Source organism: Actinoplanes subtropicus (genome assembly GCF_000721705.1).
GTDB classification, from domain to species: Bacteria; Actinomycetota; Actinomycetes; order Mycobacteriales; family Micromonosporaceae; genus Actinoplanes; species Actinoplanes subtropicus.
The window spans coordinates 1-107,549 of the sequence record NZ_JOJL01000043.1 but is presented as its reverse complement, the minus strand read 5'-3'; the positions used below and the strand labels follow the sequence as shown (position 1 = coordinate 107,549).

The window sequence follows — 107,549 nt, the reverse complement described above, 5'->3', positions numbered from 1 at the left end:
GGCGACGGCGTCGGAGATCAGTCGTAATGTCGGTCAGATCGCGACCGGTTCGGGGGAGATCGCCCGCAACATCGGTGAGGTGGCGGAGGCCGCCGGGGCCACGGCCAAGGGCGCCGGCGTCACGCACGAGTCCGCCACCAACCTGTGCGACCTCGCCACGCGGGTGGACGAGCTGGTGAAATCGTTCCGGTACTGACCCGGGACGGGGCCGCGTCAACACGGCGTCAACATCCGGCCGGTACGCGTATACGGCGCGTGAACACCCCTGGCCCGCGCGCGGGGAGCGAGGTGCCATGTGTGCTGGGCGCGGCGGCACGAAGCCGGGCGCACGGACCCGGGCGGTGGCTGGTCATGGCGGGTGGACGCGACGAGACGACGTTGGCCCAGGCGTTTGCCCTGGCGGCCGGCTGCGCCGCGGTGACCGTGGCGGCGCTGACCGACGCGGCGTTGCTCGGGCCGCACGAGCTGGGCGCCCGGGCCCTGGTGATCGGCCTGGTCGCGGGCGGGGCCGCGGTGGCGATCCGGGACTGGCGGCACAGCGCCGGCGTGGCAGTCTTCGGCACGCTGGTGTTCGTCGGATTCCTGGCCCACCGCTACGGCGATCTGGCCGGCGACGGGTCGGCGTGGCGGTACACGGCGCTCATCCTCTTCCTGGCCTGCCTCGGCCGCGCGATCCGCGGCGCCTGTCCGCCGGCGGCGCCGGGGTTCACTGATCGGCGCTCTCGGGCAGGGTGAGGACCATGGTGAGGCCGCTGCCGGGGGTCTCCTCCGGGGTCAGCGTGCCGCCCATCGCCTCGGTCAGGCCGCGGGACAGGGCCAGGCCGAGACCGACCCCGGTGTGGTTGTCGCGGTCGCCGAGGCGCTGGAACGGCAGGAAGATGTCGTCCCACCGGTCCCGGGGGACGCCGGGGCCGTGGTCGATGACGCGTAGTTCGACGGCGTCGCCGTGCCGGCTGACGGTGATCACCGGCGGGCGCTCGGGCGGGCTGTAGCGCAGCGCGTTCGCGACCAGGTTGACCAGCACCCGTTCGAGCAAAGCCGGATCGGTCCGTACGGGCGGCAGCTCGTCGGGCAGGATCAGAGTGACCTTGCGGCCGTCGGGGCCGAGGTCGTCCAGGGCGCGGGGGACGACCTCCTCGACGCCCACGTCGATCGCGGTGACGCCGAGCGCGCCGGCCTGCAGGCGGCTCATGTCCAGCAGGTTGGCGACCAGCCGGTCGAGCCGCTCCAGGGACTCGTCCGCGGTCAGCAGCAGCTCGTGCCGGTCCGCGGCGTCGAAGTGCACGTCCTCGCTGAGCAGGCCGGCCACGGCGGCCTTGGCGGAGGAGAGCGGAGTACGCAGGTCGTGGCTGACCGCGGCGAGCAGGGCGGTCCGCATCCGGTCGGCCTCCGCGAGGGGCTTGACCGCGGCCGCCTCGGCGCTGAGCCGTTCCTGCCGCAGCGCGACGGCGGCCTGCGCGGCGAACGCCTCGACGATCCGCCGGTCGGACGCCTCCAGCGTGTGCCCCTTGAGCAGCAGCACCACCCGCTCGTCCACATTGACCTCGACATCGGCGTCCGCGCTCCGGGTGCAGCCCGGCTGACCCACCTCGGCCACCACCACGCCGTCCTCCAGCAGGGTCACCGAGTCGAACCCGAAGGTCTCCTGGAGCCGGTCGAGCAGCGCACCGAGGGGCCGCTCCCCGCGCAGCACCCCGCCGGCGACGGTGGACAGCGTCTGCGCGTCGGCCGAGGCCTCGGCGGCCTGCCGGGTCTTGCGCGCGGCGGTGTCGACGACCCAGCTGACGGCCAGCGCCACCACCACGAAGATGGCCAGCGCGAGCAGGTTGTCCCGTTCGGCGATCGTGAACCGCCCGATCGGCGGGATGAAGTAGTAGTTGAGCAGCAGCGAGCCGGCGACCGCGGCGAGCAGCGCCGGCCACAGGCCGCCGACCAGGGCCACGCCGACCACGGCGACCAGGAAGAGCAGGATGTCGTTGGTCAGCGAGATGGCCGGGCCGGCCCACAGCAGCGCGGTCAGCGCGGGCAGGCCGAGCAGCACGAGGGCGAAGCCGGTGAGCCGGCGCGTGCGGGACAGGGCCGCGGGCAGCCGGGACCGGCGCCGGCCCTGCCCCGCGCGCTCGTGGGTGACCAGGTGCACGTCGATCGGGCCGGACAGCGCCGTGGTGGTCACGCCGACGCCGGCCGAGAACAGCTGGGCGAGCTTGCCCCGGCTGGACGCGCCGAGGACGATCTGGGTGGCGTTGACCGCCCGGGCGAAGTCGAGCAGCGCCCGGGGCACGTCGGAGCCGACGACCTGGTGGTAGCTGCCGCCGAGGCTCTCCACGAGCACCCGTTGCCGGGCCAGCGCCGCCGGGTCGGCGCCGGCCAGGCCGTCGTTGCGGGCCACATGCACGGCCAGCAGGTCGGCGCTCTTCGTCCGGGTGGCGATCCGGAAGGCCCGCCGGATCAGGGTCTCGCCCTCGGGCCCGCCGGTCAGCGCCACCACGACCCGCTCCCGGGTCTCCCAGGTGGCGTCGATGCCGTGGTCGGCCCGGTACTTGCCCAGCTGCTCGTCGACCTTGTCGGCGAGCCAGAGCAGCGCCAGCTCGCGCAGCGCCGTCAGGTTGCCGGTGCGGAAGTAGTTGCCGAGCGCCGCGTCGATCTTCTCGGGCTGGTAGATGTTGCCGTGCGCCATCCGCCGGCGCAGCGCCTCCGGGGTCATGTCGACCAGCTCGACCTGCTCGGCCGCCCGGACCACGGCGTCGGGCACGGTCTCCCGCTGCTCGACGCCGGTGATCTGGGCGACCACGTCGTTCAGCGATTCCAGGTGCTGCACGTTGACCGTGGTCAGCACGCTGATCCCGGCGTCGAGCAGCTCCTGCACGTCCTGCCAGCGCTTGGCGTTGCGGGAGCCCGGCACGTTGGTGTGCGCGAACTCGTCGACGACGGCGACCTCGGGCCGGCGGGCGAGGACCGCGTCGAGGTCCGTCTCGGTGAGGTCCACCCCCCGGTAGCGCACGTGCTTGCGGGGGACGACCTCGAGGTCGCCGAGCATGGCGGCGGTGTGCTTACGGCCATGGGTCTCGACGAAGGCCACCACCACGTCGGTCCCGCGCTCGGCGCGGCGGTGGGCCTCCTCGAGCATGGCGTACGTCTTGCCGACGCCCGGCGCGGCGCCCAGATAGATCCTCAGTTCCCCGCGCGCCATCGCTCAGCCTTTGTCCAGCGCCATGTTGAGTTCAAGGACGTTGACCCCGGGCTCACCCATGAAGCCGAGCGCCCGCCCGACGGTGTACTTCTCGATGAGTTCTTGGACGGATTTTTCGGATATTCCCCTTTCGCGGGCGATGCGCGGGGCCTGCAATTCGGCATAGGCCGGGCTGATGTCGGGGTCGAGGCCGCTGGCGCCGGCCGTGACCGCATCCGACGGCACCACCGGGTGTGCCGGGGCATCGCCGCGAATCGGGGTGATCACGCCGCCCGGGATCTCGCCGGTTCCCGACTCGACGGTGACACCGTCGTAGGTGGGCATGAAGGCCGGCCCGTTCACCGAGATCACCCGGGTGACCGGCCCGGTCAGGCCGTCCCGGTGAAAGACCTCGAGAACCGCACCGACGCCGCCGGCGGTGCAGTAGGGCCGACTGCCGTCCACGCCTTCCAGCTTGCCGATTGCTTGGCTCCGCGCGCAGACCTGGGTGAGCAGACTTTTGCGATCGGCGGTGTCGACGACGTCCTCCGGGCCGAGGTTGCTGGCCGAGGTCGCGGTCGGGTCGTAGCCCTTGCCGGCCGCGGACGGCCGGCTCTGGAAGTACTTCGGGATCGGGTTGCCGTCGGAGTCGGTGAAGGCCTGGCCGATCAGCGTGCTGCCGTGGGCGACGAGCGAGCCGCCCGCCTTGCCGGACAGGCCCGGCAGCTTGCCGATGGCCACGAAAGCGAGCGGATAGGCCAGTCCCAGCAGGACGGTCAGGACGAGCAGCGCGCGCAGGGCGGCGACGTGCTGGGAGAGCCACATGGGCAGGCGCATCTCAGATTCCCGGGATGAACTGGACGATGAGGTCGATGAGCTTGATGCCGAGGAACGGCGTGAGCACGCCGCCCAGGCCGTAGATCCACAGGTTGCGGCGCAGCAGCGCGGAGGCGCTGGACGGGGTGTACCGCACGCCGCGCAGGGCGAGCGGGATCAGCGCGACGATGACCAGCGCGTTGAAGATGACCGCGGAGAGGATGGCCGAGCCCGGCGAGTGCAGCCGCATGATGTTCAGCTTGTCCAGGCCGGGGTACACGGCGGCGAACATGGCCGGGATGATCGCGAAGTACTTGGCGATGTCGTTGGTGATCGAGAACGTGGTCAGCGCGCCCCGGGTGATCAGCAACTGCTTGCCGATCTCCACGATCTCGATCAGCTTGGTCGGGTCGGAGTCGAGGTCGACCATGTTGCCGGCCTCCTTGGCGGCCGACGTGCCGGTGTTCATCGCCACCCCGACATCCGCCTGGGCCAGCGCCGGCGCGTCGTTGGTGCCGTCGCCGGTCATCGCGACCAGCCGGCCGCCCTCCTGCTCCTTGCGGATCAGCGCGAGCTTGTCCTCGGGCGTCGCCTCGGCCAGGAAGTCGTCGACGCCGGCCTCGGCCGCGATCGCCGCCGCTGTCCGCGGGTTGTCGCCGGTGATCATCACGGTGCGGATGCCCATCTTGCGCATCTCGTCGAAGCGGGCCCGCATGCCGGACTTCACCACGTCCTTGAGGTGGATGACGCCCAGGGCCCGGGCCGGTTGCCCGGCGAGGTGCTCGGCGACGACCAGGGGAGTGCCGCCGGTGCCGCTGATCATGTCGACGATCTCGCCGACCTCCTCGGTGGGGTGCCCACCGTTCTCCCGGACCCACTTCATGACGGCCGCGGCCGCGCCCTTGCGGATCTCGCGCCCGCCGAGGTCGACGCCGCTCATCCGGGTCTGTGCGCTGAACGGTACGAAGTGCGCGTCGGTCATCAGGCCCGGCTCGCTCTCGCGCAGGCCGAACTCGTTCTTGGCGAGCACCACCACCGAGCGCCCCTCGGGCGTCTCGTCGGCCAGGCTGGACAACTGCGCCGCGCTTGCGAGTACCTCAGGATCAAGCCCATCCACCGGTACGAACTCGGACGCCTGCCGGTTGCCGAGGGTGATCGTGCCGGTCTTGTCGAGCAGCAGGGTGTTCACGTCGCCGGCCGCCTCGACCGCGCGGCCGGACATGGCGAGTACGTTGCGCTGCACGAGGCGGTCCATGCCGGCGATGCCGATCGCGGACAGGAGCGCGCCGATCGTGGTCGGGATCAGGCAGACCAGCAGCGACACCAGCACGATCCCGGTGACGCCGTGCTCGTTGATCGCCGACGTGTTCGGGGCCGCCGCCTGGTACGCCTTCGAGAAGATCGCGAGCGGCTGCAGCGTCACCACCGACAGCAGGAAGATGATCGTGAGCGCGGCGAGCAGGATGTTCAGCGCGATCTCGTTCGGCGTCTTCTGCCGGTTGGCGCCCTCGACCAGGGCGATCATCCGGTCCACGAAGCTCTCGCCGGGCCTCTGGGTGATCTTGATGACGATCCGGTCGGAGAGGACCTTCGTGCCGCCGGTGACGGCCGAGCGGTCGCCCCCGGACTCGCGGATGACCGGGGCGGACTCGCCGGTGATCGCCGACTCGTCGACGCTGGCGATGCCCTCGATGACGTCGCCGTCGCCGGGGATGACATCGCCGGCCTCGGCCACCACGACGTCGCCCAGTTTCAGCCCGGTCGCCGGGATGAGGCTTTCCTCACCGTCCTTGAGCAGCCGGGCCACGGTGTCCTGTTTGGCGGCCCGCAGCGCGGCGGCCTGTGCCTTGCCCCGGCCCTCGGCGACCGCCTCGGCCAGGTTGGCGAAGACCACCGTGAGCCACAACCAGACCGTGATGATCCAGGCCAGTGCGGTCGGGTCGGTGGTCGACAGGATCGTGGTGAAGGCCGCGCCGATCTCGACGATGAACATGACCGGGTTGCGCCACAGGGTGCGCGGGTCGAGCTTGACCAGCGCACCGGGCAGCGAGTGCCAGAGCTGGGCCGGGTCGAGCAGGCCGCCGCGTACGGCCGCGGGTTTGGCTTTTTCCAAGGGTTTTTCGGCCAGCAAGGTCATGACAGGCCCTCCGCGAGGGGTCCGAGAGCGAGAGCGGGCAGGAAGGTCAGAGCGACCAGCACGACGGTGACGCCGGCGACCATCCCGACGAACAGGGGTTGGTGGGTGGGCAGGGTGCCCTCGGACTCGGGGACGGGCCGTTGCCGGGCGAGCGAGCCGGCCAGGGCCAGCACGAGCACGATCGGCAGGAAGCGGCCGAGGAGCATGACGAGCCCCAGCGCCGTGTCCCACCATGGGGTGTTCACGGTGATGCCGGCGAACGCGGAGCCGTTGTTGTTGCCGGCACTGGTGAACGCGTACAGGACCTCGGAGAGCCCGTGTGGCCCGACGTTGAGCGCCGTGCGGTTGTTCCCGGTGGCGAAGGCCGCGGCCGTGCCGGCCAGCACGAGGGTCGGGGTGACCAGGAAGTACAGCGAGGCGAGCTTCATCTCCCGCGCGCCGATCTTCTTGCCCAGGTATTCGGGGGTGCGGCCGACCATGAGCCCGGCCACGAACACCGTGATCACGGCGAGGACGAGCAGCCCGTACAGGCCGGAGCCGGTGCCGCCGGGCGCGACCTCGCCGAGCATCATGTCGACGATCGGCATCATGCCGCCGAGGGCCGTGTAGGAGTCGTGGAACGAGTCGACCGCGCCGGTCGAGGTGAGGGTCGTCGCGGCGGCGAAGGTGGCCGAGTCCGGGACGCCGAAGCGGACCTCCTTGCCCTCCACGGCCGCGCCGACCGCCTGCGGCACGGTCCCGGCGCCGTGCAGTTCGAAGCCGACGGTGAGGGCGACGCTCGCGATCGCGAGGATCGCCATGACCGCGACGATCGCGTAGCCCTGCCGGTTCTGCCCGACCATCCGGCCGAACACCCGGGGGAGGCTGAACGGGATCACCAGCAGCAGGAAGATCTCCAGCCAGTTCGTCCAGGCCGTCGGGTTCTCGAACGGGTGCGCCGAGTTGACGTTGTAGAAGCCACCGCCGTTGGTGCCCAGCTCCTTGATCGCCTCCTGGGAGGCGACCGGGCCGCCGGTGATGTGCTGGGTGGCGCCGGTCAGCGTGGTCACGTCGGTGCCGCCGGACAGGTTCTGCACCATCCCGGCGATCATGAACACGAGCGTGATGAGCACGCAGGCGGGCAGCAGCACGCGCAGCGTGATCCGGGTCAGGTCGACCCAGAAATTGCCCAGCGTGGCCGTCCTGCGGGCGGCGAAGCCGCGGACGAGGGCGACGGCGACGGCTATGCCGACGGCTGCCGAGACGAAGTTCTGCACCGCGAGACCGGCCATCTGCACCAGGTGACCCATGGTCGACTCACCCGAGTACGCCTGCCAGTTGGTGTTGGTGACGAAGCTGACCGCCGTGTTCCAGGCGATGTGCGTCGGTACCGCGGAGAAGCCGAGGGAGAGCCAGAGTTTGTCCTGGACGCGCAGGAACAGGTACAGGAACAGGATCGAGATCGCGGAGAAGGCGAGCACGCTGCGGGCGTAGACGCCCCAGGTCTGCTCGGCCCGGGCATCCACGCCGACGAGGCGATAGATCAGCCTCTCCCCGCGCAGATCCCGGTTGCCGGAGATCGCGCGATACAGGTAGTCACCGAACGGCCGGTAGACCGCGACCAGCGCGATCACCAGCGTGATGACGAACAGCCAGCCGGCCATCAGAACTTCTCCGGGAAGAGCAGGGCGGCCACCAGGAAGGCGGCCAGCAGCGCGGCGACGATGCCGCCGATGAGGTTGACGGCGTTCACCAGCGTTCGACCGCCCGGATCAGCACGGTCAGCGCGGCGAACAGCGCCACCGTGAGAACGACGAACAGGAGATCAGCCACAGAAGGCTCCTCGGGAAGGACACGGTGCTTTCGCCGACCAGCACAGCGCGGCGCAGCCCGCTCCGTCATCGGCGTTGACGCGATGCCTACGCCCGGGAGCCGTTCTGATACGCGTCATTAACGCCCTCGCGGGCGGGCGTGAAAAACGCGTCAAAAAACGCCGCCGCGGCGTGTTCGCCGCGTGAACGGGCCTAGGCACGACCGGCCCCCGGCCCCAACGATCACTCGGTGCACATCGACAGGTGGCGGACGCCCGCGCTCCTCCGGCTGTTCGCCGCGGTGGTCGCGGTCCTCGGCCACGGCGATGACGGCATCGTGCACGTCACGGTCCGCTTCGGGTACGCCGAGACACCCGACCTGCCACCCGCGCTGCGCCTGCTCGACGAGGAGGACACCGAGGGCCGCCCGCCCGGTTTTGACGCGTTGTTAACGCCTGACCACGAGCTATTCCCCTTACCGCGATGCAACTATCGGCCCGTGGAACGGGAGGGCTGATGACGGTCGTCGCCAAGAAGGCCGAGCCGGCGGGCAAAGGACCGGGCCTTCGTGATTGGCTGCTGAAGGGCCTCAACGAGCAGGCCCTGCAGCACGAGGGGCCGCACGGCGAGCCGCACGAGGACAAGCCGCACTCGTGGTGGAAGGTCATGTGCCTCACCGGCGTCGACTACTTCTCCACGCTGGGCTACCAGCCGGGCATCGCGGCGCTGGCCGCCGGCGTGCTGTCGCCGATCGCGACGCTCGTGCTCGTGCTGGTCACGCTGCTGGGCGCGCTGCCGGTCTACCGCCGGGTCGCGGTGGACAGCCCGAACGGCGAGGGCTCGATCGCGATGCTGGTCAAGCTGCTCTCGTTCTGGAAGGGCAAGCTGTTCGTCCTGGTGCTGCTCGGGTTCGCGGCCACCGACTTCATCATCACCATCACCCTCTCGGCGGCGGACGCGACCGCCCACATCGACGAGAACCCGTTCTGGCCCGCCTCGTTGCGCGGGCACGAGGTGATCGTGACGCTGGTGCTGGTGGCGCTGCTCGGCGGGATCTTCCTCAAGGGCTTCACCGAGGCGATCGGCATCGCGGTCGGCCTGGTCGGGATCTACCTCGCGCTCAACGTGGTGGTGATCGGCGACGGGCTGTGGCGGGTGGTCACCCACCCGTCGGTCATCGGGAACTGGACCGACGCGCTGACCACCGCGCACGGCAATCCGCTGGTCATGGTCGGCATCGCCCTGCTCGTCTTCCCCAAGCTGGCGCTGGGCCTGTCCGGCTTCGAGACCGGCGTGGCGGTCATGCCGCACATCAAGGGCGACCTGCCCGGCCGGATCCGCGGCGCCAAGCAGCTGCTCACCGCGGCCGCCGGGATCATGAGCGTCTTCCTGATCACCAGCAGCCTGGTGGCCACCTGGCTCATCCCGCAGTCGGCCTTCGAGCCGGGCGGTCCGGCCAACGGGCGCGCCCTCGCGTACCTCGCCCACCAGAATCTGGGCAGCGGCTTCGGCACGGTGTACGACCTGTCCACCATCGCGATCCTCTGGTTCGCGGGTGCCTCGGCGATGGCCGGCCTGCTCAATCTCGTCCCGAGGTACCTGCCGAAGTTCGGTATGGCCCCGTCCTGGGCCCGCGCCGTACGCCCGCTCGTGCTGGTCTTCACCGGCACCGCGTTCCTGATCACCTGGATCTTCGACGCCAACGTGGACGCGCAGGGCGGCGCGTACGCCACCGGCGTCCTCGTGCTGATCACCTCGGCCGCCGTGGCCGTGACCCTCTCCGCCCGGCGCAAGAAGCAACAGGGCCGCATGATCGCCTTCGCGGTCATCTCGCTGATCTTCGCGTACACCACCATCGCGAACGTGTACGAGCGGCCCGACGGCGTCAAGATCGCGGCCTGCTTCATCGCCGCGTTCCTCGTGGTGTCCTTCCTGTCCCGGCTCTACCGCGCGTTCGAGCTGCGGGTGACCCACATCGAGGCGGACGAGCGGGCGCAGGGCTTCCTGCGCGAGTGCGGGCGCCGGCAGATCCGGCTGGTCGCGAACGAGCCGGACAGCCGGGACGTCCGCGAGTACAGCGAGAAGATCGCGCAGATCCTCGCCGACAACGACATGGCCGACGACCGGGACGTGATCTTCGTCGAGGTCACCGTCAGCGACGCCTCGGACTTCGAAACCGACCTTCCCGTACGTGGTGAGGTCATGCACCACCGCTACCGCGTGCTCCGGCTGGAGAGCTCGTCGGTGCCCAGTGCGCTGGCCGCCCTGCTGCTCTGGATCCGCGACACCACCCACCGGCGGCCGCACGTCTACTTCGAGTGGACCGAAGGCAGCCCGGTCGCCAACTTCGTGCGGTACCTCATCTTCGGGCAGGGCGAGGTCGCCCCGGTGACCCGCGAGATGCTGCGCCAGGCCGAGCCTGACCGCAGCCGCCGCCCGCACGTGCACGTCGGCTGACGGCTTCCGTCGAAGTGTCCCCGCTTCCGTCGAAGTGTCCCCGCGCCCGTCGCGGCGTCAGAAGCGGAAGCTGCCGACGGTCTCCTTGAGGCCGCCGACGACGGTGGCCACCGTGCCGGTCGTGCGGGCGGCTTCGCCGGCGGCCTCGGATGTGCTGGCCGCGCCCTCGGAGACCTGGGTGATGGTGACGGCGATCCGGCCGGCGGCCGTGGCGGTGTCGGTGACGTTGCGGGACATCTCGTTGGTGGTGGCGGTCTGCTCCTCCACCGCGGACGCGATCGTGGTGGAGAAGTCGCTGATCCGGCCGACGATGTCGGTGATGGTGCCGATGGAGTCCACCGCGGCGTTGGTGCCGGACTGGATCGCGGTGACCCGCTGGGTGATGTCGTCGGTGGCCTTGGCGGTCTCCTGGGCCAGCTCCTTGACCTCGCCGGCGACGACCGCGAAACCCTTGCCGGACTCGCCGGCCCGGGCGGCCTCGATGGTGGCGTTGAGCGCCAGCAGGTTGGTCTGCTCGGCGATCGACGTGATCAGCTTGACGACGTTGCCGATCTCGACGCTGGCGGTGGACAGTTCCGCGACGGTCTCCCGGGCGGTGGCCGAGATGGCCACCGCGGTGGAGGACACCTGCGCCCCCTCGGACGCGTTGACCGAGATCTCGCGGATCGACGCGGTCATCTGCTCGCTGCCGGCCGACAGGGTGGACACGTTGCGGGACACGTCCTCGGCGGATCGCGTGACCGCGGCGGCCTGGTCGCTGGTCTGTTCGGCATTGCCGGACATCTGGGTGGTCATCGCGGAGAGCGTCTGTACCGACCCGTCGAGCGTGTCCGCGGCGCCGGCCATCTGGGCGACCACCCGCTGCACCCGGGCGATGAACTTGTTGACGGCCCGGGCCACCTCGCCGGTCTCGTCGGTGGCCTGCTCGGGCAGGCGTGCGGTCAGGTCGCCGTCGCCCTCGGCGATGTCGGTCATCCGGTCCCGCAGCCGGTACAGCGCGGTGCGCACGGAGCGGACCAGCGACCAGCCGATCGCGCCGAGCACGACGACGGCGACGACCAGCGTCACCAGGACGGTGTTCCGCACCGAAGCTGCTTTCCTGGTGGCCTGAGCGGTCGCCTGTTCGACGGAGGCGTCCAGGAGCGAACGCGCGCCGGTCAACTGCTGCTCGACGTCCGTGGCGCGCTTGTCGTCGGCGGCCAGCACCGTCTTGGCCTGCGGGCTTGCCGGATCGACCGCCTTGGTGACCTCGAGGGCGGTCTTCTCCGCGCCGAGATATTGCTCGTACTGTGCCGACACCGTTGCCAGCGCCGCCGAGGTGGCCCGCGACAGGTTCATGCCGGCGATGTCGGCCAGGTCGCGCCGGGCGTCGGTGGCCGCGGCGGTGAAGACGTCCTCGGCGTGCTGCCGTTCCGGATCGGTGGTTGCCAGCAGCGCCCGGTTCAAGGCGATCGTGGCGTTGCTCTCCTGCATGTCCAGGTCGATCAGCCGGGCCTGCGCGACGCCGAGCGTCGCCTGGCCGTCCGCGAGGCGATGCAACGTGGACACCGACGTCATGGCGAGCGCGCCGAGGGCGGCGATCAGCGCGACCGCGAGCGCGACCAGCGCGGCGATCCGCCGGGCGATCGTCCACCGGAAGGTGACGCGTCCGGTCGTGGTGGAATTGTCCGTCAATTTCGCGTGCATCTCTTTCCCCCGCTCGGGAGCGTTCGACCGATCGGCCCACCCCCGCAGGGGATCGTGGTAATTGCGGGGATTCATCAGTAGTGAAACACATTTGTCGGGAGCCGACGGGAGGACTTCGGGCGGGAGCGGGAAACAGGCCGCCGGCCGGTGTCGTATTGTCGTGCGGTGCCCGATTCCTCTGTGAAGACCGCCGGCGGACAGCCGCTCCGGAGCAAGGCCGAGAAGCGGGCCGCGGCCAAGGCGGCCAAGGCGCGTGCCCTGGCTGTGCGGAAGCGCCGGCGGGCGATGGCCGTCGGCGGCGCCGCGGCGGCCGTGCTGGCGCTCGTCGTCGGGCTGGTCCTGTGGGTCGGCCACTCGTCGTCGCACCCGGCCGCCACCCCGAGCGCGGCCGCGGGGGCGACCGCCGTCTCGGCCCAGCCGAGCGCGGCGTTCCCGCCCTTGCCCGCCGGCGCCGACCCGGCCCTGAGCAAGAAGCCGGCGGTGACCGCGGGCGCCGGCGCCCTCACCAGGCTCACGACCACCACTCTCATCCAGGGCTCGGGCGCGGCGGTCCGGTCGGGGCAGACGATCAACGTGAACTACGTGGGCGTCACCTATAGCGACGGCAAGGAGTTCGACTCGTCCTGGAGCCGCTCGCAGCCGTTCAGCTTCCCGATCGGGGCCGGTCAGGTCATCAAGGGGTGGGACCAGGGGCTGATCGGGGTCAAGGTGGGCAGCCGGGTCCAGCTCGACATCCCGGCCGACCTGGCGTACGGCGAGCACCCGACCGGCGGGCAACCGGCCGGCGCCCTGCGCTTCGTCGTCGACGTCCTCTCGGCGTCCTGACCGCGGCAAGATCCACGACCGGGTGATCGCGTCGCGGGTCGACGGGGCGTAACGTCCTATTTGTCCATAATGGTGGGCATGCGCACCAGGCGGCTCGCTCCGCACCGGTCACCACGCCCGACGGGCGGGAAAGCGGAGTCCTCGCTACCGCGGCTGCTCGCCGACCTCAGCGTGGTCATCGGCACCATCACCGGCCTTCTCTACTACTTCGGCTGGGTCAAGGCCCAGAACGAGGCGTGGCGACTGGGCTTCGACGTCTCGGCGCTGGATCTCAGCACCCCGGACTGCCTGATGAAGAGCCTCAACGTCCTGTTCGTGCCGGTGCTTCTCCTGCTGCTGGTGGCGCTGGGCCTGCAACGGATCCATCGCCGGATCGCGGCGCCGTTCATCGCCGCCGGGCGTCGCACCACCGTGCTGCTGGCCGCGCGGCTGCTGTGCCTGGCCTGGCTTCCCCTCGCGGTGGTCGCCGTCCTGCTGATGTACACGCCCCTGAAGGGATACGCCCTGCCGCTGTGCCTCGTGACGGCACTGCTGCTGGCCCGGTACGGCCGCATGATCAGCCAGTCCCGGACCGGAGTGGATCCGTGGCCGGCCGGCACCCGGATCCTGGTCGGCGCGTTGCTGGCGCTCGCCACGTTCTGGACGACCGAGCGGGTCGCCCGCACCGTCGGGCAGGCCCTCGGCGCGGAGATCGCGGCGCAGCCGTCCCAGCTCACGGGCGTCGTGCTCTACAGCGCCAAGGACCTGCGCCTCGACGCGCCCGGGGTGGTCGCCACGCCAGAGCCGTCGCCCCGTACCGCTTACGGGTTCCGTTATTCCGGGCTGTACCTGCTGGAGCGCTCCGGCAACCGGTATTTCCTCATCACCGACCACCCGGGCCGAGTGATCATCGTGAACGAGAGCGCCGACGTGCGGATCGAGTTCGTCGGCACCCGCGGATCGGACGTGAAGCCTTGACCAGATCCATCCTCATCCTGCTGCTGGTGGTCGGCGCGATCCCGGCCGGCGGGCGGGGCCTCGAGCGTCGCGCCCCGGCGGGCGGCACTCCCGCCGTCCGGACCGGCGCGATCGTGGCCGTCGACTGGCAGACGTCGATGGGCGGATGGCACCTGATCCGGTGGATCATGCAATTCACCCCCGGCGGCGGTGGCAACGGCGGCGGGGGCGGCAACGGCGGCGGGGGCGGCAACGGCGGTGGTGGTGGCAATGGCGGCGGTATGAATGGCGGCGGCAACGACGGTGGTGGGGGCAATGGCGGCGGGGGCGGCAACGGCGGTGGTGGTGGCAACGGGGGCGGTATGAATGGCGGCGGCGGGGGCGACGGCGGCGGGCAGGATCCGCTCTACCGCTCCTTCGTGCGACGCGACTGCCAGGAGACGCTCCGTCTGGCGCGCCGCACCCATGACCAGCCACGGCGTGGCCTCTACGAGGGCGCCGCGGCCGCCTGCCTGGCGGCCTTCTACGACCGCGGCGATCTGTGGCGGATCGCCGGGGCCCGGCTCGACCGGCTCCGCGGCATCGCCACCGACTGCCAGGACGGCGGCGTCCTGCGGATCCTCCGGGAACTGGTCGACACCCACCGCGCCCACCCCAGGATGAGATTCGCCCTGGCGGCGGGCGGCACGGACCCCTGTCTCGACGCGACCGGGCCCGGCGCCCAGGCCGGGCCCGGCGGCCGGACTGGAATCGGCGGCGGGGCTGGAATCGGCGGCGGGGCTGGAATCGGCGGCGGGGCTGGAATCGGCGGCCGGGCTGGAATCGGCGGCCCGGCCGCGCCGGGCCGGCCGCAGGCGCTCGCCGCCACCCTGTCCGGCGAGCCGGCTACTCGAAGCGGGTGACGTCGCCCGAGCCGACCCGGATGATCTCGGGCTCGCCGTCCGAGAGGTCGATCACCGTGGTCGGCTCGACGCCGCACTCGCCGGCGTCGAGGACCGCGTCGACCGCGTGGTCGAGCAGCTCCTTGATGTCCCAGCCGCTGGTCATCGGCTCCTCGTGGCCGGGCAGCAGCAGCGTGCTCGACACCAGCGGCTCGCCCAGCTCCGCGAGCAGCGCCTGCACCACCACGTGCTCCGGGATGCGTACGCCCACGGTCTTCTTCCTCGGATGCAGCAGCCGGCGCGGCACCTCCTTGGTGGCCGGCAGGATGAACGTGTACGGCCCCGGCGTCGACGCCTTGACCAGCCGGAACGAGGCGTTGTTGATCTGCACGAACTGGCCGAGCTGGGCGAAGTCGTGGCACATCAGCGTGAAGTGGTGCCGGTCGTCGAGGTGCCGGATCTCCCGGATCCGGTCCAGGCCGTCCTTGTTGCCCATCCGGCAGCCGAGCGCGAAGCACGAGTCCGTCGGGTAGGCGATCAGCCCGTCCTGCCGCACGATGTCGGCCACCTGCCGGATCGCCCGGGGTTGCGGGTTCACCGGATGCACGTCGAAATACTTCGCCACCGGGGCAGCTTAGTGACCACTTCGAGCCACCGCCGCGCGACTGGCTGTGTCGCCCCGCTGTTTCCGCTGGCAGGGTCGGTGACGTGCGAAACGTCGCCGTGCTGATGCCACCCACCGTTCGCCCGTTCGAGCTGGCCGTGTACTGCGAGGTCTTCGGCGTCGACCGGACGGACCGGGCGGTGCCGCCCTTCGACTTCGCGATCTGCTCCGAGCGGCCGGGCGTCCCGGTGCCCACGTTCGGCGGCCTGCACGTCACGCCGGCGCACGACCTGTCCCGCCTCGCCGTCGCCGATCTGGTCGCGGTGGCCCCGCCGGCCGAGCCGTCCCGCTCGGTCTCGCCGGCGACCGCCGCGGCGCTGCACGCCGCGAAGGACCGAGGTGCGCGATTGGTCGCGGTCTGTTCGGCGGCCTTCCTCCTGGCGTCGGCCGGGCTGCTTGCCGGCCGTACGATCGCGGCCCACCGGATGTACGCCGACCGCCTGCGCGACTGGTTCCCGGAGGTGACGGTCGACCCGTCGCTGCTGTACGCCGACGACGACCCGGTCCTCACCTCGGCCGGCACCGCCGCCGGGATCGACCTGTGCCTGCACCTGATCCGCAAGGACCACGGCGCCGCGGCGGCGGCCGCGGTCGCCCAGGGGATGCTGGTCGGCCCCTACCGCACTGCCACGCAGGCCCCGCAGGGGCCCCGGTTCTCCGCGCCGTCCGTAGGACCAGGCGCCGGCGGCGGCACGGCTTTCGAGCGGCCGGACGGCGGCATCGACAAGCTGCTCGACTGGGCGCTCGGCAACCTGCACGAGGACCTGTCCATCGACGTGCTGGCCCGCCGGGCGTTCCTGTCCACCCGCTCGTTCGCCCGCCGCTTCCGGGCGGCCACCGGCACCTCGCCCTACGCCTGGGTGCTGGACCAGCGGGTCCGCCTGGCCCAGACCCTGCTCGAGACCGACCCGTCGATGGGCGTCGAGGAGGCCGCGGGCCGGGCCGGCTTCAGCTCGGCGGCGCTGCTCCGCCAGCACTTCCAGCGGCGGTTCGGCTGTTCCCCGACGGCGTACCGCGCCCGCTTCGCGCCGTCATCGCCCGGATGACCGCGGCCATGTCCTCGGCGCCGTGGCCCTGCTCCTCGGCCTCGGCGAAGAGCTCCCGGCAGACCTCCAGCAGCGGCATGCCGGCCCGGGCCGCCTCGACGATCAGCCGGTTGTTGTAGTGCACGTCCCGGATCGACGCCTGCACCGGGAACTCCCGCTCGGCCAGCATCCCGGCCTTGCCCCGGGACACGTAGCTGGCCATCGGCCCGGCGTCGAGCACCGCCCGCAGCGTCCCCGGGTCGAGGCCGTGCCCCTCGGCGAAGTGGAACGCCTCGGCCAGCCCGGTGACCATGCTGATCAGGAAGGTGTTGACGGCCAGCTTCATCAGGAGCGCGTTCGGCACCGGCCCGCAGTCGAAGGTCTGCCGGCACATGGGGCTCATCAGCGGGCGTACGGCGGCAAGGTCCTGCTCTTCCCCGGCCAGCATCGCGACCAGCTGTCCCGCCTCGGCCGGCCCCTTCGACCCGGACACCGGCGCCTCGACATAGCGGCCGCCGTGCCCCCGGATGCGCTCGCCGAGCCCGGCCGAATACTCCGGCGAGGTGGTCCCCATGTGCACGCCGATCCGGCCGGCGACGTGCGGCCCGATCACGCTGTCGATCGCCTCGCCGTTGGCCAGCATGAGAAACACGATCCCGGCCCGCTCGAAGACCTCGGCCGGGCCGCTTGCGGTCTCCGCCCCGGCCAGCGGCACACCCGACCGCGTCCAGGCCACGAGATCGTGCCCGGCCGCCACGAGGTTGGCCGCCATCGGCCGGCCCATCACCCCGAGACCCAGAAACCCCAGCGCCATGACCCATAACGTACGGCGTCGACCGGCCCCGGAGCGTCGCAAAGCCGCGCCGTAATCCGGCCAGTTGTCCCCGCTTGGTCTCGTCGTCGCCGGCCGGCTCGTGGTCCCCGACGGGTTCCCGCTCCGCCGCATGCCCGGCGCGGGCCGCCCCGGACTACGGCTGGGTGTCGCCGCCGCCGGTGCGCCGCTGCGCCTCGTCGACGCCCTTGTCCACCTGCGAGTCGTACTTGTTGCCGGTACGCTTGCCGACTTCCTCGCCGGCCTTCTCGATGCCCTCGTCGACCTGCTTGTCGTGCTTGTCCGCGAAATCCTTGGCCTCATCCATGAATCCCATGCCCGCCGGATGCCCGCCGCCCCGGCCGGTAAACGGCGGGTGTGCGATCGTGCACCGATCCTCAGATCGCCGTCGGGCTGTTGAGCGTGGCAGTCAGGGTGTCGCGGGCCCTTTCCAGTAAAGAGATGTAGACCTCTGCCCGTTCCGGATCGAGGGCGATCTCGAGGGCGTTCTCCCGGGTTCGGTGCGCCTCGAACAGGAGGCCAAGCAGGGTGCGGAGATCGGAGTCCCACTCCCCGTCGGGGCGGAAGGTGATGTCTCCGAACTCTCGCCAGAACGGTGCCAGGGCGTAGAACAGTTCCCGGGCGTCGATGCCGGTCTGGCTGAAGGCGGACTTGCGGATCAGGCGTCCGGTCGCCGTCTCGCTCGGCACGATCAGGTCGTCGCCGGGGGCAATTCTCGGCCGGTCCTCGGGCGGCCAGGGCAGCGAGCCGTACAGCGCCACCTCCGAGCCGTCCTCGACCCTGATCCTCAGCCGGGGAGGCACGGCGACGAGATCCCACTCGACCCGGAGGGACTGCCACAACCGGCGCGCGTCCTCGGGCTGGAGCTGCCCCATGCAGAGCAGGGCGAACCGTCGCCAGTTGACCGCGGCCGGTTCGCCGACCAGTTCCTCGGCATCGACCGGTCCGTCGTTCAGCAGTACCGCCAGGCAGATCAAGTTTGCGGTGAAGGACGCCTGGCGTTGCGCCATGGTGTGCCGGACCGGCTCGTATCCGCCGGACGACCAGGTCGGGTGGGGGAGTCCCGCGTCGGGGAGCAGTTCCAGCACCAGGTCGCGGCATCGTCGCCGGGTGCCAGGGTCCAGCCGGGCGATCATGCCCCGGCAGAATTCCCAGAGCGGCGCTCGCCGGGCGACCGTCGCGAACGAGGTGAGGGTGTGGAAGAAGCCGGCGTCCAGGGTCGTACCCACCCGGCGGGGCAGGAGGGCGCGCACCTCGGCCAGTTCGACCATCGCGTTCACGATCTGCCGCGCCGCGAGGAACTCGCCGAACGTGGCGTGCAGGAACTCGAAGCTGCGCACGAAGCCGCCGCCGGTGTCCCGGGTCGCCTGGGACTCGTGGACGAAGAAGAACCGGCCGACGAGCAGCTGCCCGATGCCGAGCGGTCGGCCTTCCGCGCCGGGGAGCGTTCGGTCCTCCTCGCTGAGCAGCCGGCCGGCGTCCTGCTCGAGCTCCGGTTCGAGGATCACGTCGCGACCGCGGTTGTGCATGGCGATCGCGACCGCGCAGAGCCGGCGCCACTCGGCCGCGACCTCGGCCTCCCGCTCCTCGGTGCCGAGCCTGGCGCCGAACTTGTCCACCTGTCGCTCGAAGAAATCGGCGAAGAGATTCTCGTAGAGCTCGACCCGCTCCAGACCGCCGGCCCCGTGCTGCAGGTTGTTGGCGCGGCTGTCGTAGATGGCGAGCAGCAGGAGCAGCAGGGGCTGGCCGGCCAGCTCGCGGTGCCGGAGCGCCACCGCGACCGGCAAGGTCGACAGGCCGCGGCGGGTCAGGCCGGGCTCGTTCAGTTCGTTCCACACCGCCAGCCACCGCGCCACCTGGTCGTCAGCGAACGGCTCCAGCCGGACGACCGGTGTGCCGGTGGGGAAGCGCGCCCGATCGGCGACCACGGTGCGGCTGGTCACGAGTACGGCGAGCGGCCTACCGAGCGCGGCTTGCTGCTCCTGGAAGTCCTGGAGCTGCTCCAGGTAGCCGGCCCAGTTCTGCCCGGTCGCCTGCAGCAGCTCGTCGAAGCCGTCCATCATCACCACCGGCAGCGCGGGTTGCGCCCGCCGGACGACCTCGGGCCAGGTCACCGTCTCGCCGAGTTGCCGAAGGAGGGCCTCCTCGATCTGCTTGGCGACGGGCGCGTCGGCGCGGACGCTTCGCAGCTCGACCCGGACCGGTAGGAAGTCGCTCCCGGCCAGCCGGGCCGCGAGCACCCGAGTGAGCACCGACTTGCCCGAGCCGGGCTGGCCGAGCACGACAATGGGCTGGTCGGTGACGCGCGGGGTGGTCAGCATCGCGACGAGGAAGTCCTGTACGGCCGGCACCGGCCGGCCCTCCTCGGCCCACCAGCGCTCGGTCGCCGGCAGGCTGGCCGGCCCGGCGACGGCGCTCTTGCCCGCCGGTTCCTGATAGCCGTCGCGGAGCGTGGGCAACCGCAGGTCGCCCGGGACGTCGGCGGCGTTGAGGATCGGCTTGGCCATCCGCGCCTCGTGGATCCGCGCCAGGCCGGCGAGTGTCGCGTCCACCGCGGTGTGCTGTGCTGTGATCACCTCGCGGACGAGCATGCGGGTGGCCTGGGCGTCGGTGATCTCGATCCACAGACGGAACTCGGGAATCTCGGCCGCGAGCCGCCGGTAGGCCGCGCGATACCGCCGGACGGCGTCGTCCCGGATCGTGTTCAGACCGTGGAGAAGATCGATGTACTCGAAGACCCGAAGCCCGTTCAGGAACTCGGCGACGAACCTCCCCATCTCCCGGCAGTAGGCTCCGACCTCGTCCTCCACGGACTCCACCGGCCGAACGGGGGTCGGGTAGGGTGCCGGCGTGTTCGCCAGTTGGGCGACCATGCCTTCGTAGCTGTGCGCGGGCGGACTGCCGGCGGCGATCGCGGCCTGTTCGGCCGCGGAGAGCTCCGCCGCGTCGAGCCGCGCGCCGCGGCTCGCGGCCCACGCGTCGAGCGCCTCGTAGAAGGCGACCAGGACGATCACGGTGTGTGCCGCCATCAGCCGCTCGGTCCGATCGAATCGGCCCAGCCGGTGCACCCGGTCGCGCCACACGCCGGCGGCCGCGCGGCCCCACCGGACGACCTCGTCGCGGAGGGCGAAGAAGTCGACCGTTCCGGCGCTGCCGATCGTTACCGTACCCGCGACGACCCCGCCCGCCGTGTCGAGGCGGCTCACCCACCTCGGGTCGCCGTCGAGGAGCTTGACCGCGTCGGAGAAGGACAGACCCCGTGACCTCATCGGGCGAAGGTAGCGGACGCGGGTCATGGGGGTAGGCGCGGCAGCGCCGGTGGGGCCGGGAACAGCCCGGCGGCCGCGCGCGGAGGGTGAGCTGCAGCCGACCGGGCGGAAAGGCGGGGACTCGTGGCCGACCGTACGATATGGCGATTTTGATCTTGATGGTTCGCCGGGTTGGACATGGCATGAGCGGGCTGCCGGGACCATGCTGGGGGTGTGGAAACTGAACTCTTCATCGGTGGTAAGTGGGTCCCGGCGGCGTCCGGGGGGCGTTTCGACGTGATCGATCCGGCTACCGGGGATGTGATCGCCTCGGTGGCGGATGGCGGGGAGAGCGACGCGGGTGCGGCCGTTGATGCTGCTGCCGCGGCCGGCCCGGGGTGGGCGGCTACCCCGCCGCGGGTGCGGGGGGAGGCGTTGCGGCGGGCGTTCGAGTTGATGACCGCGCGGGCCGATGAGCTGGCGAAGCTGATCAGCCTGGAGAACGGGAAGGCGCTCGCCGACGCCAAGGGGGAGGTGACCTATGCGGCGGAGTTCTTCCGGTGGTTCGCCGAGGAGGCGGTGCGCGGGGAAGGCCTCGTCAGCACGGCGCCGAGCGGGGCGAACCGGATCCTCGTGGTGCGGCAGCCGGTGGGGGTGTGCGTGCTGGTGACGCCGTGGAACTTCCCGGCGGCGATGGCCACCCGGAAGATCGGGCCGGCGCTGGCGGCGGGATGCACGGTGATCCTCAAGCCGGCCAGTGACACGCCGCTGACCGCGCTCGCGATGGCCGCCATCCTGGCCGAGGCGGGCGTGCCCGAGGGCGTGGTGAACGTGCTGCCGTCGCGCGGTTCGGGCAAGGTCGTCTCGAAGATGCTCAAGGATCCGCGGGTACGGAAGGTGTCGTTCACGGGATCGACCGAGGTGGGGCGGATCCTGCTCGCCCAGGCGGCGGAGAACGTCGTGAACACGTCGATGGAGCTGGGCGGCAACGCGCCGTTCCTGGTCTTCGCCGATGCCGACCTCGACGCGGCGCTGGACGGGGCGATGATCGCGAAGATGCGCAACGGCGGGGAGGCGTGCACGGCGGCCAACCGGTTCTACGTCGAGGCGTCGGTGGCGGACGAGTTCTCCCGGCGGCTGGCCGAGCGGATGTCGGGGCTCGTCGTGGGCCCGGGGACGGACGAGAAGACGCAGGTCGGTCCGCTGGTCAACGAGGACACCGTGGCCAAGGTCGACTCGCTGGTCCAGGGGGCGGTCGAGGGCGGCGCGACGGCGGTGACCGGTGGGACGCGGCCGGACGGGCCGGGGTTCTACTACCCGCCGACGGTGCTGACCGGCGTGCCGGGGGATGCGCCGATCCTGCGGGAGGAGATCTTCGGGCCGGTGGCGCCGATCGTGACCTTCACGTCCGAGGACGAGGCGGTGCGGTACGCCAACGACACCGAGTTCGGGCTGGTCGCGTACGTCTTCACCCGGGATCTCGCCCGCGGGCTGCGGGTCAGCGAGGCGATCGAGGCGGGCATGGTCGGGCTGAACCGGGGGCTGGTCAGCGACCCGGCGGCACCGTTCGGCGGGGTCAAGCAGAGCGGCATCGGGCGCGAGGGCGGGCACGAGGGGCTGCTCGAGTACCTGGAGTCGAAATACATCGCCGTCAACTGGTAGTGGGCTGGGAGCCGGGGCCGGGGCATTGCCTCCGGCCCGTTTTTTACTGCTATTGTGCTAGGAGACTAGTGGAATGGCTGTATGGATGATCGAGTTCCACCTGGACGCGCGCTCCGGCGTCGCGCCCTACATGCAGCTCATCCAGCAGGTCCGGCACGCGATGCGGCTCGGCCTGCTGCAGGAGGGCGACAAGCTGCCCACGGTCAAGGAGGTCGTGGCCCGCGTCGCGATCAATCCGAACACGGTGCTCAAGGCGTACCGGGAGCTGGAGTACGAGGGGCTCGTGCAGCCCCGGCCCGGCCTCGGCACGTTCGTGACCCGCACCCTCGGCGGCGAGTCGGAACTCGCCGCGCACGAGCCGCTGCGCCGCGATCTGGACGGCTGGCTCGCCAAGGCCCGCGACGCCGGCCTCGACGACGAGAGCATCGAGGCGCTGTTCGTGAACACGTTTCGCCAGTTTTCGGCGGAAAGAGCGGGACGATGACCAGCGCGGTGGTGACTGAGAACCTGACCAGGCGGTACGGGCGGCGGACCGCACTCGCCGACTGCACCCTCGACATCCCGGCCGGCCACGTCGTCGGCCTGGTCGGTCCGAACGGCGCCGGCAAGTCCACGCTGCTCCAGATGATCTGCGGGCTCCTCCAGCCGACCACGGCCCGACCTGCTGCTGCTCGACGAGCCGGTGGCCGCGCTCGACCCGCTCGCCCGGCGGGAGTTCCTGCAGGGCCTGATGGAGTACGTGGCCGAGTCCGGCACCAGCGTGGTCATGTCCTCGCACCTGGTCGCCGACCTGGAACGCGTCTGCGACTACCTGATCGTGCTGGTCAGGTCCCGGGTGCGGGTCACCGGCGAGGTGGAGGAGCTGCTGGCGGGCCAGCACCGGATCACCGGCGCCCGGATCGACCCGGCGAGGCTCGGGCCGGGCCGTCAGGTGATCCTGGCCCGGCACACCGACGTGCAGTCGACCCTGATGGTCCGGAGCACGGCGCCGATCGAGGACCCGGCGTTCAGCGTCGACGGCATCGACCTGGAGGACCTCGTGCTGGCGTACATGACCGAGGCCGCGCAGTCCGGCCCTGACCGCGTACTGGAGAAGCAGCGATGATCTGGCTCACCGGCGATGGCGGTGACCCTGGTGGTGGTCGCGGCCGCGATGTTCCTGTCGGCCGGTTTCCTCCGGCCGCACCTGACCGCACGGACGACGTACGAGGGCCCGGTCACCGCCGAGAGCATCGGCGGGTTGCGGCTCAGCCTCAGCGATCCGCAGCGCCGGATCGATGTCGAGACCGAAGCGCCGGTGCGGAACGCGTGGATCCTGAGCAACGATGTGGTCACGTCCGCGGGCCTCGTGTGGCATGGCCCCTACGACCCGGCGAAGTGCGGCCCGCAGGCGCCGAACGGACGGGAGAGCTGCGAACGGTGGATCGCTTCGCAGAATCTGCAACAAAAGGTGATCTACCTCGGCCCGGAGAAGTTCTGGCCGCTCCAATGGCGCGAACTGGGGGTTTTCCTGGCGGTTTCGGCGGTTCTCGCGACCTTTTGCTTCTGGTGGATTCGCCGTCGGGTGGCGTAGGGTTCGCACGCACTTCGGGTGGTCGGCCGATCCTTACGCACCGGCAGTGAACTATCTTTCACATCCGGGCCGTACCCCTTGTCGAGCGCATCCCGCGCTGCTCGATACTTGGGGCCACGTTTCGGCGGACCACACAGGTCGGGAACCACCTGAGAGGACTTCTCGGAAATGCGCAAGAAGCTGCTGGCGATCGCGGCGGTCGGGCTGCTCGCCACCGCCACGATGACAGCGTGTGACGACTCGAACAAGTCGAGTGACGCGAGTGGCAGCAGCGGCTCCGGCGGCGGCTCCGGCAAGGCCCGGATCGGCGTGATCCTGCCGGACACGGAGAGCTCCACGCGGTGGAAGGACGTCGACGCGAAGTACCTGAAGCAGGCGTTCGACGCCCAGAACATCCCGTCCGAGATCGAGAACGCGGAGGGCGACAAGGCGAACTTCGTGAAGATCGGCACCGACATGATCAACAGTGGCGTGAAGGTCCTGATCATCGCGAACCTGGACTCGGACACCGGCAAGGCCGTGCTCGACAAGGCCAAAGAGAAGAAGATCCCGACGATCGACTACGACCGGCTCACCCTCAACGGCGGCGCCGACTACTACGTCAGCTTCGACAACGAGAAGGTCGGCCAGCTGCAGGCGAGCGGCCTGATCAGCTGCCTGAGCGCCGACAACGTGGTGAACCCGGTGATCGCCGAGCTGAACGGCTCGCCGACCGACAACAACGCGACGCTGTTCAAGAAGGGCTACGACTCCCTCCTCGACCCGAAGTACGACTCGGCGGAGTTCACCAAGGGCCCCGACCAGTGGGTCACCGACTGGAACAACGAAGAGGGCGGCCGGATCTTCTCGCAGATGCTGTCCCAGCAGCCGAAGATCGGCGGGGTGCTCGCGGCCAACGACGGCATCGCCGGCGCGGTGATCAAGGTGCTGCGGTCGAAGGGTCTGGCCGGCAAGGTGCCGGTCACCGGCCAGGACGCCACCCTCGACGGCCTGAAGGCGGTCCTCAGCGGCGACCAGTGCCTGACCATCTACAAGCAGCTCAAGCCGGAGGCGGACACCGCCGCGAACCTGGCCATCAACCTGTTCCAGGGCAAGAAGCCGCCGGTCGACGGGCAGATCAAGGACCCGGAGTCGGGCGCCTACGTGCCGGCCGCCCTGCTGCAGCCGGTGCTGATCCAGAAGGCCGACGTCAAGACCGTGGTGGCCGACGGTTTCGTCAGCAAGAAGGACCTGTGCGCCGGCAAGTACGCGGCGCTCTGCGCGGCCAACGACGTCAAGTAGGGCCGAGAACCGTCAGCCCGGGGCCAGGCGGATCCGCACACGGCGGTTCTGCCGGCCCTTGCTCTCGACCTTGACCACCTCGACCCGGCCCACCTGCGCGGTGGAGGCCACGTGGGTGCCGCCGTCGGCCTGCACGTCCAGCCCGACGATGTCGATCACCCGGATCTCCGGCTCCTCGAGCGGCGGCAGCGCGTCCTGGGTGCGGATCAGCGTCGGGATCCGCAGGGCCTCCTCGCGCGGCAGGATCCGGGCGACGATCTTGCGGTCGGCGGCGATCTCGGCGTTCACCGCGTCCTCGAGGCTCTGCTTGAAGCCGGGCGGCACCTCGGGCAGGTTGAAATCCATCCGCGCCTCGCCGGGCTGCATGTTGCCCCCGGTGACCAGGGCGCCGAAGTCGCGGAACACCGTACCGCAGAGAATGTGCAGGCCGGAGTGGGTACGCATGAGGGTGCTCCGGCGCTCGTCGTCGATCGCGCCGCGCACCTTCGTCCCGGCCGGCGGGACGGGATCGCCCGGAGCCGGGATCAGGTGACTGGGCCTCCCCGAACTGGCGTCCCCTTTGCGCGTGTCGACGATCCGGGTCTGCACGCCCTGCCAGAGCAGCACGCCATGGTCCGGGGGCTGGCCGCCGCCGCCCGGGTAGAAGGCGGAACGGTCCAGCACGATGCCCTCGTCGGGATCGGACCGGAGGACGGTGCAGTCCCACTCCCGCAGGGTGGGGTCTTCCCAATCCAGGCGCGCGCTCATGCCTGAAACCTACCGCCGGCCCTTCAGGCGCCGGCCCATCTCGCGGGCGATCTCCTTCTGCGCGTCGCGCTCGGCGAGGATCTGCCGCTTGTCGTACGACTTGAGGCCGCGCGCCATGCCCAGTTCGACCTTGGCCCAGCCCTCGCTGAAATACATCGACAGCGGAACCAGGGTCAAGCCGTTCCCGTCCCGCAACTGGCCGAGGATCTTCGCGATCTCCGCGCGGTGCAGCAGCAGCTTGCGGGTGCGGCGCGGGGCGTGGTTGGTCCAGCTGCCGTAGCCGTACTCGGCGATGTGCAGGCCGTACAGCATGATCTCGCCCTCGTGCTCCTGGGCGAACGCGTCGACCAGGGAGGCGCGGCCCTCGCGCAGGGACTTCACCTCGGTGCCGGCCAGCACGAGGCCCGCCTCGTACGTCTTCAGGATCGCGTAGTCGTGCCGCGCCTTCTTGTTCGAGGCGATCAGTTTCCGGCCTTGTTCCTTTGCCACCCGCCTACGGTACTGGGTTGCTACCGGCGCCTGGTCCTACGGACGGCGCGGAGAACCCGGGTCCCTACGGGACTGGGTTGCTACCGGCGCCTGGTCCTACGGACGGCGCGGAGAACCCGGGTCCCTACGGGACTGGGCGCCGCATCGCGTACGTGACGCTGCTCAGCCGGTGTGGCTCGTCCTTCACGTGAATCGCGGCCCGCGCATACGCCTGCCAGCCGGCCGCGCCCGCCCGGTTGAGGTGGCGCAGGTCGTCGAAGCGCTCGTCGGTGCCCCAGCGCAGCACGCCGCCCGGGTGATGGAAGGTGGCCGTCCAGTCCATGAATCGATCGGTGCCGAGCGTGCCGGCGGCACGGTACTCCAGACGCGCGTACTCCCAATTCGTCACCCGTTCGATTATGCCGGTACCGCGACCCGGGCGCTGTCCGATCCGGACACCCGTCCCTGAGACAACCCTGAGCTTGGCCGATTAAGGGTTGGGGTGCCCACGGCGCCCGGCATAGCCTTCCGCCGAGGGGGAGACGGCTATGACAACGGGTGGGATGGCGAGGCTGGTCTGCGGCCGCTGGTCGAAGTGGATCGTGCTGGCCGCGTGGGTGGTGGTGCTGGTCGTCGCCGGCCCGCTGGCGGGCAAGCTGAGCGGGGTGGAGAAGAACGACAACTCGGCCTGGCTGCCCAGCGGCGCCGAGGCGACCCAGGTCGCCGACCTGCAGAAACAGTTCGCGGCGAGCGACATCGCCCCGGCCGTGATCGTCTACGAGCGTGCCGGCGGCATCACCGACGCCGACCGGACGAAGGCGAACGCCGACGCGACGGCGTTCGCGGGCGTCGCCGGCGTGACCGGCCAGGTGAGCCGGCCGATCCCGGCGCGGGACGGGCAGGCCCTGCAGACCATCGTGCCGATCAAGGTCGACGAGGCCGGCTGGCAGAAGATCGCCGCCACCGTCGGCTCGCTCAAGACGGTCGCGACCAACGGCTCGGACGGCATGTCGGTGTACCTGACCGGCCCGGCCGGCAACGCGGCCGACTCCGCCTCGGCGTTCAAGGGCATCGACGGCACGCTGCTGTACACGACGCTGATCGTGGTGGCGGTGATCCTGCTGGTCACGTACCGCAGCCCGGTCCTCTGGCTGTTCCCGATCCTCACGGCGGGCGCGGCGCTGACCACCGCGCAGTCGGTCATCTACCTGCTGGCCAAGCATGCCGGCCTGGTGGTGAACGCGCAGAGCGCCGGCATCCTCACGGTGCTGGTCTTCGGCGCCGGCACCGACTACGCGCTGCTGCTGGTCGCCCGGTACCGCGAGGAGCTGCGCAAGCACGACGACCGGCACGAGGCGATGATGCTGGCCCTGCACCGGGCCGGGCCGGCGATCATCGCGAGCGCCGCCACCGTCGCGATCGGCATGTCGATCCTCACGCTCGCCGACCTCAACTCGACCTCCGGCCTCGGCCCGGTCGCCGCGCTCGGCATCGTGGTCGGCCTGCTCGCCATGATCACGCTGCTGCCGGCGCTGCTGGTCATCTGCGGCCGGTGGCTGTTCTGGCCGGCCCGTCCGAGGTACGGCACGGCCGAGCCGACCGCGACCGGCTTCTGGGCCCGGCTCGGCGGCGGCATCGCCCGCCGCCCGCGTACGGTGTGGATCGGCACCGCCCTCGCGCTCGGCGCGCTGGCCCTGGGCCTGTTCCAGCTGAACGCGAACGGGCTGTCCACGGCCGACAGCTTCACCACCAAGCAGCCCTCGGTCTTCGGCGAGGAGGCCCTCGCCCGGCACTTCGCCGCCGGCCAGGGCCAGCCGGTCACCGTCATCGCCAATTGGCCGCAGGCCGACCAGGTGCGCCAGGCTCTCGCCGCGGTGCCGGGGATCAGCGCGGTCGCCGCCGCGGAGAGGAAGAACGACCTGGTGCGGCTGGAGGGCACGCTGGCCAGCGCGCCGGACAGCAAGGCCGCCCAGGCGACCGTCGACCGGGTGCGCGAGGCCGTGCACGCGGTGCCGGGCGCGAACGCCAAGGTGGGCGGCGCGACCGCGATGGTGGTCGACATCAACGCCGCCAACCGGCACGACAACAAGCTGATCATCCCGCTCGTCCTGCTGGTCGTGCTGGTGATCCTCGGCCTGCTGCTGCGGGCGATCCTGGCGCCGCTGATCCTGATCGGCACGGTGGTGCTGTCGTTCGCCGCGGCGCTCGGCGTGAGCGCGCTGGTCTTCCGGCACGTCTTCCACTTCGCCGGCGAGGACACGTCGTTCCCGCTGTTCGTCTTCGTCTTCCTGGTCGCCCTGGGCATCGACTACAACATCTTCCTGATGACCCGGGTCCGGGAGGAGGCGCGGACGCACGGCACCCGGCGGGGCGCGCTGATCGGCCTGGCCGCCACCGGCGGCGTGATCACCTCGGCCGGCATCGTCCTCGCCGGCACGTTCGCGGCGCTCGCCAGCCTGCCGCTGGTCGCGTTCGCCGAGATCGGGTTCGCGGTCGCGTTCGGGGTCCTGCTCGACACGCTGATCGTCCGGTCGGTGCTGGTCACCGCGCTCAACCTGGACATCGGCCGGCGCATCTGGTGGCCGGGCAGACTCACCCGGGTGCCCGACGGGCCCGGCGACGACGCGGCCGGCACGCGGGAGGCGTTGTCAGCATCTGAACCGGAGCTAACGCACTGACCGCCGCTCCTTGCAGGGTCGGGAGACACCGACCCCGCAAGGAGGCAAGGCTGATGAAGGCTGTCCGGGTCCACTCCTACGGAAAACGACCGTCCGTCGACGAGGTGCCCGAGCCGCGCGTGACCGGGCCGCTCGACGTGCTGGTCCAGGTCGGCGCGGCCGGGCTGTGCCGCACCGACCTGCACATCGTCGAGGGGCAGTGGGCCGACAAGTCCGGCGTGCAGCTCCCCTACACGATCGGGCACGAGAACGCCGGCTGGGTGCGCGAGGTGGGCAGCGCGGTCACCAACGTCGCCGCCGGCGACGCGGTGATCCTGCACCCGCTGGTGACCTGCGGCCTGTGCCGTCCCTGCCGCTCGGGCGACGACGTGCATTGCGAGAACTCCCGTTTCCCGGGCATCGACTCCGAGGGCGGGATGGCCGAGTACCTGCTGACCAGCGCCCGATCGGTGGTCAAGCTGGCCGACGGCCTGGAACCGGCCGCCGTCGCGGCGCTCGCCGACGCCGGGCTCACCGCCTACCACGCGGTCCGCAAGGCGGTGCCGCTGCTGTACCCGGGGACCACCTGCGTCGTGATCGGGGCCGGTGGGCTCGGCCACATCGGCGTCCAGTGCTTGCTCGCGATGACCGCCGCCCGGGTCGTCGTGGTCGACCCCAATCCGGCCGCCCGCGAGCTCGCCCGGTCGCTGGGCGCGCACGAGGTCACCGACCGTACGGCCGACCTGGTGGACAGCGCGCACGTGGTGCTCGACTTCGTCGGCGAGCAGGGCGCCGAGAAGGAGGGCCTGGCGATGACCCGCCGGGCCGGCAGCTACTTCGTGATCGGGTACGGCGGCGCGGTGAACGTCCCGACGATCGACCTGATCTCGACCGAGCGCAACATCATCGGCAACCTGGTCGGCTCGTACAACGACCTCGACGAGCTGATGACGCTCGCCGCCCAGGGCAAGGTCACCCTGCACACCCGGACCTACCCGCTGACCGCGGTGAACGAGGCGATGGACGATCTCGAGGCCGGCCGGCTGCAGGGGCGCGGGATCCTGGTGCCCTGATGTACCGCAAGGACGGGGAGAGCTACTTCGTGGTGGACGGGCACACGCACTTCTGGGACGGCAGCCCGGCCAACCAGATCAACCGGTACGGCGAGGGCTTCATCAAGTGCTTCCACGACTACCACGCGAGTCTCTCGCCGGCCGAATACCGGTGGACGCTGGAGGAGTTCGAGCGGTACCCCGAGGAGCGCATGATCCACGACCTGTTCGAGACCGGGTACGACGACGTCGCGATCCTGCAGTCGACGTACCTGACCGACTGGTTCGTGAACGGCTTCAACACGACCGAGCAGAACGGCGAACTCGCCGAGCGGCACCCGGGCCGGTTCATCGTCAACGGGCGTTTCGACCCGCGCGACGGCGAGGCCGGGCTGGAAGCGCTGGAGCGGCTGCACGAGCGCTGGCGGCTCCAGGGGGTCATGCTGTACACCGCCGAGTGGAAGGGCGACAGCAAGGGCTGGAAACTGAGCGATCCGTGGGCGTACCGGTATCTGGAGAAGTGCGAGGCGCTCGGGATCCGCAACATCCACGTGCACAAGGGCCCGACGGTCTACCCGATGAACCGGGACGCGTTCGATGTCGCCGATGTGGACGACGCCGCGACGGCGTTCCCGGGGTTGCGGTTCATCGTCGAGCACGTCGGGCTGCCCCGGCTGGAGGACTTCTGCTGGATCGCCACCCAGGAGCCGAACGTGTACGGCGGGCTGGCAGTGGCGATGCCGTTCCTGCACACCCGGCCGCGATACTTTGCGCGGATCATCGGCGAGCTGCTCTACTGGCTCGACGAGAACCGCCTGCTGTTCGGCAGCGACTACGCCATCTGGCAGCCGAAATGGCTGGTGGAGAAGTTCGTCGACTGCCAAATTCCAGAAGACATGCAGGGCGAGTACGGCGTGTTGACTCCCACGATCAAGAAGAAGATTCTGGGGCTCAACGCGGCCCGCCTCTACGACATCGAGGTTCCCGGGCTGACGAGATCGGGATCCATGGTGGACACTGAGCTGTGTGAGCGATAGTGGCCAGCTACCGCGGTTCGCGGCCGTGCCCGTCGCCGCCGTCACCGGGCTCTGCGTGGCGCTCCTCGCCGCCACCGCCGGGCAGTACGGCTACCACCGCGACGAGCTGTATTTCCGGGTCATCGGGCGGCACCTGTCCTGGGGCTATGTGGACGAGCCGCCCCTGACGCCGCTCCTGGGCCGGGCCGCCACCACGCTGTTCGGGGACAGCCTGACGGCGTTCCGGCTGCCGGCCATCCTCTGCGCCGCGGCCACTCTGGTCGTCGTCGCGCTCATCGTCCGCGAGCTCGGCGGCGGCCGGGGGGCTCAGGTGCTGGCCACCGCCGGTCTCGCCGTGACCGGCGCGGTCCTGCTCGGGCACACCCTGGCGACGGCGACCGTCGACGTGGTGTTCTGGCTGCTGGCCATCCTGTTCGCTTGCCGGGCGCTGCTGCGCGGCCGGCCCCGCTGGTGGCTGGCCGTCGGCATCACGGCCGGGCTCGGGTCGTACAACAAGCAGCTTGTCGCCTTGCTGCTGGTGGGGCTGGCGGCCGGGCTGCTGATCGGCGGGCCCCGGCGCGAGCTCCGCGAGCCGTGGCTGTGGGCGGGTGCGGCGATCGCCCTGGTGCTGGCATTGCCGAACATCGTGTACCAGATCACCCACGGCTGGCCGCAGCTGGAGATGGCCCGCGCGATCGCCCGCAACAAGGGCCACGACGACCGGGTCACCTTCGTCCCGCTGCAACTCGCGCTCCTGGGCCTGCCCAGTGCGGCCATCTGGATCATCGGGCTCGTCCGGGTCCTGCGCGACGAGGGCTGGCGGCCGGTGCGGGCACTGGCCTGGGCGTACCTGGTGGCGTGCCTGCTGACGCTGGTGAGCGGTGGCCAGCCGTACTATCCGGTCGGATTGTTGATCTTCTTGTACGCGGCCGGTTCGGTCGTCGTCGCGCGCTGGGCCGGCCGCCGCCGCGCCCGCTGGGTCTGGCCGATCGCCGCGGTGGTGCTGTCGGCGGCCACGACGCTGGTGGTGGCGCTGCCGCTGATCCCGCTGAGCTCGCTGGGCTCCACCGCGGTGCCCGCGGTCAGCTCCGTGGTGGGCGACCAGGTCGGCTGGCCGGTCTACGCGCGCGAGGTGGCCGGGGTGGTGGCCGGCCTGCCCGCCGCCGACCGCGCCCACGCCGTGGTGCTGACGGCGAACTACGGCGAGGCCGGCGCGCTGGACCGGTACGGCGTCGCGAATGTCTACAGCGGACACAACGAGCTGTACAACTACGGCCCGCCGCCGGAATCCACGACCGTCGTGGTCGTGGTGGGCATCGACCCGGCCGCCCTCGCCACCGCCTTCGCGAGCTGCGTCACGATGGGTGAGCTGGACAACCGGGTCGGGGTGGACAACGAGGAGCAGGGCGTCCCGATCCGGGTCTGCCGCGGGCCGCGCGCATCGTGGGCCGCCCTGTGGACCCGAGCCCAGCACTACGACTGACTACTTGACCGCCAGCTCGCCCAGCTCGGACCAGTCGTCCTGGTCGACGGCCTGGCTGATGATCTTCGGGGTGGCGACCAGGTACTGCGGAAGGTCCTGCTGGGCCTGCTTGAAGTGGGCCGAGCCGACGTGCGCCGCCCCCGCGTCGCCGTCCCGGAACGCCTCCACCAGCACGTACTCCTGGGGGTTGTCCAGGCTGCGTGACCAGTCGAACCACAGGCAGCCGGCCTCGCCGCGGGTGGCCCGGGTGAACGGGCCGGCGATCTCCGGCCAGCGCTCGGCGTGCTCCGGCTTGATCAGGAACTTGGCGGTAATGAAGATCATCGTTGGTTCGCCTTTCGCGCGATCAGCCATCGGGGTTCCCTCCCCGGCGGCGTGGACGGACGCTGGGTGCATGAGCGGCAAGGGCGCTGGTCACCTCCAGTCGGTGGAACGGGCGATGCGGGTGCTCGACCACATCGCGGCTTCCTCCGGCCCGGTGGCGGCGCGCGACGTCGCCCGGTCGCTCGGCCTGACCCTCCCTACCACTTACCACCTGCTCACCACCCTGGTCACGGGTGGCTACCTGGTCCATCTTCCCGAAGAGCGGGCGTACGCGCTCGGCCACCGCGTCGACGACCTGGCCCGCGGCCTGTACCGGCAGATCGCCGTGCCGCGCGAGGTGCAGCGGGTCGCCGAGGTGGTGCACCAGCAGGCGCACGCGGCGGCCTACTACGCGGCGCTGCGGGACGCCGAGATGATCGTCGCGCACGTCGCCGAGTGCCCGGAGCATCCCCGGATCCGGCCGATCGGCATCGGCTTCCACCAGGCCCCGCACGCGACCGCGTTCGGCAAGCTGATGCTGGCCACCCTCGGGCCGGTGGACCGGGAGGCGCTGCTCGACCACACCGGCACCCCGGCGGTCACCGCGGCCACGGTGACCGACCGGGCGGTGCTCTCCCGCCAGCTGCGCCAGGTGCACGCCACGGGGCTCGCGGTCGAGGTGGACGAGTTCCAGGCCGGGCTCAGCTGCATGGCGGCGCCGGTGACCGACGCGGCCGGCCGGTTCGTCGGGGCGGTCGCGATCTCGATGCCGACCACCCGGCTGCGCGCCGACCGGTGGACGGCCGAGCGCGCCGTACGGCTCGGCGCCGTGCGGGCGACCCGGGCGGTCGCACTGCACCTGAGCTGATCCGCACCTGAGCTGATCCGGCGGAGCAACCGTCGCGCAACCCGGACGGGTTGCCATAGGGCCATGGGTAGCCGGTTGATGCGTTTCCATCTGGTGGTCGCGGCGATCGCGTCGGCCGGTTTCCTGCTCGTGCCGGACGGCGGCACGCTCCAGGTGATCTGGCAGGTGGCCTGCGGCTGGTTCGCGGCCGGGATGGTCGTGGCCGGCATCCGGCAGCGCCGCCCGGAGATGCCCGCGACCTGGTGGCTGTTCGCGCTCGGCGTCTTCGGCAACGCGAGCGGCATCGTCGTCGAGTGGGTCCTGACCCGCCTCGACACCGAGCCGGGCTTCCCCTCGTGGGCGGACGCCGCGTACCTGTCGCTCTACCCGGCGGTGGCGATCGGCCTGGTGCTGCTGATCCGGCGGCGCACCGCGCACCGGGACTGGTCCAGCCTGGTCGACGCGACCACGCTGACCACCGGCATGGGCCTGCTCGCCTGGGTCTTCATGGTCAAGCCGGCGGCGGCCGACCCGTCGATCGGCCTGCTCGGCCACATCGTCAGCGTGGCCTACCCGGTCGGCGACATCGTGCTGCTGGCGATGACCGTACGCCTGATGATCAGCGGCGGCGCCCGCAACGTCGCGTTCCGCCTGGTCTGCGCGGCGCTGGTGGCGTTCCTGGCCGGCGACGGCGCCTGGGCGGTGGTCAACCAGATGGGCTGGTCGCCCGGCCCGACGGCGCACAAGCTGCTCGCCGAGGCGTTCCTGGCCGGCTACCTGCTCTTCGGCGCGGCGGCGGCGCACCCGGGCATGCGCTCGCTGACCCGCGCGGTCGAGCCGCGCTCCGGCCGGATCAGCCGGCCGCTGCTGCTCGCGCTCACCGCGGCCTCGCTGGTCGGGCCCGGGCTGCTGATCCTTCAGGCGGCCCGGCACCGGGTGACCGACGTGCTGTCCATCGCGCTCGGCTGCGTGGCCCTGTTCCTGCTGGTGGTGACCCGGATGGCCCAGCTGATCAAGCAGCTGGACGTGCAGACCGAGAAGGTCCGCGAGCTGGCCGTCACCGACGAGCTGACCGGGCTGCCGAACCGGCGCGCCTGGAACACCGAGCTGCCGCGCACGATCGAGCGGGTCCGGCGCACCGGCGACCCGCTGGTCGTCGCGATCCTGGACATCGACCACTTCAAGCACTTCAACGACGCGTACGGGCATCCGGCCGGTGACCGGCTGCTGAAGGAGGCGGCGGCCGCCTGGCAGGACCAGCTCCGGACCGCCGATCACCTCGCCCGGTACGGCGGCGAGGAGTTCGTGGTGCTGCTGCCCGGCGCGACCGCCGCGCAGGCCCGCGAGATCGTCGACCGGATGCGGCTCGCGACTCCGCTGGGGCAGACGTTCTCGGCCGGCATCGCGGTGTGGAACGGCGGCGAGACCTCCGACGCCCTCACCGACCGGGCCGACAAGGCCCTCTACGAGGCGAAGAACAGCGGCCGCAACCGGATCGTCGAGGCGGCACCGGTGGACGGGCTGGCGCTGCAACGCCTCACGTAGTACGTTCGGCGTTATAGCGCGGAACGGAGCAAGAGATGACGGACGAACTCGGGCGCTGGGCGGAGCCCGGCCTGCTGGTGCTGGCCAGCCTCGCCGACGGCGCCAAACACGGCTACGCGATCACCGCGGACATCGCCGCCGAGGTCGGCGTGGCGCTCGGGCCGGGCACGCTGTACGCGGCCCTGGCCCGCCTCGAGGAGCGCGGGCTGATCGAGGGGTTGCCGGCCGAGGGGCGGCGCCGGCCGTACCGGCTGACCGCGGCCGGCGTGGCCGAGCTGACCGCCCAGGCGACCCGGATGCGGAAGCTGGCCGCCCTCAGCCTCGGCCGGCTCCGGCCGGCGACGGCGTGAGCGAGCGCACCGGCCGCAAGTGGACCGCCCCGCGTGACGCCCGTCGCGAGGGCCACGAGTCCACGCCCGGCCGGCTCAGTGTGAGCGAGGACGCCCGGCTGGTCCGGGCCCTGGTCGCCTGCTACCCGGCCGGGTGGCGCCGCCGGTACGGCGACGAGTACGCCCAGCTGCTGTCCGACCTGCGGATCCACCGCCGGCCCGCGCTGATCATCGATTCGCTGCGCGGCGCGGTCCGCGCCCACGGAGGAGAGCTGATGAGCAGAGCCGCACCGATGACGGTCGCCGTGTGGGCGGCCGGACTGTTCACCGTCGCGGGCATCGGGTTCGCGAAGCTGGCCGAGGATTTCCGCGGACCGGGGCGCACGGCGCACGCCATCGTGGTCCTGATGTCCGCGGTGGCGCTCCTGGCCCTGGTGGCCGCGGCGGCGCCGAGCGGGCTGGCGCTGCTGCGTGGGCGCGACAGTGGCGCCTGGAAGTACGTGGCCGTGCCGGTCGTGGGCGTGGCGCTGTGGTTCGGTGTGCTGGCAGTGGCCGTCGCGATCGGCGGCAAGCCCGGCTTCGTGCTGCTCGCGCTGGCCGGGGTCGGGGTGGTCGCCGCGACCGCCTGGGCCGCCGACACGGTGCTGCGCCGGGTGCCGGCCTCGCCGCCGCGCCGGCTCCGTCCGGTGGCGCTGACCGTGCTGGCCGCCGGGATGGGCCTGGCCACGGTGGCCGCGCTGGTCTGGGGGCTGCAGGTCCGCTCGCGCGGCGCCGCCGGCTTCCTCGCTACGCCGTTCCTGCCCAGCTGGCTCGGCCTGGTGCTGGCGCTGGGCGCGGCGACCGCGCTCGCCGGGCTGGCCGACCGTCGTCAGCTGCGGGCCGAGTCGTGACTTGCGGTCATGACGTCGGCGCTTTGCCGGCCGGCGCCCGCCAGGTGCACGACGAAGACGGCTAGCGACGCGATGGCGGCCGCCACCGCCAGGTCACTGGGGTGATCCACGCCGACCAGGACCGCGCCGGCCGCCAGCGCAATCCCCGCCCGACGATCGAAGAACAGGAAGATGGCGTACGCGACGGCGAAGGCGGCCGTGGCCTGCGGGACCGTCCGATGCTGATCGAGGTGCGCGAGCCCCCGCGCCAGGCCGTAGGCGACCAGCGGAGCGGCGCCGAGCAGCACGACCGGGCGGAACCGGCGCTGCCGCAGGGCCAGCACCGCCAGGGCGCCGGCGATGGCATAGACGACATAGGCGAGATCGGCGGCGGCGGAGTCCAGCACCGCGTCGATCTCCGGGGAGACCTGGAACCACACGCCGACACTGTGGTTCCGTCAACCTAAGAATTCGCTGAATGCCCAGTTCATCGAAGCCCGTGCTCGGCGGTCACCTCCCCGTCGGGCACGATCCGGTAACCCGCGCCGCGTACCGTCTCGATCGACGCGCGCCCGAACGGGTGGTCGATCTTCTTGCGCAGGTAGCCGATGTACACCTCGACGATGTTCGGGTCGCCGGTGAAGTGCGCGTCCCAGACGTTCTCCAGGATCGCCCGCTTGGTGACCGCCTGCCCGCGGTGCCGCATCAGGAACTCGAGCATCGCGAACTCGCGCGGCGTCACCGCGACCGGCTCCTGGCCGCGCCAGACCTTGCGCTGCCCCGGATCGAGCGACAGGTCGCCGGCGGCGAGCACGGCCGGTCGCTCGGGGGCGCCGCGCCGGACCAGCGCGCGCAGCCGGGCGATCAGCACCACGAACGAGAACGGCTTGGTCAGGTAGTCGTCGGCGCCCAGATCGAACGCGTCCGCCTGGTCGTACTCGCCGTCCTTGGCGGTCAGCATCAGGATCGGCGTCCACACCTCCCGCGACCGCAACTGTCGGCACACCTCGTAGCCGCTCAGCCCGGGCAGCATGATGTCCAGCACGATCACGTCGTACGCGCCGTGCGGGGTCTCGGTGGCCTGCCACAGGCCGTCGACCCCGTCATGCACCACGTCGACGACGAACCCCGCCTCGGTCAGCCCGTCCCGCAACGTCTCGGCCAAACTGACCTCGTCCTCCACCACCAGCACTCGCATGGTGCAAGCGTGACCCCATTCCCCCTGAAAATGCGCTGAACGACCCGATGCCGCGGCCCCCGGCCCGGCTACCGTGTCGGCCATGCTCGTCTCCATCCGCCGCCGCCTGGGCGTACGCCTGCGGTCCGCCCTCGCCGCGGCGGTCGTCGTCGCGATCGCGTCGCTGCTGGCCGGGGCGGTGCTGCTGGTCACCGCGCGGAGCATCCTGCTGGACAACATCAGCACCGCGGCCAACGACCGGGCCGCGCAGGTGGCGGCCGGCCTGAAGACCGGGTCGGACCTGATGACGCTGCTGCGCCCGTCGACCAGCGACCGCACGGTGGTCCAGGTGATCGACCGCTACGGCCAGGTGGTGGGGCGGTCGTACGCGCTGGCCGGGCAGGGCCCGATCGCGCCGATGCGCCCGGCGCCCGGCGACCACGACCAGTGGCAGGGCCGCCTGCCGGGCGACCACGACGAGCCGTTCTGGATCGTCGCCGAGGGCGTGACCACGCCGTCCGGCGACCGTACGGTGCTGGTGGCCGAGTCGCTGGACACGGTCGACGACGCGATCGGCGCGGTGATCGTGGCGCTGCTGCTGGGCCTGCCGCTGCTGACGGTGGCGACCGGCTGCGCGGCGTTCCTGTTCGTGGGGCGCACCCTGCGGCCGGTCGAGGCGATGCGCCGGCAGGCCGCGTCGATCAGCTCGCGCAACCTGCACGAGCGCCTGCCGGTCCCCGCCGCCGACGACGAGATCGCGGCGCTGGCCTCGACGATGAACACGATGCTCGACCGGATCGAGGCGTCCACGGCGGCGCAGCGGCGCTTCGTCGGCGACGCGTCGCACGAGCTGCGCAGCCCCTTGGCGACGGTGCAGGCCAACGCGGACCTGCTGGAGGCGGCCGAGCTGCCGTCCTCGGCGGCGCGGTCGGTGGGGCGGATCCGGACCGAGAGCGCCCGGATGGCCCGCCTGGTGGAGGACCTGCTGCTGCTCGCCCGGGTGGACAACGACGAGCTGCGGCTGCGCCGGCAGGACGTCGACCTGGACGACCTGGCCTTCATGGAACGCGAGCGCTTGGCGGAGATGAGACCATCGCTTGCCGTACGCGCTGCCGTCGAGCCGGTCCGGGTGACCGGCGACGCGGACGCGTTGCTGCGCGTGGTCCGCAACCTGGTCGACAACTCGGCCCGGCATGCCGCACACGGCTTGACGATCAGCGTCGGCAGCCGCTCCGGCTGGGCCGAGATCGTGATCGGCAACGACGGTCCGCCGATCCCCGCCGCCGACCGTGCCCGTATCTTCGACCGCTTCGTCCGGCTGGACGACAGCCGGTCGCGGACCGGGGGCGGAACGGGGCTGGGGTTGTCGATCGCCCGCGACATCGTGCAGGCCCACGGGGGCACGCTCACGGTCGACGACGTGGCGGAGGGTGCGGCCATGCGGATCCGCCTGCCACTGCCGGTCAGCGAGCCCTCCGGGACGGGGTCCTAGGCTCGCCCGTGCAGTCGATCGCTGGGGCCCGATCACGGCACTCGCTCTCGGTCTGGTCTGCCTCGCCGTTCTCAAGTCGCGTCGGGCGCGGCCGATAAGGGTTGCCATGCGTGCTCACCCCGCCCTGATCGGCCTGGCCGCGACGGCCGCGCTGAGCGGCTGCGGCGCCACGAATGGCGCTACCGCCACCGCCGTCTCCGCCACGCCGGCCCCCGCGGTCAGCGTGTCGCCCAGCCCGATGCGGGTCGTCACCGTCTCGGTGCCCAAGGCGACCTCGGCCGCCCCCGCGCTCCGCAACACCGGAACGTCCTGGATGCCGATCCTCACCTCACTCTCCGCCTACGGCCAATGGCTGCTCGCCAACCCCGACCCGGCCCTGGTCGGCACGGTCGCCACCCCCGGCTGCGCCGTCGCGAACCTGCTCAGCGACCAGATCGACGGCCTGCTCGGCAGCCGCGCCTACGTGCGCACCGCCCCCGCCACGATCACCAGCGTCCTCGGCCCGTCCCCGGTGACCGGCAGCCGAGTGGTCCTGCAGGTGATCGCCGCCCGCCCCGCCGAGCCGGTGGCGAGCCGCGCCAAGGGCAACACGATCAGCACCTTCGACGCCTACCCCCAGTCGGCCTTGCAGGTCACACTCGACCTCGGCATCGACAAGCACTGGCGCTTCTGCTCGGTCGAGAACACGGCCGACGCGGGCGCGACCGACGACCCCTCCGTTCCCCTGATCTGAGCAGGTTGACCCGTCGGCGCCGTTGGGGCGTCCTGCTTCTCTGTTCTGGCTGATCCCTGCTCACCGGGCGCTGTTGGGGCATCCGGTGAGCAGGGACGCCGCTATTTCGTGCGTTTGTCCTCGACGTGGGTGATGGTCAGGTCTCGCGCGTCCTGGTCGCGTTTGGCGCGGCCGGTCAGGCCGACGGCCAGGTTGAGGTTGTCGCCGGTCTGGGACACCTCGGTGGGGGAGACGTAGGTCAGCACGTCCGGGTGGTGGCCGGTGACCACCCAGCCGGGCGCGGTGTCCAGCGGGATGGTGCCGAAGTCCGCGGTGGGGCCGCCCGGCTCGACCGGCCCGGACTCGCGGAGGACCGCCACGGCCTGGGCGGACAGGTCGTCGCCGGGCTCGACGAGGACCACGCAGGTGCCGTGCTTGAAGAGCACCCACGACTTCTCGTCGCCGACGATGATCTGCCGCCACGTCTCCACCAAGGGATCTGTTTCCGCCATGCGGCCCGCCTTCCTCGTTGCTTGAGTTGCGCTCGCAGTATGCCCGCGGGGTACGACACTTTTCCGCTGTCGCTCCACAGTGGCCTCGACGGCCTGGCCCCTCGGCGTACGCAAGCGCGATTCCGGCCGGTGGGATCTGGCCGCTCCATCGAAGACCCTAGATCCAGCGGATCGTGCGGGCTGGATCGCCGTCATCGCGATATTCCCAGCACTCTCGCGATGACCTCGGCGATGAGGGCGGGCGGGATGTCCCGGTGGGCGACGAAGCGCCGGTAGAACAGGGGCGCGGCCAGCAGGTCGACGGTGAGCTCCGAGTCGAGGCCGGCGGGCAGTTCGCCGCGATCGCGGGCGCGGCTCAGCACGGCCAGCAGCGGCTCGCGGCGGCGCCGGGTCAGGTCGGCGTGGAGAGACTTCAGGGCGGGATCGCGCTCGGCGGCGTCGATGAAAGCGGCGAGCAGGCGCGGGTACGGCGTGCTCTCGAGCAGGGCGGCATACGCGGTGAGCAGGTCGGATACGTCGGTCGCGACGCTGCCGGTGTCGGGGATCGGCAGCGGCCGGAACGTCGCGTCCATGGCGTCGACCAGCAGGGCGTTCGAGGTGGGCCAGTGCCGGTAGAGCGTCGCCTTGCTGGCGGCCGCCCGCCGAGGGACCGCCTCCATGGTGAACCCGGCGAGACCGTGCTCGTCGAGCCCCTGCAGTGCCGCGCCGAGCACTCGCCGGCGCGACCCGGCGCCGCGGGTAACCGTCATCGCCGGACATGGCGATGCGTCAAGCGGCGACGGCGTTGATCGCGCCTGTCCTTGTTCGCCGGCTTGGCGCTGGTGTCATGGAGGTGGCGGCCAGCGGCGCGCAAGCTTTGAGCGGCGCGGCGCGGCGCGGTGCGGGGCGGTGCGGGGCGGTGCGGGGCGGTGCGGGGCGGTGCGGGGCGGTGCGGGGCGGCGCGGGGCGGCGCGGCGCGGGACGTCAGTGCTCCGGCTCGCGTCTCTCTCGGCGTTCCGGCACGGGCTCAGGTCTCCCGTCGGGGCGTCAGCGCTCCGGCGCGGGCTAACCCTCGGGCCCGGGGCTCCACACTCCTCTGTCGGCTGGGGTAGGGCGCACGGGGATCTGCGCCGGGGGCGGAGACGTGAGTCGGCGGGCCGTTGCGGGCGGCCAGGCGCGGCTCGATCAGGAGGGTGGCCACGCCGGCGGCGGCGAAGGCGGCTGCCAGCAGGGCCGACTCGCGCAGGGCGCTGGTGAGCATCAGGCTGGCGAGCAGGGCGCCGGAGGTGATGCCGACGTTGAAGGCGGTGGACGTGCCGGCCGCGGCCATGTCGGTGGTGCCGGGCGCCACCTGCAGGACCCGGGTGCCCATCACCGTGACTATGCCGGACAGGGCCGTGCTCGCGGCGGCGATCGCGGCGATCGCCAGTGGCGGGGTGGCGGCGAACGCGAACAGAGCGGCGAGAGCGGCGGCCTCCAGGGCCGTCAGTGCCGTCAGGGCATGCCAGGTGCGGCGCTCGGGGACGAAGCCAGCGGCCAGCACTCCGGCCAGGCCGGCCAGGCCGCGGATCAGGAGGATCGGGCTGATCGAGGTGTCGCTGACGCCGGTCACGCCGGTCAGGAACGGGGTGATCACGGTGATCGCGGTGAACGCGCCGGTCACGGTGATGGCGGTGGCGACGACCAGCGTGCGGTAGCGGACGCGGTCGGGCTCGCTGCCGCGGTCGGCGTGGCTCGCGCCGGGCGGGACGTGGGGCATCAACATGATGATCACCGCGGCGATGGCCACGCCGACCCCGGCCAGCGCCAGGAACGGGACCCGCCAGCCGGCCTGCTGGCCCAGCCAGGCGCCGGCCGGGACGCCCACCAGCGGGCCGGCGGAGCTGCCCGCGTAAAGGATGGCAATCGCGCGCCCCCGCGCCGCCGCGGGGAACAGGCCGGCGGCGGCGGGCGTGACCACTGCCCAGAAGAGGGCCTGGGAGAGCGCGGCCAGCACGCGACCGGCCAGCAGGGCGGGATAGGCAGGGGCGAGCGCGGAGATGGTGGTCGCGACGGCGGCGGTGAGGATCAGCGCGCCGAGCAGGCGGCGACGGGACCAGCGGTGCGTCAGCCGGGTCAGCGGGATCGTGGCGATGACGACGACCAAGCCATACGCCGTGACCAGCAGCCCGACCGCGGAATCGGGGACGTGGACGCCCTCCGCGATCTGGGGCAGGAGCCCGATGGGCAGGGTCTCGACGGTGACGTAGAAGAACGTGGCGACCGCCAGGGCCACCAGGACTATCCTTGCTCGCATGCTTCCTCCTTCAACGTATTTAGGTGGTAGCTGAGCTAGACGCTACCACCATGCGGCGCTATGGTGGAAGCATGGAACGGCGAGGCGCGGAGTGGTCGCATCCGGACTGGCGGTTTGTGGGCGGGCATCGGGCGCTCGACCTGGCGAACACGGTGGCGCCGCGCCCGCCGGGGCCGCCGGAGCGGGATTATCTGTCCGATCCGGCCGGGCTGCTGGAGTGGGCGCGGCGCGCCGAGGTCGTCGACGCGGGCGAGGCGGAGAGGGTCTCGCGGGCGTGGCAGCCGGAGTTCGTCTTCGCTGATGTGCTCGAGCTGCGAGGGCTCGTCGACGACGTCCTGGCCGGGCGGCGGCTCGACGAGCTGAGCCGGCGCTGGGCCGAGGCGATGGGGCGGGCCGAGCTGGTGGCGGGCGACGGGGGAGCGGCGACGCTCGTGGTGGGGGCCGACCCGGCGATGATGATCGGTGACCGGCTGGCCGACGCGCTCGTCGACCTGGTGCGCAATGCCGACCTGAGCCGGCTGCGGGAGTGTCCGGTGCCGGAGGGAGGGTGCGGGTGGCTGTTCCTCGACCGCAGCCGGAACCAGTCCCGCAAATGGTGCACGATGGACGATTGCGGCACGCACGCGAAGTCCAAACGCCTGACCGAGCGCCGCGAGGGCGCTGACGGGCGAGGGCGCTGACGGGCGAGGGCGCTGACGGGCGAGGGCGCTGACGGGCGAGGGCGCTGACGGGCGAGGGCGGCCGCGTGCCAGGGCCGCGCTGCCGGGCCACTGTTGGGCCCGCTGCCGGGCCACTGTTGGGCCCGCTGCCGGGCCACTGTTGGGCCCGCTGCCGGGCCACTGTTGGGCCGCGCTGCCGGGCTGCGGTCGGGCCGCGCTGCCGGGCCGCTGTTGGGCCGCGCTGCCGGCCACTGTTGGGCCGCGCTGCCGGGCTGCGGTCGGGCCGCGCTGCCGGGCTGCGGTCGGGCCACGCTGCCGGGCTGCGGTCGGGCCACGCTGCCGGGCTGCGGTCGGGCCACGCTGCCGGGCTGCGGTCGGGCCGCGCTGCCGGGCTGCGGTCGGGCCACGCTGCCGGGCCACGGTGGGGCCGCGCTGTGCGGGGTAACGGGCGGAGGGCCGACTGTTGTGGGAGGGGCTGGCGGGCGGTGGATGGCGTTGGGTGTGGGTCAGTGGCGGTTCAGGAGGGAGCGGGCGCCGAGGCCGCGGATGGAGGCGTCCAGGACCTGGGCGGTGTGGGCCAAGGCGATCGAGCCGCCCTGGCGGTGGATTGCCGCGGCTACCTGCATCAGGCAACCCGGGTTGGCGGTGACCAGCAGGGCGGCGCCGGTGGACAGGACGTTGGTGGCCTTGCGGTTGCCCAGTTCGGCGGCCGGGGTGGGGTTGAGGACGTTCCAGATGCCGGCCGAGCCGCAGCAGATTTCCGGGTCGGGGATTTCCTTGAGGGTCAGGCCGGGGATGCCTGCCAGCAGGGAGCGGGGCTGGGCGCGGATGCCCTGGGCGTGGGCCAGATGGCAGGCGTCGTGGTAGGCGACCGTCACGTCCAGGGGGTGCCGGGGTGCGACCAGGCCCAACTCGGCCAGCAACTCGGCCAGGTCGCGGACCTTTGCGGTGAAGGCCACCGCGCGGGCCGCGTAGGCGGGATCGTCGGCCAGCAGGGTGTCGTACTCCTTCAGGGACGAGCCGCAGCCGGCCGCGTTGACGACGAAGAAGTCCATGCCGGTGTGCTCGAACGTGTCGATCAGGCGGCGGGCGAAACGCTGCGCCTCCGCCTTGCGGCCGTTGTGGACGCTCAGCGCGCCGCAACACCCCTGCGACGGCGGGATCAGCACCTCGCAGCCCTCGGCGGCGAGCACCCGGGCCGTCGCCGAGTTCACGTCGGGGAAGAACGCGCTCTGCACGCAACCGGTCAGCATGCCGACGATGGCGCGCCGGGCGCCGCGCGGCGGGATCCGGCGGGGCGGCCGGGGCACGCCGCGCAGCCGGGGCGCCAGCGACTCCAGCGTGGCCAGCGTCGGCGCGAGCCGGGGCAGCAGGCCGCTGCGGGCCACTAGCTTCTGCAGTCCGGAGGCCTGGTATGCCCGTAGCGGCCCGCGCAGCAGGCGGAGCCGCCGCGGGTAGGGAAACAGTGCGAAGATCGCCGAGCGGAGGGCGCGTTCCCGGGCCGTTCGCGGATGCCGCCGCTCGATCTGGGCGCGGGTGTCCTCGATCAGCCGGTCGTACTCGACCCCGGACGGGCAGGCCGTCACGCACGACATGCACCCCAGGCAGTTGTCGAAGTGCTCGACCATCGAGTCGCTCAGTGGTTCGCCGTTGAGCCCCTCGTTCATCAGGTAGATCCGCCCGCGCGGCGAATCGGCCTCCGCCCCCCACAGCACGTACGTCGGGCAGGTGGGCAGGCAGAATCCACAGTGCACGCAGTCCGCTATCAGGTCCTTCCGCGGCGGATGATCGCCGTCGAAGGCCGCGGGCCCGTCGACCGGCCCGAGCACGTCCCGCGGCACCTCGCCGGTGCCCCACGTGGCGTCAACCATCAGATGCCTCCCACGAATCGGCCCGGCGCGAAGCGGTGCGCGGGATCGAACTGGTCTTTCACCCGCCGCATCAGGGCCAGTCCTGGCACCGGCCCCCACATGTCCAAAATGTCACGAAACGCGGCGGGCGCGGTCAGCACCACCGCGTGCCCACCCAGCCGCGTGCACAGCCCCCGCAACCGCTCGACCTGGGTGATCCCCTCGGCCGCCGCATACAGCACCCCCGTGCCGGCCGACCCGCGCACCGGATCTCCGCCGGCCACCAGCGCGGGCACCTGGGACAACGGCACCGACAGCTTCATCCCGATCCCGCCCGCCGGCCATGGGTCGGCGCCCCACCAGGCCGGCGGCTCCTCCGCGACCTCCCCGCCGAGCAGCTTGGCGAGCGCCGCCGCCCGCTCCCGTACGCCCTCCGGCGTCCCCTCCAGCAGCACCGCCAGCTCGCCCGTCGCCGAATCCAGCTCGATCGCCGCCGGCGCCACCCGGGCCTCCCGCACCCGCGCCGCGTCGGCGGCCGGCGCCTGCGCCCGTACGTACGCCGCGGCCCGCGGCCGCGGATGCAGCCGGAACACGCACTCGGTGATCAACCCCAGCGTCCCGTACGAGCCGGTGTACAGCTTGCCCAGGTCGTACCCGGCGACGTTCTTCACCACCCTGCCGCCGGATTTGGCGACCTTGCCGTCCGGCCGGACCACGGTGATGCCGATCAGCAGGTCGCGCACGCTCCCGTAGTGCAGCCGCCGCGGGCCGGTCGTGTTGGCCGCCACCGTCCCGCCGACCGTCGCCCTGGCCGGCCCGTCCAGCGCGAGCACTTGCGCGCCGAGCGAGATCTCGGACAGCGGCGTCCCCGCCCGCACGATGGTGATCAGATCGCCGGCCGCGTGCTCGACCACCCCGGTCAGCCGGCGGGTGTCGATGATCAGGTCGAGCGATCGTGGCGGGACACCCCAGTCGATCTTCGTGCCGGCGCCCCGGACCACCACGGTCAACTCCCGGGCCGCCGCGACCAGCGCCGCCGCCTCGGCCGTGTCGGCGGGCGCCGCGACCAACCGGGCCGGCACGCCGCCGACCACGTCGTCATCACCGGCCGGGCGGGCCAGCTCGTCCAGCACCGACATCAGAAGACCTCGGCGCCCTGATACTCCAGGGCCCCGCGGTGGCGGCCCGGCCGCTCGCCGCACAGCCGCGGCGTCGGGAAGACCTTGCCCGGGTTGGCCAGCCCGTCCGGGTCGAAGGCGCACCGCAGCAGCTGCATCGTGTCGAGGTCGTCGTCGGTGAACATGCGCGGCATGAACCTCGCCTTGTCCGACCCGACGCCGTGCTCGCCGGTGATCGAGCCGCCGTACTCGATGCAGATGTCGATGATCGCGCCGGAGGCCGCCTCGGCCCGCTCGGCCGCGCCCTCGATCGCGTCGTCGAAGAGCACGAGGGGATGCAGGTTCCCGTCGCCGGCGTGAAAGACGTTTGCCACCCGTACGCCATGGCCGGCCGCCAGCTCCTCGATCCGGCGCAGCACCTCGGGCAGCGCCGTCCGGGGGATCACGCCGTCCTGCACGATGTAGTCGGGGCTGATCCGGCCGACGGCGGCGAACGCCGATTTCCGCCCCCGCCAGAACAGCGCCCGCTCGGCGTCGTCGGCCGCTATCCGGATCTCGAACGCGCCGTTCGCCTCGCACAGCCGGGTCACCTCGCCGAACTGGGCCGCGACCTCGGCGGCCGGCCCGTCCAGCTCGACGATCAGCACCGCGCCGGCGCCCGCCGGATAACCGCAGGCCACCGCCGCCTCGGCCGCCTCGATGGCCAGCGCGTCCATCATCTCGATCGCGGCCGGCACCACGCCCGCCCCGATGATCGCCGAGGTGGCCGCGCCGGCCTGGTCGGTGCCGTGGAAGCCGGCCAGCAGCGTCCGCACCGACTCGGGCAGCCTGGTGAGTTTCACGGTCACCTCGGTGGCCACCCCGAGCGTGCCCTCCGACCCGACGAACGCGCCGAGCAGGTCGTACCCCGGTGGGTCGAGCGCGCGCCCGCCGAGCCGGGTCACCTCGCCGTCGGGGGTGACCACCTCGAGCCCGGTCACGTGGTTGGTGGTGAAGCCGTATTTCAGGCAGTGCGCGCCGCCGGAATTCTCCGCGACATTGCCCCCGATCGAGCAGATCTGCTGGCTGGACGGGTCGGGCGCGTAGTAGTAGCCGTGTGGGGTCGCGGCACGGGTGACCTGCAGGTTGATCACCCCCGGCTCGGCCACGGCCCGCTCGTCGGCCGGGTCGACCTCGACGAGCCGGCGCATCTGGGCGGTCACGATCAACACGCCGTCGGCATGCGGGAGCGCCCCGCCGGACAGGCCGGTGCCCGAACCGCGGGCCACGAACGGCACGCCCGCCTCGGCGCAGGCCCGGACCACGGCGGCGACCTGCGCCGTGTCCTGCGGGAGGACCACCAGCGCCGGGACGACCTTGTAGTGGGCGAGACCGTCGCACTCGTACGTCCGCAGCTCCTGCCGGTCGGTGATCACCCGCGCCGGCCCGAGCACGGCCCGGAGTCCCTCAGCCAGTTCCTGAATCCCGCTCACGAAGAGAACGTATCCCGCCGGGCGGCCCAGCGCGACGGTCTCGTGACGGCCTGTGGATAACCCGAAACCGGCGTCGGCGAGGGGCGAATCTTCTGCAAAGATGGCCCGATGTTCGTGACCGCCCGAGCCGCCCGCATCGCCGTCACCGCCCTCTGCGCCCTCGCCGTGACGGCCGCCTGCAGCGACTCCGAGGACGACAACAAGCAGCCCGACCAGAGCAAGCTGATCTCGGCGACCACGATGCGGGGCGCGCTGATGCAGGCCTCCGAGCTCGGCCCGACCTGGAGCGCGCCGGACGAGAGCGCCGATCCCAACGAGCTGGTCAGCATCTGCGGCGGCACCACCCCGGCGCCGCAGGCCCCGCCCGGCGGCGAGGTCGTCTCCGCGCCGCTGGTCGACGAGGGGGAGAAGGGCGCCCAGACGCTCGAGCAGGTCGCCCTGGTCTACGGCAACAAGTCCGGTGCCGACGCGGCGCTGGCCGGGCTGCGTGGCGTCGCCGACAGCTGTCAGAAGACGATGAACGTGCCGGCCACCCAGACCAGCGACCGCAACGAGCCGGCCTACACCGAGACGGCCGCCGTCCAGCCGATCAACGAGGAGGGCTGGACGGGATTCGTGGTGATCCGACACAAGAGCTACGACAAGTCCCACCCGGGCACCGCCGACACCGCCGTGACCGTGGTACAGACCGCGAATGTGGTGCTCGTGGACGCGTATGCGATCTATCAGCTGAACAGCGCGAGCCCGGCGGCGACTTTCGATACCGATTGGAAGAAGTTGGTCGGCACCGTCGTGCAACGGGTGGGATAGACAGACCCGCCCGGGGTCGTCTACTGTTCGGGCTGCGCCGTTGCGAGTTCTTCCCCCGTGGAATTCGCAGCGGCGTCTTACTGTGCCAGGACGACCGGCAGCTTGGTGTATCCGCGGATCGTCAGGCTGTCGCGACGGGTGGGCGAGCCGTCCAGGCGTACGCCGGGAAAACGACGGAACAGCGCCGGGAAGGCGATCTGCGCCTCGAGGCGGGCCAGCGGCGCACCCAGGCAGTAGTGGATCCCGCCGCCGAACGAGAGCGGCGCGTTGTCCGGCCTGGACAGATCGAGCACATCCGGCGAATCGAACCGCGCCGGGTCGTGATTGCCCGCGCCGAGATAGGCGACAATCCGGTCGCCGGGCGAAATGTCCACCCCGCCGATCACCGTCGGCTGCCAAGCCACCCGAGCCGCCAGCTGCACCGGCGAGTCGAAGCGCAGCAACTCCTCCACCGCGGCGACCGGATCACCGGATAAATCCGGAATTTCGGACGGATGGCGCAGCAGCGCCACCAGCCCATTGCCCAGCAGATGGGTCGTCGTCTCAAACCCGGCCCCGAACAGCAGCGCCGCCATCGTGAGCAGCTCATCGGAGCTGAGCTCCTCGACCGCCACCAGGGCGCTGATCAGATCGTCCCGAGGATCCTGCCGCCGCATTTCCGCTAAATCGGACAAATACGAGCGCATCGTGGCCGCGGCCGGATCCGCCGCGGCGATCACCTCCGGCGTGATCGTGTCCAGCACCTGCGACCAATCCCGCACGAGCGTCTGAAACTGCGCCCGATCCGGCTCCGGCACCCCGAGCAGCTCACCGATCACGTTGACCGGCAACGGAAACGCGAACGCCGAGATGAAGTCGACCGCCCCGTCGAGCTCGTCCAGCAGGGACGAGACCATCCGCGTGATCGCCGGCCGCAGCGCCTCCACCCGGCGGGCCGTGAAAGCCGAGCTGACCAGCCGCCGCAGCCGGGTGTGATCGGGCGGGTTGAGCGTCAGCATGCTGGTGAACAGCAGGCGCAGCGATGGATGCTCCGCCCAGTCCGGCAGCCCGACGAAAGCCAGCATGTCGGCCGGCAGGTGGCCGAGCCGGGCATCCCGGGTGACCGCCGCGCAATCGGCATGTCTCGTCACGACCAGGGCGTCGTCGTCCGCCCGCACGACCGGCCCGATCTCCCGCAGCCGCTCGTACCGGGGATAGGGATCCTCCCGCCCGACCAGCGTGGTCAGCTCGCCGAGCAGGGCCGACACCTCGGGTCCTTCCACAATGTCCACCACGCGATCGACCGTACCCGGGGCCTGTTCATGGTCGTCCGGCTCGGTAGAGTGCACGTGGTGGGCGCCTTCTCGATCGCTGCCAAGCTCGACCGGCTGTTCCGCCAGGTCCGCGTGCCGGGCCAGGCGGAGCCGAGCTACATGGCGGTCGCCGAGGCGATCCGCGCGCGGCAGGGTGTGCCGATCTCGCACACGTACATCTGGCAGCTTCGCACCGGCCGCCGCGACAATCCGACCATCCAGCACCTGACCGCCCTGGCCACCTATTTCGGCGTGCCGGTGGCGTATTTTCTGGACGACGAGCAGACCCGGCGGGTCGACGCCCAGCTGGATCTGCTGCAGAGCATCCGCGACGCCGGGGTCACCGAGATCGCTTTGCGGGCCGCCGACGTGTCGCCGCAGGGCCGCGAGACGATCAGCGAGCTGATCCGGAAGATCTGGGAGTCGGAGCAGCAGCCGCCGGCGTGACCTCGATCCGGCGATAGGCGCGGCTCACCCGGCTCAGCCATGCCACCTCGTCGGCCATCTCCGGCCCGACCATGGCGAACCCTGGCGAGCTACCCGACGGCGGCGCACCTTCCGCGCGACGCCGCAGGGCTTCCGCGATTGCCGCGGCTTCCGCTTCCGGCGTTTCCGGCAAGACCCCGTGGACGTACGGGCGGAGAGCCAGCATCCCGTCCCTGATCTCGATCACCCGCCGGTACAGCCGGAGCCGCACGTCGTCCACCCCGGCCAGCTCCACCACCGCCCGGCGCGGCGAGAAGAGGACGACCTCGGGAAACGCGTCCCGCACGGCCGTCCACAGCGGCCGCAGGGCCAGCAGCGACCGGTACTCGGCCAGCACCACCCGGGCCCGCCGCCCGGCCGGCACCAGCGCCCCGCCCACCGCCAGCAGCGTCCCGGCGCCCGCCAGGTGGCGGGCGGGCGCCGTCAGGCCGCCGGCGCCCAGCAGCAGCGGAAGCGCCGCGGCCGCGGAGAGCGCGATCAGCGCCCAGCCGGCCGCGATGGTGCGCAGCCCGAGCCGCGGCAGGCCGGCCGGCGCCGTCCGGGCCACCGACCAGAACAGCACGATGCCGCCGGTCAGCACCGCGACGAGGTAGCCTTCGCGCACCACCCAGAACGCCACCGTGGCGGCCGCCGCGTCGTCCGGCCGGTCCGGGCTGGGGCCGATGCCGCCCGCCACGGCGTCCAGCGCCACGAGGGCGGCCAGCACCGTCCCGGTCAGCGCCCACTGCCCGCGCGGGACGCCCCGGCCGGTCAGCACCGCCAGGAACCGCAGCAGCAGGAACGCCGAGACGACGACCAGCAGATGGATCAGGATCGGCCGGCCGGTCGCCCGGGCCACGGCGGGAAACGTGAACGTCTCGGCCACCGACCCCGCGCACAGGCAGGCCCACATCGCCCGCTGCCGCCGGTCCCGCAGCAGCGTCGGCAGCCGCAGCACGGTGGCGCCCCACAGCACGGCCGGCGGGAGGATCTCGAAGATCACTCGAGGAAGCCGAAGGCGTCGGCCAGCGGGCCGATCCGTCCCGGCGGCGCCGAGCGGCCGCGGATCAGCGAGGCCAGCATCTCGGCCTCGCGCTCCTGCTGGGTGGGGTAGCTGACCCGGCCCAGCACCCGGCGTACGGTGGCCGGGTCGAGGTCCGGGAAGAGCCGGTCGAGAGCGCCCGCCGAGCCGGAGTGCCCGCAGAGGATGTGCGCGAGCTCGTGCAGCACGATGTGCTCGGCGTGCAGCGGCGAGGTGCCGGGGTCGTGGAAGACGTGGTCGGCCCGGTCGGTGGCGATCCACAGGCCGCAGGGCGCCTCGGCGGCCAGCCCGGGGACCGGGCGCCGGATCAGCGGGCGGCCGCGGCGGGCGGCCACCTCGGCGCAGAACGCGTCGAGGTCGAACGGCCGGGGGACCCGGATGCCCCGCAGGCGCCGCTCGCTCCGCCACCGCAGAACCGTCACCGGCGAAACGTTACCCGGGGGCGGGTATGCACGGAACTGCGCGAAGAGAGCGCTTCCCGAACAGGGAGCTGCGGGGGGCTGTGGAAAACCCCACGTGACGGTTAACTATTCGGCCCGCGTCTGCATAGCCTTACGAATCGCGGGGCAGAAACCAGTTCGACCGCGGATTCGAAGCCGGAGGTGGCTGGCATGGAGAAGTACGTCTACGACTTCGCCGAGGGCAACAAGGACATGAAGGATCTGCTCGGCGGGAAGGGCGCGAACCTCGCCGAGATGACCAACCTCGGCCTGCCCGTGCCGGCCGGCTTCACGATCACCACCGAGGCGTGCCAGCGTTACCTCGCCCAGGGCACCCAGGTCGACGGTCTCGACGCGGAGATCGACCGGCACCTCGCCCAGCTGGAGGAGGCGATGGGCCGCCGGCTCGGCGACGCGGCCGACCCGTTGCTGGTCTCGGTCCGCTCCGGCGCCAAGTTCTCGATGCCGGGCATGATGGAGACTGTCCTGAATGTCGGGCTCAACGACGAGTCGGTGGCCGGGCTCTCCCGTCAGGCGGGGGGCAACGACCGGTTCGCCTGGGACTCGTACCGCCGGCTGATCCAGATGTTCGGCAAGACCGTGTGCGACGTGCCCGGCGAGGAGTTCGAGGACGCCCTGCACAAGGCCAAGCAGGCCAAGGGCGTCAAGGACGACGTACAGCTGGACGCCGACGACCTCAAGGCGCTGGTCGCCGCGTACAAGAAGGTCTTCGTCAAGCATGTCGGCCACGAGTTCCCGCAGGACCCGCGGCACCAGCTCGACCTCGCGATCGAGGCGGTCTTCCGCTCGTGGAACGCCGACCGCGCGGTCCTCTACCGCCGCCAGGAGCGCATCCCGGCCGACCTGGGCACCGCGGTCAACGTGGTCGCCATGGTCTTCGGCAACCTCGGCCCCGACTCCGGCACCGGCGTCGCCTTCACCCGCGACCCGGCCACCGGCGAGAGCGGCATCTACGGCGACTACCTGCAGAACGCGCAGGGCGAGGACGTGGTCGCCGGCATCCGCAACACGCTCCCGCTCGCCGACCTCGAAAAGATCGACCAGAAGTCGTACGGCGAGTTGCTCGCCATCATGGCGACCCTCGAGGGGCACTACCACGACCTGTGCGACATCGAGTTCACCATCGAGCGCGGCAAGCTGTGGATGCTGCAGACCCGGGTCGGCAAGCGGACCGCCGCCGCCGCGTTCACCATCGCCGCCCAGCTCATCGACGAGGGCATGATCGACCTGGACGAGGCGCTCGTCCGGGTCAGCGGCGCCCAGCTCGCCCAGCTGATGTTCCCCCGCTTCGACCTCTCCGGCGACCCGCAGGCGATCACCCGGGCCGTGGGCGCGTCGCCGGGTGCCGCCGTCGGCGAGGTGGTCTTCACCTCCGCGCACGCGGTCGAGGAGGCGGCCAAGGGCAAGAACGTCATTCTCGTACGCCGGGAGACCAACCCGGACGACCTGCCCGGCATGATCGCGGCGCAGGGCATCCTGACCAGCCGTGGCGGCAAGACCTCGCACGCCGCCGTCGTCGCCCGCGGCATGGGCAAGACCTGCGTCTGCGGCGCCGACCACATCGAGGTCGGCCGGGACCAGTTCACCGTGGACGGGCACGTGGTGCGCGAGGGCGACACGATCTCGATCGACGGCACCACCGGCCGGGTCTACCTCGGCGAGGTGCCGGTGCGGCCGTCCGAGGTGGTGCAGTACTTCGAGGGCGACCTGGACCCCGCCCGGGCGAATGATCCGCTGGTCGCCGCCGTACACCTGCTCATGACGCACGCGGATGAAAAGGCCAAGCTGAAGGTACGCACCAACGCCGACACCGGTGCGGATGCCGCACGGGCGCGGCGCTTCGGTGCGCACGGCATCGGCCTCTGCCGCACCGAGCACATGTTCCTCGGCGACCGCCGGGAGCTGGTCGAGCGGCTGATCCTGGCGCACAACCCGACCGAGCGCAAGGACGCGCTCGACGCCCTGCAGCCGCTGCAGAAGGCGGACTTCCTGGAGATCTTCCGCGAGATGAACGGGCTGCCGGTCACCGTACGGCTGATCGACCCGCCGCTGCACGAGTTCCTGCCGTCGCTGGAGGAGCTCGCCGTGCAGGTGGCGGTGGCCGAGGCGCGCGGCGAGGAGTCCGAGCGCGACAAGCGGATGCTGGCCGCGGTGCGCCGGATGCACGAGCAGAACCCGATGCTCGGCCTGCGCGGCGTACGGCTGGGTCTGGTCATTCCGGGTTTGTTCGCGATGCAGGTGCGGGCGATCGCCGAGGCGGCGGTCGCGCTGGCGAAGGAGGGCGGGCACCCGCGGCCGGAGATCATGGTGCCGCTGGTCGGCGCCGTCCAGGAGCTGGAGACGGTACGCCACGAGGCCGAGCGGATCATCGCCGAGGTGGTCGGCGACTCCGGCGTCGAGGTGCTGATCGGCACGATGATCGAGGTGCCGCGGGCGGCGCTGACCGCCGGGCAGATCGCCGAGGCCGCCGAGTTCTTCTCGTTCGGCACCAACGACCTTACCCAGATGGGCTGGGGCTTCTCCCGGGACGACGTCGAGGGCGCGTTCTTCTGGCGCTACCTGGAGCTGGGTATCTTCGGCATCAGCCCGTTCGAGTCGATCGACCGGGACGGGGTCGGCCGGCTGGTCCGGATCGCCGCGGAGGAGGGCCGGGCCGCGCGCCCCGGCCTCAAGCTGGGCGTCTGCGGCGAGCACGGCGGCGACCCGGAGTCGGTGCACTTCTTCCACGAGGTGGGCCTCGACTACGTGTCCTGCTCGCCGTTCCGGGTACCGGTGGCCCGGCTCGAGGCCGGCCGCGCGGCGGTGGAATCGGCCGGTTCCGACCACCGCTGACGAATTGTTCGTGGCCCTCCGGTGGATGTCTCCGCCGGAGGGCGCCAAATGTCGTACGGCGGGTCTAGGTTCGGGCTGGACAGGACATCACCAGCCAAAGGAGCCTGCGATGGCGTCTCAGCTCAACCCGTATCTGACCTTCGACGGCAATGCCCGCCAGGCGATGGAGTTCTACCAGTCCGTCCTCGGCGGCGAGCTCAAAATCAACACGTTCGGCGAGTTCGGCAACCCCGACCCGGCGGTGAAAGACCTCGTGATGCACGCGAATCTCGACACGCCCCAGGGCTACCGCCTGATGGCCTCCGACACCGCGCCCGGCATGACGCTCAACCCCGGCAACAACGTGACCGTCAGCCTCAGCGGCGACCCGGGCGAGGGCCTGGAAGAGGTGTGGGCAAAGCTCTCCGACGGCGGCGAGGTGCACGTCCCCTTCGAGAAGCAGATGTGGGGCGACACCTTCGGCCAGTGCAAGGACAAGTTCGGCATCCAGTGGATGGTCGACGTGGTCGGCGCGTGACGGGGCTCTGGGCCGGGCGGCTCGCTCGCTGCCCGGCCCGCCTGAGACGGTAGCCGGCGAACCACTCAGCCGAGGTGGAGGACGGTGCCGTAGAAGTCGAGCAGCAGCCCTCGGATCACCCCGTGATTCTGCCCGGTCCGGCGGGCGGACAGCGGCCCCTTGACATGCACCTGGGTTGAGGTCTGATGCTGGCGCGCATGGATGTGGACGCCTACCTCGAGCGCATCGGCGCGGACCGGTCGACCGGCCTGCGCGAACTGCATCGGCTGCACCAGACCGCGGTGCCCTTCGAGAATCTCGGCATCCACCTGGGCGAGCCCGTCTCGCTCGCCCCGGCGGATCTGCACGAGAAGATCGTCCGCCGCCGCCGGGGTGGCTTCTGTTACGAGCTGAACGGCCTGTTCGCCCTGCTGCTGGAGGAGTTGGGGCACGAGGTGACCCGGCTGGGCGCCCGGGTGGACGGTGGTCCGCCGTTCGACCACCTGACGCTGCTGGTGGACGGGGTCTGGCTGGTCGACGTGGGCTTCGGCGCACACAGCACGTACCCGCTGCGCTTCGACGGCCGCTCGCCGCAGCCGGACCCCGGTGGCGAGTTCACGATCGTCCCCGCCGCCGACGGCGACGTCGACGTCGTCAAGGACGGCAAGCCGGAGTACCGCATCGAGATGCGAAGGCGCGAGCTGCCGGACTTCGTCCCGACGTGCTGGTGGCAGACGACCTCGCCGGACTCCCACTTCACCCGCAAGACGATCTGCACCCGCCTCGACGGCGACGGCCGCATCACGATCAGCGGCCGCACCTTCATCGAGACCCGGGGCGACTCGCGTACGGAACACGAGCTCGACACCGACGAGACCTTGCTGGCCGCCTACCGCGACCGGTTCCACATCAGCCTGCCCCGTGCGCCCACGCGTCCCCTGTCGCCTGCGAGCTGAACCTTCCCGGGGCATGCTGGGCGGATGGGATCAATGACACGGCAGGAAGCGATCGACTTCATCGGCATGGGCACCCGCACCGGCAAACTGGCCACCGCGTCGCCGACCGGGAAACCGCACGTGGCGCCGGTGTGGTTCGTGGTCGACGGCGACGACCTGGTGTTCACCACCAACGAGGGAACCGTCAAGGGCCGCAACCTGCGCGCCAATCCACACGCGGCGGTCACCGTGGACATTTCCGAGTACCCCTACGCCTTCGCCGTGGTCCGTGGCCCGGTCACCCTCGAACGGCAGGCTCCGGACCTGCTCGCCTGGACCACAAAAATCGCCGAACGGTACGTCCCACCCCGGCTCGCCCCCGACTTCGGCAAACGAAACGCCGTCGACGGCGAAGCCCTGTGCCGCCTGCACCTCACCCACATCACCGGCGCCGTCGACATCGCCCTGTAGCGTCTCAGGCGGGCGTGAGCCGGTACCGTCACAAGGAATCGTGTCAACCGGCCCGCATCACCACGGCGGACATCCCCGCCGCCGCAGGCCGGTAGCCGCGTTGTCCGCGGCGAGCGTCTCGACCCGCCGTATCACAGCGTCGACGACCTGACGGGGGAGCCGGGCTGGGTCGCCGTCCCCGACGATGTGCAGCGGCAGCGGATCTCAGCGATTTGTTCGGGTGACGCCTGGGTGCTCGACTCGGCGTACGGGAAGTGGCGCGAGGTGCCGCTCGCCCGTGCCGGCCTCGTGGGCGGACTGGACCTGCCGAGGTGGCGCTCGCTCGGCAGGCTACTGCGCCGGACCGCCGCGCGGATGTTCCGGCGTACCGGAATCTGCACCAGCAACCGGGAGTCACTGCGTTCGACGCTGTCCGCGGACTCCATCGTGGCGTGGCACTTTCCGATCGTTCGCCCGCAAGCGCCGCCTGGGCCAAGTTGTCGCTTGCCGGCGCCGCGGCACGGTCGGCGATCTGCTGAGCGTGCCGCGATCCTGCGGTGCGAGGTTGCGGGGCGGGCGGACGATGTGGGAGTGCTGGTTGTGTCCCGAGCTCGGGGCGAGTGGGTAATGTGGCGGGTCGGGCGGCAGCGGCTCGCCTGGCGGCCTGCTCGCTACGAGTCGTCGTGGCCGTCCGCGCCACCCGGATACAGCGCGAATCCGTACTCCGCCCTGTTCTGCCTGCTGGCGACCGTAGTGGTGTTGCCGTGCCGGGCGGTCACCAACCGGTGGCCGGTGATCTGCTACGTGACGGTTCCGTTCGACGTCGAGATGCGGATGCGGCGCAGCCGGCCCATGCCTCGCGCGGACGCTGATGTGGTGGCTCGGCGGTGGGCGGCATACATCGAACGGTTCGACGCGCCGCCGCCCTATCCGGACGATCTGCGGTGGCGTACCGGGGAGGGGATCGGATTCGACCTTGGGCCGGACGTGCCCGCCGATCCAGACGTGACGCGCAGATGGCGTACCGCCGACGTGCCGCCCGATCCGAGCTGAGTCAGGCCGGCGGAGTATGGATGCGCGCCCACCGTTAGAGCGCTTCCATCGAATTGCCGACGCCTGAGACATGTTTGACAGTCAGTGGTGCGGCGATGGTGTGTTACTGCCATTTCCTGCCCAGCTACGGCCGGTCGCCCAGCTGCTGTCGAGGGTGTGGCCCAGTCGCTGCAGCAGCCAGGGCCACGGTCCGTGGTCGCTGGTCGCGTCGTCCATCCACAGTTCCCGATGATGCAGGCGCCCGCGTCGGCTCACGCCGCCCTCCTCCGCGAACAGACCTGCCGCCTCAAACCGAAATATTTCTCCGACCGGACGGCCGGCCGCGACCTTTGGTCCGCCGGCAACGGACGGCCGTGATCGGCGTGTCAGCTGTACGCCCGGTCGTCGTAGGGATCGTAGGCGTCGTAGGGGCCCTCTTCATCCGGCGGCTCCTCGTCGGTTGCCCAGAAGTCGTCGGCCTCGGGAGGCGACGCGGCCGGGCGGCCCGAGGGGGCGGGCCCGGCTGTCATGCCGAGCCGGGTGGACGGCGCTGCGGGGGCGCCGGACCGGGAGGCCGGGGCGGTGCGGCCCTGGGGCCGGGAGACCGGGGCAGCGAGGGCCTCGGGCCCGGAGGCGGGGGCCTCGGGCCGGGAGGCGGGGGCCTCGGGCCGGGAGGCGGGGGCCTCGGGCCGGGAGGCCGACGATGGGGGAGTGCCGGGCCGGGCCGCGGCGGGCTCGGGTGCTCCGAATCGGGAGGACACGGCCGGTGCGGGGGCGGGCGTCGCCGGGGCGGAGGTCGTGGGGGCGGCGGTCGCTGGGGCTGGGCCGCCCGCGGCGAGGGTGTCGAGGACCTGCTGGCCGAACTTGGTGAGTTTGCTCTGGCCGACGCCGCTGACCGTGGCCAGCTGGGTGAGTGAGGTCGGCCGGAGCGTTGCGATCGCCTTCAGGGTGGCGTCGTGGAAGATGACGTACGCGGGGACGCCCTGCTCCTTGGCCGTAGCCGCGCGCCAGGCGCGCAGGCGCTCGAAGTCGGGGGCCGCCTCGGGCGGGAAATCGGCCGGGGCCGCCGCGGCGCCGGGAGTGCCCGCGGCGGCGGGAGTGGAGGCGCGAGAGCGCGGCGGGCGGGGCGGTTTCGGGGCCTCGCGGCGCATCATCACCTTGACATCGCCGCGCAGGACCTCGGCGCTGGTCGGGGTCAGCACCAGCGTGCCGTACTCGCCCTCGACCGCCAGGTAGCCCGCCGCCAGCAGCCGGCGGACCACGCCGCGCCACTCCTGGTCGCGTAGGTCGGCGCCGATGCCGAAGACCTTCAGCTCGTCGTGGCGGAACTGGCGCACCTTGTCGGTCTGCTTGCCGAGCAGGATGTCGATCGACTGGCCGGCCCCGAATTTCTGGCCGCGCTCGCGCTGCAGCCGCAGCACCGTGGACAGCAGTTTCTGCGCCGGGACCGTGCCGTCCCACGATTCCGGCGGGGTCAGGCAGGTGTCGCAGTTGCCGCAGCCGGCCGCCTCGCCCTTCTGCCCGAAATACGCCAGCAGCTGGGCCCGGCGGCAGGTCACCGTCTCGCACAGGGCCAGCATCGCGTCGAGGTGCTGGGACGCGTTGCGCCGGAAGTTGGCGTCGCCCTCCGAGCTTTCGATCATCTTGCGCTGCTGCACCACGTCCTGCAGGCCATACGCCAGCCAGGCGGTGGACGGCAACCCGTCGCGGCCGGCGCGGCCCGTCTCCTGGTAGTAGCCCTCCACCGATTTCGGCAGGTCGAGGTGGGCCACGAAGCGGACGTCGGGCTTGTCGATGCCCATGCCGAACGCGATCGTCGCCACCATGACCAGTCCGTCCTCCCGGAGGAACCGGGCCTGGTTGGACGCGCGGGTGCGGCTGTCCAGGCCCGCGTGGTAGGGCAACGCCGGGATGCCCTGCTGGGCCAGGAACTCGGCCGTCTTCTCCACCGAGGCGCGGGACAGGCAGTAGACGATGCCGGAGTCGCCGGGGTGCTCGCCGCGCAGCAGGTCGAGCAGCTGGCGGCGGGGCTCGGCCTTGGGGACGATCCGATACTGGATATTCGGCCGGTCGAAGCTGGCGGTGAAGTGCCGGGCGCCGGTCAGCTGGAGGCGGGTGGCGATCTCCTCCCGGGTGGCGCTGGTCGCGGTCGCGGTCAGCGCTATCCGCGGGACGTCGGGCCAGCGCTCGTGCAGCATCGACAGGCCGAGGTAGTCGGGGCGGAAGTCGTGGCCCCACTGGGAGACGCAGTGCGCCTCGTCGATCGCGAACAGCGAGATCTTGCCGCGGTCGAGCAGCCGCTGGGTGGCCGGCACGCCGAGGCCCTCGGGCGCCACATACAGCAGGTCGAGCTCGCCGTTGACGAACTCGGCCTCGACCACGCGGCGCTCGCCGATGTCCTGCGTGGAATTCAGGAAGTTCGCCCGGACGCCGAGCGTGCGCAGCGCGTCGACCTGGTCCTGCATCAGCGCGATCAGCGGGGAGATCACCACGCCGGTGCCGGGGCGGACCAGGGCCGGGATCTGGTAGCACAGCGACTTGCCGCCGCCGGTCGGCATCAGCACGAGCGCGTCGCCGCCGGCGACCACGTGCTCGATGATCTCGCGCTGGCTGCCCCGGAAGTCGGGATAGCCGAAGACGCGGTTGAGCACCTCGGTGGCGGCGGACGCGGGAACCATGGGAGCCGAAGTCACCCCGCGATACTAGAGAGACCGGCCGACATTTCGCGGAGGGCTGTGGACAACCCGACGAGCTCGAGGATGACCCGGGCCGGGGAGCCGGCGGAGGCGTGCAGCGTGAGCGGGGCTTTCTGCTCGTCGTGCCGCCCGGTCAGCTGATGCAGGACCGACACGCCGGCGCTGGCCAGGTGGGTCACCCCGGAGAGGTCCACGGTCATCGGCACCGTGCCGCCCCGGCTGCGCCGCAGCAGCTCGGCCAGGGTGTTCCCGGCGGTGATCGTGTCCACCTCGCCCTCGATCCGCACCCGGGTCTCGTCCCCGCCCGGTTCCTCGACGATCCGGTAAACCGAGTTAACCGAAAAATCGGAAATGCCCAAAACGGGTGCGTCGAGCAGTCGCGCCGGCTGTACCAGCGTGTGCGACAGCCGGGCGGTAGTACCCGAGGTGGCCGGCTCCACGACGAGACTGTCGACGAGCCGAGCGGCCATCGCCAGCCCCCGGCCCCGGTTGGGCGACGCCGACGGCTCCAGCCAGGCCCCCTCGTCCCGTACCGAAACGGAGATCTGCCCCGCCGCCGTGAGCGACCCGCGCACGGTGACCATGGTCCGGGCGTGCTCGATCGCGTTGGTGATCAGCTCGCCCAGCGCGTGCTGCAGGACGAAGGCGTCCTGGCTGCCGGCCCCGGTCGCGGCCAGCCAGCCACCGATCTCCTCCCGCGCCGCCCGCAGGACGGCCGGCTCCGGCGGCAGGTCGAGGACCAGCGGCGGGGGAAGCGGCACCCGCTCGGCGGCCAGCAGCGTGATGTCGTCGTGGTGCCCGGTCGCCCGCACCAGCAGCTCCACCGCCTGGGTGCAGACCCGTGCCGCCGCCGACGACCCCGGCTCGCGCAGCGCCCGCCCGGCCGCGCAGTCCGCCGCCACCGAGGCCAGTTCCGCGCCGCCGGTGACGTGGTCGCGGCCGGGCCGCTCGAGGATCCCGTCGGAGTAGAGCAGCAGCAGGTCGCCGGGGGCCAGCCGGGCCGTGCCGATCGGGAACGACCCGCCGGTGGCCAGCGGGCTGCCGCCCGTACCGGAAAGGAATTGGGTTTTTCCGGCGGAGGACACGACCAGGGGCGGCGGATGACCGGCGGTGCAGTAGGTCAGTTCGCCGGAGACCGGGTCCAGTTCGGCGACGCAGACCGTGGTGGCGTGCGCGCCGGGGGAGCGGCTCGCGAACCGGTCGGCCGCCGCGAGCGCCTCGAGGATCCCGGCGCCGTCGTCGAGCCGGTCCCGCAGCACCGCCCGCAGCTGGCCCATCACGCCGGAGGCGGCGACGCCGTGGCCGACCACGTCGCCGACGATCAGCGCGACCCGGCCGTCCCGCTGGGCGACCGCGTCGAACCAGTCCCCGCCGGCCGAGGTGCCCGCGTCGGCGAGCAGGTAGCTGGCCGCCACCCGCAGGCCGGGCAGCACCGGCAGCCCGGCCGGCAGCAACTCCCGCTGCAGCGAGTTGATCACCTCGAGGGTCTCCGCGTACCGCTGCTGGGCGATCGCGGTGGCCTGCCGCTGGCGGACCAGCTCGGTGACGTCGGAACCGACCCCGATCACCCCCTGGACCGCGCCGGCCCGGGAGAGCCAGGGGGTGATCGTGAAGCTCACGAAGATCTCGCGCACCGAGCCGTCCGGCTGGTCCAGGTGCACCCGCCACTCCTGCGCGGCGACCGGCGCGCCCGTGTCGTACGCCTCGTGGAACTTGTCGACGACCTGCTGCCCGATCAGGTCGCTGAGCACGTCCCGGATCGGCACCCCGTCCCACGGCCGGCCGGGCAGCAACGCCCGGGTCGTCTCGCTGAGCGTGAGCACGCGCAGGTCGGGCCCCTCGCAGACGGCCAGGAGGAACGGCACCTGGTCGAGGGCGACGAGCCGGGGGTCGTCGGTCATTCCCCCATCGTGCCGGAGAGCTACTCGGCCAGTGGTAGCTCGATCGTGTGAGCCGTGTGCGAGGCCTTGGTGGCCAGGTACCGGACATTCGCCGCGGACATGTGCACTCCGGTCGGGATCCGCTGCGCCACTTCGATGCCGCAGGACTCCAGCTGGACCGCTTTGTCCGGGTTGTTGGAGAGCAGGCGTACGCGGTCGGCACCCAGCGCCAGCAGCATCTGCGCGGCGGCCGTGTAGTCCCGCTCGTCCTCGCCGTGGCCGAGCGCGACGTTCGCCTCGTACGTGTCCAGCCCGGCGTCCTGCAGCGCGTACGCGTCCAGCTTGGCGTACAGCCCGATACCGCGGCCCTCCTGGCGCAGGTACAGCAGGAATCCGCCCTGGTCGGTGATCCGCTCGGCGGCCTCGCGCAACTGCGGCCCGCAGTCGCAGCGCTGGCTGCCGAACACGTCCCCGGTCAGGCACTCGCTGTGCGGCCGGACCAGCGGCGCCCGGCCGCCGGCCGCGGACTTGGTCAGCGCCCGCTGCCAGTCGCCGAGGCCGAGCGCGATGTGCTCCTTGCCGTCGACCAGGTTGTCGAAGGTCATCACGCGCGCCGTCGTCGTATAGCCGTCCGGGAAGCGCAGCGGAACGGTGACCTGCTGACGCACCTTGGCCTTGTCCATCGGTATCGGTCCTCCTCGTTGGTTCCCCGCTGATCTATGCCCGCCGCCGAGGTCACCGGAACGCAACAGATTGCGAACGTGCCTGCCATCGTCGCGCGGATTATCTTGTACGCAACTGTTCGACCGGGGTGACGATCGTCGCTCTACAGGAGGCGTCATCGGTGGTTGATCGTCCTTACACGCTGTTGAGCTGCGGCATGTCCATCGACGGGTACCTCGATGACGCCCGGCAGGAGAGACTGCTGCTCTCCAATGACGCCGATTTCGACCGGGTCGACGAGGTGCGGGCCGGCTGCGACGCGATCCTGGTCGGCGCGGCCACGATCCGGCAGGACGACCCGCGTCTGCTGGTGCGCTCGGCGGAACGGCGGGCCGCCCGGGTGGCGCGTGGCGAGCGTCCAGACCCGGTGAAGGTCACGGTCACCGGCCGTTGCGACATCGAGCCGGCGGCCCGCTTCTTCACCCTCGGCGAGGTCGACAAGCTGGTGTACTGCGCCACGCCCGCCCTCGGCCACGCCCGCGAGCGGCTCGGCGAGGTGGCCACGGTGATCGACGGCGGCGACCCAGTCGACCTGAATCTGGTCACCCAGGACCTGGCCGCCCGGGGTGTACGGCGCCTCATGGTCGAGGGCGGCGGCACGATGCACACCCAGTTCCTCACCGCCGGGCTCGTCGACGAGCTGCAGCTGGTGGTCGCGCCGTTCTTCGTCGGCGACTCCCGGGCCCCGCGGTTCGTCGGCGACGGCGACTTCCCGTGGGGTCCCGGGCACCGGGCCCGGCTGGCCTCGGTGCGGCAGATCGGCGACGTCGTCCTCCTGCGGTACGCCCTCTCCGACCGGTTCAGCGATACGGAGTGACATCAGGCGCCCGTGCGGGCCAGCTCACGCTGCTGGGTGGTGACGTACATCGCGGGCGCCGGCGAGACGGGCGCGGCCGCGCGTACGGCCTGGTCCACCGCGAGCGGGCGGACGGCCCGGGCCACCACGACGAAGGCACCCGGGACGGCGGCCACTAAGGCGAAGACGCCGTAGACGACCGCGATGGTCAGGCCCTGGGTGGCGCTCAGGCCGGCCGCGCCGAACGCCCAGGCGGTGACGGCCTCGCGCGGGCCCCAGCCGCCGATGTTCAGCGGCAGCGACATGGCCAGCAGCGCGAGCAGCATCAGCGGGGTGAGCCGCAGCACCGAGGCGGTCGAGCCGGCGGCGCGGGCGGCGACCACGAAGGTGGCGAGGTGCCCGGCCAGCACCACGGTCGAGGCGAGCGTGATGCCGGGCCAGTTGCGGCGGGCCAGCAGCCCGGTGCGGATCTCGGCCAGGCCGGTGCGCACGCCCGCGGCCACCTTCGAGCCGCCCTGCCGCAGCCCGCGGCAGGCCAGCACGACCAGGAGCGCGGCCGCGGCGACACTCGCGGTGACGACGGCGGCCACCGCTCCGTGCGCCTTCAGCAAGGTCAGGACCGGCGAGGGTACGGACAACAGCACGGTCAGACCCACGCCGACGAGGACGATCTGCCCCGCCGTGCGCTCCAGGACCACCGCCCGGACACTGCGCCCGACGTCGCCCTCGTCGCGCCCGTGCCGGACCGCCCGGTCCACGTCGCCGAGCACGCCGCCGGGCAGCGCCGCGTTCAGGAAGAGCGCCTTGTAGTAGTCGGCGACCGCGCCCCGCAGGGTGAGCCGCAGGCCCAGGCCGCGCGCCACCAGGCACCAGCGCCAGGCGGAGAACACCGTGGTGACCACGCCGATCGTGAATGCCACGGCCAGCGTCGGCGCGTTGAGCACCCGGAGACCGTCGAGGAAGGCGCCGGTGCCGAGCCGCCACAGCAGCACCACGAGGATGCCGGCCCCACCCAGCAGCCGCAGCCATGGCCAGATCGATCGCGTCACTTCGCCGTCCCCCTCTGTTTGCCCGTCTTCCCCTAGTACGCCGGGACGGGCACAAAGGGTTCAGCCGAAGATCGCCAAAAGGTCGACATGCCCGATCGTCGCGACGGGCGGGTTACCCACCCGCTCGCTGACATAACGCTCGAGGCGCAGGTCAGGGCGCTGTTCGGCGGCGGCTTCGGCCCAGCCGCGCAGCCATTCGGCGGTCAGCGCCGCCCGATCGGGCCCCAGCCGCCACGGGCTCGGACGGGTGATCACCGTGGCGCCGGCCTCCTGGAAGGCGGCGACGGCGGCGGCCGGGGCGTCCGGGCCGAGCAGCCGCCGGCCGCCCACCGTGCGGCGCTGGTGCTCGTTGAAGGCCGCCCCGATCGCCTCGTCCTCCGGCCGTGGTGGGTCGAGCGTGACCTCGCCGGCCACCGAGAGCGTGAACAGGGCCGGGGTACGGGCCTCGGCGCAGACCCGGGCGAGGGTGGTCACCTCGCCGGCGGTGAGCAGGTCGAGCAGCGCCGAGCAGGTGACCAGGTCGGACTCGGCCAGGTCGGCGGCGGTCAGCTCGGTGACGTCGCCCCGGACCGGTTCCACGGGAAACGGGGTGATCGCGGCGGCGTGGGCGAGCAGCGTGGGATCGCGGTCGACCAGGATCCAGCGTTTCGCGCCCGGCAGCAGCGGGGCCAGCCAGCGGGCCAGGGAGCCGGTGCCGCAGCCCAGGTCACGCACGGTGTGGATGCCCTCGGGCAGCAGGCCCACGAGCTCGGCGCTGCGGGCGGCGGCGTCGGCCGGCTCGCGCAGGCTCAGCCAGCTCTCGCTGAATTCCCCGGTCATCTGTCCAGTACCTCGCTCAGTCGTCGGGCGGTGTCGTCCCAGGTCGGGAGGGTGGCGCGGCGGGCCGCCGCGGCGGTCCGCAGCCGGGCGCGCAGGTCGGCGTCGGTGAGCCAGGCGCGCAGGGCGGCGGCCAGCGAGCTCGGGTCGTCGGGCGGGATCAGGATGCCGGGCGGGGTGCCGTCGGGCGCCTCGCCGAGGGCCTCGGGGACGCCCCCGACCCTGGTCGCGATCACCGGGAGGCAGCGGGCCAGCGCCTCGGTCACCACCATGCCGTAGGTCTCGTTGCGCGAGGGGAGAACGAACAGATCGCTTTTCCCGTACGCGTGGTCCAGCGCCGTGCCCTGCAGGGCCCCGGCGAAGTGGATGTTCCTGCTGGTGTGCGGGACGGGGGTGACCACCCGGCCGGCGAGCACGCAGGTCCACTCGAGATCGGCGAGCCGCTCCTCCAGGGCCCTGACCAGCAGGTCCTGGCCTTTCCGGGGAGTCACGGCGGCGACGCACAGCAGGCGTTTCCCGGATTTGTCCGGCACGGCCGGCTCGGCGGGAGAGACCCCGGGCTCGACGACCTTGACGTTTTTGCGCGATAGATCGTGCATATCGGAAAGGCGGGCGGCGGCGGCCTTGCTGGTGGCGATGACCGTCGCGGCCATGTGCAGGGTGGCCCGCTCGCGGGCCCGCAGTTCGGCGGCGTCCGCGGGGGAGAGGCCGGTCTCGTCGCTCAGCGGAAGGTGGACCAGGACGAACAGGCGCAGGCGCTTGCGGTGCGGGCCCAGGATCTCCGGCACGCCGCAGGCCACCAGGCCGTCCAGCAGTACGTCCGTGTTGTCGGGAATGTCGGACAGCGCCCGGGCAAGGGCCTCGCGGGCCTCGGCGTCCGGGGTCGGCCAGGAGCCGTCCACCGCCACCTCGTAGACCGGCCGGGTCGCCACCGCCCGGCCGTCCTGCGGGGTCGCCGCGCCGGAGAGCAGGTTGAGCACGACGCGGTCGTAGCGGTTGCCGCCGCTCGGTGCCGCCGGGTCGTCGATCGAACCCGGCAGCACCGCCCACAGCGGAGAGCTCACAGATCTCGCTCGTAGGAGGCCCAGGCGATGTGCGACTCGTGCAGCGTGACCGCGATGCCGGTCAGCCCGGCCGCGCCCGCGCCCAGGTCGCCCGCGGCCGCCTTGGCGGCGAGCCGGTCGGCGATCACCTTGGCCAGGTACTCGGTGGACGTGTTCACGCCCTGGAAGTCCGGCTCGTCGTCGAGGTTCCGGTAGCTCAGGCCGCCGCAGATGGCGTGCAGCTCCTGGCCGGCCAGGCCGATGTCGACCACGATGTTGTCGTCGTCGAGCTCGGGCCGGCGGAACGTGGCGTCGACGACGAACGTGGCGCCGTGCAGCTTCTGGGCCGGTCCGAAGACCTCGCCGGTGAAGCTGTGCGCGATCATGATGTGGTCGCGGACGGTGACGCTGAACAAGCTGCCTACTCCTCGGGGTAGTCGATCAGGTGGCACAGGGCCGGTAGGCTACCCGCCGCGAGCCGTGGCAGCACCTCGGGCAGTTCGTCGAAGGGCGAACGGCCGGTGACGAGCGCGTCGAAGGCCGGGTTCACCAGCAGGCGCAGCGCGAGCGCCAGGCGTTCACCGTACGTTCGCCCGCGGCCGGGGGCGATGCCGCCGACCTGGCTCGACCGGACGGTCAGCCGGCGGGAGTGGAAGAACTCGCCGAGCGGGACGCTGACCTGCTTGTCGCCGTACCAGCTGAGCTCGACGACGGTGCCCTCGGTGGCGAGCAGCTCCAGCGACCGGGTGAGGCCGGCCGAGGTGGCGCTGGCGTGCACGACGACGTCGCAGTCGCCCAGCGCCGCGTCCGGCAGCGTGAAGTCGACGCCGAGCGTCCGAGCCAGCTCGGCGCGGGACTCGTCGATGTCGACCAGTTGCACCCGTACGCCCGGAATTGTCGCGGCGATGGCCGCGACCGCCGCACCCACCATGCCCGCACCGACGATCGCGATCCGGTCGCCGATCAGCGGGGCGGCGTCCCACAGCGCGTTCACCGCGGTCTCCACCGTGCCGGCCAGCACCGCCCGGTGCGCGGGCACCGTGTCGGGCACCACGGTCACGGCACTGGCCGGGACGTTGAAACGGGTCTGATGCGGGTACAGGCTGAACACGGTCTTGCCGAGCAGAGCGTCCGGGCCCTGTTCGACCACGCCGACGTTCAGGTAGCCGTACTTCACCGGCGCCGGGAAGTCGCCCTCCTGGAACGGGGCCCGCATGTGCGGCCATTGGCTCTCCGGCACCCGGCCGGTGAAGACCAGCGTCTCGGTGCCCCGGCTCACCCCGGTGTGCCGGGTGCGGACCTGGACCTCGTCGCGGGCCGGCGCCGGCACCCGTTCGGGACGGATCTCTCCCCGTCCGGGGGAGGCGAGCCAGAACGCCCGTGCGTCACCCGCCATCGGCTGTCTCCTCAACTCTGCTGAACCGATCGTCGCTTGCGCGCGTGTTAAGCGCTGACAGCGGCAACCATACGCAGCCGATCTTGCACAGGAGGCACGGTGACACTCGCAGCGACGCCGACGGCGCCCGCCCGGGGACCGATGTTCGGTCTCGCGGCCCAGGTTCTCCTGCTGGCCGCCCTGGCGCTGACGCTCGGGCTCACCCCGGCCGGCCTGGCCGCGGGCGCGGCGTACGGCCTCGTGCTCTGCGGTCTGCTCGGCGCGGGCCTGCAGCGCGCCCGGATGGCCGCCCTCGGCCCGGCGAACACGGTGACCCTGGCCCGCGCGATCCTGGTCGGCGGCGTGACCGCCCTGGTGGTGACCTCCTTCGCACACCCGGTCAGCACTACCGCCCTGGTGACGGTGGCCGGCGTGGCGCTGGCCCTGGACGGGGTGGACGGCCAGGTGGCCCGCCGCACCGGGACCACCACGGCGCTCGGTGCCCGCTTCGACATGGAGATCGACGCGTTCCTGATCCTGGTGCTCAGCGTGTACGCCGGCGACCGGTTCGGGTGGTGGACGGTGGCGCTCGGCGCGTACCGGTACCTGTTCGTGGCGACGTCCTGGGCGCTCCCGTGGCTCAACGCGGCCCTGCCGCCGCGGTTCTCGCGCAAGGTCGTGGCGGCGCTGCAGGGCATCGTGCTGGCGCTGGTGACCGCGAACCTGCTGCCGCCGGTCGTGGCCGAGGGCGCGCTGCTGGTCGCGCTGGCGTCGCTGACGTGGTCGTTCGGGCGGGACACGGTCTGGCTCTACAAGGCCTCGCGGGTTCGGGCCGCGGCGCGACTGCGGTGGGCGGTTCCGCCGCAGCCGGCCCTGGTCGGCTAACCTCTCGAGGTGGACAGTTCCGAGGCGATGGGCGTCGATTCGACCCGGCCGAGCGTGGCCCGGATGTACGACTACTACCTCGGCGGCAAGGACAACTACGCCGTCGACCGGGCCGCCGCCGACGCCATGATGGCCTCGGTCCCCGAGTCGGTGCAGATGGTCGCCTCCAACCGGGAGTTCCTCGTCCGCGCGGTGCGGTACCTGGCCGCCGAGGCGGGCATCCGGCAGTTCCTCGACATCGGCTCGGGGCTGCCGACCCGGCGCAACGTGCACGAGGTCGCGCAGGCGGCCGCCCCCGGCAGCCGGGTGGTGTATGCCGACCACGACCCGCTGGCGGTGGTGCACGGCCGGGCGCTGCTCGCGGTCGACGAGAACACCCGCTACATCCACGGTGACCTGCGCGAGCCCGCGAAGATCCTGGACGATCCCCAGGTCCGCGGCCTGATCGACTTCGACCGCCCGGTCGCGGTCCTGGTCGTGGCGATCCTGCACTTCATCGGCGACCAGGACGACCCGATCGGCATCCTGCGCCGCCTGCGGGAACGGATGGTGCCGGGCAGCTACCTGGTGATCTCGCACATCCTGGACGACCCGCGCCCGCACGAGATCGGCCGCATCCTCAACGCGGCCGGGGCGCCCGCCTGGTATCCGCGTACGCGGGAAGAGATTTTGCCGTTCTTCGAGGGTTTCGAGCTGATCGGGCCGGGGCTGACGCTCCTGCCGAGGTGGCAGCCACCCGGCTCGGCCGATGCTTCGCCGCCGGAGGACGTCGCGGAACTGCGCTGGCAGGCCGCCGGGGTGGGTCGCCGGTCATAGCCCGCGATCGCCGGCGGGTGACTCTGGTGGTGGACTCAGGTCCAAGGGGACGCCTCTTTGCCACACGGCGACCACTTTGCGGGTGTTCCGGATGTCCGTACGGGGATCGCCTTCGACCAGAAGCAGGTCGGCCCGCAGGCCCGGCCGGATGCCACCACGATCTGTGAGCCCGAACGCTCCGGCCGGTGCGGAGGTTGCCGCGGCCAACGCCGGTACGGGCGGCAATCCGGCGCGTACCAGCAGTTCCAGTTCGGCGTGCAGGGTCGCGCCGAAGCCGTACACCCCGAACGGGGCGGTGATCGGCGCGGTGTCGGTGCCGGCAAGGATCGGGACACCTTCGGTGACCAGCTGATTCAACGCCTCCACGGTTGCGGCGTAGAGCCGGTTGCGGCCGGGTTCCGCGGGCCGGACAGCGGTACGGGGGCGAGCCGCCAGCACCCGGGCGGCCAGCCAAGGGTCGTCCGCCAACTCCTCGCCGAGCCGGTACCCGCAGAGTCCGCGCAGGATCGCCAGCGTCGGGATCACGAAGACCCCGTGGGCGGCCGCGAACGCACCGAAGCCGGCGCCGGTGAGCTCGCCGATGAACAGGTGCACCAGTCCGTCCACACCGGCGGCGATGGCCTCGCGCGCCTGCCGCTCGCCGAGCGTGTGCGCCACGGCGAGCACACCGCGATCGTGTGCCGCACGGACGAGCGCCGCCAGCGTGGCTCGGTCGAGCGGGCCGCCTTCGCGCGGGTCGTACACGATCTTGATGTAGTCCGAGCCTTCGTCCAGCCGCGCATCCACCCACGAGGGTGCGGCCTGCGGGCGGTCGACGGCCGGAAGCGGTTCTCCACCCATCCGTTCCAGCATGCTCCCGGGGCCGGTGGCGCCAGTGCCGGCCGTGCGGACCGAAGCCAGCCCGGCCGGTTCGGCCGTCCGCAGCTCCCGGATGCGTTGCAGCGACCGGCCGCCGCAGAACATGTCCAGCGCGGTGGTCACTCCCATGGTGGCGAGTTGCCGCAGCGGCTCGTCCGGCTCGGGCGAGACATGCACGTGCGCGTCGAACAACCCGGGCAGCAGGGTACGGCCAGCACCGTCGATGTCGGCCGGCTCGGGCGTCGCGTCGCGGACCGATGCGATCACGCCGTCCCGAACGACGACATCCTGCGCGTCGCGCATCCGCTCGCCGTCGAAGACCCGGACCCGGCCGATTCTCATGACGCCGCTCCGGCCGCGATGGCGCGGATCCGGCGTAGGTAGATCCACAGCACCGTCGCGCCGACGGCGAGGGTGCCCCAGCTGATCAGCCGCCCGGCCACGACATATGTCGATGTCGGCAGGGCGATGGCGAGCGCCAGATGCAGCAGCGCGTGCAGGATGAGAAACACCCCGACGAGTACGCCGAGTGTCGCGTCGTCGGCGGCGGGCGCCTTCAGCAGCCGGCCCAGCGGGACCGGCCGGCGGATCAATGCCGCGACCAGGAGTACCAGCCCGAGCACGAAGGTGACGGCGGCCTCGGGCAACTTCAGCGGCAGCGCGCTCCCGCCGGCGAGCGCCGACACGACACAGGCCAGCACGAAACTGATTCCCGACAGGACGGCCCACCGGTCGACCCGTCGCGAGACCAGACCGACAAGCACCTGGTACGCCAGTGGCAGCGCGCCGGCGAGCGCCAGCGCGACCGTGTCGGAGGTGGTGAACGGCCGCGCGGCGAAATACAACACTGCCGGAACGGCGAAGACCGCGACCCGCCGGAGCGCCTTCACCGGGTCCCGCCTTCCAGCCCGGCGACCGCCTGGCGTACGGCGGTGCGGACGGCATCGGCGAGCGTCCCGTCGTTGTGCCGCATCCAGTGCATGACGGCCGCGCGCTCGGCGCCCGCCACCATCCCGGCGATGACGTGTGCCCGGAACGCTCCGCTCTGGCCGCCGCCGATCCGTTCGGCGATGGCGTCACCGAGCGCCTCCTGCGCGGCGGCGGTCGCCTTGAGGTACTCGCCGTGCAGGGCCGGCTCGGCCGCGACGAGGGCACGGAACCGGCGCAGCCAGTCAGGGGGCAGTTGCTGACCGGCGCCCGGGCCGTACAGGGCGGTGACGGACTCGACCAGGGACTCGCCGATCGGTTCGTCGGCCGGGCGGCCCCGGAACTGGTCGGCCACCCCGATCGCATGACACGCCGCCGGCCACACGATCGCGGCTTCCCGGCTGGCGAAGTAGTTGTTGAACGTACGCGTGGAGACGCCGGCCGCGGCCGCGATGTCGGGCACGCGCACGCCACCGAGCCCGTGGCGCGTGGCCAGTTCGAAGGCGGCGAGGGCGAGATCGTGCCGGGTGTCGTCGCGCTGGCGATCCCGCCGGCGTACGGACATGCCCGTTGAAGGATCCATGAGCCGACGGTAGGCCCTAACTTGCCGACTACGCAAGAGCTGCGTGTCACGCAACTGCTGCGCGGTCGGCACCCCGACCGGGCGGGCCGACGCACGAGTTGCGCCGGGAGGTGTTCGGGTGTTCAGTAATCGATGCGCCACGGTGCGTTCGTCGTGACCGTGCGCGGTGCCCGCCCGGACACCGGTGACCTTCTCTTCGGGGAGTGCATCCGGCTGGCTGCGGGCGCTTTCGTCGCTGTTCTCCGCCGGCCCGGCGTGTGTCGTCCGACGGCCGGTGCGGTGATCGCCTCCATCCCGATCGGCATGCTCGGTCTCGCGGTGCTCCTCCTTGTGCAGCGTTCTCGGGGTGGCTTCGCGGCGGCGGGACTGGCGGTCGGAATGCTGGGGGCCGGAACCGCTCTGGGAATGATGTTTCAGGGCCGGCTCATCGATCGATTCGGTCAGACTCCGGTGCTGCTCGCGGCGGCCGGCGCGCAATTTCTCGGGATGACCGGCCTGGTGGTGGCAAGCCACTTCGCCACGGTCCCCGGGATGCTCGTCTGTGCCTTCCTCAGCGGCGCCTGTGAGCCGCAGGTGAATGCAAGCCTGCGTGCGTTGTGGCCCACCCTGGTGCCACCACGGCTACTCCCGATGGCGATGACCCTGTCGTCGGTGCTGTTCGAGGCACCCGTCCTGCTCGGCCCGCTGATCCTGACGGCGATCCTTCAGGTGACCGGGCCTGCCGTGGCGATCCTGCTGTGCGCGATGCTCTTCGCCGCCGGGACCGTGACTCTGGCCACCAGCCGCGCGTCCCGAGCCTGGCGCGGCACGGCCCGCCGCACCGATCTGGCCGGCGCGCTGGCCGGCCCGGGAGTGCGAACCGCGCTGCTCGCCGCCGCCGGCAACGGAGTGATCGTCGGCGTGGTCCAGGTGTCGGCCGCGGCCCGCTTCATCGGCTACGCCGGCTTGATGTACGCGGCGTTCTCCGCCGGCAGCCTTTCGGGAGCCGTAGCGTTCGGCACCCGGCTGCAGGGCGGCCGCCCGGCCTGGCGAATGGCTGCGCTGACCGTACTTTGCGCATTCTCCCTTGCTGCGGCATCGCTGACGGCGACGCCCGTCGCGTTCGCTGTCTCGCTTCTCACCCTCGGGGCCTGTCTCGGCCCGGCGGGAGTGCTGGGATACAGCCTGGTGGGACGTCTGGCTCCGCCCGGTCACGCCGTTGAGGCATTTACGATGATCACTGCCGCCGGGTTGAGCACTATCGCCGTCGGTGCGGCCGCGGCGGGCATTGCAGCCGACCGATTCGGCTCGACGGACGCTCTCCTGGCTACCGCGGTGGGCACCCTGCTCCTCGCGCCGGTGCTGATACTGCGTCGACGGTCATTGCCGCGGTAAGTGTCCGCTCACCGCGGGAATGCTCGCCGGAGGAGGCGGCGGAACTGCGCTGGCAGGCGGCCGGGGCGGGACGTCGGTCATAGCTCGTCGGTCGAGAGGATCGAGGAGTGCAACCGCAACCCCGGTTCCGGTCGTCCAAGCAGTATGAACCGAAGGGTGTGGATCGGTGCGGCTGCTGCCTGCGCGCTCGTGGTGGGTTGGGCACTGCTGGACGAGTCAGGGGCGCTGACCGTGGCCGGACCGCCGAGCCGGCTCCCGGCCGCCGCGCCGGGGCAGGTCTGCGTCGACCGGGCCGGCGGCGCCGGATCGCTCGGGCTGTTCCTGGTCAGTGTCGACCCCGATCCGCTGTCGGTCACGGCCGTGTGGTGGCCGACGATGAACGACCACGCCTGCCGGGTGGTGTCCACGTCCGGCGACCGTGCCGAGGCGACCGCCCTGGCCGCTGACATCCGCGCCGCGCCGCCGTTTCCGGCGGGCCGGTACAACTGCCCGGACGACACCGGCGGCGAGGTCGACCTCTACTTCTCCTTCGCCGGTGGCCGCTGGGAGGAGGTCCGGGTACACCCGACCGGTTGCCGCGCCTTCTTCGACCCGGGCCGCAAACCCCGGCAGGCCGTCGGCACGCACCTGGCAACCCTCGCCCCTCCTGGGGACTGGGCGCGGCTGTTCAGCGGTTGACCAGCAGGCGGCGCGCCTGCCTTTTGTGTTGTCAGACGAGCGGGGGCCTGTTCGGGTCGAATGCATCGGTGATGTTGCGACGTCGACGGTCTGCACTTGCTCGGGACGGTCGGCATCGGCACGACGGTAACCCCGGCGAACGGCGTGGCAGGAACAGGAAAACGTCTAGCCGGGCGTCCGGATGCTGTGCCAGCCGGTGGTGTCGCACTGGCCGTGCTCGTTGTTTCCGGTGGCGACGACTGTTCCGTTCGTACGTAGGCCCAGGGTGTGGGTCGATCCGGCCGCCACCGCGACGATATCGCGCCAGCCGGCCACGTCGCACTGGCCGGAGTCGTTGCTTCCGGCGGCCACTGCTCGGCCGGACGCGGTGACTCCGACGGTGTGGTAGCTGCCGGCCGCGACCGCCACGGCCTCTCGCCAGGCGCTCACGTCACAGGCGCCCGTCGAAGGATCCCCGACTGCGAGGACGCGTCCGGCCGCGGTGAGGCCGACGGTGTGCAGGTAGCCGGCGGCGACGGCGGTGATGTCACGCCACGTGCCGACCGCACACTGGCCACGGCGGTTGTTACCGACCGCGAGGGCGGTCCCGTCGGCGGTGAGGCCCACCGAATGCCAGTCGCCGCAAGCGAGCGCGACGACCTCACGCCACGGGCTCACGTCGCATGCCCCGTCGCGGCGGCGCCCCGCGGCCAGCACGGTGCCGTCAGCGGCCAGCCCCAGCGTGCGGCGCCAGCCGGCGGCGACCAGGGTCACGCCGCGCCACGACGTGACCTCGCATTGCCCGTCGCCGTTCCAACCCGTCGCGAGGACCGTGCCGTCCGCGCGGAGGCCGACGCTGTGGGATCGTCCGGTGTTCGACGCGGTGTGGACGTTGCCGGCCGCCACGGCGACCACTTGGGTCCAATCCTCGACTCGGCACTCGCCGGACGTCCCGGAACCGGACGCTGCCACGGTGCCGTCGACGCGTACGGCCAAGGAATGTCGTCTTCCGGCGGCGATGAAAGGACCCTGCACGCAGGCAGTATTACCGCCGAAGGCCACCGGGCCGCGATTGGATCTCCTTGATCGTGTCGCGCCGGGCGAGAATCGGGCGGTGAGCGACTACCGGCTGAGTGAAGACGCCAGTGACCTCGACATGGAGCGCGTGGCCGGGTGGATCGGCACGGACGCCTACTGGGCCAAGGGCCGTAGCCGCGAGGTGATCGAGCGGTCGTTCGAGAATTCGGTGCCGGTCGGCCTCTACGCTCCGGACGGGCGGCAGGTCGCGGTGGCGCGCATCGTGTCGGATCGCGCGACCTTCGTCTGGCTCTGCGATGTGTACGTCGACCGTGCGCACCGCGGCCGCGGGCTCGGCACGGTGCTCGCCAACTGGTCCGTCGAGTGGGCCGGGCGGCACGGCATCAAGCGGGTGATCCTGGCGACGCTCGACGCGCACGGCGTCTATGCGAAGGCCGGGTTCGCGCCGATCGGGCATCCCGAGCGGTGGATGGAGATCGATACGCGGCCGCCGTTCGACCTGCCGGGCGGGTAGGGTCGCCGCATGGGTGGACCGGGTGAGCTGCCGATCATCGCGGTGGGCAGCGGCAAGGGTGGCGTGGGCAAGTCGAGCGTCGCGGTCGCGATCGCCCGCGAGCTGGTTCGGGGCGGCCGCAAGACCGGGCTGGTCGACGCCGACATCTCCGGGCCCGACGTGCCCCGCATGCTCGGCCTGCGCCGCGACGTGCCGGCCCGGTCGGTCACGCTCACCGGGTGGGCGCCGGGCGGCCGGGGCGGCTCCCGGCACGAGGCGATGGAGGTGGACGGCCTCAAGGTCGCGTCCGCGGGCTTCCTCATGGCCGGCAATCAGGCGCTGGCGTTCGGGTCCGATCTGGGTGACCTGCTGCTCGGCCGGTTGCTCAAGGAGACCGACTGGGGTGACGTCGAGGCGCTCGTCGTGGACCTGCCGCCCGGCATCAGCGTCAGCCAGCAGGGCGTGCTGTCCGGCGCCGGACGGGTCGCGGCGATCCTGGTCGTGACGCCGGCCGAGGTGTCGCACCTGGACACCGGCCGCGCGCTCACCGCGCTGCGCGGGGTGCGGACGCCGGTGCTGGGCGGGGTGGAGAACATGGCGTACTTCGAATGCCCCTGCTGCGGCGAGAAGACCGAGCTGCACGCGCCGGCGCCGGAGGAGCGCACCATCTGGGCCGGCGGGGTCGAGCGGCTCGCGCGGCTGCCCTTCCGGCCCGGCGGGACGATGACGGCCGCCGATCTCGCCCCGGCCCTCGACGCGGTGACGGCGCACATCGACGCGGCGTTCCCCTAGGCGAACTTCCGGGCGGTCGCCGCCAGCTTCTCGCGGTACGCGGCCCACCACGCCTCGTCGCGCTCGGCGACGTTGTCGCCCGGGCTCCGCCGGCCGACCCGGCCGTCGATCAGTTCGCGGAGGATGTCGGCGTGGCCCGCGTGCCGGTTCAGCTCGGCCAGCACGTGGACGAGGATGAGATGCAGCGTGACCGGTGTGTCCTGCCACCAGCGGACCACGCCGGGCGCGTCGATCGGGAGCGCCTCGATGGTCGCGCCGGCGTGTGCCCACACCCGGTGCCACAGGTCGATGATGTCGTCGCGGGACTCGTCGGGGTGGGCCCACATGTCGGTGTTCGCCTCGGCGTCCTCGCTCAGCGCCGGCATGGACGCGGCGAAGGGCCGGTCGAACACCTCGCCGAAATACCCGGAGCTGACCCAGGCCACGTGCTTGATCAGCCCGAGCAGGTTGGTTCCGGTGGGCGTCAGCGGCCGCCGTACGTCGTAATCCGAGAGCCCGTCGAGCTTGCCGAGCAGCGCCTCCCGCGCCTCCGGCAGGTACCGACGAAAATGCGCCTTGGCATCCATGCCGATCAGGATCTCATGCGACGCGCTCGATGCGGCCCGGCCGGCACCGCCCGATCGGCATCGGCCGAAAGAAGGAGACAGGCTCGCAAATTGGTAGGTCCGCGGAGGGATGTGCCCGGCCGGGCCGGGGCGGATGCTGACTGCTACCCGCCGGACCAGCATGGGGGAGACACATGAGCACGGCACCGCTCGCGCACACCGATGTGATCGTTCTCGACTATCTCGCGGCGCTGTGGGCGCAGAGCGACGAGCTGTCGCCGCAGTTGCGCGACGAGTTGATGACCACGGTGGCCGACTACATCCAGGCCCGCCGGATGGCGGCCGCGCCCCTCGAGGACGCCGCGGCGATCGTGCAGCGGTTGGGCCCGCCGGAATCGCTCGTCGAGGCGGCCCGGCGCGGGCAGATGCCGCCGCACATCCGGCTCCCCGCCCTGATCCCGCCGCCCCCGCTCCCGCGGCCGGCGGTCGCGCCGGTCGGGTACGGCCAGGCCGCCGGCGGCGTCGCCGAGTATTTCGCGATCGGCCTGCTCACCGCCGGCGCGCTCTTCCTCCCGGTGATCAGCCCGGTCGGCGGGATGCTGATGGCCAGCGCCTCGCCGCACTTCACCCCGGCGGAGAAGGCGGCCGGGTGGGCGCTGACCGCGGGCTCCACGGCGGCCGGGGTGCTGCTCACGCTGTTCATCGCGTCGCTGTCGGATCGCGCCGGTGCGGCGCTGCTGCTGGTCTACGTGGTGCTCACCGCCGGCGCGTTCGCGGCCGGCCTCACCCTGCTCAACGCGTTGCGCCGGCGGCAGCTTGGGCGATGATCTCGTCGATCACCTGCGACCAGACGGCCGCCGGCGGGAACTCGTGGCCGACACCCTCCAGCCACACCAGACGGCTTCCGGGGATCTCGGCCGCGAGTTCCCGCGCCGCCGAGGCCGGGAAGAGCGGGTCGACCGTGCCGTGCATGACCAGGGTGGGGGCGGTGATCGAGCCGAGCCGGTGCCGGAAGGGCGGGCCGCTCGCGCAGCACCAGTGGTTGGTCTGGCTGGCGGTCATGTCGACGGTGCGGTCGAAGACGCGCTCCATCAGCCGGCGCAGGTGCGGCTCGTCGGCGGTGAAGAGCCCGCCCGTCTCCTGCACGGTGGTGACCAGGCGGTGCACCGCGGTGCGGCGGTCGGCCCAGGAGCGATCCGGCTCCCGCGGGCTGGCCGGGCTCGACTCGGCGGGCCCCGCGGCGGTGGACATCAGCGTCAGCGAGAGCACCCGGTGCGGGCGCTCGACCGCGATCTTCTGGGCCAGCGCGCCGCCCATCGACAGCCCGACCAGGTGGGCGCGGTGGACGTTGAGCGCGTCGAGCACGCCGAGCGCGTCGTTGGCGAGGTCGGCGCCCGAGTACGGCGGCGCGCCGGCCGGGAACGAGGTGGACCGGCCGGTGTCCCGGTGGTCGTAGCGGATCACGTGCCGGCCGGCGGCGGCGAGGCGCCGGCAGAACTCGTCCTCCCACCAGTCCATCGAGCTGGCGCCGCCGGCGATCAGCAGCAGGGCGGGGTCGCTCGGCTCGCCGAACGTGTCGGCGCAGAGCTCGATTCCGTTGACCGGCAAGGTCTCGGCCACCATCCGGCCATTGTCGGTCATGGAGTTGACGATCGGGTTACAACGCACCGGCGAGGAAGTCGAAGCCCTCCGGAATACACCGGGACCAGTAGCCGAAGTCGTGCCGGCCGGCGCCGAAGCTCCCGGCCGCCGGCGGCTCGGGCAGCCGGTCGCGCAGCGTCAGCACGTTGCCGTAGAGGCCGTCCTGCTTGCCGCACCACAACCCGACCGGGGTGCCGCGCAGCAGCCGCGCCGACCGGTCCACGTCGTCGGCGGGGGAGACCGCGGGGGAGAAGGCGGCGACCGCCCGCACGAAGCCCGGGAACGCCTCGGCCAGCAGCAACGCGCCGTAACCGCCCATCGACCAGCCCCACGCGGTCAGCCGCCGGACGTCGAAGCCGCGCTGCCTGCACCAGAGCGGGACCTCCTCGTGGACCATCCGCTGCGGATCGTCGCCGCCGCTCGGGCGCCAGGCGAGGCGGCCGCCGTCCGCGCCGGCCAGCACGAACGGGGGCAGCCCGCGGCGGACCGCGTCGGTGAGGAAGCGGCCGAGGCCGAGGGCCGCGTAGTCGTCGGGCGTCTTCGAGCCGCCGTGCAGCACCAGGCAGACCGGCAGGCCGCGCCCGGCGCCGTAGCCGGCCGGGACCGCCGTGTAGAAGCCGACCGTCCGGCCGCGCGCCCGCGACCAGCGGTGCTCGAGGCGCTCCTCGCCGGGCGGCGCCGCCGGGAGGACCGGCAGCGACTCCGCCATCCGGGTGCGGTACCCGGCCACTCCGACATAGGCGGCGAGCGCGGCGGCGCCGCCCAGCAGGATTCGTCGTCTCATCGCCACCCACAACGGCGATTTGTCGGGTTGCGTGACGACCCTAGGCTGCGCCCATGCGACGGGTGGGGGCTGTGCTGCTGGTGCTGGCCCTTTTGTCCGGTTGCGGAAGCGTCGCCTTTTTGTCCGGTTGCGGGAGAGCAGTCCGGCCTGCGGTCCAGCCGGCCCCGACCGCTTCGCGGCGTGCCGCGCCGGCGCCGCGCATCCTCCACCTCGCGCGGGGCGCCGATCGGCCCCTCGACACGTCGATCTGGTACCCCGACGGCGCCGGCCGGCACCCGGTCGTGCTGTTCAGCCACGGCCTCGGCGGCCTCCCGGCCCAGTTCACGCCGATCATCTCGACCTGGGTGGCGGCCGGGTTCGCCGTGGTCGCGCCCGCCTACCCGCACACCAACGGCACGGTCAAGGTCGACCCGTCGGACATACTCCAGCAGCCCGCCGACGCCGCCTTCGTGCTGCGTTCGCTCGCCGCCGACCCGCGGCTCGATCTCGACGAGGTCGTGGCGGTCGGTTTCTCGGCCGGGGCCACCACGACGCTCGGCCTGCTCCGGCGGGGCCACGCGCCCGGCATCGTCGCCGCGGTCTCGATCGCCGGCCGCCGCCCCGCGTCATCGTTCGGCGGCGCGCCGGTCCCGGTGCTGTTCCTCCACGGCGATCAGGATCCGACCGTGCCGATCGCCGCCGGCCGGGCGGCGTTCCGCGCGGTGCCGTGGCCGGCGAAGACCTTCGTGGCGGTGCCCGGCGGTAAGCACGGCGACTACCTCAATCCCGGAAATCCGGCCTACCCGACGATCTCCCGGACGATCCTCAAGTTTCTCCTAACATCTCACCGAGAGTGCTGCCGATCTTGACCGTTCGGCCAGCTCAATACTCAGAGTTATAACGCCTAGGCTGCTGCTGTGCACTTGACCTACGTTCTCATGTCCGCGGTGGTCACCGTCAGTGTTGCCGGCGCTTCTTACGCTGCGATGAACCCGGAGAGGGCGGAGCGGAACGCCCGCGAGGTGGCGAGCCAGGCCACCTGCCGCACGGTCGACTCGGCGATCGTCGCCTACGTGGGCCTGCACGACGAGGCGCCGCGGCAGATCGACGACCTGACCGACTTCGTCGACGGCGACATCAGCAGGTACCGGATCGTCGGCGGCCTCGCCGCCGGCCCGGGCTGCCGGCGATAACTCAGCTTGCCGGGGCGTGCCGGGCGTCGGCCAGCGCCTCCAGGGTCGCCTCCCGCAGCGCCGCGCTCCGGGCGTACAGCGACGCCCCCGGCCCCGGCCGGGTCCGCCCCGACAGCCCGCTGAACGACCCGCCCGCCTCGGTCACGATCAGCGAGGTGGCCACGAAGTCCCAGATCTGCCCGCCGGTCTGCAACGCCAGATCGATCTCCCCGCGCGCCACCATCAGCGCCGGGTGAATCGTCCACGGCAGCGGCGACGTGACCTCCCTGAGCGGCGCGACCAGGTGGGGCGCCCAGTCCTCCGGCACCACCGAGAGCCGGCAGCCCGCGGGCGTCTCCGGCCCGTGCGCCGCGACGTGGACCTTCGTGGCCGCCACCGCTCGCCCGCCGACGATCCGCCCCTCGAAGGCCCCCTCGCCGCGCACCGCCCACCAGATGCTGCCCTGCGCCGGGTGCGCCGCCACGCCGACGGTCATCTCGCCGTTTACCTCGAGGCCGAGCAGCACCAGCCAGCGATCGTCCCCGGTCACGAACAGCCGCGTGCCGTCGATCGGATCCACGATCCAGCGCCGCGACCCCGGTTTCTCGCTCTGCCCCTGCTCCTCGCCGAGCACCGCGTCGTCCGGCCGGGCCGCGGACAGCACCTCGCGCACCGCGGTCTCCACCGCCCGATCCGCCGCGGTGACCACCGACCCATCCGCCTTGAGCTCCTGCGACAGCTCGGCCAGGGCCCCGAAGTGCCGCAGCGCCACCGCCGCCCCCGTGATCACCGCGCGCTGCGCCACCTGAAGATCGGTCTCCACCAGGTCATCCTGCCGGTCGGTGCCCGTTTTCCCCCGCATGTCACCCTCCGCGATCACCTCGTGTCTCCACCCCACCCGTCGCAGACAACCACGAGGTTTCCAGCACAAAAACACCCCAAAACCATTGCAGAAGTACGCGTCGACCCTCCCACGCCGGTTTCGGCCCGCCCGAAAACCGCCCGCCCCGCCCGAGCCACCCGCTCCACACCCCGGATGTCCCCGGTAGCCGGCAAGGTAACCCGTCCCGCCCGGACCCCGCGCCGCTTCCCCGGTCTCGGGCGCGCGCGAGACCGCCCGCGCCCGCGGGCGCGGGGCCGCGAGTCGTGCGCGCCCGGAAGAGTGGCCCGGCTCAGCCGGCCGGAGCGTGCAGGGTGATCGTCGTCCAGGCGCCGACGTGGACCTGGTCGCCGTCCTTCAGCGACCGGGTCTGCCCCGCGCCCAGCGGCTGCTGCTCCTCGTTGACGTACGTCCCGTTCGTCGAGCCCAGGTCGGACACCAGCCAGACCCCGTCCACGCTCAGCGTCAGCAGCGCGTGGCTGTGCGACGTCCCCGGGTCCGAGTCGGCCAGGTCGATCTCCGGGTTGGTGCCCTTCGAGCGGCTCCGGCGGCCGATCCGGACCTGCGGCGCCGGCAGGTCGACCTCCCGGGACGGTGCGTCGGCCGGGAACTCGACGCCCTCGATCGCGTTGTCCTCGAAGTACTTCCGGTCCGCCGAGATCGTCGCCGTCCACGGGGCGGCCACCGGCGCCGCGACCTCGGGCGGCGGCGCCAGCGTGGGCACCTTGCCGGTGCTGTGGTCGTACCCGCAGTCCTCGCAGAACCGGCTCCCGCCGGCCCGCGGCGCCCCGCAGTTCGGGCAGGGCGCCCCGGCCGGGGCGGCGGACGGCGTGACCCCGGACGGCGCGGCGACCGCCGCGGACGGCGCGGCGGCCGGGGCAGCCGCGACCGGCATCGACACCGTGGTCGCGCCGCCGATCTTCGCGCCGCACTCGTCGCAGAAGTCGTCCGTGCCGGACTCGTGCCCCCTCGGGCAGGCGTAGGTGGTCACTGGGACCGCCCGACCCGCACCGTCTTGGTCGAGCGGGTGTCCAGGGCCATCTCGTCGGCCGCCTCGACCTTGCGCCGCAGCCGGACCGTGCCGGTGGCCGCGTCCTCGATGTCGACGACCGTGGCCAGCAGCTCCTCGGTGGCCTTGTTGCCGCTGGCGTGCGCGAGCTGCGCCGCCCGGCCGAACTTGATCGTGGCGGTGCGGTCGTCGCCGGCCTTGCGGGCCTCGATGCCGGCCTGGATCGCGTCGGCCAGCTCGGCCTGCCCGGTGTAGTGCGCGACCTGCCGGTTGATCTTCGCGGAGAGCACGGTGTCCTCCGTCCAGACCGCCCGCACCAGCGACTGCGCGTGTACGGTGTCGCCCTCGACCACCGACACCCGGGCCGCGAGCATCTCGTCGCCGGCCGCGCCGGCCGGCACGTCGATGCAGACGTGGTAGTCGCGGCTCTCCGCGCCCCACGAGCCGAGCGGGTAGCGGCCGGCCCGTGGCCCGTCCTCGGTCCGCTTGCCGGTCAGGTCCATCACCTCGGGCTCGACCTGCTTCACGAACCGGACCGACGCGTTGACCGGGGTCCACACCTTCAACTGGACGTCGGCGCTGGTCTTGCCCATCGCCTTGGTCATCATCTGCTCGAACGCGGCGGTCAGCCCGGACGGCTGCGCCACGATGTCGACCGTGCCCAGCAGCGCCGTTGCGATCTTGCGGAGCTCGGAGACCTTCCAGTTCACCCCGACGCCGCGGCAGTCGCAGGTGAACCGCCCGGCGATCGAGTCCAGCACCTGCTCCAGGTAGCCGTGCCGCTCGCCGTTGTCGCCGTCGGTGAGCAGGATGGCGTGCGCGATGTCGCCGGGCCGCTGGGCGAACAGCTGGGCGGCGAGCAGGAGCCAGGCGCCCATCGCCGTACCGCCGCTGGCCTGCAGCCGGTCGATCGAGCGCACCGCGTCGGCCCGGGTCTGCGGCGACGAGACCGCCAGCTGGCCGGGCGCGGGGAACAGCTGCTGGGCGGTGCTGACCCCGGCGATGATCGCGAAGTTGACGCCGTCGTCGATGCACTCGACCGCCGCCTTGGCGGCCTGCCGGGCGGCGCTGATCCGCCCCTCGGCCTGCATCGACCCGGACGCGTCGACGATGATGATCTCGGTGGCGCCGGCGGTGCGCCGGCCGCCCTCGGAGCCGGACGAGGTGACCGTGATGATCGCGTTGACCTCGGTCGCGCCCAGCGCGAGGAACTCGTTCTGGAAGGCCTCGGCGGTGTACGGCATTCCTACTCCTTGACAGGTTCGTCGGCAGTGGCAGGTGCGGAGTCGACGGCGGAGTCGGTGGCGGGTGCGGAATCGGTGGCGGGCGAGGAGTCGGGGGCAGGGGCGGGGGAGGAGACGGGGATCAGGGCCACGGTGATGTTGTCGGCGCCGCCGGCCGCGTTGGCGAACTCCACCAGCGACCGGGCGGCCGAGATCAGAGTGCCGCCCGCGTGCAAGTGCGCGCGCACCGTGGACGCGAACGACTCCGGATCGGGCAGGTAGTTCCACAGCCCGTCGCTGCACAGCACCAGGTGACCGGCCCCGACCACGGTGAACGCCCCGGTCCGCGGCAGCACCGGCGACGCGTCCGCGCCGAGCCAGGCGGTGATCGCGTGCGCCTTCGGGTCCTGCATCGCGGCGATCGGGTCGGCGCCCATCGCGATCGCGTGGGTGGCCCACGAGTCGTCCTCGGTGAGCTGCTCGGCCGGCCCCTCCGGCGGCAGCCAGTAGGCCCGGCTGTCGCCCACCCAGCCGATGTTGATCTCGGCGCCGCGTACCGTCGCCACGACGATCGTGCAGGCCGGGTTGGAGGTGGCCCGGCGCGGGTCGCCGGTGCTCGCCAGCTCGGCCACCGCCCGCTTGGCGCCGAGGATCGCCGCGGACACGTCCGGCGACTCGGCCAGCAGCGCGCCGGCCGTCCCGGCGGCGGTCTCCGAGGCCACGTCCGGGTCGAACGAGGCGGACACCCCGTCGCTGACCACCACATCGACGTCGCCGCCGCGGACGGCCAGCCACATCGCGTCCTCGTTGCGGTGGTGCCGCCGGCCGCGGTCGGTCACCGCCGCGGCGACCTCGCCGCAGTCGATGTCGATGTGGTCGCGCGGCCGGCCGGCGAGCATCCCGCAATTCTGGCAATAGCCGTCCTCGCCGACGCCGCCCGGTATGCCGCAGTTCGGGCAGGGTGCGCCGAGCGCCCGGCCGCAGGCCTCGCAGAAGGCCGCACCGGCGGCGCGCTCGTCGGCGCACGAGGCGCAGTCGGTCATCGTCATCGTCACTCGTTCCTCAGGTACGTGTCCGCGGGCGGGACGCGTTCGCCAGATCCACCAGGCGGATCTTCTCGGGGCCGTGCACGGCCTGGGCCATCTCCCGGTACGCGTCCTCCAGGGCGAACCGGATGTCCCGTTCCCGCACGTCCCCGGTGCGCGCGGACCCCAGAACCGTAGCGGGCAGCGCCTGGCCCCCGCTCACCGACTGCAGCGCCTGCTCGAGCAGCTCGGCCCGGAGCGCCGCCAGCTGGGCCGCCTCGATCTCCAGCCGTTCGATCAGCGCCGCCGCGGCGGCCAGCGAGGTGACGTCGGCGGCCGACGCCGGATGCGCCCGCACCAGCGCCCGCACCGCCCCGACCTGGGAGCTCCGGTACGCCGAGGAAGTGCCCGGCACCCGGTTGTACGCCTCGACCGCGCCGTTCCGGTCGCCCGCCCCGAGCCGGCAGCGGGCCAGCCCGGCCGCCGCCGTGGTGTACGCGGGGTCGGTCCGGCTCACCACGTCGTAGTACTCCGCCGCGCCCGCGTCGCCGGCCAGCTCCAGGGCCAGGCCCACCGCCAGCTGCGGCGCCAGCTCGCCGGGCAGCGCCGAGTACACCGCGTCGAACCGGCCCCGGGCGTACTCGAACTGCTCGGTGGCCAGCGCGAGCAACCCGTCGTACCAGGCCACCCGCCAGTCCGCCCCGTCGGTGACCAGCAGCGAGTCGCGCGCCTGGCGCGCGCCGTCGAAGTCCGTCATATCGATGCGCGCCCGCAGCGCCCGCAGCCGCACCTCGACCGTCTCCTCGGGCGCGTTGGCCAGCAGCGTGAGCACCTCGGAGGGGTCGGTGACGGTGACCGAGGCCAGGAACGCGGCGGCCGGGTCGGTCAGGTCGATCAGCGGGCTGGGCAGGTCCTGCCAGCGCGGCACGTCGCTCTTGAGGTCGGTGCGCAGCTCGCCGGTGAACAGCCGGGACGGGGCCGGGCGCGGCTCGCCGCCGGCCGCCAGCACCTGCCGCAGCACGCCGAGCATCTGGTCGCTCATCTCGCCGGCGTCGACGAACCGCTCGGCCGGGTCGAGCCGGGTGGCCCGCAGCAGCAGCCGGTAGTACGACTCGAACTGCCGGTAGACCGGGAACTCGTTGCGGTCGGGAAGGCTGTCCTTGAAGGTGCTCTGGTAGCCGCGGAAATCGGTGGTGAGCACCGCGAGCGTACGGCCGATGGTGTAAAGATCCGACGCGATGGACGGGCCCTCGGTCGCCATCTCGGGCGCCTGATAGCCCACCGTGCCGTAGATCGCCGCGTCCAGGTCGTCGATGTGCACGACGCCGCCGAGGTCGATCAGCTTCATCTGGTCGCCGGACTGGATCACGTTGTCCGGCTTGAAGTCGCAGAAGATCAGGCCCCGGTCGTGCAGGTAGCCGAAGGCCGGCATGATCTCCAGGACGAAGGCGAGCGCCTGGTCGACCGGGATCGGGTCGGCGTTGCCGCCGTTGGCCGCGCGCCGCTTCTTGAGCATGTCCTTGAGCGACTGCCCGCCGACGTACTCCATCACGATGTAGCCGGCGCCGTCGTGCTCGACGAAGTTGTAGATCTTGACGATGTTCGGGTGCTCGACCTCGGCCAGGAACCGCCGCTCGGCCACCGCGGCGGCCAGGGCGTCCTCGTCGCCGGAGTTGAGCAGGCCCTTGAGCACCACCCAGCGGTCCGAGACGTTCTTGTCGACGGCCAGGTAGATCCAGCCGAGACCGCCGTGGGCGAGCGCGCCGACCACCTCGTACTGGCCGCCGACCAGGTCGCCCTTGCCCAGTTTCGGGGTGAAGTTGAACGGCTCGCCGCAGGACGGGCAGAAGCCGGAGGGCCGTCCGGGGCGGTCGCCGCGGGCCCGGCCGACCGGGTTGCCGCATTTCGCGCAGTACCGCTTCTCCTCGGGCACCTCGGCGGTGGCCATCACGGCGGTGGCCGGGTCGGCCTGCACGATCGGGGTGACCTCGACCAGGCCGCCGCCGAACCGGCGGCGCCGCGAGCCGGTCCGGGAGCTGCCGGACCGGGCCGTCGCCGATCCGGTACGCGTGGAGAGCGCGCCGGTCCGCGACGACGGCGACGTGGCGCGGGTGTCAGTCTTCCGCGGGGGCGGCACGGTTGCCGCGCTATTCCCGACATGCCCGGTCCCGCCCAGCGGCGCCATGCCGCAGGTGTCGCAGTAGCCGTCCTCGATCGTTCCGGGGCAGTTGCGTTCGCACTTCATCGGCCGTTCCTCGCGATCGTGGCGGTGAGCGCATCCTGGTAGGCGTTGACGGCCACGCGGGCCGCGTCGAGATCGCACGGCGCCGTGTACAGCGCCGTGCGGGCCGCCTCGGCGAGCGGCGTGAGCTCGGCGTCCTCGCCCAGCCCCCGGCGCAGCGCCTTGGCCCGGTAGGCGTCGAGCCGGCCGCGCAACTCGTTGCGGGCGACCAGCAGGCCGTCGTTGTGCGCGGCGGCGTCGCGCAGCGCGGCCAGCCGTTCCCGGGCGCGCCGGGTCCAGTCGGCCAGCCTCGGGCTGATCAGGGCCCACTGCCCGGCCGCGGCCAGCGCGTCCACCGCGGCGAGATCGGGGCGCAGGTCGGGCCCGCGTACGACCCGAAGGTCCTGTTCCCGGAATCTGTCGGCCGCCGCGTCGAGAGCCACGTCCGCGGCCCGCTGGGCCTCGGCGAACTGGTCGAGCAGCGCGTGCGCGTCGGCGAGGCGCTGGGTGAGGGCCTCCTTCAGCTCGGCGGCCGACGTGCGCTCCGCGTCGGCCCGGGCCACCAGATCGCGTACGGTGAAAAGCTCCCGCTCGTCCACGCTCAGCGGATCGGTCGCCAGGGTCCGGGTGAAGGCGCCGAGCCGGCGGTCGGCCTCGTCGATCGTCGCCTGCGGGCCGCCGTGCAGCCGGATCAGCACCCGCACGTTGTCCACCGCGGCGGTCGCGTCGGCGGCGGCCGGCAGCAGCTTCTGCCACACCTCGCCGGCCTGGGTGGCGACGGTGACCGCGGTCTGGAACGCGGCCTCCATCGCCGACAGCAGCTCGGCGGGGGAGCAGGTGGTGTGCACCTGACCGGCGCCGAGCAGCCCGCGCTGGGCGAGCGGCACGGTGGTGGTCGACAGGGTGATCGACCTGCCCTGCACCCGGTGCACGAACGCGGCCCGGTCGGCGTCGCTGAGCTTGCGCTTGTCGCGCAGCGAGCGGGCCTCGGCGATCACGTCGGTGAGCATCCGGTAGCCGTCCCACAGCTGGGTCAGCGCGTCGGTGGCGTCCGCCCAGGCGGCGGCCGTCCGGCCGGTGAGCTTCGTCTTGTCCAGGTCCTTGCGGGCCGGATTGTCATCGAGATCGACCAGGTTCGATGCGATCGCGGTCATCGCGGTCTCGAGGCGGAGCAGCTCGGCATCGGCCGGCGCGATCGACGGCGCGGTCATTTGTACTCGGCCACCGGAGGCGCCGGCGGCGCGCCGAAGGCGCCCAGCCATTTCTTGTACGTGGCGGTCCAGGTGCCGTTCTCCCGGTTCTTCGCCAGTACCGCGTTCACGAACTGGGTGAACTCGGGGTGCGCCTTCGACATCGCCATCCCGTACGGCTCCTGCGTGAAGGGCACGCCGACCACCCTCGCGTACGGGTCCTGCGCGGCCATCCCGGCCAGGATCGTGTCGTCGGTGGAGATCGCGTCGACCTCGTTCTGCTGGAAGGCGACCAGGCAGTCGCCGAACGACGCCTTGGCCACCGGGATCGGCTTGGACTTGGCCTTGGCGATGTTGTCCAGCGAGGTCGAGCCGGACGCGGCGCACACCTTCTTGCCGCCGAGGTCGTCGATGCTCTTCACGGGCGAGTCCTTGGAGACCAGGACGCGCTGGCCGGCCTCGTAGTAGATGCTGGAGAAGTTGACGTCCTTCCAGCGCGCGCAGTTCGCCGTCATGGTGTCCGCGACGATATCGACGCTGCCGTCCTTCGCGGAACTGACCCGCTTGTCGTACCCGATGACCTTGATCTGGAGCTTGTTCGGATCGCCGAAGATGGCCTGCGCGATCTGCCGCCCCATGTCCACGTCGAAACCCTCGACCTTGCCGGTGAACGGGTTGCGCGAGCTGAACAGCAGGGTGTCCTGGCTGGTGCCGAGGATGAGCCGTCCCTGCGCCTGGATCTTGGCCATGTAGCTGCCGGCCGGCATGTGGCCCGGCTGGGGGAGCGCGCCGGTCGGCCGCAGGCTGGCCCGCGGGTTGCAGGAGGTGTCGGGCGTGGCGGCCGGGGCGGCCGCGCTGGCGCCCGGCGTCGCGGCGGCCGTGGTCGACCCGGGCAGCGGCGACGAATCGCCGCTGCAGCCGGCCAAGGCGAGAACGGTCGCGGCGGTGCCGGCGAGGGCGATACCGATTCGCGTACGCATCATGGCAGTCCTCCCGCTCAACGGTATTCCTGCAGGCGAGCCCGGATGCCGGCGCCGGCCAGCACGCAGATCGCGAGCGCGGCGATCGGCCCGAACACGGCGAGCAGGGTCAGCCCGTTCCCGGCCGCGCCGATCTCCTGGTTGAAGACGGCCTTGCGCCCGTCCAGCGCCGACCCGATGCCGGCGGTGACCGACTCGAAGGTCTGGCTGGTCTGAGTGCCGATCGCGAGCCTGACCGCGTCGTCGTAGCTGCCGCCCTGGTCGAGCGAGCTCACCTTCTCGTGCGCGGCGAGGTAGGCCTGGTGCGCGGCGCGCAGGTCGTCGGAGAAGTACTCGTTGCCGAGCGCCTTGGTGAGCTGGTCTTCGGCGCTCGTGAAGTCGGTGGCGTACTGGCTTCCGCTCCCGTGCGCGGCCAGGGTCAGGGCCTCGTCGCCGCGTTCCCGCAGCGCCAGGATCCGCGCCTCGGCCAGCTGCGCGACCGGCGTCGACCCGGCGCTGTCGGCCCGGCCGAGATGACCGTTCTGGCCGGTCAGCACGAAGAGGGTGCCGATCGCGAGCAGCACGGTCAGCGCGGTCGCCGCGACCAGCGGCACGTTGAAGGTCCGGTGGGTGGCCCGGCTCAGGTACCGCTGGGCCAGCAGCAGCGCCCCGGCCAGCGCGAGGATCAGCAGTGCCAGCAGCGTCACCCAGACGTAGCTCGCCGCGTTCGTGTAGCCGTCGCGCACGCCCTGCTGGGCGACCCGGAACAGGTTCTGCGCCTGGGGGAGCAGGGTCTGCCGGTTCAGGTCCGAGGCGGCGGACAGGTACGAGGAGCCGACCGGGAGCCCCTGCCGGTTGTCGGCCCGCGCGGTGGCGACCAGCGCCGAGTACCGGGCGACGCCGTTGGACAGCGTCCGCACCGAGGCGGCGCCCTCGCTCCCGTCCGGGGTGAGCCGGGCCGCCGCGCTGATCGCCGTGGTGGCCCGCTCGAGGTCGTCGTTGTAGCGCTGGGTCAGCGCGGGCGGCTCCAGGCCGCCGGCGAGGAACGCCTGCGCGGCCGTGGTGTCCGCGTCGGCCAGCGCCGAGTAGATCGTCTCCGCCTCGACCAGCAGCGGCTGCGCCCGGTTACCCAGGTCACTGGTGCCGGCCGAGGTGGCCGCGCCGGTGATTCCGGCGAGCAGCCCGGTGAGCACGCCCAGCGTGACCAGCAGGCCGAGGAGCAGCTCCAGCCGCCCCGGCGAGGTGTGCCGGAGGCTCCCCAGCCGGCGGAACAGCCCGCCGCCACGCTCTTCTACCTGCACGCCCGGAGACGGCCGGGCCACCAAGGCTGTGCTCAAGCTTTCCTCCGTACGGGCAGTGCCACCGCCCGTCCTACTGTGCGGTATCCGCGCAAGTGATCATCCCACCCGCCCGCTCCCGCTCCGACCCTGGGTCACCGGTCGGCGACGCCCGGCGATCGGCTGAGTCTACGGAGAGCCGGCGCCCGGTGGCGTCCCCCACCGGGCGGCCCGGCCCGACGGCTTGGGGTCTGCGAATGCGCGGTAGATCTGTTCTGGGCGGGGCCGGCCAGGCTCGGTGGGTGGCCGGGGCTTGCCATGGCCCGGGGCTGCGTGGTCGCGGTGGGCGGGGCCGGTCACGGTGGGCGATATGCGGCGAATACCGGGGCCGGCAGGCAGTGCGGGGACCTTGCCGGGCGATCTTCGCGGCAACGATGAAGACCTGCTGTTCGCCGCGAACAGGAAGTCATCTTCGTCTGCCGGCCGTCGGTGAATCTTGAAGCGCACCTGTCCGCCAGGAACGGCAAGTCATCACCGTTGCGGTCGTCGCTCGAGGATGCGTCACCACGCCCCTGCCCCGGCCGACCAACCACCAAGCCGGACCGGCCGCACGAGCAGCGACCACGCAGCCCAGCGCCATGGCGAGCCGGTCCGGCCATCCCGATCGGAACAGCGCACACCGTACGAAGATCTCCGTGGGTTGGTCCTGCGCCTTGTCAGCTCAGGGCGCGTTTGAGCAGCTTGCCGGTGGCGGTCATCGGCAGCGAGTCGACGATCGCGACCATGCGTGGGTACTTGTACGCCGCCATCTGCTCCTTGCCCCAGGCGACCAGCTCGTCCTCGGTGACCGTGGCGCCGTCCTTGAGGATCACGAAGGCCTTGACCTCCTCGCCGTGGCTCGGGTGGGGGACGCCGATGACCGCGGCGAGGGAGACCGCCTCGTGGGTCATCAGGACCTCCTCGATCTCGCGCGGATAGACGTTGAAGCCGCCGCGGATGATCATGTCCTTGGCTCGGTCGACGATGTAGTAGAAGCCGTCCTTGTCGCGTTTGCCCAGGTCGCCGCTGCGGAACCAGCCGTCGCGCATCACCTCGGCGGTCGCCTCGGGGCGGTTGTAGTAGCCGCGCATGATGTTGTGACCGCGGATGGCGATCTCGCCGATCTCGTCGGTGCCCTCGATGGTGTTCCACGACTCGTCGATCAGCTTCACCTCGACGCCCCAGATCGGGATGCCGATCGAGCCCGGCCGCGGGTCGCTGTCCGGATCGCTGAAGGTCGCGACCGGCGAGGTCTCGGACAACCCGTACCCCTCCAGGATGGTCACCCCCAGCCGCTCCCTGACCTCCCTGATGATCTCGACGGGCAGGCTGGAGCCGCCGGCGACCGCGACCCGCATGTTCGACGCGATCCGCTCGACGTCGACGTCCTCGGTCAGCGCGTTGAGCAAACCCCAGTACATCGTCGGTACGCCGGCGAAGAAGGTCACGTTCTCCGACTGCAGCAGCTTGACCGCCGCGGCCGCGTCGAACCGGGGGAGCAGTACCAGCGTCGACGCCGTCGCGAAGCCCGCGTTCATGTTCACGGTCGAGCCGAACGAGTGGAACAGCGGCAGCACCAGCAGGTGCGTGTCGGTGCCCGGGTCGCTGCGGAACAGCCGGTTGCAGGTCAGCGCGTTCAGCACCAGGTTGGAGTGGGACAGCTCGGCGCCCTTGGCCTGCCCGGTGGTCCCGCTGGTGTAGAGGATCACGGCCGGGTCGGTCTCGGCCCGCAGCACCGTCTCGAAGACCGGCGACCGGCCGGCCAGCGCCGACCCCATCGTCTCCACGCCCTCGATCGGCGCCGCCGCCGCCGGCTCGGCCGTGATCAGGAAGAAGTGCTCGCACCCCTCCGCCTGCTCGAACCCGGCGTGCCCCTCGGCGCCCATCGGCAGTTCCGGCGTCCCCTGGAAGCAGAAGTACGCCTTCGCCTCCGAGTCGCCCAGGTGGTACGCGATCTCACGCCCCTTGAGCAGCACGTTCAGCGGGACGACCACCGCGCCCGCCTTGAGGATGCCGTAGTACACGACCGGGAAGTACGGCAGGTTGGGGCAGGACAGCGCCACCTTGTCGCCGGGCCGGATGCCCCGCTCGGCCAGCAGGGCGGCGACCTGCCGGGCGGCCGCGTCCACCTGCGCGTACGTCAGGCGCGTGTCGCCGAGCACGACCGCGGTGCGCTCCGGGTAGTGGCGGGCGCTGTCCTCCAGCAGGACGGAGAGGTTGAGCATGCGGTCGTTCCCCTTCAGATGGCCTATGTGGCGTGCGTCTCATTCGAGCACGCGCAGCCGCGCGGAAGAAACCTCCGTTGCGGTCTTGTTTCATGATCCACTGGGTCACGCCGGCGACGACGCGGTCCGGCTCACCCGGGCAGGTGGGCCGGACCGCGGTGATGGTGCCGGTCAGGAGCGGTGCATCGCGAACGCGCGGTTGTCCCCGTCGGCCGGCACGGTGTTGCCGACCGCCCAGACGTTGCCGCCGCGCAGGAAGGTACCGACGGCCCACGCGTCGGTGCTGGTCCGGGCGGTGACGGCGGTGAACACGTTGGTGAACGGCACGCCGCCCGGCGCCTGGTCGGGGGTCGGTGTCGAGGCCCAGGCCGGTGCCGCGAGAGCAGCCCCCGTGGTCAGGATCAGGGCGGCGCCGACCGCCGGGAGAATCACGCCAAGTCGCATGGTCCTTTTTCCTCTCATGGCTCAGCCCACGACGCGGAAGGCGATCGAGGAGGACTGCCCGGTGGTCCCGTCCCACTGGCTGCCCACCGCCCATTCGGTGGTGGCGTCCGCGGTCGTGATCGCGCCCAGCAGGGGAATGCCGACGCCGCCGGTCACGGTCACCGGGGTGACGGTCCAGGTGGTCCCGTTCCAGTGGGCGAGTGCGGGCTTGCTCGCGTCGTCGGCGGCCGCCCCGGTCACCCAGACGTCGGTGGCGGACCGGGCGGTCACTCCACCGAGGTTCACCAGCGGCGGCGCCGCGACGGCGTGCCAGGAGATTCCATTCCACCGTACGACGAAAGCCGCGCCGCTGGTGCCGACGCCGACCGCCCACGCGTCCGTCGCCGAGAGCGCCGCCACGTCGTAGAGGAACGTGCTGCCGTTGTTCGGGCCGGCGACCCGGGTCCACGCCGTGCCGTCCCAGTGCAGGATCTGCGATTGCCGGATCCGATTGCCGTACGGCAGGTTCAGCGAGTACCCGACGGCCCAGACGTCCCGGGCCGAGACGCCGTCGACCGCGGTCAGGAAGTTGGTGCGGGTGCCCGCGCTCGGCGTCGGCACGGCGCTCCAGGAGGTGCCGTCGTAGTGCATCGCCAGCGTCCGGCGGAAGGTCGAGCTGGTCGAGGCCGTCTGCCCGACCGCCCAGGCGTCGCTCGCCGAGAACGCCTTGACCGCGGACAACTCGGTGTCCGTGCCGGCCGTCCGGGGCAGCGCCTGCCGGCTCCAGGCCGTGCCGTTCCAGCGCAGGGCGACGGCCGACTTGGCCCCGCCACTGGCCGCCGTCGTGTTGCCGACGGCGACCGCCGACCCGGCCGACGTCGCGTCGACCCCGCTCAGGTCGGCCCAGCTGTTCGCGCCGCCGCCGAGCAGGTCCGGGCTGGGGAACACGCTCCACCTCGTACCGTCGAAGCGCTGGATCATCCCGTTGCCGTTGCCGCCGACGGCCCACCCGTCGGACGGCGAGACGGCGTCCACGCCGAGGAATCCGCCGAAGAAGCCGGTCGACGCCACCGGTATCTGGATCGCGGCGGCGGCCCACGCGGGCCCGCCGGTCGCGACCACCACGCCGAGGGCCACCACCGAGCCGGCGGCGGCCATAAGTGTCTTTCTCACGTCCCCTCCTCACCTTCGATGGCCGGACCGTGCCACCACCGGCTGGAGGGAATCTGATGCGGCGCTGAAATGCCGGCGGCCCGGCGCTGGTCCCCCGATGACCGCCACCGCCTGGCTCACGCCGGCCGAGGCGGCGCTGAACACCGAGCGGTTCATTCAAGTACGAGGAGCGATTCGCACGATCGCCTGCGAGTACATGCTCACCGACTGCCGGTGGGGCGTGTACCAGCTGATCGGCAAGCTTGCGTAACGAAGTGATCGTTGGGCGCAATGATCAATCCACTTACCTGCATGAGGACAAATTCAACTGACGTTCCCGGCCGGAAGGAGCTCTGCCAATGCTTCCTTGGGGCTCCATTTCGCAAGTTCCCTCAGGTACTCCCAGGAAATGTGGTTCGTCGGAGCGCTGGTCGGCTCGAACTGTGAAAGCCCAGCGTTACACGCTATTTGTACGATGGTGCCCAATCTGCGGCTCTCCGAACGCCCCCAGATGTTCGCGCTTCGCCCTCCCGGGTTCTCGTTCAGATATAAAACCAATGCCTGACGCAGGTAGGATTCCAGATCCACAATGCCAACCAAGGCCCCGTCTATCGCTCGCACGAGGTTTTGCGTTGCCCTCACGAGACTTGCGATCTCCTTGAATGTCGGAGCGCCCGCCTTGTCCACGTGGGCAATCATTCGGCCAACATCCAACCCTTGATAGAGATCCTTGATTTTCGGGGCATTTGCGTTGAGATTGCTTCGCACCGTGGAGCTGATCTTGTTGCTGGCGCCGTAGTGAACGATCCTGTTCCGCCACACTATCGCTGCCTTTGCAAGCTCACCTTCGCTCGCCTGCAATGATGGCTGTGCTGCGGATAGCAAGGCATCAAGGCGCTTCTCCAATCCGTCGGCATTCCTTATCTGCTCGATGGCTTCAGTGCCGACAACGGCTGGGGCGGCGATGATATTCTTGAGGTAAGCGCTGAGCGAATCAATCGTCCATGCAAGGCACGCCTTCGTCGCAAACTCTCGACTTCGCCTTGCTGATGCCACTGGGTCTTTGGGCGCCCACGTCGTGCTGAATTCCTCAGCTGGTTCAGCAAGTCCGGCCTCGACGGCATCCAGGCCAACCAAGATGGTAATCAAGAAGTGGTTGTTCTGTCCAGCCAAGCGCTTGAAGACACGGCGTGCCGGACTGTTGACCAACGCCAACGAGATGGACTCCAACAGGACCCCCGGTACGAATCGAACGTACTTCTCCCGCTTTTAGAATACCCAGCACGTCGGGGCATGAAGGCGGGCGTCTTACCGGTCGACCTCAGAGGGCAAGGCACTTAGTCTACGCCACCGGCGCAGCTGGCGCGAAAATTGTAGCGCCTTTTATTCTCGCAGTCCCTGGCATCGAACAGCACGTGCGTAGACATCCATCTGCCGCTGAGCGCGCGACCCGGCGCGATCGACGTCCCGGACGCGGTCTTCAGCTCGTCGCCGGTGACCCGCTTCAGGCCGTCGTAGGTGTAGGCGCGGAGGTCGCTGTCGGGTGCGCCGCCTGGCCGGGAACCTATCTACCTGTCGCGGTGTCATCCTGATGTGGTGGTATCGGATCGCGATCCCGAGCAGCCCGATGTTCTCGTATTCGGCGGGGCGCGGTCGGGCGGCGGCCCGGGCCGCCCGTGGCTGCGCAAGCTGGGCCTGCCCGCTGTTCTCGCCGCCGCCGTGCTCGCCGCGGTGGTCGCACACGTGGCCGGTTCATCGGGTCCGGTCGCCGCGCCCTCCGCGAGTCCGTCCCCGGTCGCGCCGTCACCCTCACCGCTACCCAGCCTCAGCTCGGCTGCGCCCGAGGTGACGGAGGTGGGGCGCCCGCTGCTGGGCGTCACCGCACCGTGGGAACTGTTCGGCCTCGGCCCGGACGGGATGGTCCGGATCGAACTGGCCCGGGGTCGGATCACCCGCACCGCCGTACCACCGGTGGACAGCAGCGGCCCGATCTCGTTCCTGGCCGGACCCGGTACCGCGATCGTCCGTCCACTGGACGCGGTGGCGGGTTACGCCGTACCGGACGGGCAGCCCGCCCGGACGCTGACGGGCCCGCTCGGTGCCTCCGGCCCCGCGCTACCCGGACCGGACCCAGCACACATGTGGACGGTCGTGCCGTCCAACGGTCAGGTGCAGGCGATGCGCCTGACCGGCTTCGACGGACGACCGACCGCAGCGTCCATCGCCCTGCCGCCCACCACCGGCGGGAACGCCGCGCCGGACGGCGCCGGCTACCTGACGGTGTACGCCGCGGGAGGCACGTACGACCTGCGGCCCGGATCGATCCGGCGGATCACCACGGGCCAGCTGCTCGCCATGGGTCCCACCGGCTGGTTGACACTCGAATGCGATGACCAACTGCGCTGCTTCACCGCCGCGGTCGACCGCAGCACCTGGGCGCACCGCGTTCTCGGCCCGGCCATCTCGACCTCGGGACCCTCGGGACTCATCTCCCCCGACGGCCGAGCGGCCGCCATCGTCACCCCGGATTCCAGCGGCGCCGGTTCGGTCCACCTCATCGACATGTCCAACGGCAAGGATCGCCGGCTCGCCGTACCGGCGCGCGCCGATGGCGACGGCATGGTCTGGTCGCCGGACGGCCGCTGGCTGTTCGTCGCGGGCACGGATGCCCGCGTCCACGCGATCGACCCTACCGGCCAAGACCACGATCTCGGCGTACGGCTACCCCTGTTGGACGAACTGACCACTCGGACTGCACCGTGACAGCGGCACCTCCGATCGTGGCCGTCAACGCCGCGACCGCCTGCTCCCGGTCCCCCTTCCGACAACGACGCGGTCCTCGGCTCTCCCGCACCACCACCGGCGGCGTACCACGCTTCGCTCCCGATACACCCAGACCAACGACCGCCTCGTCGCATCGGAACGAGGACTTCCCGCCCGCCTGGGCCAGCCACCTGACAGGATGGCACCCAACCACGACACGCAGTCACTGTACGTAGCAGAACAACTGACCGGCACCATGGTCACCTGCACGGATAATGCCGAGATGAGCGCGTATGGTCGGCCGCCGTGCCAGCCCTCGGAAGGTCCCCTCACGGGCCACGACTAGTAGGTCAGCCGCACTTGGGTGTTTGGGGCGGTCCTGCCGAGCTCGCGGTGAATTGCGCCTCCTAGCCTTGCGGCCGTGTCAGGTGCGGGCGTTGTGGGCGGCGATGGCGTGGAAGACGGTTTTGGGTTCCCAGGGGAGGTCGGGGTAGGTGTCGCCGGTGCGGCCGTCGTCGTAGACCTTGACGATGCCGCCGCCGGCCAGGTCGAGGTCGTCGAGGGGGTCGCCGTCGGGGCGGTGCGGGTAGTTGTAGAGGGCGAACAGGTAGACGAACGCGGCGTCCACGCCTTCGCTTTCGAAGATCTCGAGCAGTTCGGCGTGGTACCTCGCCTGGCCTGCCTCGTCGCGTTCGAGGGGTTCGCGCAGCCGGGGTGGGGTGCCGCCGTCGAGCACGTCCATGCTGCGGGGTGCGACATCGGCGGCGCCGCGCCAGGTGGCACAGCCGAAGCCGGTGATGGCGACGGGTTTCGGTTGGGCGGTAAGGGTTCGCACGCCTTCGCGGAACACGTCGGCGACCTCGGCCGAGCGGATGAGTTCGAAGGTCATGATGTCGAACAGGTCCCAGTCGACACCTTCGAACTGGATCGCCGCGTAGGTGACCGGCCCGTGGAACCGGGCCCGGATTTCCGTGACCGCCGTGCGCAGGAACCCGTCGAGTTTGCCGCGCATCGCCGCGACGCGCGCGGCGCGCGTGGCGGGGTCGCCGAGCAGGGCCGCGATCCGATCCTCGATGAGGTCGCCGTTGATGAAGCCGTGGTTCATGAGGCTGAGCTCGACGCCGGCGACGAACACGACCGGGGCGCCGGTCGCGCGGATGCGTTCGGCGCGTTCGGCGCAGTCGGTGAACAGGTCGAGGATCTGCTCGGGGGTCAGGTCGAGCGGGTAGGGCGAGAACCAGACTTCCAGCCCCAGTTCAGCTGCGATGCCGGCCGCCAGCTCGAGACGGTCGGCCTCGCCGCCGGTGAGGTGGACGGCATTGCAGTGCAGATCGTCGCGGATGATCGTGAGTTCCCGCCGCACCACGGCGGGGTCGAAGTCCTCCCGGGAGATGGTGCCGCGGAAGACGAATCCGGTGTCGTAGGCCATGCCTTTCGCTCTCATGACCATGACCGTATCAGAATTTTGCGCGCACGCAATTTTTCGTGCACGCACTTACATGTGATACTGCAGCGGTGACGACACTGCGCGAGCACAAGAAGCAGACCACGCGGGTGGCATTGCAGGAGGCGGCCCTGCGGCTCGCCCTGGCCCACGGACCCGAACAGGTACGCGTCGATGACATCGCCGAGGCGGCAGGCGTGTCCCCACGCACCTACAACAACTACTTCTCCAGCCGGGAGCACGCGATCGTCGCCGCGGTCACGGCGCAGCGGGGGTCCCGCATCGTGGCAGCGATCGCTGACCGGCCCGACGACGTCGATCTGGCCACCGCGGTGATCGACGCGGTCGTCGGGCAGTACACCGACACGGGCAGCGGTCCGCCGGAGGCGATGCTGATGATCGCGACAACGCCGGCCCTCCGCACCTGCTACGTGGAGACGGTCACCTCCATCGAGGAACCCTTGACCGAGGCGATCGCCGGGCGCGGCCTCGACCGGGAGACGGCCGAAGTGCTTGCGGCGGCGGTGGAAGCGGCCGCCAAGGTCGCCCTCAAGCGCTGGCTGCATTTCACCGGCGCAGCAAGAGGCGGCCTCGTGATCGCCACCGGCAGTCTCCCGGAACTGGTACGGGCCGCCATCGAAACGTTTCGGCCGGCCTTCGCGGCAGCAGCCCGGCCCAGATAGAGCTTCGGCAAGTGAGGTTGCCACGTTTGGGCTCGTAGCACGGACTATGTGGGCCCCACTGATCATGAATGCAGCCGCATCGCCATGATCGAGTTGTGATGCAAGAAAATCATGAGGCTGTGGCTGCCATGGTAGAGGGTGCCCTCGCGGTGGAGAACCTGGCCGTGCTCCATCGGCGGCTACGACCGTATTTCCGGCGGGTGGAACCGTTCGAGCAGGCGGGAAAATATATGACCGCGCTGGTCAGTGACCTGCCGCGGAAGAACGGCTGGACGATTGCGGAGCACGCCGGGGACGTGTGCCCGGACCCGACGCAGCGGCTGTTGAACCATGCGGTGTGCGACCACGACGCGGCGATGGCCACGATCCGCGGGTTCGTGGTCGAGGCGTTGCGTGGTCAGCCCTTGGTCGTGGCCGCGTTGGATGAGTCCGGGCAGGAGAAGGACGGCGGCGCCACGGCCGGAGTGCAGCGGCAGTACATGGGCTGCGCCGGACGCATCGCGAACGGGGTGAACACGGTGTACTGCTCCTACCCCACCCCGGCATGCCCTGGTCGGTGCCCGGATCTATGTTCCCGCCGATCAGCTCGCCGACCCGGATCGCCGGGCCGCGTCGGGTATCGGGGAGCGGACCGCGTTCCGGTCCAAGCCGCAGTTGGCCGTGGACATCATGGCGGACATGGTCGCCGACGCCACGATGCCCGCCTGGTGTGCCGGCGACGAGGTCTACGGCCGTTCCGGGGAACTGCGCAGCTTCTGCGAGGACAACGGGATCGGGTACGTGCTGCGGGTGGGCCGCGCGTTCCACGCCGACCTGGCCGCCGGTGTCCGGCTCCGCGCCGACGCGGTGGTGGACACGGTGCTGTGCAGGCAGGACAGTTGGCAGATCCGTGCGGTGCCCGGGTCCAAGGGCGACCGGCGCTACGCCTGGGCGTGGGTCGCCACCGCCAGCCCGCACCATTTCCTGTTGCTGCGTAAGCATCTGCACAGCGGCGAGGTCGCCTACCACTACTGCCACGTCCCGCCCGGCACGTCGGTCCCGCTGATGACGTTGGTGCGGGTGGCGTGCCTGCGCTGGCCGGTCGAAGACGACTTCGATTTCGGCAAAGACCACTTCGGCCTCGACCATTCCCAGGTCCGGCTCTACACCGCCCTTACACGCCATCTGGTGCTGACCATGGCCGCGCTCGCAGTCTGCGCGGTCACCGCCGCGCAGGCGAAAATTTGTGCGCCAGCACCGATCCTGCCGGTCGGCGCCGATGAAGACCCGCCCGAGGACCCCGGCCTGATCGCCTTCACCGTCGCGGAGATCAAACGCCTGTTCATCCTGATCACCCGCCGGCCACACACCGACGCCCACCACCTGCACTGGACCTGGTGGAGACGACGCCACCAAGCCCGAGCCCGCTGGTTCCACCACCGCACCCGACTCGCCCGGCAAGCCACACCATAATCACGCCGACAAGTGCGGCTGCCCTACTAGAGTCCAGCCATTCGGCGTCGTTCCACATCACAGGCACGGCACCGACCGGTTCGAGGCTCAACCGCGGGTCGTTCGACTGAACCAAGCAGATGAGTCGGTTACCAATCAGAATCGCGGTGCGTGCTTGGCCGGCGAATACTCTAGCTTACGACGTATTGCGGGTATTCGCTCTGCCACCATTTAAATAGACCAGCGGCGAGGGAATACGGGTCTTTCACAAGTCCTATTGTCTCGTCGGACGTATTGGCCCACGTGAGGAAGCTGCCGCCACTCCCATCATTATAGAGATAGCTCACGTCGGACGGCGGCGAGTCGGGGCAGGCGAGAAAGCCGATGCCCTTGCCATCCATGCTGAACTCGGCCTTCCCATTCCAAAGTTCGCTGCAGTCGCCGGACACCGGCGAAAGCGCTCCGAGTTCGGACGTGAGGTCCCGATAGGCGGCTACGAATTCACTGGACTGCGAGAAATGCCAGTAGTAGACCTGCTCCGGCGAACCGGGGTGGCATTCCAGCGCTGCATCCGAACCCATGAGCGACGGACCTTGCGTGCAGGCGCCGGACAAGTCCGCCGGAGGGTCAGCCGGAGGGTCGCCCTCAGACTTCTGGTCCGGCGGCTGGGTGAACGTCGGTGTTTCAGGAGGCACCACGGGCCCCTCCGCCTTGGAAGCTTGCGGTGATGCGGTGATTGCTGGCGTGGAAGGCGTCGAGCCGCTTTCGCATGCGCTGAGTGTGATGGAACAGCTGACGAGAAGTGTCGGCAGGATGATAACGGTACGCCGGAAATTCATGGATCACTCCTAAGGGGATTCGACAGAAAATTGTTAAGGCAAGCGCGACTCGGGCTGGTCTGAAAGTCAGTATCACCAATGATTGGGAGGATCGCTGCCGGGCTTGCCCTCCGACTCCGGGAGGGTTATCCCTCCAATAGTGCAAGGGATCTGGCAACCGGCACGGTGCCGGAACAGAATGATCTATGGCCGCCGCCCGGAGTGATCCCGTACGGAAGGATCGTGGACAAGCGACTACGACCGTGCTGACGAGTGTCGTCGCCATGGCCGCGGTAACAGAAACCGCGGCTGCGCTGAGCCTCACCGCGGGTGCTCGGCCGCTTTCGTGGCCAGTCTGGCTGCCGCTGCAACTGGTCGGCCTGTCGTTCGTGGTCGCCGGTGTGATCGCCTGGCGCCGGGAGCCGGCCAATGCCACGGGTCGGCTCATGGCCGCGGTCGGCCTGACGTGGTACTTGGGGGATCTCCAGGTCGGCCGGCAGCCGGTGTTGTTCGCGATCGGGTTCTGCCTGTTCTACCTGCCTTCGGCCATCTTCACCCACCTGATCCTGGCGCTTCCTACCGGTAGGTTGCAGCGGCGGGTCGAGTGGGCGGTGGTTCTCGCGTTGTACGCGTCGGTGACCGCTACCCAGGTGCTTCGCTACCTGGTAGAAGACCCGCGCGAGCCGCAAGTGTGGGGTTCGGGCCGCTACATGTCGGTCTGGGGGCCGGTCGCCACGTGGCTCGGGGCAGTCTGTATCACCGCTGCCTTCTGGCTGGTCGTGCAGCGCTGGTGGGTGGCCGGTACGCCAGTGCGCCGGCGGTTGGCCGTCATGTGGAGCGCTGGCGCGGTGGCCGGTGTCGTCGCCCTCGTCTGGGGCATTCTCGGCGTGGCGCACCCCTGGCCGGCGATGCAGGCCCCGATGCTGCTGACGTTTGCGCTAGTTCTGATCGTCACGCCGTTCGGGATCCTTGCCGGCCTGCTCCGCGTGCGGCTGGCACGCCTCGGCGTGGCGACCCTGGTCATGCGGCTGCAGGAGTCGGCGGACCCCGGTCATCTGCGCGATGCGCTGTCCGACGTGCTCGGCGACCCGGGCCTGCGTATCGGCCTTCGGATGGAGGACGGGCGCTTCGTCGACTCCGCGGGCGGACGGGTCGAGGTACCGGCTGACCCGCGGCGGGTCACCGTCGTCGCCCGGCATCACGAGCACCTGGCCACTCTGATCCACGACCCGGCTCTGAGCGATCAGGCGCCACTGGTCGAGGCCGTCGTCGCGGCTGCGTCGCTCGCGCTCGAGAACGCGCGGTTGCTGGCTGAGCAACGGCTGCAACTAGAGGAGGTACGCGCCTCGAGGGCACGAATCGTCGCCGCAGCCGATGAGGAGCGCAGCCGGATTCAGCGCGATCTGCACGATGGCGCCCAGCATCGGCTGCTTGCCGTCTCCCTCATGGTCGGCCGGCTGCGTGAGGAGCTCGCCGGCAACGTGCTGCGTCCGGAGCAGCAACGGATGCTGACCGTGGTGGCCGCCCAGCTGCGTGACATCATCCGCGAGTTGCGGCAGCTTACCGAGGGCATCGACCCGCCGGCGTTAAACGAACAGGGCCTCTCGGCGGTGGTGGAGATGCTGGCCGAGCGGGCGCCGCTTCCGGTTAAGTTCGCCGTCCCCGGCCGGCGGTGGCCGGTCTCCCTAGAACGTACGGCGTACTTCGTCATCCATGAGGCGCTGTCCAACGTCTACAAGCACGCGGGGGCTACACGTGCCGAGGTGTCGGTCGAGGACGCCTCGCATCGCCTAGTGGTCCGGATCTCCGACGACGGTGTGGGCGGAGCCGATCCACGAGGCAGCGGCCTGCGGGGGCTGCGTGACCGAGTCACCACCGTCGGCGGCACCATGAGGATCGACAGCGGGCGCCTGGGTGGCACCACCATCACCGCGGAGTTGCCATGCAAATCATGATCGCCGAGGACTCCGGCCTCCTCCGCGCGATGCTCATGGACCTCTTCACCCGTCACGGCATCCAGGTCACTGGCGACGCCGAGACGAAGGACGGCATTCTCACCCTGATCGACCTCGCGCCCCCGGACGTCGCCGTGCTCGACATCCGGCTGCCGCCCAGCCACTCCGACGAGGGACTACAAGCGGCCGAGGCGATCCGCGAACGGCACCCCGACGTAGGCCTGCTGGTGCTCTCGCACTACGCCGAGACCTCGTACGCCATCCGCCTGCTACAGAACGGCTCTCGTGGCCTCGGCTACCTGGTCAAGGATCGGGTACAGGACACCGTGGGGCTAATCGACGCAATACGCCGAGTGGCGCGCGGTGAGGTGGTCATCGATCCCGAGGTCGTGCAGCGCGTCATGTATCGCCGCCGCACGGCCGACCCGCTGGAGCGTCTCACCCGGGCCGAGCGAACAGTCCTGGAGCTCATGGCGGAGGGCCTGTCCAACAGTGCTATCGCAGCGAGGCTGCACTACGCCGAGAAGACGATCGAGAAAAGAGTGACCGCGATCAACACCAAGCTCGGACTGCCGCACTCCGAGAGCAACGGGCGCACTGACGTCAACGTACGTGTCCTGGCCGTACTCACCTACTTGCGCCGGATCGGCACCGGGCTTTGACCGCGCGGCGGGCGCTGCTCTACGAGTTCGGCGTGGACAGAGCAAGTTCGTTCGCCGCATAGCCGAGATCCAAGGTGAGGCAGACGCCCAACGCAAACTTTCCTCACTGAGCCGACGGTAAAGTCTGAACGACCGACTTCCTCAACTGCCGATGACAGGATGTTCATCGAGCGCCTAGAAATGCTCACGTACGCGAATCATTGAGTCGATCAGTATCGCAAACCTCGACAATCTTCCGCCTCGCGGAAGATGTGCTCCCGACTCAGTGACAATGCGATCTTGAACTCCGTCGCTCGCGTCTCTCCCGATTGATCGGACATTGTCAGTGGTCAGGCAGAACCGGTCCACGTTGACGAGTAGTCGGGACATGGCGGAGTGCCGGGTCGGCCACCCGGTATGGATGGCGGACCGGCGCGGACGGCGGTCAGTCGGAGGCTTTGCGGGCGGCGTCAAAGGGTGCCCGGTCGAAGATGAACCGACTGTAAGTGATCTTGCCTTCTTTGACGGTGACGCATTCCGCGGCCGGAGCACTCGCCACCGGCACGGTTGCGGTGTCGTACATGATCAGCGCGGTATCGTCGTCGCCGAACGCGGCGATCATCGTTGCGCCGGTGAGAATCTGTAGGAACGGGCCCATGAAGCCGCGGTATGCCTGGGCGCCCCGCAACCGGCCGGCGGGTGCGTCGCAGACGATGTCCTCGGCGATGAAGCTCATCGCCGTGTCCAGGTCGTGGTCGGTCCATGCTTGGTAGTAGGCCAGCGCGGTGCGCAGGGCACGGCTGTTGGACTGCGTCATGGCGGTTTCCTCCGTGTCAGATGCGGGTTTCTGGTCTTCGTGTCTGATCTGGATTGCCCGGCACTGGGGCCGGTCTCGACTTTGGTTGTGGGTGCTGGCCCTGGCGGGTTCGGCGCAGTTTCGGGTCGATCGTCAGCCGGTGGTGACGGTGGCGAGGTCCGGGATGCGGGCGGCGGTCAGTGCCACCGTGGCGTGGTCGGCCGTGGCCCGCCCGTGCAGCGCCAGCGCCGACAGGACGCCGAGCAGCGACAGCCCCGCGGCGACCGTCAGCGCCGGCCGCAGCCCGTCGGTAAACGTGACGGCGTTGCCGAGGCGCCCGTTGGCGGTGAACACGGCGGTGACGACCGCGACGCCGAACACGCCGCCGAGGCGTTGCATGGTGCTGTTGGTGCCCGAGGCCTTACCCAATTCGGCTGGCGCGACCGCGTTCATCGCGGCGGTCGCAGTGGTAGGCAGCGCCATGGAGATACCCACGCCGGCCATCAGCAGCGCGGCCACCATCTCGGCGTAGTGGGGTGTCGCGCCGGCGATCAGTGCGAACCAGCCCAGCCCGGTGGCCTGTAGCAGCATGCCCGTGGCTAGGACCGGGCGTCGCCCGATCCGGTCGGACAGGCGTCCGGCGAGCGGGGCGACCAGCAGTGGCGTGGCCGTCCACGGCAGCAGTCGCAGCCCGGTGGCCAGCGGGGAGTAGTGCAGCACCAGTTGAAAGTACTGGGCGATGAGGAACACCGCGGCGCTCAGCGCCGCGATCATCAGCAGCGCGGTGGCGTTGGCGGCGGCGAAGTCCCGCGTACGGAACAGCCGCAGCGGCAGCATCGGCGCCACGGTTCGGCGTTCCCGGGCGACGAACCCGGCGACCAGCAGCACCCCGCCGGCTATCGCGACGAGGGTCTGGGCGGCGGTCCAGCCGACCGTGCTGGCCCGGACCAGACCCCACACCAACGCCGACGCGCCGCCGGCGAGCAGCACCAGCGCCGGGATGTCCAGCGGAGCCGGGTGGGTGGCCGAGCGCGGCAGCCGGGCGCGCGAGAGCGCGACGCCGGCCAACCCGATGGGTACGTTCAACCAGAAGATCCAGTGCCAGTCCAGGCCTTCGGTGACCACGCCGCCGACCAGGGGGCCACCGGCCACGGCCAGGCCGCCCAGGCCACCCCAGATCCCCACGATCGCGCCCCGCCGCTGCGGTGGGAACGCGTCGGTCAGGATGGTCAGGCTCAGCGGCATCACGGCCGCCGCCCCCATACCCTGCACGGTCCGCGCGGCCAGCAGCCACCCGACGCCGGGAGCCAGCGCGCAGCAGGCCGAGGCCGCCGTGAACACCGCCAGGCCGGTGGTGAAGACCCGCCGCCGGCCGTACCGGTCACCCAGCGCGGCTGCGGTGATGATGCCCGCCGCGTACGCCAGGCCGTAGGTGTTGACGGTCCACTGCAGGCTCGCCATCCCCGCCCCCAGGTCCCGGCCGATCATGGGTAGCGCGGTGGTCACCACCAACGCGTCCAGCGCGACCATGAAAAAGGCGACCGAGGTAACCGCCAGTGTCCAACCCCGATACGACCGGTAGCCGCTCGTGCCGCTCATCGAAACCCTCTCCCTCGCCGGCGTGTTGATGTCCCACCTGTGCAGACACCGCGACAACGGCGAACGGAACGGTGCCCGCGAAAAGATGTCGGCGGAGATGGCATGCTGCCAGAGTGGACCAAGCCACGTTGCGACGCGCCCAGGGCGGAGACGAGCAGGCGTTCCGGGAGCTGACCGACCCCCCACCGCCGTGAGCTGCAGGTGCACTGCTACCGCATGCTGGGCTCGCTGACCGACGCTGAAGACCTGCTGCAGGAGACGCTGCTGGCGGCCTGGCGCGGCCTGTCCGGCTTCCAGCAGCGGGCGTCGCTGCGTTCCTGGCTGTACCGCATCGCCACCAACCAGTGCCTCAACGCGCTGCGCAGCGCCGGCCGACGCCTCCCGGTTGAACCGATACCACCGTTCCAGCCACCCGAACCCACCCAGCGTGACGAGATCACCTGGTTGCAGCCTTACCCCGACACCCTGCTCGACGACATCGCCGACCCGGCGCCCGGCCCCGACGCGCGTTACCAGTCGACCGAAGCGGTCGAACTAGCATTCGTCGCCGCCCTGCAACGCATGCCACCCCGCCAAACCGCCGCGCTGCTGCTGCGCGACGTGCTCGGCTTCGCCACCGACGAAGTCGCCGGTATGCTCAACACCACCCCGACCGCGGTCAAAGGCGCCCTGCAACGGGCCCGGGCCAGCCTCGACCAACCTCCCGACAGCCCCGACCCTGCCCGCATCCCACAACCAACGGTCGGCCCCGATGGCGATGTGCCGCGACGCTTCGCCGACGCGTTTATCGCTGCCGACATCGACGGGGTGATCGCGTTGCTCACCGACGCCGCGTGGCTGTCGATGCCCCCGGCGCCGCACCAGTACCACGGCCCCGACGCGATCCGCGCCTTCCTCCACACCGCCTTCACCTACCGGGGCCAACGCCGGATCCACCTGCTACCCACCCGCGCCAACACCCAACCGGCCTTCGGCAGCTACCTCAGCGACCCAGACACGCCGGTCGCCACCCCCGCCGGGCTGTTCGTGCTCACCCTGACCGCCGACCGGATCCAGGCCATCACCCGCTTCCACCTCGACGCCCTCTACCCCCGGTTCGGACTCCCCGAATCGTTCCCCGCCCCAACCGAGCTCCGAGACCGACACAGGTCGCCATAGGCGCAGTACAGCCCAGTCATCGACCTTGCGCCCGAACGGTCGGGACGCTGCTACGCCACAGCCTGGGACACCTATGGACTCGTGGGCGAAATGCCGGCTATAGCAACCAGCACCACCGGATTGCTTCACCAACTCCCCAGCGACGGCGGTCAAGAGGCATTGCCCATCGCGGCCAGTTGCAGCGACACCTACAACCCGGGCGACTGAGGCTGTTCGGACATTGACACGTGGTTACTATCCGGATCTGCCGTTGCGACACGATGTCGCACTTTGCGAGTGGACTCGCAGTTAGGAGGGCCGACGTGATGTCGGTGGTGTAGTCCCGGGCGCGTGCTC

At 71.4% G+C, this 107,549-nt stretch carries 104 protein-coding genes and 4 pseudogenes; 49 read left to right on the top strand and 59 right to left on the bottom strand.

Features of this window, described 5'->3' with window-relative positions; translation table 11 throughout:
- Positions 1–196 (top strand): annotated as a pseudogene (locus IH26_RS61700) (methyl-accepting chemotaxis protein); the annotation flags it as partial.
- A 155-nt stretch (positions 197–351) separates the two neighbouring features.
- Entirely contained in the window at positions 352–735 is a 384-nt protein-coding gene (locus IH26_RS54825) for a hypothetical protein (protein ID WP_034217397.1), read from the top strand.
- Here the strand turns inward: IH26_RS54825 and IH26_RS0145015 are convergent.
- The 6 genes from IH26_RS0145015 to IH26_RS60595 are packed head-to-tail and all read right to left on the bottom strand — an operon-like array spanning position 707 to position 8,003.
- The gene (locus tag IH26_RS0145015; protein WP_030442445.1) at positions 707–3,190 is read right to left on the bottom strand and encodes a sensor histidine kinase; all 2,484 of its coding nucleotides are present in this window, start codon (positions 3,188–3,190) and stop codon (positions 707–709) included. The genes IH26_RS54825 and IH26_RS0145015 overlap by 29 nt on opposite strands.
- 3 nt (positions 3,191–3,193) lie before the next feature.
- Positions 3,194–4,006, bottom strand: coding sequence for a potassium-transporting ATPase subunit C (locus IH26_RS0145010; RefSeq protein WP_030442444.1), 813 nt, complete (start codon positions 4,004–4,006; stop codon positions 3,194–3,196).
- 1 nt (position 4,007) lies between these two features.
- Complete coding sequence (kdpB, locus tag IH26_RS0145005; RefSeq protein ID WP_030442443.1) at positions 4,008–6,122, bottom strand: potassium-transporting ATPase subunit KdpB; 2,115 nt, start codon at positions 6,120–6,122, stop codon at positions 4,008–4,010.
- On the bottom strand, positions 6,119–7,765 hold the full coding sequence (gene kdpA, locus IH26_RS0145000; protein WP_030442442.1) for a potassium-transporting ATPase subunit KdpA: 1,647 nt from the start codon (positions 7,763–7,765) through the stop codon (positions 6,119–6,121). The genes kdpB and kdpA overlap by 4 nt, the downstream gene beginning before the upstream one ends.
- Positions 7,765–7,854, bottom strand: a complete 90-nt coding sequence (gene kdpF / locus IH26_RS57310; RefSeq protein WP_063763866.1) for a K(+)-transporting ATPase subunit F — start codon at positions 7,852–7,854, stop codon at positions 7,765–7,767. The genes kdpA and kdpF overlap by 1 nt, the downstream gene beginning before the upstream one ends.
- Positions 7,851–8,003, bottom strand: coding sequence for a hypothetical protein (locus tag IH26_RS60595; RefSeq protein ID WP_157437716.1), 153 nt, complete (start codon positions 8,001–8,003; stop codon positions 7,851–7,853). The genes kdpF and IH26_RS60595 overlap by 4 nt, the downstream gene beginning before the upstream one ends.
- Positions 8,004–8,162: 159 nt before the next feature.
- Here IH26_RS60595 and IH26_RS0144985 point away from each other — a divergent pair, with 159 nt between their 5' ends.
- Together IH26_RS0144985 and IH26_RS0144980 are read left to right on the top strand one after the other, a co-directional pair.
- Complete coding sequence (locus IH26_RS0144985) at positions 8,163–8,429, top strand: hypothetical protein (RefSeq protein ID WP_030442441.1); 267 nt, start codon at positions 8,163–8,165, stop codon at positions 8,427–8,429.
- Positions 8,429–10,369, top strand: a complete 1,941-nt coding sequence (locus IH26_RS0144980; RefSeq protein WP_051809682.1) for an APC family permease — start codon at positions 8,429–8,431, stop codon at positions 10,367–10,369. The genes IH26_RS0144985 and IH26_RS0144980 overlap by 1 nt, the downstream gene beginning before the upstream one ends.
- A gap of 57 nt (positions 10,370–10,426) precedes the next feature.
- Here IH26_RS0144980 and IH26_RS64125 read toward each other — a convergent pair whose 3' ends face one another.
- On the bottom strand, positions 10,427–12,055 hold the full coding sequence (locus IH26_RS64125; protein ID WP_051809680.1) for a methyl-accepting chemotaxis protein: 1,629 nt from the start codon (positions 12,053–12,055) through the stop codon (positions 10,427–10,429).
- 165 nt (positions 12,056–12,220) lie between these two features.
- Between IH26_RS64125 and IH26_RS0144970 the strand changes: the two genes are divergently transcribed.
- The 3 genes from IH26_RS0144970 (at position 12,221) to IH26_RS62415 (ending at position 14,718) form a co-directional block, all read left to right on the top strand.
- Positions 12,221–12,880, top strand: a complete 660-nt coding sequence (locus IH26_RS0144970; RefSeq protein WP_245665975.1) for an FKBP-type peptidyl-prolyl cis-trans isomerase — start codon at positions 12,221–12,223, stop codon at positions 12,878–12,880.
- A 78-nt stretch (positions 12,881–12,958) separates the two neighbouring features.
- On the top strand, positions 12,959–13,837 hold the full coding sequence (locus tag IH26_RS0144965; RefSeq protein ID WP_157437712.1) for a hypothetical protein: 879 nt from the start codon (positions 12,959–12,961) through the stop codon (positions 13,835–13,837).
- On the top strand, positions 13,834–14,718 hold the full coding sequence (locus IH26_RS62415) for a hypothetical protein (protein WP_211268877.1): 885 nt from the start codon (positions 13,834–13,836) through the stop codon (positions 14,716–14,718). The genes IH26_RS0144965 and IH26_RS62415 overlap by 4 nt, the downstream gene beginning before the upstream one ends.
- Here the strand turns inward: IH26_RS62415 and IH26_RS0144955 are convergent.
- Positions 14,702–15,322, bottom strand: coding sequence for an L-threonylcarbamoyladenylate synthase (locus IH26_RS0144955; protein WP_030442435.1), 621 nt, complete (start codon positions 15,320–15,322; stop codon positions 14,702–14,704). The two genes, IH26_RS62415 and IH26_RS0144955, sit on opposite strands and share 17 nt — an antisense overlap.
- Before the next feature lie 83 nt (positions 15,323–15,405).
- Between IH26_RS0144955 and IH26_RS0144950 the strand changes: the two genes are divergently transcribed.
- Positions 15,406–16,407: a GlxA family transcriptional regulator gene (locus IH26_RS0144950; RefSeq protein ID WP_051809678.1), complete on the top strand. Its 1,002-nt coding sequence runs from the start codon at positions 15,406–15,408 to the stop codon at positions 16,405–16,407.
- Here the strand turns inward: IH26_RS0144950 and IH26_RS0144945 are convergent.
- The 3 genes from IH26_RS0144945 to IH26_RS0144935 form a co-directional block, all read right to left on the bottom strand.
- Positions 16,310–17,200, bottom strand: coding sequence for an NAD(P)-dependent oxidoreductase (locus tag IH26_RS0144945; protein WP_034217395.1), 891 nt, complete (start codon positions 17,198–17,200; stop codon positions 16,310–16,312). The two genes, IH26_RS0144950 and IH26_RS0144945, sit on opposite strands and share 98 nt — an antisense overlap.
- A 154-nt stretch (positions 17,201–17,354) precedes the next feature.
- Positions 17,355–17,534, bottom strand: a complete 180-nt coding sequence (locus tag IH26_RS0144940) for an antitoxin (RefSeq protein ID WP_030442432.1) — start codon at positions 17,532–17,534, stop codon at positions 17,355–17,357.
- A gap of 61 nt (positions 17,535–17,595) precedes the next feature.
- Positions 17,596–20,487 (bottom strand): NACHT domain-containing protein, encoded by a 2,892-nt coding sequence (locus IH26_RS0144935; protein ID WP_030442431.1) that lies wholly within the window; start codon positions 20,485–20,487, stop codon positions 17,596–17,598.
- A gap of 213 nt (positions 20,488–20,700) precedes the next feature.
- Between IH26_RS0144935 and IH26_RS0144930 the strand changes: the two genes are divergently transcribed.
- From IH26_RS0144930 to IH26_RS0144910, 5 genes and pseudogenes are all read left to right on the top strand, one after another.
- Positions 20,701–22,128 (top strand): NAD-dependent succinate-semialdehyde dehydrogenase, encoded by a 1,428-nt coding sequence (locus tag IH26_RS0144930; protein WP_030442430.1) that lies wholly within the window; start codon positions 20,701–20,703, stop codon positions 22,126–22,128.
- Between the two features lie 85 nt (positions 22,129–22,213).
- Positions 22,214–22,612: a GntR family transcriptional regulator gene (locus IH26_RS0144925; RefSeq protein WP_030442429.1), complete on the top strand. Its 399-nt coding sequence runs from the start codon at positions 22,214–22,216 to the stop codon at positions 22,610–22,612.
- Positions 22,609–23,233: pseudogene (locus IH26_RS54815) on the top strand (ATP-binding cassette domain-containing protein). The gene IH26_RS0144925 and the pseudogene IH26_RS54815 overlap by 4 nt, the downstream one beginning before the upstream one ends.
- 15 nt (positions 23,234–23,248) lie before the next feature.
- Positions 23,249–23,701, top strand: coding sequence for a hypothetical protein (locus tag IH26_RS0144915; protein WP_030442428.1), 453 nt, complete (start codon positions 23,249–23,251; stop codon positions 23,699–23,701).
- A gap of 168 nt (positions 23,702–23,869) precedes the next feature.
- Entirely contained in the window at positions 23,870–24,982 is a 1,113-nt protein-coding gene (locus IH26_RS0144910; protein ID WP_030442427.1) for a sugar ABC transporter substrate-binding protein, read from the top strand.
- A gap of 12 nt (positions 24,983–24,994) precedes the next feature.
- Here the strand turns inward: IH26_RS0144910 and IH26_RS0144905 are convergent, their stop codons facing one another.
- The 3 genes from IH26_RS0144905 to IH26_RS0144895 all read right to left on the bottom strand — a co-directional run bounded on the left by IH26_RS0144905 (position 24,995) and on the right by IH26_RS0144895 (position 26,606).
- Positions 24,995–25,729 (bottom strand): alanyl-tRNA editing protein, encoded by a 735-nt coding sequence (locus tag IH26_RS0144905; RefSeq protein ID WP_030442426.1) that lies wholly within the window; start codon positions 25,727–25,729, stop codon positions 24,995–24,997.
- Positions 25,730–25,738: 9 nt separating this feature from the next.
- On the bottom strand, positions 25,739–26,218 hold the full coding sequence (gene smpB / locus IH26_RS0144900) for an SsrA-binding protein SmpB (RefSeq protein ID WP_030442425.1): 480 nt from the start codon (positions 26,216–26,218) through the stop codon (positions 25,739–25,741).
- 124 nt (positions 26,219–26,342) lie between these two features.
- Positions 26,343–26,606 (bottom strand): hypothetical protein, encoded by a 264-nt coding sequence (locus IH26_RS0144895; protein WP_020517247.1) that lies wholly within the window; start codon positions 26,604–26,606, stop codon positions 26,343–26,345.
- Positions 26,607–26,745: 139 nt separating this feature from the next.
- Between IH26_RS0144895 and IH26_RS0144890 the strand changes: the two genes are divergently transcribed.
- The 4 genes from IH26_RS0144890 to IH26_RS0144875 are packed head-to-tail and all read left to right on the top strand — an operon-like array spanning position 26,746 to position 32,405.
- The gene (locus IH26_RS0144890; protein ID WP_245665974.1) at positions 26,746–28,875 is read left to right on the top strand and encodes an MMPL family transporter; all 2,130 of its coding nucleotides are present in this window, start codon (positions 26,746–26,748) and stop codon (positions 28,873–28,875) included.
- A 53-nt stretch (positions 28,876–28,928) separates the two neighbouring features.
- Complete coding sequence (locus IH26_RS0144885) at positions 28,929–29,927, top strand: NAD(P)-dependent alcohol dehydrogenase (RefSeq protein WP_030442423.1); 999 nt, start codon at positions 28,929–28,931, stop codon at positions 29,925–29,927.
- Positions 29,927–30,943: an amidohydrolase family protein gene (locus tag IH26_RS0144880; protein ID WP_030442422.1), complete on the top strand. Its 1,017-nt coding sequence runs from the start codon at positions 29,927–29,929 to the stop codon at positions 30,941–30,943. Before IH26_RS0144885 ends, IH26_RS0144880 begins: the two co-directional genes overlap by 1 nt.
- A complete protein-coding gene (locus tag IH26_RS0144875) occupies positions 30,933–32,405 on the top strand; it encodes a glycosyltransferase family 39 protein (protein WP_034217393.1) in 1,473 nt (490 codons plus the stop codon). The genes IH26_RS0144880 and IH26_RS0144875 overlap by 11 nt, the downstream gene beginning before the upstream one ends.
- Here the strand turns inward: IH26_RS0144875 and IH26_RS0144870 are convergent, their stop codons facing one another.
- Positions 32,406–32,729, bottom strand: a complete 324-nt coding sequence (locus IH26_RS0144870) for a putative quinol monooxygenase (RefSeq protein WP_030442420.1) — start codon at positions 32,727–32,729, stop codon at positions 32,406–32,408.
- A 70-nt stretch (positions 32,730–32,799) separates the two neighbouring features.
- On the opposite strand from IH26_RS0144870, the gene IH26_RS0144865 reads away from it, so the two are divergent.
- From IH26_RS0144865 to IH26_RS0144850, 4 genes are all read left to right on the top strand, one after another.
- The gene (locus IH26_RS0144865) at positions 32,800–33,576 is read left to right on the top strand and encodes an IclR family transcriptional regulator (RefSeq protein WP_030442419.1); all 777 of its coding nucleotides are present in this window, start codon (positions 32,800–32,802) and stop codon (positions 33,574–33,576) included.
- A gap of 63 nt (positions 33,577–33,639) precedes the next feature.
- Positions 33,640–35,100: a diguanylate cyclase domain-containing protein gene (locus IH26_RS0144860; protein WP_245665973.1), complete on the top strand. Its 1,461-nt coding sequence runs from the start codon at positions 33,640–33,642 to the stop codon at positions 35,098–35,100.
- Between the two features lie 35 nt (positions 35,101–35,135).
- Positions 35,136–35,450 (top strand): PadR family transcriptional regulator, encoded by a 315-nt coding sequence (locus IH26_RS0144855; protein ID WP_030442417.1) that lies wholly within the window; start codon positions 35,136–35,138, stop codon positions 35,448–35,450.
- Positions 35,447–36,319: a hypothetical protein gene (locus tag IH26_RS0144850; protein ID WP_030442416.1), complete on the top strand. Its 873-nt coding sequence runs from the start codon at positions 35,447–35,449 to the stop codon at positions 36,317–36,319. Before IH26_RS0144855 ends, IH26_RS0144850 begins: the two co-directional genes overlap by 4 nt.
- Here IH26_RS0144850 and IH26_RS0144845 read toward each other — a convergent pair.
- Both IH26_RS0144845 and IH26_RS0144840 read right to left on the bottom strand, forming a co-directional pair.
- Positions 36,298–36,738: a hypothetical protein gene (locus IH26_RS0144845; protein ID WP_030442415.1), complete on the bottom strand. Its 441-nt coding sequence runs from the start codon at positions 36,736–36,738 to the stop codon at positions 36,298–36,300. The two genes, IH26_RS0144850 and IH26_RS0144845, sit on opposite strands and share 22 nt — an antisense overlap.
- 47 nt (positions 36,739–36,785) lie before the next feature.
- Positions 36,786–37,496, bottom strand: a complete 711-nt coding sequence (locus IH26_RS0144840; RefSeq protein ID WP_030442414.1) for a response regulator transcription factor — start codon at positions 37,494–37,496, stop codon at positions 36,786–36,788.
- A gap of 82 nt (positions 37,497–37,578) precedes the next feature.
- Here IH26_RS0144840 and IH26_RS0144835 point away from each other — a divergent pair, with 82 nt between their 5' ends.
- The gene (locus IH26_RS0144835; RefSeq protein WP_030442413.1) at positions 37,579–38,967 is read left to right on the top strand and encodes a sensor histidine kinase; all 1,389 of its coding nucleotides are present in this window, start codon (positions 37,579–37,581) and stop codon (positions 38,965–38,967) included.
- A gap of 106 nt (positions 38,968–39,073) precedes the next feature.
- A complete protein-coding gene (locus IH26_RS0144825; protein WP_157437704.1) occupies positions 39,074–39,700 on the top strand; it encodes a hypothetical protein in 627 nt (208 codons plus the stop codon).
- A gap of 101 nt (positions 39,701–39,801) precedes the next feature.
- Here the strand turns inward: IH26_RS0144825 and IH26_RS0144820 are convergent, their stop codons facing one another.
- The 3 genes from IH26_RS0144820 to IH26_RS0144810 all read right to left on the bottom strand — a co-directional run bounded on the left by IH26_RS0144820 (position 39,802) and on the right by IH26_RS0144810 (position 42,466).
- Positions 39,802–40,191, bottom strand: a complete 390-nt coding sequence (locus tag IH26_RS0144820) for a hypothetical protein (protein WP_030442410.1) — start codon at positions 40,189–40,191, stop codon at positions 39,802–39,804.
- A 191-nt stretch (positions 40,192–40,382) separates the two neighbouring features.
- Positions 40,383–40,940, bottom strand: a complete 558-nt coding sequence (locus IH26_RS0144815; protein WP_030442409.1) for a TetR/AcrR family transcriptional regulator C-terminal ligand-binding domain-containing protein — start codon at positions 40,938–40,940, stop codon at positions 40,383–40,385.
- Between the two features lie 257 nt (positions 40,941–41,197).
- A complete protein-coding gene (locus IH26_RS0144810; RefSeq protein WP_084599685.1) occupies positions 41,198–42,466 on the bottom strand; it encodes an MFS transporter in 1,269 nt (422 codons plus the stop codon).
- Positions 42,467–42,537: 71 nt separating this feature from the next.
- On the opposite strand from IH26_RS0144810, the gene IH26_RS56700 reads away from it, so the two are divergent.
- Positions 42,538–43,146, top strand: a complete 609-nt coding sequence (locus IH26_RS56700) for a CGNR zinc finger domain-containing protein (protein ID WP_030442407.1) — start codon at positions 42,538–42,540, stop codon at positions 43,144–43,146.
- Positions 43,147–43,631: 485 nt separating this feature from the next.
- Here the strand turns inward: IH26_RS56700 and IH26_RS0144800 are convergent, their stop codons facing one another.
- Genes IH26_RS0144800 through IH26_RS0144790 form a run of 3 tightly spaced genes read right to left on the bottom strand, consistent with a single transcriptional unit; the run spans position 43,632 to position 47,565 of the window.
- Positions 43,632–44,996, bottom strand: coding sequence for a (Fe-S)-binding protein (locus IH26_RS0144800; RefSeq protein ID WP_030442406.1), 1,365 nt, complete (start codon positions 44,994–44,996; stop codon positions 43,632–43,634).
- Complete coding sequence (locus IH26_RS0144795) at positions 44,996–46,114, bottom strand: FAD-binding oxidoreductase (RefSeq protein WP_030442405.1); 1,119 nt, start codon at positions 46,112–46,114, stop codon at positions 44,996–44,998. Before IH26_RS0144795 ends, IH26_RS0144800 begins: the two co-directional genes overlap by 1 nt.
- Positions 46,114–47,565, bottom strand: coding sequence for an FAD-linked oxidase C-terminal domain-containing protein (locus IH26_RS0144790; RefSeq protein WP_030442404.1), 1,452 nt, complete (start codon positions 47,563–47,565; stop codon positions 46,114–46,116). The genes IH26_RS0144795 and IH26_RS0144790 overlap by 1 nt, the downstream gene beginning before the upstream one ends.
- A gap of 108 nt (positions 47,566–47,673) precedes the next feature.
- Between IH26_RS0144790 and IH26_RS0144785 the strand changes: the two genes are divergently transcribed.
- A complete protein-coding gene (locus IH26_RS0144785; protein ID WP_030442403.1) occupies positions 47,674–48,375 on the top strand; it encodes a hypothetical protein in 702 nt (233 codons plus the stop codon).
- A gap of 77 nt (positions 48,376–48,452) precedes the next feature.
- Here the strand turns inward: IH26_RS0144785 and IH26_RS0144780 are convergent, their stop codons facing one another.
- Positions 48,453–49,649, bottom strand: coding sequence for a cytochrome P450 (locus tag IH26_RS0144780; RefSeq protein WP_030442402.1), 1,197 nt, complete (start codon positions 49,647–49,649; stop codon positions 48,453–48,455).
- 57 nt (positions 49,650–49,706) lie between these two features.
- Here IH26_RS0144780 and IH26_RS0144775 point away from each other — a divergent pair, with 57 nt between their 5' ends.
- A complete protein-coding gene (locus tag IH26_RS0144775) occupies positions 49,707–50,114 on the top strand; it encodes a helix-turn-helix domain-containing protein (RefSeq protein WP_030442401.1) in 408 nt (135 codons plus the stop codon).
- On the opposite strand, the gene IH26_RS0144770 is transcribed toward IH26_RS0144775, so the two are convergent.
- Complete coding sequence (locus tag IH26_RS0144770) at positions 50,062–51,135, bottom strand: MAB_1171c family putative transporter (RefSeq protein ID WP_030442400.1); 1,074 nt, start codon at positions 51,133–51,135, stop codon at positions 50,062–50,064. The two genes, IH26_RS0144775 and IH26_RS0144770, sit on opposite strands and share 53 nt — an antisense overlap.
- Entirely contained in the window at positions 51,132–51,596 is a 465-nt protein-coding gene (locus tag IH26_RS0144765) for a hypothetical protein (RefSeq protein ID WP_245665972.1), read from the bottom strand. The genes IH26_RS0144770 and IH26_RS0144765 overlap by 4 nt, the downstream gene beginning before the upstream one ends.
- A gap of 189 nt (positions 51,597–51,785) precedes the next feature.
- On the opposite strand from IH26_RS0144765, the gene ppdK reads away from it, so the two are divergent.
- The 5 genes from ppdK (at position 51,786) to IH26_RS0144730 (ending at position 57,401) form a co-directional block, all read left to right on the top strand.
- Positions 51,786–54,467 carry a pyruvate, phosphate dikinase gene (gene ppdK / locus IH26_RS0144760; RefSeq protein ID WP_030442398.1) on the top strand — a complete coding sequence of 894 codons (2,682 nt, stop codon included), beginning with the start codon at positions 51,786–51,788 and terminating at the stop codon, positions 54,465–54,467.
- A gap of 109 nt (positions 54,468–54,576) precedes the next feature.
- Positions 54,577–54,984 carry a VOC family protein gene (locus IH26_RS0144755; RefSeq protein WP_030442397.1) on the top strand — a complete coding sequence of 136 codons (408 nt, stop codon included), beginning with the start codon at positions 54,577–54,579 and terminating at the stop codon, positions 54,982–54,984.
- A 197-nt stretch (positions 54,985–55,181) separates the two neighbouring features.
- Entirely contained in the window at positions 55,182–55,919 is a 738-nt protein-coding gene (locus tag IH26_RS0144745) for an arylamine N-acetyltransferase family protein (RefSeq protein WP_030442396.1), read from the top strand.
- A 33-nt stretch (positions 55,920–55,952) separates the two neighbouring features.
- Complete coding sequence (locus tag IH26_RS0144740; RefSeq protein WP_030442395.1) at positions 55,953–56,369, top strand: PPOX class F420-dependent oxidoreductase; 417 nt, start codon at positions 55,953–55,955, stop codon at positions 56,367–56,369.
- Between the two features lie 579 nt (positions 56,370–56,948).
- Positions 56,949–57,401: a hypothetical protein gene (locus tag IH26_RS0144730; RefSeq protein WP_157437702.1), complete on the top strand. Its 453-nt coding sequence runs from the start codon at positions 56,949–56,951 to the stop codon at positions 57,399–57,401.
- An 81-nt stretch (positions 57,402–57,482) separates the two neighbouring features.
- Here the strand turns inward: IH26_RS0144730 and IH26_RS60580 are convergent, their stop codons facing one another.
- From IH26_RS60580 to IH26_RS0144705, 4 genes are all read right to left on the bottom strand, one after another.
- Complete coding sequence (locus tag IH26_RS60580; protein WP_157437700.1) at positions 57,483–57,656, bottom strand: hypothetical protein; 174 nt, start codon at positions 57,654–57,656, stop codon at positions 57,483–57,485.
- Between the two features lie 110 nt (positions 57,657–57,766).
- The gene (gene recQ / locus IH26_RS0144715; RefSeq protein WP_034217387.1) at positions 57,767–60,058 is read right to left on the bottom strand and encodes a DNA helicase RecQ; all 2,292 of its coding nucleotides are present in this window, start codon (positions 60,056–60,058) and stop codon (positions 57,767–57,769) included.
- A gap of 11 nt (positions 60,059–60,069) precedes the next feature.
- Positions 60,070–61,977: a SpoIIE family protein phosphatase gene (locus tag IH26_RS0144710; protein WP_030442391.1), complete on the bottom strand. Its 1,908-nt coding sequence runs from the start codon at positions 61,975–61,977 to the stop codon at positions 60,070–60,072.
- 20 nt (positions 61,978–61,997) lie between these two features.
- A complete protein-coding gene (locus tag IH26_RS0144705) occupies positions 61,998–62,639 on the bottom strand; it encodes a GTP cyclohydrolase II (RefSeq protein WP_030442390.1) in 642 nt (213 codons plus the stop codon).
- 161 nt (positions 62,640–62,800) lie between these two features.
- Between IH26_RS0144705 and IH26_RS0144700 the strand changes: the two genes are divergently transcribed.
- On the top strand, positions 62,801–63,496 hold the full coding sequence (locus IH26_RS0144700) for a RibD family protein (RefSeq protein WP_030442389.1): 696 nt from the start codon (positions 62,801–62,803) through the stop codon (positions 63,494–63,496).
- Positions 63,497–63,498: 2 nt separating this feature from the next.
- Here IH26_RS0144700 and IH26_RS0144695 read toward each other — a convergent pair whose 3' ends face one another.
- From IH26_RS0144695 to IH26_RS0144675, 5 genes are read right to left on the bottom strand one after another with little or no spacing between them, the layout of a single operon-like run.
- On the bottom strand, positions 63,499–64,524 hold the full coding sequence (locus tag IH26_RS0144695; RefSeq protein WP_051809668.1) for a lysylphosphatidylglycerol synthase transmembrane domain-containing protein: 1,026 nt from the start codon (positions 64,522–64,524) through the stop codon (positions 63,499–63,501).
- Between the two features lie 60 nt (positions 64,525–64,584).
- On the bottom strand, positions 64,585–65,343 hold the full coding sequence (locus IH26_RS0144690) for a class I SAM-dependent methyltransferase (protein WP_030442387.1): 759 nt from the start codon (positions 65,341–65,343) through the stop codon (positions 64,585–64,587).
- A complete protein-coding gene (locus tag IH26_RS0144685) occupies positions 65,340–66,404 on the bottom strand; it encodes a glycosyltransferase family 4 protein (RefSeq protein ID WP_030442386.1) in 1,065 nt (354 codons plus the stop codon). Before IH26_RS0144685 ends, IH26_RS0144690 begins: the two co-directional genes overlap by 4 nt.
- Positions 66,401–66,799: a 6-pyruvoyl trahydropterin synthase family protein gene (locus IH26_RS0144680; RefSeq protein WP_030442385.1), complete on the bottom strand. Its 399-nt coding sequence runs from the start codon at positions 66,797–66,799 to the stop codon at positions 66,401–66,403. Before IH26_RS0144680 ends, IH26_RS0144685 begins: the two co-directional genes overlap by 4 nt.
- Positions 66,800–66,804: 5 nt before the next feature.
- The gene (locus tag IH26_RS0144675) at positions 66,805–67,779 is read right to left on the bottom strand and encodes a zinc-dependent alcohol dehydrogenase (RefSeq protein ID WP_030442384.1); all 975 of its coding nucleotides are present in this window, start codon (positions 67,777–67,779) and stop codon (positions 66,805–66,807) included.
- A gap of 99 nt (positions 67,780–67,878) precedes the next feature.
- Between IH26_RS0144675 and IH26_RS0144670 the strand changes: the two genes are divergently transcribed.
- Positions 67,879–68,643: a CDP-alcohol phosphatidyltransferase family protein gene (locus IH26_RS0144670; protein ID WP_030442383.1), complete on the top strand. Its 765-nt coding sequence runs from the start codon at positions 67,879–67,881 to the stop codon at positions 68,641–68,643.
- A 27-nt stretch (positions 68,644–68,670) separates the two neighbouring features.
- Complete coding sequence (locus tag IH26_RS0144665; protein WP_030442382.1) at positions 68,671–69,459, top strand: SAM-dependent methyltransferase; 789 nt, start codon at positions 68,671–68,673, stop codon at positions 69,457–69,459.
- Here IH26_RS0144665 and IH26_RS60575 read toward each other — a convergent pair.
- From IH26_RS60575 to IH26_RS54805, 3 genes are read right to left on the bottom strand one after another with little or no spacing between them, the layout of a single operon-like run.
- On the bottom strand, positions 69,454–70,659 hold the full coding sequence (locus IH26_RS60575; RefSeq protein ID WP_051809664.1) for an amidohydrolase family protein: 1,206 nt from the start codon (positions 70,657–70,659) through the stop codon (positions 69,454–69,456). The two genes, IH26_RS0144665 and IH26_RS60575, sit on opposite strands and share 6 nt — an antisense overlap.
- Positions 70,656–71,207 (bottom strand): hypothetical protein, encoded by a 552-nt coding sequence (locus IH26_RS60570; RefSeq protein ID WP_030442380.1) that lies wholly within the window; start codon positions 71,205–71,207, stop codon positions 70,656–70,658. The genes IH26_RS60575 and IH26_RS60570 overlap by 4 nt, the downstream gene beginning before the upstream one ends.
- Positions 71,204–71,827 carry an acyl-CoA-like ligand-binding transcription factor gene (locus tag IH26_RS54805; RefSeq protein ID WP_084599677.1) on the bottom strand — a complete coding sequence of 208 codons (624 nt, stop codon included), beginning with the start codon at positions 71,825–71,827 and terminating at the stop codon, positions 71,204–71,206. The genes IH26_RS60570 and IH26_RS54805 overlap by 4 nt, the downstream gene beginning before the upstream one ends.
- A gap of 153 nt (positions 71,828–71,980) precedes the next feature.
- Here IH26_RS54805 and IH26_RS0144645 point away from each other — a divergent pair, with 153 nt between their 5' ends.
- Both IH26_RS0144645 and IH26_RS0144640 read left to right on the top strand, forming a co-directional pair.
- A complete protein-coding gene (locus IH26_RS0144645; protein ID WP_169789914.1) occupies positions 71,981–73,201 on the top strand; it encodes an MFS transporter in 1,221 nt (406 codons plus the stop codon).
- Positions 73,202–73,357: 156 nt separating this feature from the next.
- Positions 73,358–73,879 carry a hypothetical protein gene (locus tag IH26_RS0144640; protein ID WP_030442377.1) on the top strand — a complete coding sequence of 174 codons (522 nt, stop codon included), beginning with the start codon at positions 73,358–73,360 and terminating at the stop codon, positions 73,877–73,879.
- A 165-nt stretch (positions 73,880–74,044) separates the two neighbouring features.
- Here the strand turns inward: IH26_RS0144640 and IH26_RS0144635 are convergent, their stop codons facing one another.
- Positions 74,045–74,893: an RCC1 domain-containing protein gene (locus IH26_RS0144635; RefSeq protein ID WP_211268876.1), complete on the bottom strand. Its 849-nt coding sequence runs from the start codon at positions 74,891–74,893 to the stop codon at positions 74,045–74,047.
- A gap of 121 nt (positions 74,894–75,014) precedes the next feature.
- Between IH26_RS0144635 and IH26_RS0144630 the strand changes: the two genes are divergently transcribed.
- Positions 75,015–75,410: a GNAT family N-acetyltransferase gene (locus IH26_RS0144630; RefSeq protein ID WP_051809692.1), complete on the top strand. Its 396-nt coding sequence runs from the start codon at positions 75,015–75,017 to the stop codon at positions 75,408–75,410.
- 9 nt (positions 75,411–75,419) lie between these two features.
- Positions 75,420–76,181, top strand: coding sequence for a P-loop NTPase (locus IH26_RS0144625; protein ID WP_051809660.1), 762 nt, complete (start codon positions 75,420–75,422; stop codon positions 76,179–76,181).
- On the opposite strand, the gene IH26_RS0144620 is transcribed toward IH26_RS0144625, so the two are convergent.
- Positions 76,178–76,747: a DinB family protein gene (locus IH26_RS0144620; RefSeq protein WP_030442373.1), complete on the bottom strand. Its 570-nt coding sequence runs from the start codon at positions 76,745–76,747 to the stop codon at positions 76,178–76,180. The genes IH26_RS0144625 and IH26_RS0144620 overlap by 4 nt on opposite strands.
- A gap of 173 nt (positions 76,748–76,920) precedes the next feature.
- Here IH26_RS0144620 and IH26_RS0144615 point away from each other — a divergent pair, with 173 nt between their 5' ends.
- The gene (locus IH26_RS0144615) at positions 76,921–77,553 is read left to right on the top strand and encodes an HAAS signaling domain-containing protein (protein WP_030442372.1); all 633 of its coding nucleotides are present in this window, start codon (positions 76,921–76,923) and stop codon (positions 77,551–77,553) included.
- Here the strand turns inward: IH26_RS0144615 and IH26_RS0144610 are convergent.
- Together IH26_RS0144610 and IH26_RS0144605 are read right to left on the bottom strand one after the other, a co-directional pair.
- Positions 77,519–78,367, bottom strand: a complete 849-nt coding sequence (locus tag IH26_RS0144610) for an alpha/beta fold hydrolase (RefSeq protein ID WP_030442371.1) — start codon at positions 78,365–78,367, stop codon at positions 77,519–77,521. The two genes, IH26_RS0144615 and IH26_RS0144610, sit on opposite strands and share 35 nt — an antisense overlap.
- A 16-nt stretch (positions 78,368–78,383) precedes the next feature.
- The gene (locus IH26_RS0144605; RefSeq protein WP_030442370.1) at positions 78,384–79,151 is read right to left on the bottom strand and encodes an alpha/beta hydrolase; all 768 of its coding nucleotides are present in this window, start codon (positions 79,149–79,151) and stop codon (positions 78,384–78,386) included.
- Between the two features lie 53 nt (positions 79,152–79,204).
- On the opposite strand from IH26_RS0144605, the gene IH26_RS0144600 reads away from it, so the two are divergent.
- Positions 79,205–79,999 carry an alpha/beta hydrolase family protein gene (locus IH26_RS0144600; RefSeq protein ID WP_030442369.1) on the top strand — a complete coding sequence of 265 codons (795 nt, stop codon included), beginning with the start codon at positions 79,205–79,207 and terminating at the stop codon, positions 79,997–79,999.
- Positions 80,000–80,047: 48 nt separating this feature from the next.
- Positions 80,048–80,323, top strand: a complete 276-nt coding sequence (locus tag IH26_RS0144595) for a hypothetical protein (RefSeq protein ID WP_245665970.1) — start codon at positions 80,048–80,050, stop codon at positions 80,321–80,323.
- A 1-nt stretch (position 80,324) separates the two neighbouring features.
- On the opposite strand, the gene IH26_RS0144590 is transcribed toward IH26_RS0144595, so the two are convergent.
- The 11 genes from IH26_RS0144590 to IH26_RS0144540 form a co-directional block, all read right to left on the bottom strand.
- Complete coding sequence (locus IH26_RS0144590) at positions 80,325–81,164, bottom strand: inositol monophosphatase family protein (protein ID WP_051809688.1); 840 nt, start codon at positions 81,162–81,164, stop codon at positions 80,325–80,327.
- 310 nt (positions 81,165–81,474) lie between these two features.
- Entirely contained in the window at positions 81,475–82,173 is a 699-nt protein-coding gene (locus IH26_RS0144585) for a double zinc ribbon and FHA domain-containing protein (RefSeq protein WP_030442366.1), read from the bottom strand.
- The gene (locus IH26_RS0144580) at positions 82,170–83,435 is read right to left on the bottom strand and encodes a vWA domain-containing protein (protein WP_030442365.1); all 1,266 of its coding nucleotides are present in this window, start codon (positions 83,433–83,435) and stop codon (positions 82,170–82,172) included. Before IH26_RS0144580 ends, IH26_RS0144585 begins: the two co-directional genes overlap by 4 nt.
- 2 nt (positions 83,436–83,437) lie before the next feature.
- Positions 83,438–84,463 (bottom strand): PP2C family protein-serine/threonine phosphatase, encoded by a 1,026-nt coding sequence (locus tag IH26_RS0144575; protein ID WP_051809658.1) that lies wholly within the window; start codon positions 84,461–84,463, stop codon positions 83,438–83,440.
- Positions 84,464–84,476: 13 nt separating this feature from the next.
- Positions 84,477–86,684, bottom strand: coding sequence for a serine/threonine-protein kinase (locus IH26_RS0144570; RefSeq protein WP_030442363.1), 2,208 nt, complete (start codon positions 86,682–86,684; stop codon positions 84,477–84,479).
- Positions 86,681–87,871, bottom strand: coding sequence for a hypothetical protein (locus IH26_RS0144565; RefSeq protein ID WP_030442362.1), 1,191 nt, complete (start codon positions 87,869–87,871; stop codon positions 86,681–86,683). The genes IH26_RS0144570 and IH26_RS0144565 overlap by 4 nt, the downstream gene beginning before the upstream one ends.
- Positions 87,868–88,833: a glutamate ABC transporter substrate-binding protein gene (locus IH26_RS0144560; RefSeq protein WP_245665969.1), complete on the bottom strand. Its 966-nt coding sequence runs from the start codon at positions 88,831–88,833 to the stop codon at positions 87,868–87,870. Before IH26_RS0144560 ends, IH26_RS0144565 begins: the two co-directional genes overlap by 4 nt.
- Positions 88,834–88,847: 14 nt before the next feature.
- Positions 88,848–90,146, bottom strand: a complete 1,299-nt coding sequence (locus IH26_RS0144555; RefSeq protein ID WP_030442360.1) for a hypothetical protein — start codon at positions 90,144–90,146, stop codon at positions 88,848–88,850.
- A 656-nt stretch (positions 90,147–90,802) separates the two neighbouring features.
- Positions 90,803–92,350 carry a long-chain-fatty-acid--CoA ligase gene (locus tag IH26_RS0144550; RefSeq protein WP_030442359.1) on the bottom strand — a complete coding sequence of 516 codons (1,548 nt, stop codon included), beginning with the start codon at positions 92,348–92,350 and terminating at the stop codon, positions 90,803–90,805.
- 171 nt (positions 92,351–92,521) lie between these two features.
- Positions 92,522–92,794, bottom strand: coding sequence for a hypothetical protein (locus IH26_RS0144545; RefSeq protein ID WP_157437696.1), 273 nt, complete (start codon positions 92,792–92,794; stop codon positions 92,522–92,524).
- 21 nt (positions 92,795–92,815) lie between these two features.
- On the bottom strand, positions 92,816–93,946 hold the full coding sequence (locus IH26_RS0144540) for a hypothetical protein (RefSeq protein ID WP_157437694.1): 1,131 nt from the start codon (positions 93,944–93,946) through the stop codon (positions 92,816–92,818).
- Positions 93,947–94,043: 97 nt separating this feature from the next.
- Here IH26_RS0144540 and IH26_RS60565 point away from each other — a divergent pair, with 97 nt between their 5' ends.
- Positions 94,044–94,196: a hypothetical protein gene (locus IH26_RS60565; protein ID WP_157437692.1), complete on the top strand. Its 153-nt coding sequence runs from the start codon at positions 94,044–94,046 to the stop codon at positions 94,194–94,196.
- A 53-nt stretch (positions 94,197–94,249) separates the two neighbouring features.
- Here the strand turns inward: IH26_RS60565 and IH26_RS60560 are convergent, their stop codons facing one another.
- Complete coding sequence (locus tag IH26_RS60560; protein WP_157437690.1) at positions 94,250–95,140, bottom strand: hypothetical protein; 891 nt, start codon at positions 95,138–95,140, stop codon at positions 94,250–94,252.
- Positions 95,141–95,518: 378 nt separating this feature from the next.
- On the opposite strand from IH26_RS60560, the gene IH26_RS0144530 reads away from it, so the two are divergent.
- Complete coding sequence (locus tag IH26_RS0144530) at positions 95,519–96,688, top strand: beta-propeller fold lactonase family protein (protein ID WP_157437688.1); 1,170 nt, start codon at positions 95,519–95,521, stop codon at positions 96,686–96,688.
- 424 nt (positions 96,689–97,112) lie between these two features.
- Here the strand turns inward: IH26_RS0144530 and IH26_RS0144525 are convergent, their stop codons facing one another.
- Entirely contained in the window at positions 97,113–98,132 is a 1,020-nt protein-coding gene (locus tag IH26_RS0144525) for a glycoside hydrolase family 113 protein (RefSeq protein ID WP_030442355.1), read from the bottom strand.
- 71 nt (positions 98,133–98,203) lie between these two features.
- On the opposite strand from IH26_RS0144525, the gene IH26_RS0144520 reads away from it, so the two are divergent.
- The 3 genes and pseudogenes from IH26_RS0144520 (at position 98,204) to IH26_RS57305 (ending at position 100,267) form a co-directional block, all read left to right on the top strand.
- Positions 98,204–98,815 (top strand): TetR/AcrR family transcriptional regulator, encoded by a 612-nt coding sequence (locus IH26_RS0144520; RefSeq protein WP_030442354.1) that lies wholly within the window; start codon positions 98,204–98,206, stop codon positions 98,813–98,815.
- A 68-nt stretch (positions 98,816–98,883) separates the two neighbouring features.
- Positions 98,884–99,294: pseudogene (locus IH26_RS64810) on the top strand (transposase); the annotation flags it as partial.
- A 70-nt stretch (positions 99,295–99,364) separates the two neighbouring features.
- A complete protein-coding gene (locus IH26_RS57305) occupies positions 99,365–100,267 on the top strand; it encodes a transposase (RefSeq protein WP_157437684.1) in 903 nt (300 codons plus the stop codon).
- Positions 100,268–100,289: 22 nt separating this feature from the next.
- On the opposite strand, the pseudogene IH26_RS63565 reads toward IH26_RS57305, so the two are convergent.
- Both IH26_RS63565 and IH26_RS60550 read right to left on the bottom strand, forming a co-directional pair.
- Positions 100,290–100,436, bottom strand: a pseudogene (locus tag IH26_RS63565) (barstar family protein); the annotation flags it as partial.
- Between the two features lies 1 nt (position 100,437).
- Positions 100,438–101,085, bottom strand: coding sequence for a hypothetical protein (locus IH26_RS60550; RefSeq protein ID WP_157437682.1), 648 nt, complete (start codon positions 101,083–101,085; stop codon positions 100,438–100,440).
- 242 nt (positions 101,086–101,327) lie between these two features.
- Here IH26_RS60550 and IH26_RS0144505 point away from each other — a divergent pair, with 242 nt between their 5' ends.
- A complete protein-coding gene (locus IH26_RS0144505) occupies positions 101,328–103,019 on the top strand; it encodes a sensor histidine kinase (RefSeq protein ID WP_034217381.1) in 1,692 nt (563 codons plus the stop codon).
- Complete coding sequence (locus IH26_RS0144500; RefSeq protein ID WP_245665968.1) at positions 103,016–103,681, top strand: response regulator transcription factor; 666 nt, start codon at positions 103,016–103,018, stop codon at positions 103,679–103,681. Before IH26_RS0144505 ends, IH26_RS0144500 begins: the two co-directional genes overlap by 4 nt.
- 424 nt (positions 103,682–104,105) lie before the next feature.
- Here the strand turns inward: IH26_RS0144500 and IH26_RS0144495 are convergent, their stop codons facing one another.
- Both IH26_RS0144495 and IH26_RS0144490 read right to left on the bottom strand, forming a co-directional pair.
- On the bottom strand, positions 104,106–104,477 hold the full coding sequence (locus tag IH26_RS0144495; RefSeq protein WP_030442351.1) for a nuclear transport factor 2 family protein: 372 nt from the start codon (positions 104,475–104,477) through the stop codon (positions 104,106–104,108).
- A gap of 132 nt (positions 104,478–104,609) precedes the next feature.
- Positions 104,610–106,055, bottom strand: coding sequence for a DHA2 family efflux MFS transporter permease subunit (locus tag IH26_RS0144490; RefSeq protein WP_051809655.1), 1,446 nt, complete (start codon positions 106,053–106,055; stop codon positions 104,610–104,612).
- Positions 106,056–106,271: 216 nt separating this feature from the next.
- Between IH26_RS0144490 and IH26_RS54795 the strand changes: the two genes are divergently transcribed.
- Positions 106,272–107,213, top strand: a complete 942-nt coding sequence (locus IH26_RS54795) for an RNA polymerase subunit sigma-70 (RefSeq protein ID WP_245665967.1) — start codon at positions 106,272–106,274, stop codon at positions 107,211–107,213.
- The last annotated feature ends 336 nt before the right edge of the window (positions 107,214–107,549 follow it).

Coding starts and splice junctions, on each gene's coding strand:
- IH26_RS54825 (WP_034217397.1), top strand. CDS start 352: ATGGCGGGTGGACGCGACGAGACGACGTTGGCCCAGGCGTTTGCCCTG.
- IH26_RS0145015 (WP_030442445.1), bottom strand. CDS start 3,190: ATGGCGCGCGGGGAACTGAGGATCTATCTGGGCGCCGCGCCGGGCGTC.
- IH26_RS0145010 (WP_030442444.1), bottom strand. CDS start 4,006: ATGCGCCTGCCCATGTGGCTCTCCCAGCACGTCGCCGCCCTGCGCGCG.
- kdpB (WP_030442443.1), bottom strand. CDS start 6,122: ATGACCTTGCTGGCCGAAAAACCCTTGGAAAAAGCCAAACCCGCGGCC.
- kdpA (WP_030442442.1), bottom strand. CDS start 7,765: ATGGCCGGCTGGCTGTTCGTCATCACGCTGGTGATCGCGCTGGTCGCG.
- IH26_RS60595 (WP_157437716.1), bottom strand. CDS start 8,003: ATGACGGAGCGGGCTGCGCCGCGCTGTGCTGGTCGGCGAAAGCACCGT.
- IH26_RS0144980 (WP_051809682.1), top strand. CDS start 8,429: ATGACGGTCGTCGCCAAGAAGGCCGAGCCGGCGGGCAAAGGACCGGGC.
- IH26_RS64125 (WP_051809680.1), bottom strand. CDS start 12,055: ATGCACGCGAAATTGACGGACAATTCCACCACGACCGGACGCGTCACC.
- IH26_RS0144965 (WP_157437712.1), top strand. CDS start 12,959: ATGCGCACCAGGCGGCTCGCTCCGCACCGGTCACCACGCCCGACGGGC.
- IH26_RS0144945 (WP_034217395.1), bottom strand. CDS start 17,200: ATGGCGCTGGGGTTTCTGGGTCTCGGGGTGATGGGCCGGCCGATGGCG.
- IH26_RS0144940 (WP_030442432.1), bottom strand. CDS start 17,534: ATGGGATTCATGGATGAGGCCAAGGATTTCGCGGACAAGCACGACAAG.
- IH26_RS0144935 (WP_030442431.1), bottom strand. CDS start 20,487: ATGAGGTCACGGGGTCTGTCCTTCTCCGACGCGGTCAAGCTCCTCGAC.
- IH26_RS0144925 (WP_030442429.1), top strand. CDS start 22,214: ATGATCGAGTTCCACCTGGACGCGCGCTCCGGCGTCGCGCCCTACATG.
- IH26_RS0144915 (WP_030442428.1), top strand. CDS start 23,249: ATGGCGGTGACCCTGGTGGTGGTCGCGGCCGCGATGTTCCTGTCGGCC.
- IH26_RS0144910 (WP_030442427.1), top strand. CDS start 23,870: ATGCGCAAGAAGCTGCTGGCGATCGCGGCGGTCGGGCTGCTCGCCACC.
- IH26_RS0144905 (WP_030442426.1), bottom strand. CDS start 25,729: ATGAGCGCGCGCCTGGATTGGGAAGACCCCACCCTGCGGGAGTGGGAC.
- IH26_RS0144890 (WP_245665974.1), top strand. CDS start 26,746: ATGACAACGGGTGGGATGGCGAGGCTGGTCTGCGGCCGCTGGTCGAAG.
- IH26_RS0144885 (WP_030442423.1), top strand. CDS start 28,929: ATGAAGGCTGTCCGGGTCCACTCCTACGGAAAACGACCGTCCGTCGAC.
- IH26_RS0144880 (WP_030442422.1), top strand. CDS start 29,927: ATGTACCGCAAGGACGGGGAGAGCTACTTCGTGGTGGACGGGCACACG.
- IH26_RS0144870 (WP_030442420.1), bottom strand. CDS start 32,729: ATGATCTTCATTACCGCCAAGTTCCTGATCAAGCCGGAGCACGCCGAG.
- IH26_RS0144865 (WP_030442419.1), top strand. CDS start 32,800: ATGAGCGGCAAGGGCGCTGGTCACCTCCAGTCGGTGGAACGGGCGATG.
- IH26_RS0144860 (WP_245665973.1), top strand. CDS start 33,640: ATGGGTAGCCGGTTGATGCGTTTCCATCTGGTGGTCGCGGCGATCGCG.
- IH26_RS0144855 (WP_030442417.1), top strand. CDS start 35,136: ATGACGGACGAACTCGGGCGCTGGGCGGAGCCCGGCCTGCTGGTGCTG.
- IH26_RS0144840 (WP_030442414.1), bottom strand. CDS start 37,496: ATGCGAGTGCTGGTGGTGGAGGACGAGGTCAGTTTGGCCGAGACGTTG.
- IH26_RS0144835 (WP_030442413.1), top strand. CDS start 37,579: ATGCTCGTCTCCATCCGCCGCCGCCTGGGCGTACGCCTGCGGTCCGCC.
- IH26_RS0144825 (WP_157437704.1), top strand. CDS start 39,074: ATGCGTGCTCACCCCGCCCTGATCGGCCTGGCCGCGACGGCCGCGCTG.
- IH26_RS0144820 (WP_030442410.1), bottom strand. CDS start 40,191: ATGGCGGAAACAGATCCCTTGGTGGAGACGTGGCGGCAGATCATCGTC.
- IH26_RS0144815 (WP_030442409.1), bottom strand. CDS start 40,940: ATGACGGTTACCCGCGGCGCCGGGTCGCGCCGGCGAGTGCTCGGCGCG.
- IH26_RS0144810 (WP_084599685.1), bottom strand. CDS start 42,466: ATGCGAGCAAGGATAGTCCTGGTGGCCCTGGCGGTCGCCACGTTCTTC.
- IH26_RS56700 (WP_030442407.1), top strand. CDS start 42,538: ATGGAACGGCGAGGCGCGGAGTGGTCGCATCCGGACTGGCGGTTTGTG.
- IH26_RS0144800 (WP_030442406.1), bottom strand. CDS start 44,996: ATGGTTGACGCCACGTGGGGCACCGGCGAGGTGCCGCGGGACGTGCTC.
- IH26_RS0144795 (WP_030442405.1), bottom strand. CDS start 46,114: ATGTCGGTGCTGGACGAGCTGGCCCGCCCGGCCGGTGATGACGACGTG.
- IH26_RS0144785 (WP_030442403.1), top strand. CDS start 47,674: ATGTTCGTGACCGCCCGAGCCGCCCGCATCGCCGTCACCGCCCTCTGC.
- ppdK (WP_030442398.1), top strand. CDS start 51,786: ATGGAGAAGTACGTCTACGACTTCGCCGAGGGCAACAAGGACATGAAG.
- IH26_RS0144755 (WP_030442397.1), top strand. CDS start 54,577: ATGGCGTCTCAGCTCAACCCGTATCTGACCTTCGACGGCAATGCCCGC.
- IH26_RS0144745 (WP_030442396.1), top strand. CDS start 55,182: ATGGATGTGGACGCCTACCTCGAGCGCATCGGCGCGGACCGGTCGACC.
- IH26_RS0144740 (WP_030442395.1), top strand. CDS start 55,953: ATGACACGGCAGGAAGCGATCGACTTCATCGGCATGGGCACCCGCACC.
- recQ (WP_034217387.1), bottom strand. CDS start 60,058: ATGGTTCCCGCGTCCGCCGCCACCGAGGTGCTCAACCGCGTCTTCGGC.
- IH26_RS0144710 (WP_030442391.1), bottom strand. CDS start 61,977: ATGACCGACGACCCCCGGCTCGTCGCCCTCGACCAGGTGCCGTTCCTC.
- IH26_RS0144705 (WP_030442390.1), bottom strand. CDS start 62,639: ATGGACAAGGCCAAGGTGCGTCAGCAGGTCACCGTTCCGCTGCGCTTC.
- IH26_RS0144690 (WP_030442387.1), bottom strand. CDS start 65,343: ATGACCGGGGAATTCAGCGAGAGCTGGCTGAGCCTGCGCGAGCCGGCC.
- IH26_RS0144675 (WP_030442384.1), bottom strand. CDS start 67,779: ATGGCGGGTGACGCACGGGCGTTCTGGCTCGCCTCCCCCGGACGGGGA.
- IH26_RS0144665 (WP_030442382.1), top strand. CDS start 68,671: ATGGGCGTCGATTCGACCCGGCCGAGCGTGGCCCGGATGTACGACTAC.
- IH26_RS60575 (WP_051809664.1), bottom strand. CDS start 70,659: ATGAGAATCGGCCGGGTCCGGGTCTTCGACGGCGAGCGGATGCGCGAC.
- IH26_RS54805 (WP_084599677.1), bottom strand. CDS start 71,827: ATGGATCCTTCAACGGGCATGTCCGTACGCCGGCGGGATCGCCAGCGC.
- IH26_RS0144630 (WP_051809692.1), top strand. CDS start 75,015: ATGGAGCGCGTGGCCGGGTGGATCGGCACGGACGCCTACTGGGCCAAG.
- IH26_RS0144625 (WP_051809660.1), top strand. CDS start 75,420: ATGGGTGGACCGGGTGAGCTGCCGATCATCGCGGTGGGCAGCGGCAAG.
- IH26_RS0144620 (WP_030442373.1), bottom strand. CDS start 76,747: ATGGATGCCAAGGCGCATTTTCGTCGGTACCTGCCGGAGGCGCGGGAG.
- IH26_RS0144615 (WP_030442372.1), top strand. CDS start 76,921: ATGAGCACGGCACCGCTCGCGCACACCGATGTGATCGTTCTCGACTAT.
- IH26_RS0144610 (WP_030442371.1), bottom strand. CDS start 78,367: ATGACCGACAATGGCCGGATGGTGGCCGAGACCTTGCCGGTCAACGGA.
- IH26_RS0144605 (WP_030442370.1), bottom strand. CDS start 79,151: ATGAGACGACGAATCCTGCTGGGCGGCGCCGCCGCGCTCGCCGCCTAT.
- IH26_RS0144600 (WP_030442369.1), top strand. CDS start 79,205: ATGCGACGGGTGGGGGCTGTGCTGCTGGTGCTGGCCCTTTTGTCCGGT.
- IH26_RS0144590 (WP_051809688.1), bottom strand. CDS start 81,164: ATGCGGGGGAAAACGGGCACCGACCGGCAGGATGACCTGGTGGAGACC.
- IH26_RS0144580 (WP_030442365.1), bottom strand. CDS start 83,435: ATGCCGTACACCGCCGAGGCCTTCCAGAACGAGTTCCTCGCGCTGGGC.
- IH26_RS0144575 (WP_051809658.1), bottom strand. CDS start 84,463: ATGACGATGACCGACTGCGCCTCGTGCGCCGACGAGCGCGCCGCCGGT.
- IH26_RS0144570 (WP_030442363.1), bottom strand. CDS start 86,684: ATGAAGTGCGAACGCAACTGCCCCGGAACGATCGAGGACGGCTACTGC.
- IH26_RS0144565 (WP_030442362.1), bottom strand. CDS start 87,871: ATGACCGCGCCGTCGATCGCGCCGGCCGATGCCGAGCTGCTCCGCCTC.
- IH26_RS0144560 (WP_245665969.1), bottom strand. CDS start 88,833: ATGATGCGTACGCGAATCGGTATCGCCCTCGCCGGCACCGCCGCGACC.
- IH26_RS0144550 (WP_030442359.1), bottom strand. CDS start 92,350: ATGCTCAACCTCTCCGTCCTGCTGGAGGACAGCGCCCGCCACTACCCG.
- IH26_RS0144545 (WP_157437696.1), bottom strand. CDS start 92,794: ATGCGACTTGGCGTGATTCTCCCGGCGGTCGGCGCCGCCCTGATCCTG.
- IH26_RS60565 (WP_157437692.1), top strand. CDS start 94,044: ATGACCGCCACCGCCTGGCTCACGCCGGCCGAGGCGGCGCTGAACACC.
- IH26_RS0144525 (WP_030442355.1), bottom strand. CDS start 98,132: ATGAGAGCGAAAGGCATGGCCTACGACACCGGATTCGTCTTCCGCGGC.
- IH26_RS60550 (WP_157437682.1), bottom strand. CDS start 101,085: ATGAATTTCCGGCGTACCGTTATCATCCTGCCGACACTTCTCGTCAGC.
- IH26_RS0144500 (WP_245665968.1), top strand. CDS start 103,016: ATGATCGCCGAGGACTCCGGCCTCCTCCGCGCGATGCTCATGGACCTC.
- IH26_RS0144495 (WP_030442351.1), bottom strand. CDS start 104,477: ATGACGCAGTCCAACAGCCGTGCCCTGCGCACCGCGCTGGCCTACTAC.
- IH26_RS0144490 (WP_051809655.1), bottom strand. CDS start 106,055: ATGAGCGGCACGAGCGGCTACCGGTCGTATCGGGGTTGGACACTGGCG.
- IH26_RS54795 (WP_245665967.1), top strand. CDS start 106,272: ATGCTGGGCTCGCTGACCGACGCTGAAGACCTGCTGCAGGAGACGCTG.